The 110,323-nt window shown below is 68.8% G+C and carries 107 protein-coding genes, 3 tRNA genes and 2 riboswitches (2 of these 112 cut by a window edge); of the genes, 58 read left to right on the top strand and 52 right to left on the bottom strand.

The genetic code is table 11. The annotated features are described in order from the left end of the window. A protein-coding gene (locus tag ACODTB_RS05675; RefSeq protein WP_291120579.1) for an efflux RND transporter periplasmic adaptor subunit crosses the window boundary here: on the bottom strand, window positions 1-316 show its start. It extends 1,022 nt beyond the left edge of the window; only the first 316 of its 1,338 coding nucleotides appear in the window; its start codon is at window positions 314-316; its stop codon lies beyond the left edge, outside the window. Window positions 317-590: 274 nt separating this feature from the next. Here ACODTB_RS05675 and ACODTB_RS05670 point away from each other — a divergent pair, with 274 nt between their 5' ends. Then, complete coding sequence (locus tag ACODTB_RS05670) at window positions 591-1,562, top strand: SDR family oxidoreductase (protein ID WP_291120581.1); 972 nt, start codon at window positions 591-593, stop codon at window positions 1,560-1,562. A 54-nt stretch (window positions 1,563-1,616) separates the two neighbouring features. Here the strand turns inward: ACODTB_RS05670 and ACODTB_RS05665 are convergent, their stop codons facing one another. Continuing rightward, window positions 1,617-2,342, bottom strand: coding sequence for a hypothetical protein (locus ACODTB_RS05665; protein WP_291120583.1), 726 nt, complete (start codon window positions 2,340-2,342; stop codon window positions 1,617-1,619). A gap of 178 nt (window positions 2,343-2,520) precedes the next feature. Here ACODTB_RS05665 and ACODTB_RS05660 point away from each other — a divergent pair, with 178 nt between their 5' ends. Then, on the top strand, window positions 2,521-3,726 hold the full coding sequence (locus ACODTB_RS05660) for a phospholipase D-like domain-containing protein (protein WP_291120585.1): 1,206 nt from the start codon (window positions 2,521-2,523) through the stop codon (window positions 3,724-3,726). On the opposite strand, the gene ACODTB_RS05655 is transcribed toward ACODTB_RS05660, so the two are convergent. The 3 genes from ACODTB_RS05655 to ACODTB_RS05645 are packed head-to-tail and all read right to left on the bottom strand — an operon-like array spanning window position 3,680 to window position 6,623. Next, window positions 3,680-4,696 (bottom strand): lysylphosphatidylglycerol synthase domain-containing protein, encoded by a 1,017-nt coding sequence (locus tag ACODTB_RS05655; RefSeq protein ID WP_291120587.1) that lies wholly within the window; start codon window positions 4,694-4,696, stop codon window positions 3,680-3,682. The two genes, ACODTB_RS05660 and ACODTB_RS05655, sit on opposite strands and share 47 nt — an antisense overlap. Beyond that, window positions 4,693-5,907, bottom strand: coding sequence for a cardiolipin synthase ClsB (gene clsB, locus ACODTB_RS05650; protein ID WP_291120589.1), 1,215 nt, complete (start codon window positions 5,905-5,907; stop codon window positions 4,693-4,695). The genes ACODTB_RS05655 and clsB overlap by 4 nt, the downstream gene beginning before the upstream one ends. Then, window positions 5,904-6,623, bottom strand: a complete 720-nt coding sequence (locus ACODTB_RS05645) for an endonuclease/exonuclease/phosphatase family protein (RefSeq protein WP_291120590.1) — start codon at window positions 6,621-6,623, stop codon at window positions 5,904-5,906. The genes clsB and ACODTB_RS05645 overlap by 4 nt, the downstream gene beginning before the upstream one ends. Window positions 6,624-6,866: 243 nt before the next feature. Then, a riboswitch (guanidine-I (ykkC/yxkD leader) is annotated at window positions 6,867-6,970 on the top strand. 52 nt (window positions 6,971-7,022) lie between these two features. On the opposite strand from ACODTB_RS05645, the gene ACODTB_RS05640 reads away from it, so the two are divergent. The 8 genes from ACODTB_RS05640 to ACODTB_RS05605 are packed head-to-tail and all read left to right on the top strand — an operon-like array spanning window position 7,023 to window position 13,699. Further along, window positions 7,023-8,048 carry an ABC transporter substrate-binding protein gene (locus ACODTB_RS05640; protein WP_291120592.1) on the top strand — a complete coding sequence of 342 codons (1,026 nt, stop codon included), beginning with the start codon at window positions 7,023-7,025 and terminating at the stop codon, window positions 8,046-8,048. Window positions 8,049-8,054: 6 nt separating this feature from the next. After that, window positions 8,055-9,065: a fatty acid desaturase family protein gene (locus tag ACODTB_RS05635; RefSeq protein WP_291120594.1), complete on the top strand. Its 1,011-nt coding sequence runs from the start codon at window positions 8,055-8,057 to the stop codon at window positions 9,063-9,065. A 1-nt stretch (window position 9,066) separates the two neighbouring features. Then, a complete protein-coding gene (locus ACODTB_RS05630) occupies window positions 9,067-9,846 on the top strand; it encodes an SDR family NAD(P)-dependent oxidoreductase (RefSeq protein ID WP_291120595.1) in 780 nt (259 codons plus the stop codon). Next, window positions 9,843-10,598, top strand: a complete 756-nt coding sequence (locus ACODTB_RS05625) for an SDR family NAD(P)-dependent oxidoreductase (protein WP_291120597.1) — start codon at window positions 9,843-9,845, stop codon at window positions 10,596-10,598. Before ACODTB_RS05630 ends, ACODTB_RS05625 begins: the two co-directional genes overlap by 4 nt. After that, window positions 10,595-11,479 carry a DMT family transporter gene (locus ACODTB_RS05620; protein WP_291120599.1) on the top strand — a complete coding sequence of 295 codons (885 nt, stop codon included), beginning with the start codon at window positions 10,595-10,597 and terminating at the stop codon, window positions 11,477-11,479. Before ACODTB_RS05625 ends, ACODTB_RS05620 begins: the two co-directional genes overlap by 4 nt. A 4-nt stretch (window positions 11,480-11,483) precedes the next feature. Then, a complete protein-coding gene (locus tag ACODTB_RS05615) occupies window positions 11,484-12,263 on the top strand; it encodes a creatininase (RefSeq protein WP_291120601.1) in 780 nt (259 codons plus the stop codon). Next, on the top strand, window positions 12,260-12,940 hold the full coding sequence (locus tag ACODTB_RS05610; protein WP_291120603.1) for a cysteine hydrolase family protein: 681 nt from the start codon (window positions 12,260-12,262) through the stop codon (window positions 12,938-12,940). Before ACODTB_RS05615 ends, ACODTB_RS05610 begins: the two co-directional genes overlap by 4 nt. Before the next feature lie 6 nt (window positions 12,941-12,946). Continuing rightward, window positions 12,947-13,699 (top strand): hypothetical protein, encoded by a 753-nt coding sequence (locus tag ACODTB_RS05605; RefSeq protein ID WP_291120605.1) that lies wholly within the window; start codon window positions 12,947-12,949, stop codon window positions 13,697-13,699. 4 nt (window positions 13,700-13,703) lie between these two features. On the opposite strand, the gene ACODTB_RS05600 is transcribed toward ACODTB_RS05605, so the two are convergent. The 11 genes from ACODTB_RS05600 to ACODTB_RS05550 all read right to left on the bottom strand — a co-directional run bounded on the left by ACODTB_RS05600 (window position 13,704) and on the right by ACODTB_RS05550 (window position 25,582). Then, window positions 13,704-14,357 carry an ANTAR domain-containing response regulator gene (locus ACODTB_RS05600; protein ID WP_291120607.1) on the bottom strand — a complete coding sequence of 218 codons (654 nt, stop codon included), beginning with the start codon at window positions 14,355-14,357 and terminating at the stop codon, window positions 13,704-13,706. After that, on the bottom strand, window positions 14,357-15,511 hold the full coding sequence (locus ACODTB_RS05595; protein WP_291120610.1) for a transporter substrate-binding domain-containing protein: 1,155 nt from the start codon (window positions 15,509-15,511) through the stop codon (window positions 14,357-14,359). The genes ACODTB_RS05600 and ACODTB_RS05595 overlap by 1 nt, the downstream gene beginning before the upstream one ends. A 108-nt stretch (window positions 15,512-15,619) precedes the next feature. Beyond that, window positions 15,620-17,326 carry a nitric oxide reductase activation protein NorD gene (locus tag ACODTB_RS05590; protein ID WP_291120612.1) on the bottom strand — a complete coding sequence of 569 codons (1,707 nt, stop codon included), beginning with the start codon at window positions 17,324-17,326 and terminating at the stop codon, window positions 15,620-15,622. Next, on the bottom strand, window positions 17,323-18,129 hold the full coding sequence (locus tag ACODTB_RS05585) for a CbbQ/NirQ/NorQ/GpvN family protein (protein WP_291120614.1): 807 nt from the start codon (window positions 18,127-18,129) through the stop codon (window positions 17,323-17,325). Before ACODTB_RS05585 ends, ACODTB_RS05590 begins: the two co-directional genes overlap by 4 nt. A gap of 50 nt (window positions 18,130-18,179) precedes the next feature. After that, entirely contained in the window at window positions 18,180-19,217 is a 1,038-nt protein-coding gene (locus ACODTB_RS05580; RefSeq protein WP_291120616.1) for an aliphatic amidase, read from the bottom strand. 23 nt (window positions 19,218-19,240) lie between these two features. Continuing rightward, window positions 19,241-19,930 carry an urea ABC transporter ATP-binding subunit UrtE gene (gene urtE, locus ACODTB_RS05575; RefSeq protein WP_291120618.1) on the bottom strand — a complete coding sequence of 230 codons (690 nt, stop codon included), beginning with the start codon at window positions 19,928-19,930 and terminating at the stop codon, window positions 19,241-19,243. A gap of 11 nt (window positions 19,931-19,941) precedes the next feature. Then, window positions 19,942-20,694 (bottom strand): urea ABC transporter ATP-binding protein UrtD, encoded by a 753-nt coding sequence (gene urtD, locus ACODTB_RS05570; RefSeq protein WP_291120620.1) that lies wholly within the window; start codon window positions 20,692-20,694, stop codon window positions 19,942-19,944. Window positions 20,695-20,738: 44 nt separating this feature from the next. Then, entirely contained in the window at window positions 20,739-21,788 is a 1,050-nt protein-coding gene (gene urtC, locus ACODTB_RS05565; protein WP_291120622.1) for an urea ABC transporter permease subunit UrtC, read from the bottom strand. A gap of 5 nt (window positions 21,789-21,793) precedes the next feature. After that, complete coding sequence (gene urtB, locus ACODTB_RS05560) at window positions 21,794-22,696, bottom strand: urea ABC transporter permease subunit UrtB (RefSeq protein ID WP_291120624.1); 903 nt, start codon at window positions 22,694-22,696, stop codon at window positions 21,794-21,796. Window positions 22,697-22,769: 73 nt separating this feature from the next. After that, a complete protein-coding gene (gene urtA / locus ACODTB_RS05555) occupies window positions 22,770-23,954 on the bottom strand; it encodes an urea ABC transporter substrate-binding protein (RefSeq protein WP_291120626.1) in 1,185 nt (394 codons plus the stop codon). 371 nt (window positions 23,955-24,325) lie between these two features. Further along, on the bottom strand, window positions 24,326-25,582 hold the full coding sequence (locus tag ACODTB_RS05550; RefSeq protein WP_291120628.1) for an Hsp70 family protein: 1,257 nt from the start codon (window positions 25,580-25,582) through the stop codon (window positions 24,326-24,328). A gap of 120 nt (window positions 25,583-25,702) precedes the next feature. Between ACODTB_RS05550 and ACODTB_RS05545 the strand changes: the two genes are divergently transcribed. Next, a complete protein-coding gene (locus tag ACODTB_RS05545; protein WP_291120629.1) occupies window positions 25,703-26,992 on the top strand; it encodes a hypothetical protein in 1,290 nt (429 codons plus the stop codon). A gap of 38 nt (window positions 26,993-27,030) precedes the next feature. Here ACODTB_RS05545 and ACODTB_RS05540 read toward each other — a convergent pair whose 3' ends face one another. Beyond that, window positions 27,031-27,735: a FadR/GntR family transcriptional regulator gene (locus ACODTB_RS05540; RefSeq protein ID WP_291120630.1), complete on the bottom strand. Its 705-nt coding sequence runs from the start codon at window positions 27,733-27,735 to the stop codon at window positions 27,031-27,033. Between the two features lie 185 nt (window positions 27,736-27,920). Between ACODTB_RS05540 and ACODTB_RS05535 the strand changes: the two genes are divergently transcribed. The 5 genes from ACODTB_RS05535 to ACODTB_RS05515 all read left to right on the top strand — a co-directional run bounded on the left by ACODTB_RS05535 (window position 27,921) and on the right by ACODTB_RS05515 (window position 33,136). Then, the gene (locus tag ACODTB_RS05535) at window positions 27,921-28,907 is read left to right on the top strand and encodes a tripartite tricarboxylate transporter substrate binding protein (protein ID WP_291120632.1); all 987 of its coding nucleotides are present in this window, start codon (window positions 27,921-27,923) and stop codon (window positions 28,905-28,907) included. Next, window positions 28,904-29,884 (top strand): ornithine cyclodeaminase family protein, encoded by a 981-nt coding sequence (locus ACODTB_RS05530; RefSeq protein WP_291120633.1) that lies wholly within the window; start codon window positions 28,904-28,906, stop codon window positions 29,882-29,884. Before ACODTB_RS05535 ends, ACODTB_RS05530 begins: the two co-directional genes overlap by 4 nt. Window positions 29,885-29,968: 84 nt before the next feature. Continuing rightward, window positions 29,969-30,997 (top strand): dihydrodipicolinate synthase family protein, encoded by a 1,029-nt coding sequence (locus ACODTB_RS05525; protein ID WP_291120635.1) that lies wholly within the window; start codon window positions 29,969-29,971, stop codon window positions 30,995-30,997. Window positions 30,998-31,020: 23 nt separating this feature from the next. Then, window positions 31,021-32,469, top strand: coding sequence for an NAD-dependent succinate-semialdehyde dehydrogenase (locus tag ACODTB_RS05520; protein ID WP_291120636.1), 1,449 nt, complete (start codon window positions 31,021-31,023; stop codon window positions 32,467-32,469). A gap of 271 nt (window positions 32,470-32,740) precedes the next feature. Next, entirely contained in the window at window positions 32,741-33,136 is a 396-nt protein-coding gene (locus tag ACODTB_RS05515; RefSeq protein WP_291120638.1) for a hypothetical protein, read from the top strand. Here ACODTB_RS05515 and ACODTB_RS05510 read toward each other — a convergent pair. Beyond that, window positions 33,096-33,518 (bottom strand): ankyrin repeat domain-containing protein, encoded by a 423-nt coding sequence (locus tag ACODTB_RS05510; RefSeq protein WP_291120640.1) that lies wholly within the window; start codon window positions 33,516-33,518, stop codon window positions 33,096-33,098. The genes ACODTB_RS05515 and ACODTB_RS05510 overlap by 41 nt on opposite strands. Window positions 33,519-33,800: 282 nt before the next feature. On the opposite strand from ACODTB_RS05510, the gene ACODTB_RS05505 reads away from it, so the two are divergent. The 8 genes from ACODTB_RS05505 to ACODTB_RS05470 all read left to right on the top strand — a co-directional run bounded on the left by ACODTB_RS05505 (window position 33,801) and on the right by ACODTB_RS05470 (window position 44,474). Continuing rightward, complete coding sequence (locus tag ACODTB_RS05505; protein ID WP_291120641.1) at window positions 33,801-34,157, top strand: hypothetical protein; 357 nt, start codon at window positions 33,801-33,803, stop codon at window positions 34,155-34,157. Window positions 34,158-34,266: 109 nt separating this feature from the next. Beyond that, window positions 34,267-34,398: riboswitch (guanidine-I (ykkC/yxkD leader) on the top strand. Between the two features lie 67 nt (window positions 34,399-34,465). Then, window positions 34,466-35,320 carry an ABC transporter permease gene (locus ACODTB_RS05500; protein WP_291120643.1) on the top strand — a complete coding sequence of 285 codons (855 nt, stop codon included), beginning with the start codon at window positions 34,466-34,468 and terminating at the stop codon, window positions 35,318-35,320. Between the two features lie 4 nt (window positions 35,321-35,324). After that, complete coding sequence (locus ACODTB_RS05495) at window positions 35,325-36,179, top strand: ABC transporter ATP-binding protein (RefSeq protein ID WP_291120645.1); 855 nt, start codon at window positions 35,325-35,327, stop codon at window positions 36,177-36,179. 24 nt (window positions 36,180-36,203) lie between these two features. Then, a complete protein-coding gene (locus ACODTB_RS05490; RefSeq protein WP_488929150.1) occupies window positions 36,204-36,998 on the top strand; it encodes an urea amidolyase associated protein UAAP1 in 795 nt (264 codons plus the stop codon). A gap of 14 nt (window positions 36,999-37,012) precedes the next feature. Further along, window positions 37,013-37,678, top strand: coding sequence for an urea amidolyase associated protein UAAP2 (locus tag ACODTB_RS05485; protein WP_488929149.1), 666 nt, complete (start codon window positions 37,013-37,015; stop codon window positions 37,676-37,678). A gap of 83 nt (window positions 37,679-37,761) precedes the next feature. Further along, window positions 37,762-41,289 (top strand): 5-oxoprolinase/urea amidolyase family protein, encoded by a 3,528-nt coding sequence (locus ACODTB_RS05480; RefSeq protein WP_488929148.1) that lies wholly within the window; start codon window positions 37,762-37,764, stop codon window positions 41,287-41,289. Between the two features lie 32 nt (window positions 41,290-41,321). Continuing rightward, entirely contained in the window at window positions 41,322-43,163 is a 1,842-nt protein-coding gene (gene atzF, locus ACODTB_RS05475) for an allophanate hydrolase (RefSeq protein ID WP_291120649.1), read from the top strand. 306 nt (window positions 43,164-43,469) lie between these two features. Further along, a complete protein-coding gene (locus tag ACODTB_RS05470) occupies window positions 43,470-44,474 on the top strand; it encodes a hypothetical protein (protein ID WP_291120651.1) in 1,005 nt (334 codons plus the stop codon). A gap of 84 nt (window positions 44,475-44,558) precedes the next feature. Here the strand turns inward: ACODTB_RS05470 and ACODTB_RS05465 are convergent, their stop codons facing one another. The 3 genes from ACODTB_RS05465 to orn all read right to left on the bottom strand — a co-directional run bounded on the left by ACODTB_RS05465 (window position 44,559) and on the right by orn (window position 49,062). Then, entirely contained in the window at window positions 44,559-46,487 is a 1,929-nt protein-coding gene (locus tag ACODTB_RS05465; protein ID WP_291120653.1) for a DEAD/DEAH box helicase, read from the bottom strand. 296 nt (window positions 46,488-46,783) lie between these two features. Then, window positions 46,784-48,376 carry an inorganic phosphate transporter gene (locus ACODTB_RS05460; RefSeq protein ID WP_291120655.1) on the bottom strand — a complete coding sequence of 531 codons (1,593 nt, stop codon included), beginning with the start codon at window positions 48,374-48,376 and terminating at the stop codon, window positions 46,784-46,786. A 92-nt stretch (window positions 48,377-48,468) separates the two neighbouring features. Continuing rightward, on the bottom strand, window positions 48,469-49,062 hold the full coding sequence (orn, locus tag ACODTB_RS05455) for an oligoribonuclease (RefSeq protein ID WP_291120657.1): 594 nt from the start codon (window positions 49,060-49,062) through the stop codon (window positions 48,469-48,471). Between the two features lie 83 nt (window positions 49,063-49,145). Between orn and ACODTB_RS05450 the strand changes: the two genes are divergently transcribed. From ACODTB_RS05450 to rsgA, 3 genes are read left to right on the top strand one after another with little or no spacing between them, the layout of a single operon-like run. Continuing rightward, window positions 49,146-50,408, top strand: coding sequence for a M48 family metallopeptidase (locus ACODTB_RS05450; protein WP_291120659.1), 1,263 nt, complete (start codon window positions 49,146-49,148; stop codon window positions 50,406-50,408). Between the two features lie 14 nt (window positions 50,409-50,422). Continuing rightward, on the top strand, window positions 50,423-50,743 hold the full coding sequence (locus tag ACODTB_RS05445) for a 4a-hydroxytetrahydrobiopterin dehydratase (RefSeq protein WP_291120661.1): 321 nt from the start codon (window positions 50,423-50,425) through the stop codon (window positions 50,741-50,743). Then, on the top strand, window positions 50,707-51,681 hold the full coding sequence (rsgA, locus tag ACODTB_RS05440; RefSeq protein WP_488929172.1) for a ribosome small subunit-dependent GTPase A: 975 nt from the start codon (window positions 50,707-50,709) through the stop codon (window positions 51,679-51,681). The genes ACODTB_RS05445 and rsgA overlap by 37 nt, the downstream gene beginning before the upstream one ends. A 106-nt stretch (window positions 51,682-51,787) precedes the next feature. Here rsgA and ACODTB_RS05435 read toward each other — a convergent pair whose 3' ends face one another. From ACODTB_RS05435 to rpsP, 6 genes are all read right to left on the bottom strand, one after another. Then, complete coding sequence (locus ACODTB_RS05435) at window positions 51,788-52,726, bottom strand: CobD/CbiB family protein (RefSeq protein ID WP_291120665.1); 939 nt, start codon at window positions 52,724-52,726, stop codon at window positions 51,788-51,790. Between the two features lie 61 nt (window positions 52,727-52,787). Then, window positions 52,788-53,471 (bottom strand): CoA pyrophosphatase, encoded by a 684-nt coding sequence (locus ACODTB_RS05430; protein ID WP_488929147.1) that lies wholly within the window; start codon window positions 53,469-53,471, stop codon window positions 52,788-52,790. Window positions 53,472-53,562: 91 nt separating this feature from the next. Beyond that, window positions 53,563-53,919 carry a 50S ribosomal protein L19 gene (rplS, locus tag ACODTB_RS05425; RefSeq protein ID WP_066268749.1) on the bottom strand — a complete coding sequence of 119 codons (357 nt, stop codon included), beginning with the start codon at window positions 53,917-53,919 and terminating at the stop codon, window positions 53,563-53,565. Between the two features lie 133 nt (window positions 53,920-54,052). Further along, the gene (trmD, locus tag ACODTB_RS05420; RefSeq protein ID WP_291120667.1) at window positions 54,053-54,829 is read right to left on the bottom strand and encodes a tRNA (guanosine(37)-N1)-methyltransferase TrmD; all 777 of its coding nucleotides are present in this window, start codon (window positions 54,827-54,829) and stop codon (window positions 54,053-54,055) included. A gap of 143 nt (window positions 54,830-54,972) precedes the next feature. Then, entirely contained in the window at window positions 54,973-55,572 is a 600-nt protein-coding gene (rimM, locus tag ACODTB_RS05415; protein WP_291120669.1) for a ribosome maturation factor RimM, read from the bottom strand. A 16-nt stretch (window positions 55,573-55,588) separates the two neighbouring features. Further along, complete coding sequence (gene rpsP, locus ACODTB_RS05410) at window positions 55,589-55,843, bottom strand: 30S ribosomal protein S16 (protein ID WP_291120671.1); 255 nt, start codon at window positions 55,841-55,843, stop codon at window positions 55,589-55,591. A 180-nt stretch (window positions 55,844-56,023) separates the two neighbouring features. Between rpsP and ACODTB_RS05405 the strand changes: the two genes are divergently transcribed. Then, complete coding sequence (locus tag ACODTB_RS05405) at window positions 56,024-56,554, top strand: GNAT family N-acetyltransferase (RefSeq protein ID WP_291120673.1); 531 nt, start codon at window positions 56,024-56,026, stop codon at window positions 56,552-56,554. A gap of 5 nt (window positions 56,555-56,559) precedes the next feature. Further along, a complete protein-coding gene (locus ACODTB_RS05400) occupies window positions 56,560-57,009 on the top strand; it encodes a hypothetical protein (protein ID WP_382163694.1) in 450 nt (149 codons plus the stop codon). A 15-nt stretch (window positions 57,010-57,024) separates the two neighbouring features. On the opposite strand, the gene ACODTB_RS05395 is transcribed toward ACODTB_RS05400, so the two are convergent. Genes ACODTB_RS05395 through ACODTB_RS05370 form a run of 6 tightly spaced genes read right to left on the bottom strand, consistent with a single transcriptional unit; the run spans window position 57,025 to window position 61,194 of the window. Next, window positions 57,025-57,981: an AEC family transporter gene (locus ACODTB_RS05395; RefSeq protein ID WP_291120676.1), complete on the bottom strand. Its 957-nt coding sequence runs from the start codon at window positions 57,979-57,981 to the stop codon at window positions 57,025-57,027. Window positions 57,982-58,009: 28 nt separating this feature from the next. Beyond that, on the bottom strand, window positions 58,010-58,564 hold the full coding sequence (locus ACODTB_RS05390; RefSeq protein WP_291120678.1) for a DUF3299 domain-containing protein: 555 nt from the start codon (window positions 58,562-58,564) through the stop codon (window positions 58,010-58,012). A 29-nt stretch (window positions 58,565-58,593) separates the two neighbouring features. Next, on the bottom strand, window positions 58,594-58,833 hold the full coding sequence (locus ACODTB_RS05385; protein ID WP_291120680.1) for a hypothetical protein: 240 nt from the start codon (window positions 58,831-58,833) through the stop codon (window positions 58,594-58,596). Between the two features lie 5 nt (window positions 58,834-58,838). Further along, window positions 58,839-60,062, bottom strand: a complete 1,224-nt coding sequence (locus ACODTB_RS05380; RefSeq protein ID WP_291120682.1) for an FtsX-like permease family protein — start codon at window positions 60,060-60,062, stop codon at window positions 58,839-58,841. Next, window positions 60,059-60,718 (bottom strand): ABC transporter ATP-binding protein, encoded by a 660-nt coding sequence (locus ACODTB_RS05375; RefSeq protein ID WP_291120684.1) that lies wholly within the window; start codon window positions 60,716-60,718, stop codon window positions 60,059-60,061. Before ACODTB_RS05375 ends, ACODTB_RS05380 begins: the two co-directional genes overlap by 4 nt. After that, window positions 60,715-61,194, bottom strand: a complete 480-nt coding sequence (locus ACODTB_RS05370) for a Fur family transcriptional regulator (protein WP_291120686.1) — start codon at window positions 61,192-61,194, stop codon at window positions 60,715-60,717. The genes ACODTB_RS05375 and ACODTB_RS05370 overlap by 4 nt, the downstream gene beginning before the upstream one ends. Window positions 61,195-61,280: 86 nt before the next feature. Between ACODTB_RS05370 and ACODTB_RS05365 the strand changes: the two genes are divergently transcribed. The 9 genes from ACODTB_RS05365 to ACODTB_RS05325 all read left to right on the top strand — a co-directional run bounded on the left by ACODTB_RS05365 (window position 61,281) and on the right by ACODTB_RS05325 (window position 70,849). Further along, window positions 61,281-62,054 (top strand): metal ABC transporter ATP-binding protein, encoded by a 774-nt coding sequence (locus tag ACODTB_RS05365; protein ID WP_291120688.1) that lies wholly within the window; start codon window positions 61,281-61,283, stop codon window positions 62,052-62,054. Further along, the gene (locus tag ACODTB_RS05360) at window positions 62,051-62,920 is read left to right on the top strand and encodes a metal ABC transporter permease (RefSeq protein ID WP_291120690.1); all 870 of its coding nucleotides are present in this window, start codon (window positions 62,051-62,053) and stop codon (window positions 62,918-62,920) included. The genes ACODTB_RS05365 and ACODTB_RS05360 overlap by 4 nt, the downstream gene beginning before the upstream one ends. A gap of 16 nt (window positions 62,921-62,936) precedes the next feature. Beyond that, window positions 62,937-63,884, top strand: a complete 948-nt coding sequence (locus tag ACODTB_RS05355) for a metal ABC transporter substrate-binding protein (protein WP_291120692.1) — start codon at window positions 62,937-62,939, stop codon at window positions 63,882-63,884. 70 nt (window positions 63,885-63,954) lie between these two features. Continuing rightward, window positions 63,955-66,033 carry a TonB-dependent siderophore receptor gene (locus tag ACODTB_RS05350; RefSeq protein WP_488929146.1) on the top strand — a complete coding sequence of 693 codons (2,079 nt, stop codon included), beginning with the start codon at window positions 63,955-63,957 and terminating at the stop codon, window positions 66,031-66,033. After that, window positions 66,033-67,010, top strand: coding sequence for an ABC transporter ATP-binding protein (locus ACODTB_RS05345; RefSeq protein ID WP_291120696.1), 978 nt, complete (start codon window positions 66,033-66,035; stop codon window positions 67,008-67,010). Before ACODTB_RS05350 ends, ACODTB_RS05345 begins: the two co-directional genes overlap by 1 nt. After that, window positions 67,007-68,236, top strand: coding sequence for an ABC transporter substrate-binding protein (locus ACODTB_RS05340; protein ID WP_291120698.1), 1,230 nt, complete (start codon window positions 67,007-67,009; stop codon window positions 68,234-68,236). The genes ACODTB_RS05345 and ACODTB_RS05340 overlap by 4 nt, the downstream gene beginning before the upstream one ends. Continuing rightward, window positions 68,233-69,261, top strand: a complete 1,029-nt coding sequence (locus ACODTB_RS05335; RefSeq protein WP_291120700.1) for a FecCD family ABC transporter permease — start codon at window positions 68,233-68,235, stop codon at window positions 69,259-69,261. The genes ACODTB_RS05340 and ACODTB_RS05335 overlap by 4 nt, the downstream gene beginning before the upstream one ends. A gap of 61 nt (window positions 69,262-69,322) precedes the next feature. Continuing rightward, window positions 69,323-70,207 (top strand): EamA family transporter, encoded by an 885-nt coding sequence (locus ACODTB_RS05330; RefSeq protein ID WP_291120701.1) that lies wholly within the window; start codon window positions 69,323-69,325, stop codon window positions 70,205-70,207. Window positions 70,208-70,297: 90 nt separating this feature from the next. Next, on the top strand, window positions 70,298-70,849 hold the full coding sequence (locus ACODTB_RS05325; RefSeq protein ID WP_291120703.1) for a fasciclin domain-containing protein: 552 nt from the start codon (window positions 70,298-70,300) through the stop codon (window positions 70,847-70,849). Between the two features lie 15 nt (window positions 70,850-70,864). Here the strand turns inward: ACODTB_RS05325 and msrA are convergent, their stop codons facing one another. Both msrA and ACODTB_RS05315 read right to left on the bottom strand, forming a co-directional pair. After that, window positions 70,865-71,401, bottom strand: a complete 537-nt coding sequence (gene msrA, locus ACODTB_RS05320) for a peptide-methionine (S)-S-oxide reductase MsrA (RefSeq protein ID WP_488929145.1) — start codon at window positions 71,399-71,401, stop codon at window positions 70,865-70,867. Between the two features lie 23 nt (window positions 71,402-71,424). Next, a complete protein-coding gene (locus ACODTB_RS05315) occupies window positions 71,425-72,315 on the bottom strand; it encodes a LysR family transcriptional regulator (RefSeq protein WP_488929144.1) in 891 nt (296 codons plus the stop codon). 100 nt (window positions 72,316-72,415) lie between these two features. Here ACODTB_RS05315 and ACODTB_RS05310 point away from each other — a divergent pair, with 100 nt between their 5' ends. From ACODTB_RS05310 to ACODTB_RS05260, 11 genes are all read left to right on the top strand, one after another. After that, window positions 72,416-73,600 carry an acyl-CoA dehydrogenase gene (locus ACODTB_RS05310; protein WP_291112760.1) on the top strand — a complete coding sequence of 395 codons (1,185 nt, stop codon included), beginning with the start codon at window positions 72,416-72,418 and terminating at the stop codon, window positions 73,598-73,600. Between the two features lie 99 nt (window positions 73,601-73,699). Further along, window positions 73,700-74,380: a TetR/AcrR family transcriptional regulator gene (locus ACODTB_RS05305; protein WP_291112762.1), complete on the top strand. Its 681-nt coding sequence runs from the start codon at window positions 73,700-73,702 to the stop codon at window positions 74,378-74,380. A gap of 13 nt (window positions 74,381-74,393) precedes the next feature. Beyond that, on the top strand, window positions 74,394-75,539 hold the full coding sequence (locus ACODTB_RS05300) for an efflux RND transporter periplasmic adaptor subunit (RefSeq protein ID WP_291112764.1): 1,146 nt from the start codon (window positions 74,394-74,396) through the stop codon (window positions 75,537-75,539). Between the two features lie 12 nt (window positions 75,540-75,551). Continuing rightward, window positions 75,552-78,734 carry an efflux RND transporter permease subunit gene (locus ACODTB_RS05295; RefSeq protein ID WP_291112765.1) on the top strand — a complete coding sequence of 1,061 codons (3,183 nt, stop codon included), beginning with the start codon at window positions 75,552-75,554 and terminating at the stop codon, window positions 78,732-78,734. A 53-nt stretch (window positions 78,735-78,787) separates the two neighbouring features. Beyond that, window positions 78,788-79,495, top strand: coding sequence for a protein-L-isoaspartate O-methyltransferase family protein (locus tag ACODTB_RS05290; RefSeq protein ID WP_291112767.1), 708 nt, complete (start codon window positions 78,788-78,790; stop codon window positions 79,493-79,495). 34 nt (window positions 79,496-79,529) lie between these two features. Then, entirely contained in the window at window positions 79,530-79,880 is a 351-nt protein-coding gene (locus tag ACODTB_RS05285; RefSeq protein ID WP_291112768.1) for a rhodanese-like domain-containing protein, read from the top strand. Window positions 79,881-80,057: 177 nt separating this feature from the next. Beyond that, window positions 80,058-81,404, top strand: coding sequence for a TolC family outer membrane protein (locus tag ACODTB_RS05280; protein WP_291112770.1), 1,347 nt, complete (start codon window positions 80,058-80,060; stop codon window positions 81,402-81,404). 62 nt (window positions 81,405-81,466) lie between these two features. Further along, window positions 81,467-82,207: a glycosyltransferase gene (locus tag ACODTB_RS05275; protein ID WP_291112772.1), complete on the top strand. Its 741-nt coding sequence runs from the start codon at window positions 81,467-81,469 to the stop codon at window positions 82,205-82,207. After that, the gene (locus ACODTB_RS05270; protein WP_291112774.1) at window positions 82,183-84,216 is read left to right on the top strand and encodes a 3-deoxy-D-manno-octulosonic acid kinase; all 2,034 of its coding nucleotides are present in this window, start codon (window positions 82,183-82,185) and stop codon (window positions 84,214-84,216) included. The genes ACODTB_RS05275 and ACODTB_RS05270 overlap by 25 nt, the downstream gene beginning before the upstream one ends. Then, window positions 84,213-85,451: an O-antigen ligase family protein gene (locus tag ACODTB_RS05265; protein ID WP_291112776.1), complete on the top strand. Its 1,239-nt coding sequence runs from the start codon at window positions 84,213-84,215 to the stop codon at window positions 85,449-85,451. Before ACODTB_RS05270 ends, ACODTB_RS05265 begins: the two co-directional genes overlap by 4 nt. Beyond that, on the top strand, window positions 85,448-86,509 hold the full coding sequence (locus ACODTB_RS05260) for a glycosyltransferase family protein (RefSeq protein WP_291112778.1): 1,062 nt from the start codon (window positions 85,448-85,450) through the stop codon (window positions 86,507-86,509). Before ACODTB_RS05265 ends, ACODTB_RS05260 begins: the two co-directional genes overlap by 4 nt. Here ACODTB_RS05260 and ACODTB_RS05255 read toward each other — a convergent pair. From ACODTB_RS05255 to ACODTB_RS05245, 3 genes are all read right to left on the bottom strand, one after another. Next, window positions 86,506-87,297 (bottom strand): glycosyltransferase family 2 protein, encoded by a 792-nt coding sequence (locus ACODTB_RS05255; RefSeq protein WP_291112780.1) that lies wholly within the window; start codon window positions 87,295-87,297, stop codon window positions 86,506-86,508. The two genes, ACODTB_RS05260 and ACODTB_RS05255, sit on opposite strands and share 4 nt — an antisense overlap. Further along, window positions 87,290-88,156: a glycosyltransferase family 2 protein gene (locus tag ACODTB_RS05250; protein ID WP_291112782.1), complete on the bottom strand. Its 867-nt coding sequence runs from the start codon at window positions 88,154-88,156 to the stop codon at window positions 87,290-87,292. Before ACODTB_RS05250 ends, ACODTB_RS05255 begins: the two co-directional genes overlap by 8 nt. Before the next feature lie 122 nt (window positions 88,157-88,278). Next, a complete protein-coding gene (locus tag ACODTB_RS05245) occupies window positions 88,279-89,661 on the bottom strand; it encodes a phosphomannomutase/phosphoglucomutase (protein ID WP_291112784.1) in 1,383 nt (460 codons plus the stop codon). Window positions 89,662-89,778: 117 nt separating this feature from the next. Between ACODTB_RS05245 and ACODTB_RS05240 the strand changes: the two genes are divergently transcribed. From ACODTB_RS05240 to ACODTB_RS05230, 3 genes are all read left to right on the top strand, one after another. After that, the gene (locus tag ACODTB_RS05240) at window positions 89,779-91,299 is read left to right on the top strand and encodes a DNA-3-methyladenine glycosylase 2 family protein (RefSeq protein ID WP_488929143.1); all 1,521 of its coding nucleotides are present in this window, start codon (window positions 89,779-89,781) and stop codon (window positions 91,297-91,299) included. After that, window positions 91,296-91,796, top strand: a complete 501-nt coding sequence (locus ACODTB_RS05235) for a methylated-DNA--[protein]-cysteine S-methyltransferase (protein WP_291112788.1) — start codon at window positions 91,296-91,298, stop codon at window positions 91,794-91,796. Before ACODTB_RS05240 ends, ACODTB_RS05235 begins: the two co-directional genes overlap by 4 nt. Window positions 91,797-91,902: 106 nt before the next feature. After that, window positions 91,903-92,814 (top strand): DMT family transporter, encoded by a 912-nt coding sequence (locus tag ACODTB_RS05230; protein WP_291112790.1) that lies wholly within the window; start codon window positions 91,903-91,905, stop codon window positions 92,812-92,814. Window positions 92,815-92,824: 10 nt separating this feature from the next. On the opposite strand, the gene ACODTB_RS05225 is transcribed toward ACODTB_RS05230, so the two are convergent. After that, a complete protein-coding gene (locus tag ACODTB_RS05225; RefSeq protein ID WP_291112792.1) occupies window positions 92,825-93,793 on the bottom strand; it encodes a LysR family transcriptional regulator in 969 nt (322 codons plus the stop codon). 140 nt (window positions 93,794-93,933) lie between these two features. Between ACODTB_RS05225 and ACODTB_RS05220 the strand changes: the two genes are divergently transcribed. Both ACODTB_RS05220 and ACODTB_RS05215 read left to right on the top strand, forming a co-directional pair. Then, window positions 93,934-94,893: a Bug family tripartite tricarboxylate transporter substrate binding protein gene (locus ACODTB_RS05220; RefSeq protein ID WP_291112794.1), complete on the top strand. Its 960-nt coding sequence runs from the start codon at window positions 93,934-93,936 to the stop codon at window positions 94,891-94,893. Window positions 94,894-94,987: 94 nt separating this feature from the next. Continuing rightward, a complete protein-coding gene (locus ACODTB_RS05215) occupies window positions 94,988-96,136 on the top strand; it encodes an iron-containing alcohol dehydrogenase (protein ID WP_291112796.1) in 1,149 nt (382 codons plus the stop codon). 92 nt (window positions 96,137-96,228) lie between these two features. Here the strand turns inward: ACODTB_RS05215 and ACODTB_RS05210 are convergent, their stop codons facing one another. From ACODTB_RS05210 to folC, 12 genes are all read right to left on the bottom strand, one after another. Then, window positions 96,229-97,038 carry a helix-turn-helix transcriptional regulator gene (locus ACODTB_RS05210; protein WP_291112798.1) on the bottom strand — a complete coding sequence of 270 codons (810 nt, stop codon included), beginning with the start codon at window positions 97,036-97,038 and terminating at the stop codon, window positions 96,229-96,231. Window positions 97,039-97,135: 97 nt separating this feature from the next. Beyond that, window positions 97,136-98,125 (bottom strand): Bug family tripartite tricarboxylate transporter substrate binding protein, encoded by a 990-nt coding sequence (locus ACODTB_RS05205; protein WP_291112800.1) that lies wholly within the window; start codon window positions 98,123-98,125, stop codon window positions 97,136-97,138. Window positions 98,126-98,159: 34 nt separating this feature from the next. Next, the gene (locus tag ACODTB_RS05200) at window positions 98,160-99,209 is read right to left on the bottom strand and encodes an aromatic ring-hydroxylating dioxygenase subunit alpha (protein WP_291112802.1); all 1,050 of its coding nucleotides are present in this window, start codon (window positions 99,207-99,209) and stop codon (window positions 98,160-98,162) included. Between the two features lie 191 nt (window positions 99,210-99,400). Beyond that, window positions 99,401-99,477, bottom strand: a tRNA-Asp gene (locus ACODTB_RS05195). A gap of 69 nt (window positions 99,478-99,546) precedes the next feature. Then, window positions 99,547-99,622: transfer RNA gene (locus ACODTB_RS05190), tRNA-Glu, on the bottom strand. A gap of 95 nt (window positions 99,623-99,717) precedes the next feature. Next, window positions 99,718-99,793, bottom strand: a tRNA-Ala gene (locus ACODTB_RS05185). 75 nt (window positions 99,794-99,868) lie between these two features. After that, entirely contained in the window at window positions 99,869-101,257 is a 1,389-nt protein-coding gene (gltX, locus tag ACODTB_RS05180) for a glutamate--tRNA ligase (RefSeq protein ID WP_291112803.1), read from the bottom strand. A gap of 1 nt (window position 101,258) precedes the next feature. Next, window positions 101,259-102,464 (bottom strand): O-succinylhomoserine sulfhydrylase, encoded by a 1,206-nt coding sequence (locus ACODTB_RS05175; protein WP_291112804.1) that lies wholly within the window; start codon window positions 102,462-102,464, stop codon window positions 101,259-101,261. 12 nt (window positions 102,465-102,476) lie between these two features. Continuing rightward, window positions 102,477-103,982 (bottom strand): amidophosphoribosyltransferase, encoded by a 1,506-nt coding sequence (gene purF, locus ACODTB_RS05170; RefSeq protein WP_291112806.1) that lies wholly within the window; start codon window positions 103,980-103,982, stop codon window positions 102,477-102,479. Window positions 103,983-104,001: 19 nt separating this feature from the next. Next, on the bottom strand, window positions 104,002-104,487 hold the full coding sequence (locus ACODTB_RS05165) for a CvpA family protein (RefSeq protein WP_291112808.1): 486 nt from the start codon (window positions 104,485-104,487) through the stop codon (window positions 104,002-104,004). Window positions 104,488-104,509: 22 nt separating this feature from the next. Continuing rightward, window positions 104,510-105,232, bottom strand: a complete 723-nt coding sequence (locus ACODTB_RS05160) for an SPOR domain-containing protein (RefSeq protein WP_488929142.1) — start codon at window positions 105,230-105,232, stop codon at window positions 104,510-104,512. 24 nt (window positions 105,233-105,256) lie between these two features. Next, window positions 105,257-106,609: a bifunctional tetrahydrofolate synthase/dihydrofolate synthase gene (gene folC / locus ACODTB_RS05155; protein ID WP_291112812.1), complete on the bottom strand. Its 1,353-nt coding sequence runs from the start codon at window positions 106,607-106,609 to the stop codon at window positions 105,257-105,259. A gap of 65 nt (window positions 106,610-106,674) precedes the next feature. Here folC and ACODTB_RS05150 point away from each other — a divergent pair, with 65 nt between their 5' ends. From ACODTB_RS05150 to argG, 3 genes are all read left to right on the top strand, one after another. Continuing rightward, entirely contained in the window at window positions 106,675-107,022 is a 348-nt protein-coding gene (locus ACODTB_RS05150) for an ArsC family reductase (protein WP_291112814.1), read from the top strand. An 80-nt stretch (window positions 107,023-107,102) separates the two neighbouring features. After that, window positions 107,103-107,420: a pyrimidine/purine nucleoside phosphorylase gene (gene ppnP, locus ACODTB_RS05145; protein ID WP_291112815.1), complete on the top strand. Its 318-nt coding sequence runs from the start codon at window positions 107,103-107,105 to the stop codon at window positions 107,418-107,420. Window positions 107,421-107,450: 30 nt separating this feature from the next. Continuing rightward, on the top strand, window positions 107,451-108,782 hold the full coding sequence (argG, locus tag ACODTB_RS05140; protein ID WP_291112816.1) for an argininosuccinate synthase: 1,332 nt from the start codon (window positions 107,451-107,453) through the stop codon (window positions 108,780-108,782). A gap of 302 nt (window positions 108,783-109,084) precedes the next feature. Here the strand turns inward: argG and murB are convergent, their stop codons facing one another. Then, window positions 109,085-110,137 carry a UDP-N-acetylmuramate dehydrogenase gene (murB, locus tag ACODTB_RS05135; protein WP_291112817.1) on the bottom strand — a complete coding sequence of 351 codons (1,053 nt, stop codon included), beginning with the start codon at window positions 110,135-110,137 and terminating at the stop codon, window positions 109,085-109,087. A 38-nt stretch (window positions 110,138-110,175) separates the two neighbouring features. Here murB and ACODTB_RS05130 point away from each other — a divergent pair, with 38 nt between their 5' ends. Then, a protein-coding gene (locus ACODTB_RS05130) for a YajQ family cyclic di-GMP-binding protein (protein ID WP_291112818.1) crosses the window boundary here: on the top strand, window positions 110,176-110,323 show its start. It continues 344 nt past the right edge of the window; 148 of the gene's 492 nt are visible here — the first part of the coding sequence; it begins with the start codon at window positions 110,176-110,178; its stop codon lies off the right edge, out of view.

The following is a 110,323-nucleotide window of genomic DNA, read 5'->3' as shown; positions in this document are numbered from 1 at the left end:
GCCGCTTCTGCAGGATGCCCGAGACCTGGGGCCGCACTTCCGCGCTCTGCGAGGCCCGGGTGCGGCCCGCCAGCTCGGTGGTCAGCCCCTGGGTCTGCACCACCACCGTCAGGTAGCCGACGGTGGGTGCGGCCGGGGTGGCGGCGGGCGCCTTCTTGTCACCGCAGGCGGCCAGCGCGAGCACCGCCACCCCCACCAGGGCCAAGGTCCAGCGCCGTGCACCGGGACGCTGTCGAACCGGAGAGGACGCCGTGGCGGACAGGACGACGGGGAACAGCCGGCGTGGCTCATCGGATGCAGCGAAGGTCAATGGCATGGAAGTCGGGGCGGGCTGTGGGGTGGAGACGCGGTGGGGCAAGCGGCAGTTGCGGTCGCAACATGCCATTGTGCGCATGCAAACATGTCTGGAATGTAAACGCACTCAACGCTCTCCAAAAAAGCCGTGTTCCGAGAAAAACCGCAAAAAAGTCAAACCCCTTTGCGGCAGATTCTTCCGCCGGCCGACATCGCTTCCCTGGCGGTCCGTTGGCACGCGCCCTGCCCCGAGAGGATTCGCCGAATCCCTTTCACCCCCTACCGGGAGCACGCCCATGGCCAGCAGCCGCACACTCGAAAAACAGGCATCCATTCACGCAGAGCAGGACCACCGCGACCAGCGCAAGCAACGCGCCCCCGCCGCAAAGAAGCGCCCGCCCCAGACCGGTGCGCGGGCCCAGCCCACGAAAATGCCCGAACAGCACCTCGATGCAGACGACCAGGAGTCTGATCTGGAATTGCGGCCACGGTTCCTGGCGCCCGACTACCTGGGCAGCCAGAAGCTGCAGGGACAGGCGGCGCTGATCACCGGCGGCGACTCCGGCATCGGCCGGGCGGTGGCGGTGCTCTTCGCGCGAGAAGGCGCCGACGTGGCGATTGCCTACCTCTCCTCCTCGGAAGACGCCGAGGAAACCCGGCGCCATGTGGAGGCCGAAGGCCGGCAATGCCTGGTGCTGCAGGGCGACGTGAAGGACCCGGGCTGGTGCGAGGCAGCGGTGAACGAGACCGTGAAGGCCTTTGGCAGGCTGGACGTTCTGGTGAACAACGCGGCGTTCCAGAAGCACGCCGAATCCATCGAAGACATCGACGACGAGCGGCTGAAGGAGACCTGGGACACCAACCTGGGCGGCTACTTCCGCATGACACGCGCCGCCCTGCCCCACCTGAAGGAAGGTGCCTGCATCATCAACACCGGCTCGGTCACCGGGCTGCGCGGCAGTGCCCACCTGCTGGACTACGCCGCCACCAAAGGGGCCATCCACGCCTTCACCAAGTCGCTGGCGAGCAACCTGCTGCCGCGCGGCATCCGGGTCAATGCCGTCGCGCCCGGCCCGGTCTGGACCCCGCTCAACCCGCGCGATCAGCCGGCCGGGAAAGTGAAGGACTTCGGGGAAAAGACAGACTTCCAGCGCGCAGCGCAGCCCGAGGAGCTTTCGCCGGCCTACGTCTTTCTGGCCTCGCCCTGCTGCTCGGGTTACATCACCGGCGTGGTCCTGCCCGTCACCGGCAGCGTGGACGCGATCTGAAAAAAGCCGGGAGAGGCCCTCGCGGGCCTCTCCCGGCTTCAGGCGCCAGCGGCGTCAGCTGTTGTCCTTGTTCTGCTTGCCCGACGACGGTGACCCGCTCTCGTTCTTGCCCGTGCCGGCGGTCTGCTGGCGGCTGGAACGCCAGGTGGAAAACTCGTCGGAAAACTTCTTGAAGCGGTCCTGGCGCCACTGGTTGTAGTCGTCGTCCAGTGCGCGCATCTGCTCTCGGCGCCATTGGCTGTAGTCCGGGTCGAACTGCTGCTCCTGCGAGTCGCCTCGGCCGCTGTAGCCGGACTGCGAGCCGCTGTAGCTGCTGCCCATGCCACCGCCGTACCCACCGGGGCCGGCGTAACCCGCACCCCGGTAGTCGCGATCCAGACCGCTGGGGCGGTTGAAGCGCTCACGCTGCTCCCGGCCGTACCCGCCGTGCTGGCCGTAGCGGTCGTCGTCGTCGTCGCGCAGCCCGTACTGGCCGTACCGAGGTGCGTCACCACGGTAGGGGCCGGAGCCGCCGTGGCCGTAGCGGTCGTCCTGCTCGCGCTGACCGTAGCCGCCGCTCTGCCCGTACGGCGTGTCCTCATCGCGGAAACTGCCGAGGTCGCGTTGCTGTTCGCGGCGCCAGTCGCCGCCGCCCTGCCAGGCGTCATCGCGGCCCCGACCGTGGTCGCCCTGCGGTTGGCGCGGCGACTCGTACCCGCCGCCTTGCTGGCGGTTTTGCGAGCTGAAAGCCTCTTGCTGGTAACCGCCTCGCTGGCGGTTCCGGTTGTCCTGTTGTGCCATGGGTGTGTCCTTTCAATGATCGGATGCATGAAGCGGATGCGGTCGCCGTTCACCGGCCCTCGGCATCCACGGCTGGTTGGGCAAAACACGTTCCCGCCGTGGGTGCCGCGGCGCGCGCGCCGGCACCGGGCACGCCGTTTGCCACAGTCGCAAGTCGCCACCTCAAGCCCACGCCTCCATGAGCCTGTCCTTCCCCGCCCCACCCGTCCCCGCGCACATGGCCCATGCCCACGAACTGGTGCGCCGCCTGGGCGAACCCCTGCTCGGCGGCAACCACGCCGAGCTGTTCGCCGATGCGAGCGCGGCGCGCGCCGCGCTGGTGGAGACGCTGATCGGCGCGCGCGACCACATCAACCTCGATGCCGCCCTGCTCGACGTGGGCGCGCCGCAGGACGGCCTGCTCCATCGGCTGGTGGCGCTGTGCCGTCAGGGCGTGCGCGTGCAGGTGCTGGCCAGCAACCCGCGCCAGGAAGCCGAACTGGGCCCGCTGCGCCGTGCCGGCGCCACCGTGCGCACCCTCGAACGGCCCGGCGGCCTCAGTGGCTGGGTGGCGCAGCGCTTCCAGTCCATGCAGCGGCAGCTGGCGGTGGTGGATGGCCGCACGGCGTGGTGCGGCCCGGGCTCGCCATCCACCGGCGCGGGGGCTCAGGGCCCGCACCTGCGCGTGCGCGGCCCCATCGTCCAGCGCGTGCAGCGGCTCTTCCTGGACAGCTGGAAGACCGCCGAACCCCGCCTGCCCGCGCCGCCGCCGCAGCACTTTCCGCCCATCGCGCTCGCGGGTCGCCAGCGCATGGGCATCGCCACCCGCGCGGGATCGGCGCAGCCCGCCCCGGCCGCCAGCTGCCCGCTCATCGGTGCCGTGGAAACGGCGCGCTTCAGCGTCTTCATCGCCCTGGCGCGGCGCGCGCCCTCGCGCCGGCTGGTGCAGGCCATCGCCGGCGCGGCCGGCCGGGGCGTCAATGTGTCGGTGCTGCTGCAGCACGGCGGCGCGCCCCACGCCTGGCCCTGGCGCGCGTGCTGCGCCGAACTCATGCGGGCCGGCGCCTGGCTGTACCAGGCGGACGGCAGCCAGCCCCTGCCAGCGCACAGCACCGTGGACGGCGTGTGGTCCAGCGTGGCGATCGACGGCGGCTCGGGCTGGCACAGCGGCGACGTGATCGCTGCGGCGCAGCTGCTCGTGCTCGATGCGGCGTTCGCGAGCGAACTCGACGACGTGTGCCAGGCGGCCCTGGCGCACGCCCTGCTGCTCGATGCGAAGTCCCTGGCCGGCCCAGCGCCGTTTCAGCGCTGGTGGGGCCCGGTTGGCCCCGTGCGGACCCCGGTGGCCGATCCCGCGCTCACGTCGGTCGGCCGCGCCGTCGAAGGGCCGGGCCTGAGTCCCTGACACCCTGGCGCCTCTGGGCGGCGCCGCCGCGCCGCGCCGCGGCCTCGCTCCAGGCGTAGGCCGGCAGCGCCAGGGCGAGCGGCAGCAGGTAGTAGGCCGCGCGGTAGGCCAGCACCACCGCGAGCACCTCGGTGGCGGGCAACACGCCGCCCAGCGTGGCCACGAACACCGCCTCCAGCACCCCCAGGCCGGCCGGCACGTGCGTGATCACGCCGGCCACGGCGGCCATCAGCAGCGCACCCAGCACGAGGGCGAAATCGACCCGCCCCTCGAACAGCACCCACACGATGGTGCCCATCAGCAGCCAGTTCGCGCCGCCGGCCAGCGCCTGCACCAGCGCCAGGCGACCGCCGGGCAGCGCCAGTTCGTGCTCGCGCCACTTCAGCGTGCGTGGGCGCGAAACCGCGCACAGCACCAGGTAGGCCAACGCCAGCGCCACCATCGCCGCGCCGAGGGCGCGCAGCGCGGTGTCGCCCGGCGCCCACCCACCCGGCAACGTGGGCGGTGACCACAGCAACACACCGCCGCTCACCCACAGGTAGCCCAGCCAGTTGGTCGTCATGCTCAGCGCGATCACCTTGGCCACCGTGGCCGCGGCCACGCCCCAGCGCGTGTACAGGCGCAGCCGCATCGCGAAGCCGCCCACCAGTGCGCCGAAGTTGAGGTTGAAGGCGTAGCTGATGGCCGCCGTGCCCAGCGTGCGCGGCACCGCCAGGCCATGCCGCGTGAGGTGGCGACCCACCAGATCGAAGCCGGCGTAGACCCCATAGCTCAGCACCGCGAGGCCAGCCGCCAACGCCAGCCGCCCGACCGACAGCTGCCGCAGCGACACCCACACCTGCGGCCAGTCCACCGCGCGGGCCTGTTGCGCCACCAGGGCCAGCACCAGCGCAGCCAGGGCCCACGGCGCGATCCGTTTCGTCCACCGCCAGAGGCGCTGCCGTGCGGGGCGGCCCTGCGCTGCGCTCATGAAGGATCCGGGTCGACCGTCATGGCGACCACGCGCGGCTCGCGCGCCGTGGTCTGCCGCGTCCAGTCGGGGAAGCGCCTCAACGCGTGGAACACCACCATGCTGCGCACCGCGATCCAGGCCGAGCGCAGCCGGCTCGGTGTGGGCAGCTCCACGCGCTGGCAGCAGGTCTGCAACAGCTCGTCGATGCGCCCGCTGAGGTGGCGCGCGAAGGCCTCGTCGCGCACGATCACGTTGGCCTCCAGGTTCAGGCTCAGGCTGGTGGGGTCGAGGTTGCTGGAGCCCACGGTGGCCCAGAGGTTGTCCACCACCGCCACCTTCCCGTGCAGCGGGCGCTCCTTGTACTCGTAGATGTTGATGCCCGCGCGCATCAGGTGGCGGTACAGCAGCTCGCTCGCGCGCTTGACCCACAGCATGTCGGGACGGCCCTGCAGGAAGAGATCCACCTGCACCCCGCGCCGGGCTGCGCGGCGCAGGTCGCGCAGGAAGCGGTAACCGGGGAAGAAATAGGCGTTGGCGATCAGGATGCGGTGGCGCGCGCTGCGGATCGCCGCGCGGTAGTGGCGTTCGATGTCGCTGCGGTGTTCGTTGTTGTCGCGCGTGACGAAAGCGGCGAGCGCGCCTTCGCCCGTCACCTCGGCCACGCCTTTGCGGCGCAGGCTCGAGCGCCAGCGCCGCAGCCATTGCCCCCGCGCGGGCTGGGGCGACTCGACGTTGGCGCGGCAGAAGGCCTGGATCTGGCCCACCAGCGGGCCTTCAATCTGCACCGCGTAGTCCTGCTTGGAGAGTTCGCCGAACTCCATCAGATGGTCGATGGAGTAGTTGATGCCGCCGACAAAAGCGACCCGGCCATCCACCACCACGATCTTGTGGTGCATGCGGCGCAGCAGGTTGACGCGCGCGCCCAGCACGCGCTGCACCGGCTCGAAGGCGCGCAAGTGCACCCCGGCCTCCAGCAGCGGCTGGGTGAACGAGGCCGGCAGGTCCGGCGAGCCCCAGCCGTCCACCAGCACGTGAACCTGCGCTCCGCGTTGCGCGGCTTTCAGGAGCGCCTCATGCAGCTGGCGGCCCACCTTGTCGTCGAACAGGATGAAGGTCTCCAGCAGCACTTCCTTCTCGGCGTTGGCGATCGCCTCGAACACGGGCGGGTAGTAGCCCTCGCCGTTCTCCAGCAGCGTGATCCGGTTGCCGGGCACCCAATGCGAATTCATGGCGCGGTCTCCAGGTGGATTTCAGCGGCCAGCGGCGCGTGGTCGGACAGCCGCGCCCAGGGACGCCGAGGCATGGGAACGGGCAAGGCGCGTGCCACCCCACGCACGTAGATGCGGTCCAGCCGCAGCAGCGGAAAGCCCGACGGAAAGCTGCGTGCGTGCTGGCCATGCGCGTGGCGGAACACCTCGCGCAGGCCGCTGGGCGCCAGCAGCCCATCGGCGCGCAGGCGCCAGTCGTTGAAGTCGCCAGCCACCACCAGTGGCGAATCCGGCGGCACGTAGCGGCTCACGATGTCGCAGATCATGCCCAGCTGCTGGCGCCGGTGCGATTCGCGCAGCCCCAGGTGCGCGCACATCACGTGCATGTCGGGCCCCAGGCCCGGCACATCAAGCACACAGTGCAGCATGCCGCGCGGCTCGAAACCGCTGATCGACAGGTCGTGGTTCTCGCTGTGCAGCACCGGAAAGCGCGACATCACCGCGTTGCCGTGGTCCAGCCCCTCGGCCACGGCGTTGCGGCCGTAGGCGTGCTGCGGCCAGATCTCGTCGGCCAGGAACTCGTACTGCGCGGCGCTGGACCCGTTGCCGCCTTTCACCTCCTGGAGAAAGACGATGTCGCTGCCCATGGCGCGCACCGCTTCCCGCAGCCCGTGCAGCACGGAACGGGTGTTGAACACGTCGTAGCCCTTGTGGATGTTCACGGTGAGTACCTGCATGGCCCATGCTAGGCGGGACACCGCGCCGCGCTCTGTCAGACAAAAGCGCATTCGCGCGCAGGTGGCCACCGCGTCGCACCAAGCCGGGGCGGCGCCGGGGCGCCCAATGCACCGGCCGGTGCCGGTTCGCCCTCGTTTTGGTGCACCGCCCCGGCCGGACCCCACGCAAACCGCTGGCACGCTTTCTGCTGACACCGGAAGCGCAAGAAGAGCGATCTGGGGACCGCCCCGAGACAGCTCGGCACTCAGGTGCACTAGGGTTCCGACCACAGAGGTTTCGTGGTGTCTGGTCCGAGAGTGTGCCGGCCTCATCGCAGGCTCCACGGAGGGACAAAAGCCCGGGAGAACGATCACAGATCGGTTCTTCCTGCGCGTCCCACCAACCCATGGAGTCCTCTGATGAACAGCACCGCCCTCCCTGCATCCCCCGCCCGGCGCCACCACTTCCTCAAGCCCGCCCTGGGCCTGGCCCTGTCGCTGGCCACCGCCGGCGCCTTCGCGCAGGCACCCGCCCCGATGAAGATCGCCACCGTGGTGTGGATCGGCTACGGCCCGTTCTACGTGGCCGAGGCGCTGGACCTCTACAAGAAATACAACCTCAAGGTCTCGCTGCAGGTCTTCAACGACCCGGCGCTGATCCCGGCGGCCATCGCCTCGGGTGCGGTGGACGGCGGCATGCTGACCTACGACCAGGTGGTGGGCCAGGTGGCGGCCGGCCGCAACATGAAGGTGGTCATGCCGATCGACTACTCCAACGGCGGCGACGCCATCGTGGCCGACGGCAGCATCACCAAGGTAGCCGACTTCAAGGGCAAGAAGATCGGCTACAACCCGCTCTCGCCGAGCGACTTCCTGCTCTCGTACGCGCTCAAGACGGTGAACCTGACGGAGAAGGACATCACCCCCGTGAGCATGACGCCCGAAGCCGTGCCGGCCGCCATGGCCTCGGGCCAGCTGCCCATCGGCGTGACCTACGAGCCCAGCCTGTCGCAGATCCTCGGCCAGGGCGGTGGCAAGAAGTTCAAGGTGGTGTTTTCCTCGAAGAACGCGCCCGGCCTGATCGCCGACGTGCTGGTGTTCGACGACAAGGTCATCAAGGCCAAGCCGGCCGAGATCACCGGCATCATGAAGGCTTACCTGGACGGCATGGCCTACATGAAGGCCAAGCCGGCCGAGGCGCACAAGATCATCGGCAAGTTCATGGGCGTGTCCGCCGCCGAGGTGAAGGAACAGCTCACCGGCGTCTACAACATCCCGCTGGCCGAGATGCCCAAGGCCTTCCTGCCCGCGAAGGAAACCACCTCGTACTACGCCAGCGGCGACATCATCGCCCAGCTGCTCAAGGCCAAGGGCCAGATCACCACGATCCCCGCCACCGAGGCCACGTTCGACGCCGGCCTCGTCAAGGCCATGGTCGCGAAGTAAGCCGCCATGACATCGGTGTTCCGCTATGAGGACGGCGTGTGGCCCAACGTGGCCGCCCTCGCCTTCACGCTGCTGGGCTGGCCTGCGGGCATCGTCCTGCTCGGCCAGGCCAACGGCTGGCTCAACGCGCTGGGCGTGCTGCTGGTGGCGCAGACCCTGGTCTGGTCGGCCTACTTCATCCACGAGTTCGCGCACTACGCGATCTTCAAGACACCCCAGGCCAACGAGCGCTGGGGCACGCTCATGAGCTGGATCAACGGCAGCTGCTTCGCCAGCTTCGCCGACCTGCGCCGCAAGCACATGCGCCACCACGTGGAGCGCGCCGACGTGATCACCTTCGACGCCCAGGCCTTCCTGCGCTCGCGCCCCACGATCCGCCGCGCCGTGCTCGCGCTGGAGTGGGCGTACATCCCGGCGGTGGAGTTCGTCATGCGCGGCTTCGTGATCGCCATGCCCTTCATGGGCGAGAAGAAGAAAGCCGCGCGCGGCCGCGTGATCGGCATCGCCATCGTGCGCATCGCCGCCTGGGTGGCGCTGGGCTGGTGGTCGCTCAAGGCGCTGCTGCTGTACGCACTGGCCTACCTGATCTTCGTCACCGTGCTGCGCTTTGCCGACTGTTTCCAGCACACCTACGACGCCTACCCCATCCTCGACGACACGCCCATCCCCAAGGACAAGGTTCGCGACCGCGCCTACGAGCAGGCCAACACCTTCAGCGACGTGGTGAGCCTGGACGCGAAATGGCTCAACCTGGTGTGGCTGAACTTCGGCTTCCACAACGCCCACCACGAGCGACCCACCGCGCCCTGGTACCGCCTGCCGGCCTTCCACCGCGAGCTGTACCCGACCGACTATGCGCAGGTGGTCACGGTGCGCGAGCTGCTGCGCAGCTTCCACACCAACCGCGTCAGACGCGTGCTGGCCAGCAACTACGGCGCGGTGCAGCCGCCCGGCACGCCGGGCCGCGCCGACGGGTTCCTGGGTGCCGTCGGTGTGTCTTTCCTCACCGCCGTCTGACATGGCCGCCCCCCGCTACGGCCTGGAAGGCAAGACCGTGCTCGTCACCGGCGCGGCCGGCGGCATCGGCAGCGCGCTGGCGCGGGCCTTCGCCGCGCAGGGCGCGCGGCTGATGCTGCTCGACCGGGCCGACACTTCGCTGCCCGTGCTCAGTGCCGAACTCGACGCCAGCGCCGCCGTGTGCGACCTGGGCGACCCGGCACAGATCGCGCGCATCGCCCAGCAGGTGCGCGAGCGCTGGGGCACGCTGGACGTGCTGGTCAACAACGCCGGCACCGAGTACCCGACGCCGCTGGCCGACCCCTCGCCCGACGCCATGGTGCGCTGGTCCGCGCTGCTGGACAACAACGTCGGCTCCATGGTGCGGCTCACGCAGGCCCTGCTGCCGGTGTTGCCGCGCGGCGCGAGCGTGATCAACCAGAGCTCGATCTGGGGCCGCATCGGCGTGGCCGGTTTCTCCGCGTACGCAGCGAGCAAACACGCGGTGGTGGGCCTCACGCGCTCGCTCGCGCTGGAGCTGGGCCCGCGCGGCATCCGCGTCAACGCGGTCTGCCCCGGCTGGGTGCGCACGGCCGCGGCGCTGCGCTCGCTCACCACCATGGCGCAGGAACAGGGCCGCAGCGAGGCCGAGGTGGAGCGCGAGATTCTCTCCAGGCAGGCCATGCCGGTGATGCTCAGGCCCGACGACCTGGCCGGCGTGTTCCTCTTCCTCGCCAGCGAGGGCGCGGCCCCGCTCACCGGCCAGTGCCTGGTGGCCAGCCACGGCGAGGTGATGGCATGAAGAACCACCCCACCCTCTCGCTGCAGGGCAAGACCGCGCTGGTCACCGGCGCGGCCACCGGCATCGGCCGCGCCATCGCGATCCTGTTCGCGCAGGCCGGCGCGCGCGTGGTGGTCAACCACCTTGGGCAGACCGAGGCCGCACTGGCCGTGGTGCAGGCGATCCAGCGCGACGGCTGCGAGGCGTTCGCGATCGACGCCGACGTCAGCCGAGCCGACGCGGTGCAACGCCTGATGGCCGACGCGGGCGAGGTGCACCTGCTCGTCAACAACGCCGGCATCATCCAGGAGAAGCCCTTTCTCGACACCACCGAGGCCGACTGGGACCGGATGCTCGGCGTCGACCTCAAATCCGTCTTCCTCACCTCGCGCGCCGTGCTGCCTGGCATGGTGGCGCGCGGCAACGGCGTCATCGTCAACCTGGCGTCCGACCTCGGCATCCTGGGCCGCGAGCAGTACGCGCCCTACTGCGCGGCCAAGGCCGGCGTGATCGGGCTCACGCGCTCGCTGGCGCGCGAGTTCGCACCGCACGGCATCCGCGTCAACGCTATCGCCCCCGGCCCGGTGAACACCGCGATGGTCTCGCTCGACCACATGAGCCCCGAATGGATCGAGAAGGAGCTGGCGATCCCGCAGCACCGCGTCGCCGAGACCGAGGAGATCGCGGCCACCGCGCTGTTCCTGGCCAGCGACCTCTCGCGCTTCTACTGCGGCCAGGTGCTGGGACCCAATGGTGGATCGGTGATGCCGTGAACGCCGCCGGTGTGCTGCTGTTCTCGGCCTCACTCTGGGGCCTGTCGTGGATGCCGCTCAAGTGGTTTTCCGCGCAGGGCCTGAGCGGGCCGATGGTCTCGCTCGTCTCGTATGGTGCGGTGGCCCTGTGCGCGCTGGTCTTCGTCTGGCGCGAGCGCGCCGCGTGGTGCGCGCAGTGGGGGCCGCTGCTGGCGATCGCGGCCGTCGGTGGCTGGGCCAACACCTCGTTCGTCAACGCCCTGATGGTGGGCGACGTGGTGCGGGTGATGTTCCTGTTCTACCTGTCGCCGGTGTGGTCCGTGCTCGGTGGCTGGCTGTTCCTGAAGGAACACATTCCGCCCACGCGCTGGGCGGCCGTGGTGGCGGCCATCGTCGGCCTGTGGCTGGTGCTCGGCGGGCCGGGCGGCGTGGAACTCTCGCTCTCGCTGTCGGATGGCCTCGCGCTCTTCGCCGGGCTGGCCTACGCGGGCAACAACCTGATCGCCCGCGCCGCGCAAGCCGTGCCGCTGCGCAGCAAGACCATCGCCATCTTCATCGGCTGCGGCGTGATCTCGCTGCTGATCACCACCGCGTTCGACCAACCCGTGCCCGCCCTGTCGGCCAGCACCTGGCTCGCGGTGCTGGCCTACGGCTTCGTCTGGCTGCTGCTGGCCACCGCGACCTGGCAGTTCGGCGTGACGCACATCGAAAGCAGCCGGGCCGGCGTGATCCTGCTCGCCGAACTGGTGGTGGCGGTGCTCACCGCGCTCTGGTTCGGCGGTGAATCGCTCACCCCGCTGGGTTGGCTGGGCGGCACGCTCATTGCTGTGGCGGCGCTGGTGGAAGCGCTCGACAGCACACCGCCGACGCGCAAACCCTTACCCGCAACAACAGGAGGATGACCCGATGACCGACACCGTGTGGATGAACCAGCTTTCCTGGGTGGACTACCAGGCCCGCGTGGTGCGAGACCAGCCGCCCGTGCTGCTGCCCGTGGGCGCGCTCGAGCAGCACGGCCCGCACCTCCCCCTGGGCACCGACGGCCTGCTCTCCAGCGCCGTCGCGGCCGACACTGCCGCGCTGGTCGGGGGCCTGGTGGCGCCCACGCTCTCGTATGGCTACAAGTCGCAGCCCAAGTGCGGCGGTGGCCAGCACTTCTGCGGCACCACCAGCGTGGACGCCGCCACCCTCATCGGCCAGGTGCGCGACGCGGTGCGCGAGTTCGCGCGCCACGGCCTCACGAAGCTGGTCATCGTCAACGGCCACTACGAGAACCAGTGGTTCCTGATCGAAGGCATCGACCTCGGCCTGCGCGACCTTGGCCCCGGCGCGCAGCTGCAGGTGATGCGCCTGGAGTACTGGGACTTCATGACGCCCGACACCCTGGGCGACGTGTTTCCCGACGGCTTCCCAGGCTTCGCGCTTGAACACGCCGCCGTGCTGGAGACCTCGATGATGCTGCACTACCACCCCAATCTTGTGCGAATGGACCTGTTGCCCGACGACGGCCCGGCCGACTTCCCGCCTTACGAGATGTACCCGCCGCGCACCGACTGGGTGCCCGCCTCCGGCGTGCTCTCCTCGGCCAAAGGCTCGGACGCGGTGAAAGGCAAGCTGCTCGCCGACGAAGTGGCCCGCCGCATGGCCGAGGCCGTGCGCACCGGTTTCGAAAGGCCCGCGCCATGAGCAGCACCGCGCTCATCGTGATCGACATGCAACGCGACTTCTGCAGCCCGGGGGGCTATGCCGACACCGCCGGCATGGACGTGCAGCGCCTGCGCGAGCCGATCGCGAACATCCAGCAACTGCTGGCCGCCGCGCGCGCCAAGGGCCTGCTGGTGGTGCACACGCGCGAGGGCCACCTGCCCGACCTGAGCGACTGCACGCCCGCCAAGCTCGCGCGCAGCATCGCCGCGGGCGCGGCCATCGGCAGCCAGGGCCCGCTGGGCCGGCTGCTGGTGCGCGGCGAACAGGGCCACGATTTCGTGGACGCGCTCCAACCGGCCCCAGGCGACTTCGTGGTCGACAAGCCCGGCTACGGCGCCTTCCACCAGACGCGCCTGACGCAACTGCTCGCCGCGCACGGCGTGGACCGGCTCATCCTCTGCGGCGTGACCACCGAGGTCTGCGTGCACTCCACACTGCGCGAAGCGGTGGACCGCGGCTTTGCCTGCACCACCGTGGGCGACGCCACCGCCGCCAGCAACCCCGCGCTGCAGGCGCCCGCGCTCGCCATGATCGACGTGGAAGGCGGCATCTTCGGCCGTGTGCGCAGCACCGCCGAGGTGGTGGCCGAACTCGCCGACAGCCCGCCCGCGCGCGACCGCGTCACCACCTGGGTGCAAGCCTTCACCGGCGCCTGAGCCCCCATGAGCCCACCCACCATCCCCGACCGCTACCACGGCGTGTGGCAGCGCACCCTGCTCGAAACGCCCGAGGGCCGCGACACCACCAGCTGGGTGCACTGGCTGCAGACCGGCCTGTGGCACGGCGACCTGCGCGTGCCCGCCGATGCCGAACGCGCCACGCCCGCGGGCCGCGCGCAACAGCAGGGCTTTGCCGGCACCACCGCCATCACCCGGCCCGACCCGGCCCTGCCCGAGGTCTGCACCTGGCAACGCCGCATCGACTTCCAGCCCCCGCGCAGCACGCCCGACGCGGGCCACATGGTGTTCGAGACCCCGCAACGCGTGATCGAGACCGGCATCCACGGCAGCTACCTCGAGGTGTGGGAGCGCCTGCCCGGCTCGGTGGGGCGGCGCATCGCGCTGGCCGCACTGGACGCGGCCGGCGAACCCACCGCCGAGCGCCTGCTGGTCAGTGGGCAGTACCTCATGCACCTTCGGCCGCGCGAGGCCGCCTGGCCCGCCGACACCGCGCCCGACGACACCCTGGCCCAGGTGGTGCAGCGCCATGCGGCCGAGGCCGAGGCGCTGCTGGACTTCCAGATCACGTTCGGCACCTGGGGCGAGGGCGTGTGGGCGGTGCAGCGCGCCACGCGCCCGGCGCTCGAAGGCCGACACCGGCCGTGCGCGCTGGACCGTGTGAGCGACACCGAAGCGGTCGCGACCGGCGAAGGCCTGCCACCCCGCTGGCAAGTGCTGGAGTGGCACGCCGCCTGAGCGGCTATTCCTCCCGGCGGTGGCGCGACGGCAGCGACACCGACAGCAACTCGTGGGCCTCCACGATCGCCATCGCCACCTCTTCGGTCGTGGTCCGCTTGGCCATGGCCTGGTCGCGGATCAGGTCGTAAGCCTCCGTCTCCGACACGTGGTGGCTCTTCATCAGGATGGCCTTGGCATCGGCGATGTGCCGCACGCCGAGCAGTTTGGCCTCCACCTTCTTGAGGCGCCGCGCCAGCGCGCGGTTCACCTTGTGGCTCTCGCGGGCCAGCACCAGCGCGGAGAGCAGGCCGAACGAGCGCACCGGCGAGGGCAGCACGGCCTTGGCTTCCAGGCCCAGCACCACCTCCACGATGGTTGGGTTCTCGTAGTTGACCACCGCGATCACAGTCGGCGCGTCCTCGGCATGGGCCCAGTCCATGTTGAGGTTGAGGATCTCGGGGCGCACCGCGAGAAAGACCACGTCCACATCCTTGCCGATGGACTGCACGGGCGGCCAGAAAGCCTGCACCTTGCAGCCGATGCGTTGCAGCTGTTGCGTGAGCTGGCGGCCGTCCGAGTCGTCCGGGTGGATGACCGCCACGGTCAGCGTGCGAAGTTCCTTGAGCTGCTGGGGCGTGGCCCGCAGCGCGCGTGGAGGCTCCGCGCGGTCGACCATCAAGACTCCAGGGTGTCCAGGCGGGCGGCCCAGTCACCCAGCGAGTGGGTGACGAGGTAGGGATCGGGGTACACCGACCTTCTCGCCTGGCGGACGATGGTGAACTGGCTCTCGGCGTTCACGCGGCCAATGCGCGGGTACAGGCAGGTGTGGTGGTTGTTGGGGTCGATGCGCACGCGGCCCTGCGGCGCGTCGAACTCGCTGCCCAGCACGTGCGGCATGAGCTCGGCGATGTCGTCGCTGCGCGACTGGCGCATGGCATTGGCGAAGATGTGCATCTGGAAGTACGAGGCTTCCCAGCACAGGTTGGGCACGCAGCGCTCGCCCAGGCGGCGGCGCAGGCTTTGCAGGCAGCGCTGGTTGGCGGCGGATTCGATCGACTGGAAGTAAGGCGCCGAGGTGTAGTGCCCGGTGGCCAGGCCTTTCTCCATCTGCGAGATTTCCGCTTCGGACGTGGTGAGGCTGCCGATGGGCATGGTCTTCGGATCGAAGCCGGCATCGGCATAGGCGCGGTACAGAGCGGCGGTGGAGTCCCCGACCACGGTGGAGAAGATGAAGTCGGGCCGCTTGTGGCGGATGTCGTCCATGATGTCCGCGAAGTCCTTCTCGGTGGCGTCCAGCGCCACATAGCGTTCGGCCAGCTTTTCGCTGCCCTGGCGCTGCATCACCAGCTCGCCCATGATGCGGTTGGACTCGTAGGGGTAGATGTAGTCGGAGCCGATGAGGTAGACGCGCGCACCGAAATTGGCCGTCATGAATTCGGCCAGCTGCACGCTGTTCTGGTTCGGCGCCGCGCCGGTGTAGATGACGTTGGCCGAGTACTCGAAGCCCTCGTACAGCGTGGGATAGAACAGCAGCTTGTTCCACTTTTCGATGACGGGGATCACGGCCTTGCGGCTGCTGGACATGTAGCAGCCGAAGATGACGTTGACCTTGTCCTGCAGGATCAGCTGTTCGGCCAGCTGGGCGTAGCGCTGCGGGTTGGACTGGGCATCGTGGTGCACCGGCACCAGCTCGCGGCCGTTGATGCCCCCGGCATCGTTGATTTCGTCGATCGCCAGCAAGGCGCCATGCAGCTGCGACAGGCCGATGGTGGAGGTGACACCGGTCGAGGAGAACAGCACGCCGACGCGCACGGGATCGCGGTCAACCATGGCACACCCTGGATGCGGCCGGCGCCGCGACGTGGGAACGAACGGGGGTCTTCAGTGGCATGGGCAAGGCCGTGAACAGCAGGGAATGGGTGCCAGGCGGTGTGGCCGTCATCCGGCGGCCAGCCTCACATAGGCTCTCTGCAACTGTACCGGAAGGTGGCTCGGATCGGCCGCGATCCCATGGTCGCGCCAGCCGAAAATCCGGCGCACGTAAGGGTCGGCCGCGGCATCGACGGCCAGGCAGAAAGTGCGGATGCCGGCTCGGCGCGCCTGCTGCACCGCCATGCGCGCGTCCTCCACCAGGTAGTCGGGTTCGAACACGTCCACGTCCGAGGGCGCGCCATCCGTGACGACCAGCAGGCCGCGATGGCGCCCGGGCTGGGTTTGCAGATGGGCCGTGGCCTGGCGCAAGGCCGCGCCCAGGCGGGTCGAGTGCCGGGCCGGCACCGAGGCCAGGCGGTCGCGGGCGGCGCCGTCGAGCGGGTCGTCCCATTCGAGCAGGCGGTAGTAGCTCACCTCGGCCCGCGTGTTGGAGTTGAAGCCATGAATGGCCACGCGGTCCTGCGTGTGCACCGTGGCTTCGGCCAACAGGAAGGCGGCCTGCTTTTCGATGTCCAGCAGCGAGGCGCCGCGCGCGCCCGAGGGGTCGTTGGTGGACTCGGACAGATCGAGCAGCACCAGAATGCGGGAGGTGCCCGCCTCGCGGCCCGGGCGCATGAACAGCCGAGGCTCGGGTTGCAGGTCGAGGCGGCGGTCCACGAGCACCTCGATGGCGGCGTTGAGGTCGATGTCTTCGCCCTCCCACTGCCGGCGCAGGCGCTGGCGGCGGCTGAGGCGGCGCACGCGGTGCAGCGACACCGGGCTGAAGCTGTGAGACAAGGCGGGCCGCGCGCGGGCGAGCGTGGTGGGCGCCAGGGCCGGCAGCTTCTCGATCACGGTGCACCAGTCCCGGCGCCACAGGGCCAGCCGGTGGTGCCATTCGGCGTGCAGGGTGCGGCTCAGCTCCACCTCGGCCTGTTCGCGCACGGGCTGCGTTCCGGCGGTGGCCTGTGGGGGCGGTGCGGCCGCGCGCGCCGGGGCCGAGCGGGGCGCGGCAATGGCCTGCTGTTCGTCCTGCTCGTTGTCGTCGTGCTGCCACAGGATGCTGTGGTCGTCGCGGTAGGGCGACGGCACGACGTGGTGCTGGGGATCGAAACGCACCCGCATCTGCCCCAGGTCGTTGGCCAGGATGGAGGCGATCGCGCGGAACGCCGGGGCGTCGCCCAGGCCGTGGCGGGTCTGCGTTTCCTCGAACAGCCGGCGGGCCTTGTTCACCCAGTGGTTGTCGTCCGCGCAACCCGGGTCGGCCAGCGCGCGGTCCATGCGGGCCAGCAGCGCTTCGAAGCTGAAGTTCCCGGCCTCGGGCACGGGGGCGAGGTGTTCGAGGAACCAGCCGCTCACACCCGGGTAGCGCCGTGCCAGCAGCCGCTCCACGCGAGCGTCCTCGACGGCGGACACCACGGCCTGGCTCATGGGCTTGAGCAGGCGGGCGGGCTGCTGCAGCGGCGAGTACAGCAAGTGCGCCACGGCGTGGGCCACGCTGGCGCGGTAGAGCCCGCCGGCCGGCGCGGCCGCGTCCTCCAGCGCCTGTCGGCTGAGCAGCACCTGCTCGCGCGTGAGGATGGTGCGGCGCGCACGAGGGCCGGCGCTGGCCTCGGCCACCGCCAGCGGCCCGCCCAGCAGGCCCGAACCGAGCCAGGCCAGCGAGGGCAGCAGGCCGTCGATCGCGTCGACATCCGGTGGTGCGAGCACGTGCGCCGGCAGGTCGCTCTTCATCCGAATTGCGCCTTCACGAAATCGCGGATGGCCTGCGCCATGTCGGGGTCGTCCGTCAGGGCGCGCACCAGGGTCATCTCGCAGCTCTGCGTGGGTGTGAGTCCGTCGCGCACCAGCACGCCCGCGTAGATGAGCACCCGGGTGGAGGCGCCTTCGTCCAGCCCGCGCTGCTTGAGGGCGCGCGTGCATTGCGCGATGGTGACGAGCTGGCGGGCCAGCGCGGCGTCGATGCCCGCCTCCTGCGCGACGATGGCGACCTCGGTCTCGGTGTCGGGGTAGTCGAACTCCAGGGCCGCGAAGCGCTGCCGGGTGGAGGCCTTCATGTCCTTCGCGCTGCTCTGGTAGCCCGGGTTGTAGGAGACCACCAGCTGGAAGTCCGGGTGGGCCTGGATGACCTCGCCCTTCTTGTCCAGCGGCAGGATGCGGCGCGCATCGGTGAGCGGGTGGATCACCACCGTGGTGTCCTGGCGGGCCTCCACCACCTCGTCGAGGTAGCAGATGCCGCCATGGCGCACCGCGAGGGTCAGCGGCCCGTCGTGCCAGGCGGTGCCCTGGGCGTCGAGCAGGTAGCGCCCGACCAGGTCGGAAGCGGTCATGTCCTCGTTGCAGGCCAGGGTGACCAGGGGGCGCTGGAGCTTCCAGGCCATGTACTCGACGAAGCGCGTCTTGCCGCAACCGGTGGGCCCCTTGAGCATCAGCGGCAGGCGGTGCCGGTACGCCCGCTCGTAGCATTCGATCTCCTCGCCCGAGGGCTGGTAGAACGGTTCGGAGCGGATGAGATGGGCGTCCAGGGGTGACTGCATGGAACGGGGTCCTCCGGTGCGGAACAAGGCGCGGTTGGGGGGTGACGGGCTCAGCGGTGCTTCGTCTCTTCGTTCGGAATGCCTTCCATCGGGCACTCGGCGGTGCCGACGGTGGTGCGCGTGAACGACTCGACCATCTCGCGCGTGGCCTCGGGGTCGTTGACCCACTTGGCGTAGAAGTTGTACGGGCACGCGGCCACGCCCTTGTCCCCGTCGCCCGAGTTGATGAGGCCGGTGTAGCCACGGTGCACGAGCTTGAACAGGTGGTTCTGCGACTGGCCGTTCTTGCGCGCGTCGCGGATCAGGCTCTTGGACAGCTCGGCGTACTGGATGCCCATTTCCTCTTCGCCGCATTCGCCCAGCGTGCGGCCGTCGAAGCCGATCACGGCGGAGTGGCCGAAGTAGGAGTACACGCCGTCGAAACCGGTGGCGTTGGCCACGGCCACGTACGAGTTGTTCATGAAGGCCATGGTCTTGGCCACCATGATCTGCTGCTCCTTGGCCGGGTACATGTAGCCCTGGCAGCGGATGATGAGTTCGGCGCCCTTCATCGCGCAGTCGCGCCAGATCTCGGGGTAGTTGCCGTCGTCGCAGATGATCAGGCTCATCTTCATGCCCTTGGGGCCTTCGCTCACGTAGGTGCAGTCGCCCGGGTACCAGCCCTCGATGGGCACCCACGGCATGATCTTGCGGTACTTCTGCACGATCTCACCCTTGTTGTTCATCAGGATGAGCGTGTTGTAGGGCGCCTTGTTGGGGTGCTCCTCGTGGCGCTCGCCGGTGAGCGAGAAGACGCCCCAGACGTTGGCGCGGCGGCAGGCGTCGGCGAAGATCTCCGTCTCGGCACCGGGAATGGTGGAGGCGGTTTCGTACATCTCCTTGGCGTCGTACATGATCCCGTGGGTGGAGTACTCCGGGAAGATCACCAGGTCCATGCCCGGCAGGCCTTTCTTCATGCCCACCAGCATGTCGCCGATCTTGCGGGCATTCGCCAGCACCTCGGCCTTGGTATGCAGGCTGGGCATCTTGTAGTTGACGACGGCCACGCCGACGCAATCGTTGCTGCTGGAAATGTCACCATGTCGCATGAAAGACTCCTTGGGGGTTGACGTCAGACAGTCAGGAAGGACTTGACCTTTTCCTGATCCAGATTGGCACGGGGTTCTTCGTGCACGATGCGCCCTCGGTCGATGACCAGGAACCGGTCGGCGAGATCGAGGGCAAAACTGAGCACCTGCTCCGACACCACCACGGCAAAGCCGCGTTCCTGCCGGAGCACGTTGAGGGTCTGGGCCAGCTCCTTGATGATGGAAGGCTGGATGCCTTCGGTGGGCTCATCGAGGATCAGCACCTTGGGTTCGGAGATGAGCGCGCGGGCGATGGCGAGCATCTGCTGCTGGCCGCCCGAGAGGTTGCCCGCCTTGCGGTGCTTCATGTCCTTGAGCACCGGGAAGAAGCGGTGGATGTAGTCGGGCACCTCGCGGTGGCCCGAATGCTCGGCGCCCGAGAGGATGTTCTGCTCCACCGTGAGGAAGGGAAACACCATGCGCCCCTGGGGCACGAAGGCCAGGCCGTGCTGCACGCGGCGGTGGCTCGGCAAGCCCTGGAGGGCGCGGCCATCGAGCTGGATGTCGCCCGAGCGCGTGGGCAACAGGCCGATGAGGGACTTGAGCAAGGTGGTCTTGCCCATGCCGTTGCGCCCCATGATGGCCACCGACTCGCGCGCCTGCACCTGGAACGAGATGTCGTGGATCACGTGCGATTCGCCGTAGCACACGTTCAGCCGGGAGATGTCGAACATGGGTTGCCTCCTCAGTGGCCGAGATAGACGTCGATGACGCGGGGGTCGGCCTGCACCTGGGCGGCGCTGCCTTCGCTCAGCAGCTTCCCCTGGTGCAGCACCGTGACGCGGTGGGCGATGCGCTTGACGAAGTCCATGTCGTGCTCGATCACCACCACCGAGCGACCCTTGGCGATGCGGCTGAGCAGGTCACCGGTCTGCTCGCGTTCGCGCGGGCTCATGCCGGCCACCGGTTCATCCAGCAGCAACAGGGTGGGCTCCTGCATCAGCAACATGCCGATTTCCAGCCACTGCTTCTGGCCGTGGCTGAGCAGGCCGGCGCGGTGGCCCAGGCGATCGATCAGGAAGATCTGCTCGGCCATGGCTTTCACGCGTTCCACGATGGCGCCGCTGCGCCGGAACGCCAGCGACTGCAACAGGCCATGCATGCGGGGCAGGGATATCTCCAGGTTCTCGAAGACCGTGAGGTCTTCGTAGACCGAGGGCGTCTGGAACTTGCGGCCCACGCCGAGGCGAACGATCTGGTGTTCGCTCAGGCGGGTGAGGTCCCGCCCCTCGAACAGCACGCGGCCGGCGGTGGGCCGGGTCTTGCCGCAGATCATGTCGAGCAGCGTGGTCTTGCCCGCGCCGTTGGGGCCGATGATGACGCGCAGCTCGTTGCGCTCGACCGCCAGGCTCAGGTCGTTCACGGCCTTGAAGCCATCGAAGGAGACGGTGAGGTTCTCGACCTGCAGCACGTGGTCGCGGGTTTGAGAGGGGGTCATGGAAGACGGGGCGTGGGTTGGAACGTGCATGGCGAGTTGGGCGCTCATCCGGGGCTCCTCGCGCCGCCGCGGCGGGACGACCATTGGTCCTTCAGACCGGCCAGGCCGTTGGGCATGACCCACACCACCAGGATGAACACCGCGCCGAGGAAGTACAGCCAGGCCTCGGGGAAGGTCTCCGACAGGTAGGACTTGAGAAAGCCGATGAGCAGCGCGCCCACCACGGCCCCGGGGATGGACAGGCGCCCGCCCACCGCGGCGTAGATGACCATCTCGACCGAGGCCACCACGCCAATGACGCTGGGCGAGATGAGGCCGACCTGCAGCGTGAAGAACGCGCCGCCCACCGAGGCCAGCACCGCGCCGCAGGCGAAGACGAAGGCCTTCATGTGCGCGGTGTCGTAGCCGCTGAAGCGCACCCGGTCCTCGCGGTCGCGGATGGCGATCAGGATCTTGCCGAAGCGCGTGCGCACCAGCGTGAGCGCCAGCAGCATGGCCACGGCCAGGAAGGCCACCTCGACGAAGTACAGCACCCGAAGAGCCTCGTCGCTCAGGATGTCCATGCCCAGCAGCGTCTTGAAATCGGTGATGCCGTTGGCGCCACCGGTGTCGCCCTGCTGCCCGACCACCACCACCGTGAGGGTGAGCGCCAGGGACAGCGTGACGATGGCGAAATACACCCCGCTGACCCGGCGGCGGAAGATCGCGAACGAGAACAGGTAGGCGATCACCGCCGGCAGCACGAAGATGCCCAGCACGGTCCAGCCCAGCGAGCGGAACGGCGTCCACCAGACCGGCAAGGTCTCCACGCTGCTCCACACCATGAAGTCGGGCAGCTCCGGGGCCGAAGCCTCCAGCTTGAGGAACATGGCCATCAGGTAGCCCCCCAGTCCGAAGAACACGCCCTGCCCCAGGCTGAGGATGCCGCCATAGCCCCAGGTGAGCACGATGCCGATGGCGACGAAGGCCAGCGCCAGGTACTTGCCGATGAGGTTGAGGCGGAACGGGTCGAGCAGCAGGGGCAGCGCGATGGCCAGCAGGGCGATCAGCGCGATGGCGCTGGCGAAGTCGAGTCGGTGCGTCTGGGATGACATGGTGCTCAGCTCCTGGAACGCACGGCGAACAGGCCGTTGGGACGGAAGTACAGAACCAGGATCACCAGCAGCAGGATGGTGGCCTTGGCCATGGAGCCGCTCATGAGGAACTCCAGCCAGGTCTGGCCCTGCGCGATGGACAGGGCCGAGAGCGCGGTGCCGATCAGGCTCTGCACGCCGCCGAAGACGACCACGATGAAGGAGTCGACGATGTAGAGCTGGCCCGTGCCCGGGTTGGTCGAGCCGATCATGGTGAACACGCAACCGGCGATGCCCGCCAGGCCCGAGCCCAGCGCGAAGGTGAGCGCGTCCACGCGGTGGGTGTCGATGCCGACGGCGCCGGCGATGGCGCGGTTCTGCGTGACGGCGCGCACCTTCAGGCCCCAGCGCGTGCGGTACAGCAGCAGGTACACGCCCACGGCCACGGCGATCGTCAGGCCGACGATGAAGATGCGGTTGATCGGCAGCTGGATGCCCTCGGTGGGTTCCCAGGCGCCCGCCAGCCACACGGGCAAGGGCACGCTGACCTCCTGCGCGCCGAACACGGTGCGGTAGGTCTGCTGCAGGATGAGGCTCAGCCCCCAGGTGGCCAGCAGCGTGTCCAGCGGGCGGTTGTAGAAGAAGCGGATGAAGCCGCGCTCGAGCACGTAGCCAAAGGCGAACGTCACGCAGAACGCGAACGGGATGGCCGCGAACAGGTAGATGCCCATCCACTCGGGCGCCCAGTGCTCGAAGCCGCGCGCCGCGAGGTAGGTCATGTAGGCGCCCAGCGCCATCAACTCACCGTGGGCCATGTTGATCACGCCCATCAGACCGAACACGATGGCCAGACCGATGGCCATCAGCAGCAGGATGCTGAACAGGCTCACGCCGTTGAACACCTGCATCACCGCAATGTCGAAACCCATTGACCGACTCCTGAATCGTTGGAATCGACCGGCCGCCCACGCGGGCGACCGGCCGGCCTCCTGCCCCGCGATGTCAAATCTTGGGGAACGGGTTGGGCTCGATCAGGGACGGCGTTTCCCACACGATGTCGAACTGGCCGTCGGCGCGCGCGCGGCCCACCCGCACCTTCTTCCACACGTGGTGGTTGGTGGCGTGCATGCGCACCGTGCCCTCGGGCGCTTCCAGCTCGATGCCGCCGGAGGCGGCGATGACCTTGTCCACGTCGAAGGACTTGGCCTTCTCCACCGCCATCTTCCAGAGGTACACGCTGTTGTAGGCCACCTGCATCGGGTCGCCGATGACGCGCTCCTGGCCGTACTTGGCCTTGAAGGCCTTCACGAACTTCTCGTTCGCGGGCGACTTGATGCTCTGGAAGTAACCCATGCAGGCGTAGTAGCCGGCGGCGTTGTCCTTGCCGATGCCCTCGACCTCGTTCTCCGACACCACGGTGGAGAGCAGCGTCTGCTTGGAGCCGTCGAGGCCCGCGGCGCGCAGCTGCTTGTAGAAGGCCACGTTGGAGCCACCGACCACCGTGCTGTAGATGCAGTCGGGTTTGGCGGCCTTGATCTTGTTGATGATGGACGAGAACTCGGTGTGGCCCAGGGGCGCGTACTCCTCGCCCAGCACCTTGCCACCGGCCTTGGTGATGGTGGGCTTGGCGATCTTGTTGCAGGTGCGGGGGTAGATGTAGTCCGAGCCGACCAGGAAGAAGCTCTTGCCCTTCTCGCGCGCCATCCACTCGACGGCGGCGATCACCGACTGCGTGGCCTCCTGCGAGGGGTAGAACACCTGCTTGTCCTGCTCCTGGCCTTCGTAGTAGGTCGGGTAGTAGAGCAGGCCCTTGGCGCGGCCCAGCGCCGGCAGGATGGCTTTGCGCGAGGCGGAGGTGTAGCAGCCGATGATGGCCGCGACCTTGTCGCGCTCCAGCAGCTTGCGGGCCTTCTCGGCGAACACCGAGTTCTCGCTGGCGCCGTCCTCGACCACGACCTCGATCTTGCGGCCGAGCACGCCGCCGGCGGCATTGATTTCGTCGATGGCCATCTTCTCGGCGTCCACCAGCGAAGCTTCGGCGATCGCGATCGTGCCCGAGAGCGAATGCAACAGACCGAGTTTCACGGTCTCCTGCGCGGATGCGATGGCAGGCAGGCCGCCTGCGGCGCCCAGAATCAGCATGGACCCACCGGTCTTCACGATGTCGCGACGATTCATCTCACTCATGGCCTTGTCTCCTAGCGTTGGTATGGACGGATTGAGAACCTGCCACCCCCGGGGTGGCTGACAAGCAGCCGGTCACATCCACGCCTTCGTGCCAGACACGCGCAGGGCTCCGCCAGCGGATGCAGGCCATGGCCTGTCCGGAACCCATGCGAACGAGCAGAACAAAAAAAAGCCCGAACCGGTGTTCAAACCGGTTCGGGCTTTCTTGCCCAACACCTGACTGGCAGCACTGGCAGTCGGCGTCGATGAATGCGTGACAACTTCTTGTCAGCGCGCATCTTCCTGTTCAGGCCATCGGGCCGCCATAGGAAATCCACCAACTAGACAAGGGGGCGCCGTCGGTGGTATTCGCGCAGCGCCCGCACGGGTGCTCACGCCCGCGAGTACACCAGCCCCGAGGCCACGCCGCCGAACAGGTCGCCCTCCACCAGCGGCACACCGGCGAACTCGGCCTGCAGCGCGAGCTGGAAAGGCCGCAGGGCCGACGAACCACCCGTGAGGTAGATCGCGTCCAGCGAGGCATCGCCCAGCCCGGCGCGCCGCACGCATTCGCGCGCGCATTGCACCGCGCGCGCCAGCAGCGCGTCCAGATGCGCCGCCATGTCGCCCGGCGCGAGTTCGGCGGCCAGGCCCGGCTCCACACCCGACAGGTCCACCGGGGTCGGCGCGTCCTGCAGCGAGCAGCGGATCTTGGCCTGCTCCACCTCGTGCGCGATGCGGTGCCCATCGCGCTGCCGCAGCACGCGCATCAGGCGCTCGTGCAGACGCACATCGGTGTAGTTCACGCGCAGCCCCTGCGCCTGACTGAGCGCGCGCGGCAGGTACAGCCACTGGATCAGGTGCCAGGTGGACAGGTCCATGAACACGCGGTTGGGCACTTCCCGGCCCTGCGGCCCGTGGTGCCGGTAGCCCAGCAGCGGCATCACGCGCGCCAGGCTCAGGCGCTGGTCGAAGTCCGTGCCACCGATGTGCACACCCGCCGTGGCCAGCACGTCGCCGCTGCGGTCGGCCCGCGCCATGCGCTGCGGGCCCAGGCGCACCACCGTGAAGTCCGATGTGCCCCCGCCCACGTCCACCACCAGCACCAGGCTTTCGCGCGTGAGGCGGCGCTCGTGGTCCAGCGCGGCGGCGATCGGCTCGAACTGGAACGACACGGCCTCGAAACCGACGGCCAGCGCCGCCTCGTGCAGCGACTGCTGGGCCAAGGCGTCGTGCTCGGGGTCGTCGTCCACGAAGTGCACCGGCCGACCCATCACCACGCGCGTGGGTGCGTGGCCCAGCGTGCGCGCGGCGCGCTCGCGCAGCTCGGCCAGGAAGATCTCCACGATCTGCTGGAAGCTCACCTGCTGGTGGTTCACCTCCGTGGATTCGTTCAGCAGCGGGCTGCCGAGCAGGCTCTTGAGCGAGCGCAGCAGGCGCCCTTCGGTGCCGCTGAGGTAATGCGCCACGGCATCGCGGCCGAAGTGCGTTTGGCGGTCTTCGACGTTGAAGAACACCGCCGTGGGCAGGTTCGTGGCCTCGCCTTCGAGCGGCAGCAGCCGGGAGGTGCCGCCGGCATCGGCCCAGGAAACAGCGGAATTGGAGGTGCCGAAGTCGATGCCCAGCGTGCCGGGTGAAGGAGCGTGCATGAAAAAGAAGGCTGCCGATGAGGAGGCGCGATTCTGCCACCGTGCCGAGCCTCCTCGGGCCGAACCATCCGCCACGGCGGCCCACTTGACCAGTCTCTCCCTTCTTTCTCTCTGACCGACATGAACCCCGTAGTCACGCCTTCCAATGCCCCGACGACCTTCTCTGCGGACACCTTCAACGACGGATCTCCCCGCCTGGACCGGAGAGATCAGTTCTCCCAGCTGCTGAGCCAAGCCTTGGACCAACAGCACGACGGTGCCCTCGGCGTGTTGCTCGAGGGTGCGCGCAGCGACAGCGACCCCCGGATGATCTTGGTGGTGAGCCACCAGTACAGCCATGCGAACCCAGGCCAAAAGGAGAGCATCGACCGATGGCTGGACACGCTCTCCCTTCAGCAACAACTCGACTTCTGCGAAGAACGTGAGTTTCTCGACCATGCCGACCTCTTGCACAAGCTCTTGCAGAAGCAGCGCAACGACAAGGTGGAAGACCTTCTGAATGGCACTCTCCGCGCGGGAAAAGAGAGCCGCTACTTCAAGGAGATCGGCCGCCAGTGCGCCGGAGCCAGCGGGCAACAGAAGGCGCTGATCGACCGCTGGCAGAAGGAGCTCTCCTATTCGCAGCGGGAGGCCTATCTCGACGGTATGGGGCTGCTGCCCAAGCTCAACACCGTCTGGCAACAGGTCGCCGACTTCGTGGACGACAAGACCTTGCTCAGCCTTCAGCTCACTGGAAAGTACCTGGGGCAGAAGATCGGCGAAGGCCAACCCGGCCGGCTGATCGCTGCCAAGGCGTCGCAACTCCACAAGCTCTCGGGAGCAGCCCGCAGCGAGCAGTTCCTTCAGCTGCGGTCAGGCGCGACGTCCTTGTCCGATCCTCACCAGAGAATGGCGGCCTTGAAAGGTCTCGCAGGGGCCGTCGATGTCCGCCCAGAAGCAGGCATCTCCGAGTTTCAGGCCCTGATGAGCGACATCGAAAGCTCGGAACCCGAGTTTCAGGTCACGCCATTGAGCGTGCTGGCATCCCGTCTTGCATCGTGGCCGTTTGCGATAAATTTTCATGTGAACGGTAGGTACTCGAGCATGCTGCACGCCATCAAGCAGCTCACCCGACCGGAATGGCGCCTCGGGCCTTTGGACGCAACCGTCCGGGCAACAACAAACTCTCCGATCTATTCAAAGAAGGCAGCAGAGCTGCTCGACCTGTTCCTGTCGATGCAGGTCGAGGACCTTTCGCCCCCCCATTTGCACACCTGGACACAGCTGCTCAGAACCTACTTCGACTCAGGTCATTGGGTGAGCGTCAGCGGAAGGAAGGCGCTCGTGGAAAAAACACAGGGTGCCATCGAGAAGCTGCCGGCCACTCAAAGAGACCTCCTGCTCCCTATGCTGCCGAGCCCGCAGCGATGACCTGAAAGACGGTCTCGGGCATGCCAACCCGAGACCGGTCAGATGCGCCACAGCAGATTCAGCCGCGCCTGCGCGAGGTGGTCGAAGATCGCGCGCCGCGCGGTGTCCACGTCCCGCTGGCGCAGCGCCGCCACGATCTGGCGGTGCTCCTTCTGCAGCACGGCGCGCCGCTCGGCCGTCAGCACCTTCTCTTTCAGAAAGCCCCACTCGCCGCTGTCCCGAATCTCGGCCATCAGACGGAACACGCTGATGAACAGCGCGTTCTGTGTGGCCAGCGCGAGTTGCTCGTGCAAGGCGCTGTCGAGCTTCTCGAATTCTTCCAGCGTCTGCGCCGCCTCGGCCCGCGCGCAACAGTCCTCCAGCCGATCAAAATCCGCCGTGGTGGCGTTGTTCACGATGAGGTCCACCAGCATCGGCTCCAGCAGCAGCCGTGCCTCCATCAGCTCGGCCGGGCTCACTGAGGGCACAGCCAGAAAACGCCCCGCCCCGACCTCGGCCTTGCCGGGTTTCTCCGCCACATAGGTGCCGCTGCCCACCTTTTGCGTGATCAGTCCCTGCTCGCGCAACTCGGCCAGCACGCGCCGCAGCCCCGAGCGGCTCACACCAAAGGTCGCGCACAGATCGCGCTCGGTGGGCAGGCGGCTGCCCGGGGGCCAGCTGCCGCTCTGCAAGCCCTTGAGCAGTTCCATGCGCAGGGACTCCATGGAGTCGGTCTTGATCTGCAGTGAAGCGGTGTTGGTCATGGCGCGCATTCTAGATTGGACTTAATTGGTTTAGACCAATGCGGCAAAAACAGCCTCGAAACCTCGGGTAATAACCGATCTTTCCCGCCCATCAACTCGCCTAAAGTTGAACCAAAGCAGATCATAACCAACCAATTTAAACCAATTGGTGTTGAACGTTCCCCCAAAACCAGGAGACCAGCAGCATGAAGACCCAGGTTCTGGCAGCCGTCCTCGCGGCCGCCTCGCTCGTCGCGGCGGGCCCCGCCCACGCGGAGTACCCCGACAGGCCCATCAGCCTCATCGTGCCTTTCCCACCCGGCGGCACCGCGGACAACATGGCGCGCGCCCTGCAGCCCGCCCTGCAGCGCGCGCTCAAGCAGACCGTGCTGGTGGTGAACAAGGCCGGCGCGGGCGGTGCCATCGGCGTCAGTCAGGTCGCCAACGCACCGGCCGACGGCCACACCGTGCTGCTCTCGCTGCTGAGCGTGGCCAGCCTGCCCGAGCAGGCCGTGGTCAACAAACAGAAGCCGCCCTTCACGCTCGACCAGCTCACGCCCGTGGCGCTGCTCAGTGCGGAGCCGGTGGCCATGGTCGTGCCCGAGGCCAGCCCCTACAAGAGCTTTCGCGAACTGATCGCCGCCGCCAAGGCCAGGCCCAACGCCCTCACCTTCGGCTCCACCGGCTTCTTCGGCGAAGTGCATGTGCGCTCCGAAGCCTTCGTGGACACCGCCGGCATCGATGCCCGCCACATCCCCTACCAGGGCGGTGGGCCGCTGCTCAACGCGCTGATCGCAGGCGAGGTGGACTTCGCCCTGCTCTCGCGCGCGCTCACCGCCACGCAGGTGAAAGCGGGCCGGCTGCGCTACCTCGCCACGGCCGGTGACGAGCCCTGGACCGAACCCGCCGGCCTGCCGCGCATGAAAGACCAGGGCGTCAACTTCGACACCGTGGCCGGCACGGCGGTGTTCATCCCGGCCGGCACGCCCGAGGCGGTGGAGCGCAAGCTGCGCCAGGCCGTGGAGGCCGCCGCGCAGGACGCCGAGTTCAAGCAGATGGTCACGCAGACCGGCGGCGCGGTGAAGTACGTGGCGGGCAACGAGTTCGCCAGCTTCTGGTCGGGCTACGTGAAGGCCATCGCCGTCATCACGCGGCGCATCGCCCAGAGCGAAGCGCAAGGGAAGGCCCGATGACCCCCAGGAACCCGGTGTTCATCGGCACGGAGGCCATCGAGCAGCTCATGACCTGGGACGCGCTCATCCCCGCGCTGCGCGCGGCCTACGCCCAACCTTACGACGAACGCACCAGCCCGCCGCGCACCTTCGCCAAGGGGCCCGACGCCTCGCTTCGCGCGCTGGCCGCCGTGCCGCCGGGCCAGCGTTTCATGGGCGCCAAGGTGTTCGGCCGGGGGCGCAACAAGGGCATGAACTACCTCATCTCGCTGGCCGAGCAGGACAGCGGTGAAATCCGCGCGCTGATCGACGCGAACAAGATCACCGCCTTTCGCACCGCCGCCACGTCCGCGCTGTTCGTGGACGCGTTGGCACCGAACGCGCCCATGCGCCTGGGCGTGCTGGGCAGCGGCGCCGAAGCGCGCTCGCATGTGCAGGCCATGGCCTCGCTGCGCCCGGTGGAAAGCCTGCGCGTGTACAGCCCCACACCGGCCAACCGAGAGAAGTTCGCCGCCGACTTTTCCACCGCGCTCGGCATCCGCTGCGAAACCGCCGCCACGCCGGCCGAGGCGCTGCGCGGGGCCAGCGTGGCCATTGCCGCCGCGCGCTCGCACGACGAATCGCCCATCCTGCGCGCCGACGCGCTGGCGCCCGGCATGCTGCTGGTCTCGGTGGGCTCCACGCTGCCGGTGCAGCGCGAGATCGATGTGAGCGTGATTCAACGATGCGACCTCATCGTGAGCGACATGCCCGACGAAGTGACCCACGAGTCCGGCGACATGCGCGCGGCCACCGCCGCCGGCATCGCCTTCGGCCACAAGATGCATTCGCTCAACGCGCTGGTGCGCGGCGAGATCGCACACACCGGCACGCTGCCGATGTTCAAGTCCGTCGGCTCCGCGCTGCAGGACATCGTGGCCGCCGAACTCATCTACGAACGCGCCGTGGCCGCCGGCCTGGCCGTGCCGCTGCCGATCCAGTTTTCCTACAAGCAGTAAGCGGTTCTTCTCGCCGATGCCGGTGTCTCGACACCGAGGTCTCGCTCGCCCATCTTTCCTCTCATCATCCCAAAGGACATCAACATGGCACTCTACAAAAGAAACGAAGCACGCGAATGGGCCCACGCCCACCTCAAGGGCGTGGCCAACGTGGTCATCCCCTCCTTCACCGCCGACCTCAAGGGCCTGAACGAAAAGGGCATCCGGCACGACATCCGCCACGAGATCGCACTCGGCTTCTCGGGCACGCTGCTGGTCTCCGAAGTGGCGATGAGCCTGGCCGAGTACGAGCAGTTCTTCCAGTGGTCGCACGATGAAGCGAAAGACCGGCTGCAACTCATCCACCACGCCAGCTTCAACACGCTGGAAGAGAACATCGAGGCCGCCAGGATCGCCGAGCGCAACGGCGCCGCGCTCATCCTGCTCTCGTACCCGGCCAACTTCTACGCCGCCACCTCGCAGGACATCTACGACTACACCAAGGCCTTCTGCGACGCCACCAGCCTGGGCGTGATGCTGTTCCAGGTGCCGCATTGGGGCTTCGACCGCGTGCACCCCTCGGACATCGACGCCGCCCTCATCCGCCGCCTGCTCGACGACTGCCCCAACATCTGCGCGCTGAAAGCCGAAGGCGGCATGCCCAGCATCATGGGCTGGGTGGAGGCGTACCGCCTGTTCAGCAAGGAAGTGGTGGTCACCATGCCGCTGGAGCAGTTCGCGCTCGCGCTCGGCCAGCTCGTGCCCATCCAGTTCATCGGCACCAGCGACACCGAGTACTACGGCGGCATGATCCCGCGCATCTTCAAGCTCATCCAGGAACAGAAGCACGACGAGGCCACCGCCCTCTACTGGCAGATCAACCCCGCGCGCAAAGCCCGCGCCGCCGCCAATGCCTATTCGGCGCAGGCACAGTTCCTCAATCGCATGCTGTGGAAATACGAAGGTTGGCTCAACGGCTTCAACGGCGGCCCGCTGCGCCAGCCCACCATGCGCATCAACGAAGGCACCATGAACAGTTTGCGCCAGGCTCTGGTCAAATCGGGCATCACGCCGACGGACCTGCCCAACGGCGACTTCTTCACCGGCCGCCACCCGGTGGCCACGGTGAGCTGACCGGCCCTTTCAAGGAGACGCGCATGCACCAGCTTCCCCCCTGCCCCACCCAGCTCTACATCGACGGCGAGTGGCGGCCCTCCCAAGGCGGCAAGAGCTTCGACGTGACGGACCCCGCCACCGGCGAGATGATCGCCCAGGTGGCCGACGGCGGCCTGGACGACGGCCGGGCCGCGGTGGACGCCGCCGCCACCGCCCTGCCCGACTGGAGCGCCACCCCGCCGCGCACCCGCGCCGAGGTGCTGCGCAAGGTGCACGCACTGATGATCGAGCGCCTGGAACCCCTGGCGAAGATCATCACCCTGGAAAACGGCAAACCCCTGGCCGACAGCCGGGCCGAGGTGCGCTACGCCGCCGAGTTCTTCCGCTGGTATTCCGAAGAAGCCTGCCGCAACCTGGGCAGCGTGAGCCACGCGCCCGCCGGCGGCTACCGCATCCTCGTGCAGCACCAGCCCATCGGCGTGGTGGTGCTCGTGACGCCGTGGAACTTCCCCGCCGCCATGGGCACGCGCAAGATCGCGCCCGCGCTCGCCGCCGGCTGCACCGTGCTGGTGAAGCCCGCCGGCATGACGCCGCTGAGCATGCTCGCGCTGGCCGACCTGCTGGCCGAAGCCGGCGTGCCCAAGGGCGTGGTCAACATCGTGCCCACCACGAAGTCGGGCGCGCTGGTGGACATGTGGCTGCACGACCCGCGCGTGCGCCTGGTCTCGTTCACCGGCTCCACCGAGGTGGGGCAGAAACTCATCAAGTCCGCCGCCGACCAGGTGCTCAAGACCCCGATGGAACTCGGCGGCAACGCGCCCTTCCTGGTGCTCGACGGCGCCAACGTGAAAGACGCGGTGGACGGCGCCATGATTGCCAAGATGCGCAACATGGGCGAAGCCTGCACCGCCGCCAACCGCTTCTACGCGGGCGACGCCGTCTGCGACGCCTTCACCGCCGAGTTCGTGAAACGCATGCAGGCCCTGCGCATCGGCCACGGGCTGGACGAAAACCACCAGGTCGGCAGCCTGGTGGACGAACCCACGCGCAAGAAGGTGGACGAACTGGTGCAGGACGCCGTCTCGCGCGGCGCGAAGATTCTGTGCGGCGGCAAGAAGGTGCCCGGCCCCGGCCACTTCTACGAACCCACCGTGCTGGGCGACGTGCCGCTGGACGCGCGCATCCTGAAAGAAGAGGTGTTCGGCCCCGTCGCCCCCATCGTGCGCGTGAAGGGCGGCGTGGAAGCCATGGTGAAGCACGCCAACGACACCGAGTACGGCCTCACCGCCTACCTCTACAGCGCCGACCTGGCGCAAGGCCTCAAGCTGGCCGAGCGACTGGAGTTCGGCATGGTGGGCGTGAACCGGGGCCTGGTGTCCGACCCGGCCGCGCCCTTCGGTGGCGTGAAGCAGAGCGGCCTGGGGCGCGAAGGCGCGGCCGAGGGCATGCACGAGTACATGGAGACCAAGTACATCGCCGTCACCTGGTGAGGACTCGCGTGGCTATACTGCCCCGGTCTCGTCACACAAAGACGTGATCGGGATGGGCGTCCCGTACCTCCGTTACGACGCAAGCCGTAGCGCTTCCACCGCAGTCGCACTGCGGCTTGCTTGTTCGTGCCTCCAAGTTTTGGCGGCCCGAGCGGGGAGCCGCAAGGCTCGCCGACGAAGTGCAAACGGAGGACGGTACGCCCACCTGTTCGGGCCGCCGCCCCCTACCCGGGGGCGGCGGATCATCCACCCGTTTCGCAGGGAAGCACCCATGGCCACCAAGCCCAACGCGACCGTCGGCATGCGCAGGCGACTGCCGCGCACCAAGCCACCCACCCTCTCGCTCACCCCAGCGGCCAGCCGCAAGATCCTGGAGTGCACCTCCAAGGCATCGAAACAGGTGGCCATGCTGTCCGACCTGATGGTGGCCTACCGCATCGCCGAGCGCCACGCCGCGCTGGGCGCCGCCAGCAAGAAGCCCGAAGACGCCGCGCAATCCGTCACGCGAAAAGACGTGGCCGTCCTGCTCCACGCGCTCAATAGGCAAATGCAAACCCACATCCACCGGGTGTCCGACACCTTGTCGGCCCTGGCCGCGCAGATCGCGGACGCGACGCAAGACCCGGCTACGCAGGCTTCTTCCGAGCCAGCCGATCCCAATCTTTGAGCGTCTGCAGCAGGCGGTTCTTCGCGTCTGCGTGGGCCTTGCCGAACGTGTTGGTCAGCCAGCGCCGCATCGCCTCATCGGGCGGCGGCGCGCCGATGGCCTTGAGGCGGTCCATCACCAGCATCACGGCCTGAAAGCTGCCTGAACCCACGGCCATCGCCAGCGGCGCACGGCCGTCCGACTCGGCCACATCGAGCACGTTGGCACCGTGCTCGATCATGTGCTTGACCAGACCCGCCTTGCCCTCGCGGCAGGCCCAGTGAAGCGGCACCAGCCCGCCGTCCAGCCGCGCGTTGAAGTCGGCGTCGGGCGCGGCCAGCAGCTCCGGGGCCAGGGGCCAGCCGGAGGCCTTGATCATCTGCTGGGTTTTCCAATCGCTCATGGCTGGGGCTGCTGTCGGGTGGTGGTGGGGTGTGCGAGTGTACGCACCGGCTGCGTGCATGGGAAATGCCGGGGCTCATGCACCGTGGCGGAAGAACCGCGTCGCTATACTGCCCCGCTCACGTCACAACAGCGTGATCGGAGTTGACGTTCCGCCTCCGTCGCTACAAGGCCCGCCGGCTTCGCGCAGCGTGGGACTGGCACGTCAACCTGTTCGGGCCGCCGCTCCAGCTCCACAAGAGAGGGGGCGGCGGTGTGTCAAACACACGACCGGGAGGCCGACATGGTCACCAAAGCCAAAAAATCTCCAATGGATTTGCGCGCGCCGCGCAAGCGCAGCGCTTCCCTCACCTTTTCCTACGACGCGTCGCACCGGGTTCGCGTGCTCACCCAAAGGGCATCGACCCAGATCGGCCAGCTGCGCCAGCTGATGCCGCTTTACCAACGCACCGAGCGCATCCTCATGCCCGAAGGCCTCAAACGCATGCGCGACACCTCGGGCATCCCGGCCGCGCAAATGGAAGCGGGCGCGATGCTGTACGCGCTCAACCACGAGCTGGTGCTGTTCATGAACGGGCTCACGGACACCGTCGCGGCGCTGCAGGCCTATGTCGAGGACGCGTCCGGGTCGGACGACTGAGACGGGGTCTTCGATGGCCTGGAGCGGGAACGCCTGTCGGCTGCTGGCACAGCAGTTGCTAACACCCTGAGCCAGAGAGGCGCTGTGCCCGACACCGCACACCGCCAGCCTTGAAGACCGCTAGGGTTCCGGGCGCCGCGCAGTTGACCACCAACTGAAAGACAGACACGCGGCGCTGTCTGGTCCGAGAGCGGTCGGCCACGATCGTGTGGCTCCACGGAGGGACAAAAGCCCGGGAGACGCTGCTGCGCGCTGTGAAGCGCAAGCACGACGCCTCTCCGCTTTTGTTTCCCCGTTCAGGAGCCCGCATGTCTTCCTCGCCACCCGCCATCGAGATCCGCGCGCCGCAAGCCGGCGCCCGGCGCCGCCGCACCCACCGCCTCTGGACGGTGCGTGCGCCCATCGCCCGGCGCACCTATTGGGTGCTTGCGCTCATCGGCCTGTTCACCCCTTTGGTGCTCTGGGCGGTGCTGGCGGCCTTCGGCGGGCTGGACCCGGTGTTTCTCCCCGCCCCGCTGCAGGTGCTGACCAAGACCTGGACCTGGCTCACCGAAACCGGCCTGCTCGATGACATGGGCATCAGCATCTACCGCGTGGTCACGGGCTTTCTGCTCTCGGCGGTGATCGCGCTGCCTCTGGGTCTGTTCATCGGCTCGTACCGCGCGGTGCAGGCGCTGCTGGAGCCGCTGACGGATTTCATCCGCTACATGCCGGCGGTGGCCTTCATTCCGCTGGTGATGCTGTGGGTGGGCATTGGCGAAGGCTCCAAGATCGCCATCATCTTCATCGGCACCTTCTTCCAGATGGTGCTGATGGTGGCCGAGGACGTGCGCCGCGTGCCGGCCGCGCAGGTGGAGGCGGCGCAGACCATGGGCGCGAACCGCTCGGAGCTGATCGAGAAGGTGATCTTCCCGAGCGCCAAGCCGGCCTTGCTGGACACGCTGCGCATCACCATGGGCTGGGCCTGGACCTACCTGGTGGTGGCCGAGCTGGTGGCCGCGAACTCGGGCCTGGGTTACGCGATCCTGCGCGCGCAGCGCTTCCTGCAGACGGACACGATCTTCGCCGGGATCATCGTCATCGGTCTCATCGGGCTGGTGACGGACCAGCTCTTCCGTTTGGCGCACCGCCGCGCCTTTCCCTGGCTGTACTTGAAGGGCTGATGCGATGAGCACCCCACACCCCCACACCCAACCTGTGCCCAAGATCGCGATCCGCGATGTGTTCAAGCGCTTCGCCGGCGCGCCGGTAAACGCGCTCGAAGGCATCAACCTGGACATCCGCGCCAACGAGTTCGTCACCTTCGTGGGCGCCTCGGGCTGCGGCAAGTCCACCCTGCTGCGCACCATCGGCGGGCTGGAGGTGCAGACCCGCGGCGACCTGCTGGTGGACGGCCAGGCCGTGACCGGCCCGGGCATCGACCGCGCCATGGTGTTCCAGCACTACAGCCTGTACCCCTGGATGACGGTGTGCCAGAACATCAAGTTCTGCCGCCAGCTGGCCGCGCACACCGAAGGTCGCACCTCGTCGGATGTGGAGGCGGCCGACGGCCGGGCCGATGCGCTGTTGCGCCTGATGGGCCTGGAGGCCATGGGCCACGCCTGGCCCAACCAGCTCTCGGGCGGCATGCAGCAGCGCGTGGCGATCGCGCGCGCGCTGATGGGCCGACCCGACATCGTGCTGATGGACGAACCCTTCGGCGCGCTGGACGCGCAGACGCGCGAGGTGATGCACGACCTGATCCGCTACGTGCACAGGCTGGAGAAGGCCACCATCGTGTTCGTGACGCACGACGTGGAGGAAGCGCTGTACCTGGGTGGTCGCGTGGTGCTGATGGCGCCACGCCCGGGGCGCATCGACACCGTCTACGAGGTGCCCTTTGGCGACCAGCGCACGCAGGACCTGAAGCACGCGCCGGAGTTCGTGCGCCTCAAGCGCGACATCCTGGACCGCATCCGCGAGACCTCGGGCATGAAGACCGACCTGGAGCAGCTCCAGCGCATGACGGGCGCCCCCGTTTGAAGCCTTTTTCCGAAGACCCCACACATGAACCACACCCTCGACGACACCCCGGTGGACGCCCCCGCGTTCTGGCAAGGCTTTCCCGCCCCCACGCTCGCGGGCGTGGACACCCACCGGGTGATGTGGAGCGAGATCGTGCCCGGCGGCAGCCACTGGGGCTGGCGCATGCCGCGCGGCAGCGCGATCCGCTTCGTGGCACTGGAGGCCGGCGCGAACGTGAGCCTGGTGCTCTACAGCGCGCAGGAAAAGCTGGAGCGCTACAACATGCCGGACTCGCTCAAGGCCCAGCACACGGCGCACTACACGCGCGGCCATGTGCTGATGAGCGACATGGGCCGCAGCATGGCCAGCTTCACGGCAGACAGCCTGGGCTGGCACGACCCGCTGGGCGCACTGCTCGACAGCGAGCTGATGCAGCAGAAATACGGCGAGCAGCGCTACGAAGCGCACCGCAATGCCATGCACCGCTCGGGCAAGGACGGGTTGCTGATCGAGATCGGCAAGCACGGCCTCGGCAAGCGCGACCTGATCGCGCCGGTCAACCTGTTCAGCAAGGTGGGGGTGGACGCACAGGGCCGCTTCGCCTTCGTGCCGGACCACGCGAAAGCCGGTGACTTCGTGGAGCTGCGCTTCGACATGGACGTGATCGCCGCCATCAGCACCGCGCCGCATGGCCTCGACCCCAAGTCGACCTATGCACCGAAGAAGGTGGGCCTGGTGGCCTGGCGATGCGGTGCCGCACCGGCCGACGACGTGTGCCGCGCCTTCCGGCCCGAGAACGCGCGCGCCCTGCACAACACCGACCTGCTGTACCTGTGAGGGAGACGATGACCATGAACACCACCGCCACCGCCATCCGCCTGCAGGAAAGCGCGCTCGACCCCGCGCACGCCGTGCTCAACCAGCGCCACCCGGCGGGCGAGCCCATCCTGTTCGAGGTGAAGCGCGGGCAGACGCTGCGCATCGTGGACCTGGAAGGCAACCAGGCCGCCGACGTGCTGTTCTACAACCGGCACGACCCGGCCGAGCACTACAGCGCCACCGACACCATGCAGCGCCAGGGCGGCATCTACCTCACCACCGGCTCGGTGATCCGCAGCAACGACGGCAAGCCCATGCTCACCATCGTGGCCGACACCTGCGGCCGGCACGACACGCTGGGCGGCGCATGCGCGGCCGAGAGCAACACGGTGCGCTACGCGTTGCAGAAGAAGTACATGCACAGCTGCCGCGACAACTACCTTATCGCCCTTCAGCATGCGGACGTGGGCCTGGGCAAGCGCGACCTGGTGCCCAACATCAACTTCTTCATGAACGTGCCGGTGACGGCCGAGGGTGCGCTGAGTTTCGAGGACGGCGTGTCCGGCCCCGGCAAGTACGTGGAGATGCGCGCCGAGATGGATCTGTGGGTGCTGATCAGCAACTGCCCGCAGCTCAACAACCCCTGCAACGCCTACAACCCGACACCCATCCAGCTTCTGGTGTGGGACGCGGCCTGAGTCCTCCTTCTGAATCCCATCGCGCCGGGACGGCCCGGAGCGCCAAGACACCTCTGCAGGACGGCCTGCACCCGGAGACCCCCATGTTCAGCAAGGTTCTGATTGCCAACCGCGGCGCGATTGCCTGCCGCATCATCCGCACCCTGAAGACGCTGGGCGTGCGCAGCGTGGCCGTGTATTCCGAGGCCGACGCCCAGGCCCGCCACGTGCGCGAGGCCGACGAGGCATACCTGCTCGGCCCGGCCCCGGCGGCCGAGAGCTATCTGCGCGCCGACCGCATCCTGCAGATCGCGCGGGATTGCGGCGCGCAGGCCATCCACCCGGGCTACGGCTTCCTGTCGGAGAACCCGGCCTTCGCCGAGGCCTGCGAGGCGGCGGGCATCGCTTTCATCGGCCCCGCGCCGCAGCAGATGCGCGCCTTCGGCCTGAAGCACACGGCGCGCGATCTGGCGCAGTCGCGCGGCGTGCCGCTGCTGCCGGGCTCGGGCCTGCTGCTCGATGTGGCGCGGGCTGTGGCCGAGGCCGCGCGCATTGGTTACCCGGTGATGCTCAAGAGCACGGCGGGCGGCGGCGGCATCGGCATGCGGCTGGTGTGGAACGATGCCGAGTTGCGCGATGCGTTCGAGTCGGTGGGGCGGCTGGCGCAGGCGAACTTCAAGGACGCGGGCCTGTTTCTGGAGAAGTACGTGGAGCAGGCGCGGCACATCGAGGTGCAGGTGTTCGGCGATGGCGCGGGCGGGGTGATCGCGCTGGGCGAGCGCGACTGTTCGGTGCAGCGGCGCAACCAGAAGGTGATCGAAGAAACCCCGGCGCCCGGCCTGAGCGGCTCGCAGCGCACCGAGCTGCACGCCACCGCCGTGCGGCTGGCGCAGGCGGTGAACTACCGCTCGGCCGGCACGGTGGAGTTCGTGTACGACGCAGCGAGCGGGGCCTTCCATTTCCTGGAGGTGAACACGCGCCTGCAGGTGGAGCACGGCGTGACCGAGCAGGTGTGCGGCGTGGACCTGGTGGCCTGGATGCTGCAGCTCGCGGCAGGCGACCTGCCGCCGCTGGCTTCGCTGCAGCCGGTGCCGCGGGGCGCGTCCATCCAGGTGCGGCTGTACGCCGAAGACCCGGCGAAGAATTTCCAGCCCAGCGCGGGCCTGTTGACCGATGTGGTGTTCCCGTCGCGTGCGCGGGTGGACAGCTGGGTGGAGCGCGGCACCGAGGTGCCGGCCTGGTACGACCCCATGCTGGCCAAGCTGATCGTGACCGCCGACACGCGCGAGCAGGCCCTGCTGCAGCTGGAAGACGCGCTGGACGCCACGCGCCTGGCTGGCATCGAGACCAACCTGGGCTACCTGCGCCAGGTGGTTCGAGACCCGGTGTTCCGCGAAGGCCGGCAGGTCACGCGCTTTCTCTCCACCTTCGAGTTCAGGCCGCGCACCATCGACGTGCTGGAGCCCGGCGTGCAGACCTCGGTGCAGGACTGGCCGGGCCGCCAGGGCTACTGGGCCGTGGGCGTGCCGCCGAGCGGGCCGATGGACGCGCACGCGCACCGCATGGCCAACCAGCTGGTGGGTAACGCGAGCGATGCGGCGGCGCTGGAGATCACGCTGGCCGGGCCCACGCTGCGCTTCAACGTGGCCACCGTGGTGGCGGTGACGGGCGCGCCCGCGAAGCTCACCCTCAACGGGCAGCCCGTGGCCATGTGGCAGGCCCTGGCCGTGCCGGCGGGCGCCACGCTGGCCGTGGGCCGCTGCGAGACCGGCGTGCGGCTCGCGCTGGCCGTGGCCGGCGGGCTGGACGTGCCGCTGTACCTGGGCAGCCGCAGCACTTTCACGCTGGGCCAGTTCGGCGGCCACGCGGGGCGGCACCTGCGCACGGGCGATGTGCTGCACCTGGCGGACGCACCGGCTTCGGTCGAGGCACAAACCATGAGCGAGTACGTGTACGCACCCGAGTACACGAACCACTGGGACATCGACGTGCTCTACGGCCCGCACGGCGCGCCGGACTTCTTCACGCAGGAAGACATCGCGATGTTCTTCGGCACCGACTGGAAGGTGCACCACAACAGCAGCCGCACCGGCGTGCGCCTGATCGGCCCCAAGCCGCAGTGGGCGCGCAGCGACGGCGGCGAGGCCGGGCTGCACCCGTCGAACATCCACGACAACGCCTACGCGATCGGTGCGATCGACTTCACCGGCGACATGCCGGTGATCCTCGGGCCCGACGGCCCGAGCCTGGGCGGCTTCGTCTGCCCGGCCGTGGTGCTGCACGACGAGCTGTGGAAGCTGGGCCAGTTGCGGCCCGGTGACACAGTGCACTTTCACCGGCGCGCGGGCTCGCCGGCGAGCCCCATTCTGGACGACCGCGCGGCCGAGGGCGAGCGCCCGCGCCGCGTGGTGCGGCAGGCGGGCGACCGCTACGTGCTGATCGAGTTCGGCCCGCTCACGCTGGACCTGGAGTTGCGCATGCGCGTGCAGGCCCTGCTGGAGGGTCTGAAACGCAAGCACCTGGACGGCGTGATCGACCTCACCCCGGGCATCCGCTCGCTGCAGGTGCACTTCGACCCCGCGCGCTTGCCGCGCGAGCGGCTGCTGCACGTGATCGCCGAGGTGGACGACGCGCTGCCACCGGTGGACGAGATGGTGGTGCCCTCGCGCACCGTCGTTCTGCCGCTCTCGTGGGACGACCCGCAGACGAAGCTGGCGATCGAGAAGTACATGCAGTCGGTGCGGCCGGATGCGCCCTGGTGCCCGAGCAACATCGAGTTCATCCGCCGCATCAACGGGCTGGACTCGATCGACGATGTGTTCAAGATCGTGTTCGACGCGCGCTACCTCGTGCTGGGCCTGGGCGACGTGTACCTGGGCGCGCCGGTGGCCACGCCGCTGGACCCGCGGCACCGCCTGGTGACCACCAAGTACAACCCCGCGCGCACCTGGACGCCAGAGAACGCCGTGGGCATCGGCGGCGCCTACCTCTGCGTGTACGGCATGGAAGGCCCCGGGGGCTACCAGTTCGTGGGCCGCACGCTGCAGATGTGGAACCGCTGGCGGCACGGCACGCCGGGCACGCCGTTCGAGCAGCCCTGGCTGCTGCGCTTCTTCGACCAGATCCGCTTCGAGCCGGTGAGCGAGGACGCGCTGAAGGACATCCGCGCGCGCTTCCCGCACGGCGGTTACGCGCTGCGCACGGAAGACGGCTCGTTCAGCCTGAAGGACTACCGGCGCTTCCTGGCCGAGAACGACGACGCCGTGAGCGCGTTCAAGGCCAAGCAGCAGGCCGCGTTCGAGGCCGAACGTGAGCGCTGGGCCGCCGCCGGCCAGGTGGACTACGCCAGCGAAGCCGATGTGGCCGCCGCCGGCGTGGAGGCCGAGATCGACCTGCCCGAAGGCGGCCGTGCGCTGGCCACCAGCGTGCCGGGCAACGTGTGGAAGGTGGCCGTGAGCGTGGGTCAGCAGGTGCGTGCCGGCGATGTGCTGCTGGTCATCGAGTCCATGAAGATGGAGTTCAACCTGCTCGCGCCGGCCAACGCCACGGTGCACAGCCTGATGTGCGCGCAGGGCGGCGCAGTGGCGGCCGGCCAGAACGTGCTGGTGCTGATCGACGAAGCCACCGCTTGAACCCCTTCCAGAAATTCCCGGAGATTCCCGCCATGTCATTGAGCCAACTGTCCTTCGATATCGCCAGCCTGCAAGCCGCTTACCGCGAAGGCACCGCCAGCGTGCGCGAGGTGATCGCCGAAGCCTTGCGCCGCAGCGCGGCCGACACGCACCACGCCTACATTCATGTGCTGAGCGAGGCCGAGGTCGAGCCCTACCTCGCGCGCCTGGACGGCGTGGACCCGGCCAGCCTGCCGCTGTACGGCGTGCCCTTCGCGATCAAGGACAACATCGACCTCGCGCACGTGCCCACCACCGCCGCCTGCCCCGAATTCGCCTACATGCCGCAAGACAGCGCCTTCGTGGTGCGCCAGCTGATCGCGGCCGGCGCGGTGCCGGTGGGCAAGACCAACCTGGACCAGTTCGCCACCGGCCTGAACGGCACGCGCTCGCCATATGGCGCGTGCCAGAACCCACACAACCCGGCCTTCATCTCGGGCGGTTCCAGCTCGGGCTCGGGCGTGGCCGTGGCCAAGGGCTGTGTGACGTTCGCACTGGGCACCGACACCGCAGGTTCGGGCCGCGTGCCGGCATCGTTCAACGGGCTGATCGGCCTCAAGCCCACGCTGGGCCTGCTCTCGGCCTGGGGCGTGCTGCCGGCCTGCCGCTCGGTGGAGACGCCCTCCATCCTCGCGCTCACGGCCGGCGACGCGCAGGCCGTGCTGGGCGTGGCGGCGGCATTCGACGAGGCCGATGCCTACAGCCGGCCCGCGCAGCCACTGGGTGTGGACTTCTCGACCGGGCCGTTCCGCTTCGGTGTGCCGCGCGACGAGGACCTGGACTTCTTCGGCAACGAGGCGGCGGCTGCGCTGTTCGCCAACGCGGTCAGGCGCCTCGAATCGCTCGGCGGAACGGCTGTCACCATCGACCTCACGCCTTTCCTGGACGTGGCGAAGCTGCTCTACGAAGGCCCCTGGGTGGCCGAGCGCTATGTGGCCATCCAGGGCTTCATCGACGCGCAGCCCGAGGCGGTGTTCCCGCCGGTGCGCAGCATCATCGAAGGCGGACGCGGCAAGACCGCCGCCGAGGCCTTCGCGGGCGCCTACAAGCTCAAGGCGCTGCGCCGCGTGTGCGACCGCGTGTGGAACGAGGTGGACTGCCTGCTCACGCCCACGGCCGGCACCGTCTACCGCATCGCAGAGATGCAGGCCGACCCGATCCGCCTCAACGCCAACCTGGGCCGCTACACCAACTTCGTGAACCTGCTGGACCAATGCGCGGTGGCGGTACCGGCCGGCGTGCTGGCCAGCGGTGACGCGAAAGGCCTGCCCTGGGGGGTGACCTTGGGAGCGCCTGCGCACAAGGACCTGGCCCTGCTGCGGCTGGCCGATCGTTTTCATCGCGCGCTCGGTGGTTCGTTGGGTGCAACGGACACCGATGTGTCGGCCACACCGGCCTGCGTGGGCCTGCCCGGCGGCGAGGTGGGCGCGGCCGGCTCGGGCACGGTGCGCGTGGCGGTGTGTGGCGCGCACCTCTCGGGCCTGCCGCTGAACCACCAGTTGACCTCGCGTGGCGCGCGGCTCGTGGACAGCCCGGCCTCCGCACCCGAGTACCGCTTCTACGCTCTGGCCGGTGGGCCGGTGCAGCGGCCCGGCATGGTGCGCGTGGTCGAGGGCGGTGCGGCCATCGCCTTGGAGGTGTGGGACGTGCCCAGCGCCCTCTTCGGCAGCTTCGTGGCTGGCATTCCCGCGCCGCTGGGCATCGGCAAGGTGAAGCTGGCCGACGGCAGCGAGGTGCCGGGTTTCATCTGCGAGGGCCTGGGCATCGCGGGCGCGACCGACATCACCTCGTTCGGCGGTTGGCGCGCCTGGCTGGCGGCGGGTTCGCCTCGCTGAACCTGCGCGGCATCTTTCGCTTGAACAGAACACCCGGACACGGCAGGACACGGCACCCACGCGGCAGGACCTGGGAAACCGGCCGGCGACCGCCATACGGGCCAGGGATGGGTTCATTCATTCGAGGCTGCCCGGCTCGCTGTCGCACTATGGCTATTGGCTTCTGACCGGATTGTCCGCCACGGGGAGCGCAGCAATGACTGGCACATCCGTGTTGTGGGCAACGAACCATCACGTACGGCCACGCACTGTTCACTGGGTATGCGGGCTCAAACGGGTCCGCAATCCCTTTGACGGATCAGCCTTGTGAACAGCATCAACACCTACACCCACCCCAACCAACTGTTTGAAGCAGAGATTTCCAGTTTCGGCGAACCCACCCTGCACGACCTGCGCACGAATGTCGAATCTGCCCTTCGGACCCGAGACGAATTCATCAACGCGTACTTCCCGAGTTCAGCAGCGCACTACCTGCGCTTGACGGCAATGACCTCCTTGGGCCTTCCGCTATGCGCAGCGATCGGCATGGGAGGCATGTGCTCCGGAGGCATTGCGCTTAGTCACGCGATCAACGCTTTTCTTTTTGAGGATGCCAACCCAAGCCTTGTCTTCATGTCTTCTCGATGGGCGGACGGCATCGTTTCCACTCTGGGCGCAGCACTCGCTGGAGGTCTTATCTACATGGGCATCAACGCCGCGGTGGACATCCTGAGTGCAAACGGCATCAGCAACAGCAACGAGAACAGGAAACACCTGGACAAACTGAATGTGAACCTGTCGAACGCACACCAGGCGTTGGCCAATGCGATTGGAGAACTGCCTGAGTGGGCCTTGATCGATGCGCTCCAGGAGACCCAGATACCCTCACACCACCTGCTGGAGGCCGTGGGCAAGGACCATCGGAAATTGTTTCTGGTCATGGAACACCTCCTTGACGAAAGACGGCGGCTGCGTTCCGACCTTCAGGCAGACGATCGGCTGTTTGAGAGCATCAGCCTTGTCGCCGACGGTTTTGTGAAAGAGCTTGACGACTCGGGCGCGCTGTTAGAACACCTGTCTGGCTCGCCCGCTCCCGAGCACATTCTGTCCATGATGGCGCTGTCCAGCTTGGCACCCATCACCGTCATGCCACTGTCCCTGCGCGAATACCTGGAAACGCATCCTGAAATCTTGCACAAGACAGCGACCACCATGGTGTCGCTCGCCGATTTGCTGAAAATTCCCAATTTCCTGAAGCAACTTCAGGATGGTCGCAGCAGTGGCATTCCACAAACCATCCACGACATGAACCGGCGATTGAACTGCCACTGAAAAGAGGCCATCCAGGGGAAACGGCGAACATCAAAAAAAAAGCCAGGCCCGAAGGCCTGGCTTTTTCATGCGTGACCAGATCGATCAGCGCGGTGCGCGGCGCGCCATCGGGCGGGCCGGGCCGCCTTCGTTGCGGCGCGGCGCGAATTCACCGCGCATGGCACCGCGCTCGGCGTTGCCACGGTCGCTGAAACCACCGCGGGATTCGCCGCCCTTGTCGCTGCGGCCGAAGCTGGAGAAGCCACCGGGCTTGCCACCGGTGCGCGCCGGGGCGGCACCCCGGTCGCCGAAGCCACGGCTGGCCGGGCGCGTGTCGTTGCGGTAGCCGCCCTGGTCACCCCGGTTGTCGAAGCGGTTCTCGTGGCGCGGCTGCGGCTCGGCGCGGCCTTCGAAGCGCGGGTCGAAACGCGTTTCCGGGCGGCTGTGGTCGACGCGAGGCGCGTCGAAGCGGCCTTCCGGGCGGCCTTCGAAACGCGGGCCGCGCGGTGCGGGGCCACGGGCGTTGAAGTTGCTGCGGTCGGCATAGTTGCGGTCACCACCACCACCGAAACGGTCACCACGGCCGGCACCCGGGCGGCCACGGCCACCGAACTCGGGTTGCGGCGCGCGCTGGCGCGGCTCGAGGCCGGGCACGGTCTCGACGTTGATGCGCTGGCGCGTGTAGGCCTCGATGTCGCCGATCTTGCGGCGGTCGCGGAACTCGGCGAAGGTGACGGCCAGGCCATCGCGGCCGGCACGGCCGGTGCGGCCGATGCGGTGCGTGTAGTCCTCGGCCTTCATCGGCAGGCCGAAGTTGAAGACGTGGGTGATCGTGGGCACGTCGATGCCGCGAGCGGCGACGTCGGTGGCCACCAGGATCTGCACCTGGCCGTTGCGCAGTGCCATCAGGCGGCGGTTGCGCATGCCCTGGTTCAGCGCGCCGTGCAGCGCGACGGCGGCGAAGCCGGCTTGCTGCAGGTCGTTGGCGAGGCCATCGCATTCGATCTGCGTGCTGCAGAACACCACCGCCTGGTTGATGGTGGTGTCGCGCAGCCAGTGGTCGAGCAGCTTGCGCTTGTGGTCGGCGTGGTCGGCCCAGAACAGCACCTGCTTGATGTTGGCGTGCTGCTCTTGAGGGGTGTCGATCTGCACCTTCTGCACGTGCTTGCCGTTTTCATGCATCACGCGCATGGCGAGCTGCTGGATGCGCGGCGCGAAGGTCGCGCTGAACATCATGGTCTGGCGGCGCTGGCTGGTGAGTTCGTTGACTTCGGCGAGGTCGTCGGAGAAGCCCAGGTCGAGCATGCGGTCGGCTTCGTCGACGACCAGGAACTGCACCTGGTCGAGCTTGAGCTGCTGCGAGCGCTGCAGGTCGAGCAGGCGGCCGGGCGTGGCGACCACGAGGTCGGCGTTCTGCAAGCGGGCGATCTGCAGCTGGTAGGGCATGCCGCCCACCACGTTGGCGATGCGCAGGCCACGGCAGTGGCGCACGAGGTCGATGGCGTCGTTGGCCACCTGCTGCGCGAGTTCGCGCGTGGGGCACAGGATCAGGGCGCCGGGGGTGGCGGCCTTGAAGTTGCGCGGGCTGGTGGGGTCCTTGCGCTTGGGCGCCTTGGGCGGCGCTTCGCCACGGGCAATGGCTTCGGCCACGGCGCGTTCGCGGTCGGCGCGCTCCTTGGCGTCGGCGGCGGCACGTTGCTGCAGCAGGGTGTGCAGCACGGGCAGCAGGAAGGCGGCGGTCTTGCCGCTGCCGGTCTGGCTGGAGACCATCATGTCGGCAAAACGCTGTTCGCCTTCGGCCATCATGGCCTTGGGGATCACGTTGTTCTGCACCGTGGTGGGCTGCACGTAGCCGAGGTCGGCACAGGCTTGCACCAGCTCGGGCGCCAGGCCCAACAGCTCGAAGCCGTTGGGGCCGGCGGGTTCGGCGGCCTCGACGGCCTCGACGGCCACGGGGGTGGAAAGGTCTGCCTCGGTGTCGGCAGTGAGGATTTCGGGCGAGAAATCGCCGCGGGCTTCAAAAGAGTCGCTCATGTTCGTCCATGCGCCAGAGGGCGCAATTGATCGAATGCAAACGCTAAAGGGACGGCCTACCTTGAAAAGGTGGCAGCTCCGGGGCGTCGGATCCGTTCGTGGTTACAAAACATCAACCATCAAACGATCGACGCGCCATGGGTCACTGAGAGAAGCGTGACACCGGGAGCGAAGGCCCCATCCTGCGGTTGCGGGGGGCCTGGTGTGTGAGGCAGATGCACAAATCATCGCAGTTGCCTGCGAAGCCACTGATTATGGCATGAATTCGGGAAAACCCCAAGTCTTTACATGCGCACTCAGTCGAGCACCGCGCGCACCACGTAGAACAGCAGCGCCGCCAGCACGGCGGTGGCCGGCACGGTGACGATCCAGGCCGCCACGATGCGCATGACCACGGAGCGCTTGACGATTTCCTTCTTGTAGGCCTTCTTGAACGCCTTCTGTTCCTTCTTGGCGAACACCGCATCCTCCGGTTGCGCCAGCTCCCGCTGCTTGGCCAGCCGCTTCATGTCCGCCAGCATGCGCTTCTTCTCGCTCACTTCGGCGGCCTCGAAGCGGCTCAGGTAGGCCTCGACCACATCGCGGTCGGCCCCCTGGTGGCCGGAGCGCACCACACGTTCCATCTTCGCGTAGTTCACCTTGAGCAGTTCGCGCAGGAAGCCGACGCCGAACACCGCGCCGATGGAGATGTGCGTCGTCGACACCGGCATGCCCAGCTGCGAGGCGACGATCACCGTGAGCGTGGCGGACATCGCGATGGCGTACGCGCGCATGTTGTCCAGCTCGGTGATTTCCTTGCCCACGGTGCGGATGAGCCGCGCGCCGTACAGCGCCAGGCCCACCGCCAGGCCGAGCGCGCCCAGCACCATGATCCACAGCGGCGTACCGGCCTTGGTGGCGATGGCGCCGTCTTTCACGGCTTCGTAGATCGCGGCCAGCGGGCCGATGGCGTTGGCCACGTCGTTGGCGCCGTGGGCGAAGCTCAGCAACGCGGCCGAACAGACCAGTGGCCAGGTGAACAGGCGGTTGACACCGTTCTTGCTGTTCTCCTGCCGCCGGGCGTGCCTGGCGATGGGCTTGCGGATCAGTGCCCACACGACCACGGCCAGCACCACACCCGCGCCCATGGCCGTCGGGACCCCGACATGCACCATCTGGCCCAGGCCCTTGAGCAGCATGTAGGTGGTGTAGGCCCAGACCATGGCGGCGATCAGGATGGGCACCACGCGGCTGGCGGCGTCGATCATGTCGCTGCGGTAGGTCACGCTGCGCTTGATGATGTACAGGAAGGCGGCGGCCATCGCACCGCCCGCCAGCGGCGAGATCACCCAGCTGATCACGATCTGGACGATGGTTTCCCAGTTCACCAGGCCCCAGCCACCAGCGGCGATGCCGGCGCCCATGACCGCGCCGATGATGGAGTGCGTGGTGGACACGGGGGCCCCCACAGCCGTGGCGAGGTTGAGCCAGAGCGCGCCGGCCAGCAACGCAGAGAACATCACCCACGCGAACAGCGCCGGGTCCGAGATGGCATTGGGATCAATGATGCCGCCCTTGATGGTGCCGACCACGTCGCCACCGGCCACGATGGCACCCAGGGCCTCGAAGACGGCGGCCACGACGATGGCCCAGCCCATGGTCATGGCACCCGAGCCCACCGCCGGGCCCATGTTGTTGGCCACGTCGTTGGCGCCGATGTTCATGGCCATGTAGGCCCCCACCGCCGCCGCCACGATCAGCAGCCACATCGCCGAAGTCGCCAGGCCGGCGGTGGATGCACCGGTGAGCGAGGCGTACAGACCGACCAGGAGCAGGAAGAACACCGCGGCACCCAGCTGGAGCACCTCCTGATGCTTCGCCACGAAACGGTAACGGGATTTTTTTGTCATGTGAATATCATGTAAACGTCACAATTTTGACATGCGACCGCACACCACCCAGCCGGCGCTCAACAGCACCCGAGAGATGCGGTGGGTGAGGCTCAGCGCAGGAAATGGGTGCGGTAGTGCTCGAGCTCGTCGATGGATTCGTGCACGTCGGCCAGCGCGGTGTGTTTCTGGTGCTTCTTGAACGACTCGTACACCTCGGGCCGCCAGCGGCGGGCCAGTTCCTTGAGCGTGCTCACGTCCAGGCAGCGGTAGTGGAAGTAGGCCTCCAGCTTGGGCATGTACTTCACCAGGAAGCGGCGGTCCTGGCTGATGGTGTTGCCGCACATCGGCGAGCCGTTCTTGGGCACGTACTGGGCGATGAAGGCCAGCAGGGTGGCCTCGGCCTCTTCCTCGCTCACCGTGCTGGCCTTGACCTTGTCGATCAGGCCGCTGCGGCCGTGCGTGCCCTTGTTCCAGGCGTCCATGGCGTTGAGCACGGCGTCGCTCTGGTGCACCACGATCACCGGCCCTTCGATGCGCGGCGTGAGTTGCGGGCCGGTGATGACCACCGCGATTTCCAGCAGGCGCTCTTTTTCGGGGTCGAGCCCGCTCATCTCGCAGTCGATCCAGACCAGGTTCTGGTCGCTCTTGGCGAGGGTGGGGGTGTCGGCGGCGGTGCCCGCCGGGGCGGTGGAGGCAGAAGTCATGGCCGGCATTCTCGCCGATCCGCCGCCCGGGGCCCCCGGCCCCACGGCGCGCGCAAAGGGCCGTCTTCGATAGACTCGGCCCCATGGACACCGCTTCCTTCGCATTCACCGCCGTTTTCTGCGCCCTGCTGCTGCTGGGCCTGCTGGTGCGCACCGTGCTCGCCAGCCGGCAGATCCGCCATGTGGCGCGGCACCGCCACGCCGTGCCCGCGGCCTTCAGCGACACGATCTCGGTGGCCGCGCACCAGAAGGCGGCCGACTACACCATCACCAAGGCGCGCTTCGGCCTGCTGGAGACCGCCATCGAGGCCGCGCTGCTGCTGGGCTGGACGCTGCTGGGCGGCCTGGACTGGCTCAACCAGCGGCTGCTGGACGCGCTGGGCGGCGGCATGCTGCAACAGCTGGCGCTGCTCGCGGCCTTCGTGCTGATCGGCGGCCTCATCACCCTGCCTCTGGGCTGGTACGCCACCTTCCGCATCGAGGAACGCTTCGGCTTCAACAAGATGACGATGTCGCTCTGGCTGGGCGACCTGGTCAAGGGCACGCTGGTGGGCGCGCTGATCGGCCTGCCGATCGCCGCGCTGGTGCTCTGGCTCATGGGCGCGGCCGGCCCCACCTGGTGGCTCTGGGCCTGGGGCGTCTGGATGGCCTTCAACCTGCTCGCGCTGGTGCTCTACCCCACCCTCATCGCGCCGCTGTTCAACAAGTTCGAACCGCTGTCGGACGAAACGCTCAAGGCGCGCGTGAACGCGCTCATGCAGCGCTGCGGCTTCGCCGCCAAGGGCCTGTTCGTGATGGACGGCAGCAAGCGCAGCGCCCACGCCAACGCCTACTTCACCGGCTTCGGCGCGGCCAAGCGCGTGGTGTTCTTCGACACCCTGCTCAAACAGCTCAGCCCCGACGAGATCGATGCCGTTCTCGCGCACGAACTCGGCCACTACAAGCGCCGCCACATCCTCAAGCGCATCGTGCTGATGTTCGCGCTGAGCCTGGCGGGCTTCGCGCTGCTGGGCTGGGTGTCGAGCCAGGCCTGGTTCTTCAGCGGTCTGGGCGTGACGCCGTCGATGGACACGCCCAACGACGCGCTGGCCCTGCTGCTGTTCATGATGGTGGTGCCGCTGTTCACCTTCTTCCTCTCGCCGCTGATGGCGCAGCTCTCGCGCCAGCACGAGTTCGAGGCCGATGCGTATGCCGTGGCCCACACCAGCGGCCCCGATCTGGCCAGCGCGCTGCTCAAGCTCTACAAGGACAATGCCAGCACGCTCACGCCCGACCCGCTGTACGCGCGCTTCTACTATTCCCACCCGCCGGCGAGCGAACGCCTCTCCCGCCTGCAAACCGCCTGACGCGAACCCGACCCATGAACCCGATCCACCAGAACCGCCGCGCCCTCTCCGCCACCGAAATCGTGACCCAGCTCACCCAGCTCAACGGCGATGCCGCCCAGGGCTGGAAGCTGATCGACGGCGCGCTGGAGAAAACCTACAGCTTCGCCAACTTCCACGAGACCATGGCCTTCGTGAACGCCCTGGCCTGGATCGCGCACCGCGAGGACCACCACCCTGACCTGTCGCTCAGCTACGGCCGCTGCACGGTGCGCTTCAACACGCACGACGTGAACGGCATCTCGGTCAGCGACATCCACTGCGCCGCCGCGGTGGACGCCCTGCAGAAGGCCTGATGGCCGATCTGCAACCCGGTCTGGTGGTGGCCGCCCACGGGCGCCACTGCCTCGTGGAAAGCGTCGACGGCGAACGCCGCATCTGCCACCCGCGCGGCAAGAAAAACGCCGTGGTCGTGGGCGACCAGGTGCAATGGCAGGTCACCGGCGACGAAGGCAGCATCGAGCGCGTGGACGAGCGGCGCAACCTGTTCTACCGGCAGGATGAGATGCGCACCAAGTCGTTCGCGGCCAACCTCGACCAGGTGCTGGTGCTGGTGGCGGCCGACCCGGAGTTTTCCGAAAGCCAGCTCACCCGGGCCCTGATCGCGGCACAGGCCGAAGGCATCGACGTGCTGATCGTGCTCAACAAGAGCGATCTGCAGCCCGCGTTCGACCGCGCCTGGGCCCGCCTGGAGCCCTACCGCCGCATGGGTTGCACGGTGCTGCCGCTGCGCCTGAAGTCGGCCGACGGTTCCGACGCCGGCCTCGACGCCCTGCAGCAGCGCCTGGACAACAAGCGCACGCTGGTGCTGGGGCCCTCGGGCGTGGGCAAGAGCACGCTGGTGAACCGCCTGGTGCCCGAAGCCCGCGCACAGACCGGCGAGATCTCGCGGGCGCTCAACTCGGGCAAACACACCACGACCAGCACCACCTGGTACTGGGTGGACGCGCAACGCCGCACCGCGCTGATCGATTCACCAGGGTTCCAGGAATTCGGCCTGAACCACATCGAGCCCATGCAGCTGGCCCACCTCATGCCCGATCTGAACGCCACGCTGGGCCACTGCCGCTTCTACAACTGCACGCACCTGCACGAGCCGGGTTGCGGGGTGGTGGAACACGTGCAGACCGGGGAGCCGGACCAGCCGGCCGACGACCCCCTGGCGATCAGCGAAAACCGCTACCGCCTCTACGGCGAGCTGTTCGCGGAACTCTCGGACAAGCGGCGGTATTGACAGGCTCCCCCCGCGCCGCGCCTGCGGCGCGTCACCCCCAGGGGCAACACCTGTGGCCTGGCGAAGCCAGTTCCACGGTGTTCTGGATGGGGGCACCGCGCTCCGGTTACAGGCCCGCGAGCGTGAGCAGCGCAAGCAGCAGCATCCAGAGCACCACCGCGCGCCAGACCAGCCCCACCACGCTGCTGAGGTGGGCCAGTTGCGGATCCGGCCGGGCGCCGGGGTCGCCCACCACCTCCTCGTCTTCGATCGTGAGCGGGTCGAGCTGCGGGGTCAGCCGCACGTTGATGGCGCCCGAGGTGGCGGCCAGCACCACGCCGTCGCTGCCCGGCGCAAAGCGCTCGGCATCACCGCGCCAGCTGGCCACGGCCTCCTCGAAGTTGCCCACCACGGCGAAGCCCAGCGCCGTCATGCGCGCCGGCACGTGGTCGACCCAGCGCCAGGCGGTCGCGGCGGCGTGCTGCAGCGCCGGGCTGGGCGTGCCGTCCGGGCGGGCGCGCCAGTTGCGCGAGAGGTACTCGGCCAGCCGGTAGAACACCGCGCCCGAGGGACCCAGGCCGATGGCCCAGAACACCACGAAGCACACCAGCACGCCGAACACGTGGCGGTGGGCGGCCAGCACCGAGTGCTCGATCACCTGGCGCAACAGCTCGGTGCGCGGCAGGCTGGAAGCGTCCACCCGCAGCCAGCGGGCCAGCTTCTCGCGCGCGGTGGCGTCGTCGCCCACATCGAGCGCCTGCCGGATTTCGCTGAAGTGGTGGCTGAACTGGCGAAAGCCCAGCGTCACGTACAGAATGCCGACCGTCCACACGAACGCCAGCACGGAACTGAATTGCCACAGGCCCCAGTACACCAGCCCCGCGATGGCCGCCGGCACGCCCACCGCCAGCGCCCAGGCGACCCAGCCATGGGAGGACTGGCCGGCGTCGAGGTTGCGGCGCACGGTGCGCGCCCAGCCGCGCAGGCCGGCGTGAACGGGGTTGTCGAAAGCGAGCGGGCGCGCCTGCTCCAGCAGCAGGGCAATGAGGATGGCGAAAAAACTCATGGCGCCATCATAGTGGCGTGAGGCCCGAGCGCCACCCGGCGCAACAAGGGCTGCCCGGCCCTTAGGCGCTGAGCATGCGGTAGAAGTTGCGCAGCATGCCGGCGGTGGCGCCCCAGATGAACCGCTCGCGGTCGCCATCGAGGTAGGGCATGGAGTACCACTCGCGCACCACACCCTCGAAGGCCAGCGCGTGGCGCTTGTGGTTCAAGGGGTTCATGAGGTAGGCCAGCGGCACCTCGAACACGTCGTCCACCTCGTCCGGGTTGGGCACCAGCTCGAAGCCGGGCAGCACCAGCCCCACGACCGGCGTGACGATGAAGGACGTGCCGGTGACGTACACCGGCAGCGTGCCCAGCACCTCCACCCGATCCGGCGCCAGGCCGATCTCTTCCTGCGCTTCGCGCAGGGCGGCGGCGGTGGCGTCGGCGTCCTCGGGGTCGAGCTTGCCGCCCGGCAGGGCGATCTGGCCCGAGTGGGTGGAGAGGTGGGCCGTGCGCTGGGTCAGGATGAGCGTGAGTTCGTCGCGCATCACCAGCGGCAGCAGCACCGCCGCCTCGGCGGGCGCGCGGTCGACGAACTTGCGCTCGCGGTGCAGTTCGGGCGTCCACACCGGCGGGCGGGCGAAGAGTTCGCGCAGGCCGGTGGGCGTGAGGCGCTGCGCCTGCGCGGGGCGCAGCATCTCGTCTGCCTCGTCCGCGACGATGGGCACCAGGCGCGGATCAAAAGCGGGAAGAACGTGGGTCATGAGGATATGAGCATAGGCCACACGCAAAAAAGCCGCTCCGGGGAGCGGCTCTTTGGGAGGGTGCAGGCAATCGGGCCAGGCCCGATGCGCTTTACGCGCCCAGCTTTTCCTTGATGCGGGCCGACTTGCCGCTGCGCTCGCGCAGGTAGTACAGCTTGGCACGGCGCACGGCACCGCGGCGCTTGACTTCGATCTTGGCGATCAGCGGGCTGTACAGCGGGAAGGTGCGCTCGACGCCTTCGCCGTTGGAGATCTTGCGCACGATGAAGCTGGAGTTCAGGCCACGGTTGCGGCGGGCCACCACCACGCCCTCGTAGGCCTGCACGCGCTTGCGGGTGCCTTCGATCACGTTCACGCTGACGATCACGGTGTCGCCAGGGGCGAACGGGGGAATGACTTTGCCAAGGCGAGCAATTTCTTCTTGCTCAAGGGTCTGGATGAGGTTCATGATTTCCTGTTTTGTCGGTCATGGCCGCGCTGCACTAAAGGCCGCGAATCCGGCAGGGCCCCTGTCCAGACCCTTGCGGGTTTGCGGGGTGGCCCGGTCGCGGCGGCCGGTCAGAGGATCGAAAAGCCTTGGATTATAGCAATCCCTGAGCGCGGAGGAAAGCCTGGTCTGCCGCGTCGAGCAATCCCTGCGCCCGGGCACGGGCCAGCAGGTCGGGCCGGCGGCTGGCCGTGAGCAGCAGGCTTTGCTCGCGCCGGTGGCGGGCGATGCGCTCGTGGTGGCCGCCCAGCAGCACCTCCGGCACCGCCATCGGCCCCCCCGGGCCCTGCCAGACCTCGGGGCGGGTGTGGTGCGGGCTGTCCAGCAGGCCGTCGAGCGCCGGGTTGAAGCTGTCCTGCTGGTGGCTGCCCTCGTCGGTCAGCACGCCGGGCTGCAGGCGCGCCACGGCGTCCAGCAGGGCCATGGCCGCGATCTCGCCACCGGAGAGCACGAAGTCGCCCAGGCTGATCTGCCGGTCCACGCAGGTGTCGATGAAGCGCTGGTCGATGCCTTCGTAGCGGCCGCACACCAGCACCGCGCCCTGGCTGCGCGACCAGCCCTCGACGCCAGCGTGGTTCAGCGCCTCGCCGATCGGGGAAAAAAGGACGACGGGGGCGCGGGCATCGTCGGCCTCCGCGCGCGCGGCGCGGATGGCCTGCAGGCATTGCCACAGGGGCTCGGCCATCATGACCATGCCAGGGCCGCCGCCAAACGGGCGGTCGTCGACCCGGCGGTAGTTGCCTTCGGCGAAATCGCGCGGGTTCCAGAGGTGCACGGCCACCTGGCCGGACTCGAAGGCGCGGCGGTTGATGCCGTGCTGCAGGAACGGTGCGAAAAGCTCGGGAAACAGCGTGATGACGTCGAAGCGCATGATGGATTGTCACCCCCTGCGCCGCTCTCGCGGCTTCCCCCTGAGGGGGACGACGCCAGAGGCCCGGCAAAGCCGGTTACTCGGCATCCCGGGAACCAGACACGCACTTCGGAGATTTCCCTGCCGAGGTGTCTGCGCAGGGATCAATAGTCTTTTTGCCAGTCGGCGGTGATGCGGCGCTGCGCCTTGTCGACATCGTCGATGTAGGCCGCGACGAACGGAATCATGCGCTCGGCGGTCTGCTCGGTGCCGTCCACCGTCTCGGTGTGTTCGAGCACCAGCACCGAGGTGGGGCCGGTGGGCATGAGGTCGCGCACCACGCCCAGGTGCACGCCCTCGCGGTTGAACACGTCCAGGCCGATCAGATCGACCCAGTAGTACTCCCCTTCTGGCGTGGCCGGGAAGGCGCTGCGCGGCAGGTAGATGCGCACGCCCTTGAGGGCCTCGGCCGCATTGCGGTCGTCCACGCCGTCCAGCTGGGCGACCAGGCCGTCGGTGTGGGGTTTCACTTCCGCCACGTCCACGCCCACGCAGCCCGTGAACGCCGAGAAGCCGCGCGCGAAGCGGGCTTCGGGCGGCTGCAGGAACCAGGAGGAGGAAGCGATCAGCACCGAGGTGTCGGCGCTGTGGGGCAGGATGCGGACCCAGCCCTTGATGCCCCACGCGTCCTGTATGCGCCCCAGCTCGACGGCGTCGTCGGGCAGGGGCAACGCCTTGAAGGCGCCGGACGCGGGGTGGCTCACCTTGCTGCGGGCAGGATCAGGCCGCGGCCTTGGCGGCGTTCTGCTTGACCAGGCGCGCCACGGTGTCCGACGGGGTGGCGCCAACGCCGGTCCAGTAGGTCAGGCGGTCCATGGCGATGCGCAGGGGCTCTTCACCACCGCGGGCCAGGGGGTTGTAGAAACCGATGCGCTCGATGAAGCGGCCATCGCGGCGATTGCGCTTGTCGGCAACCACGATGTTGTAGAACGGACGGGCTTTTGCGCCGCCGCGGGAGAGTCGAATGACGACCATGATTTATCCTTCGGGTGGAGAGGTACCAGGATCGGTACTTCACTGGATCTTGCGACCCGCTTTATTTGCAGCGCTTGAGACACACGACTGACCACCCGGCCAGCGAAACGCCACGAAACCCGCGATTATAGCCCGTTCGCTGGTTTTGCCAGCCCCCTTCCCGAGCGACCCACCCTACCCATGCCCCTGATCCGCCCCAGCCGCGACGAAGACCTCGACGCGATCACCCGCATTTACGGCCACCACGTGCTGCACGGCACCGGCACTTTCGAAACCACCCCGCCCACCCTGGCCGAGATGACGGCGCGCCGCGCCGATGTGCTGGGCAAGGGCCTGCCCTGGCTGGTGGCCGAAGAAGGTGGCCAGGTGCTGGGCTACGCCTACGGCAACTGGTTCAAGCCGCGCCCGGCCTACCGTTTTTCGGTCGAGGACTCGATCTACATGGACCCGGCCGCCCACCGCCAGGGCCTGGGCCGCGCGCTGCTTGCCGAGCTGCTGGCCGCGCTGGAACGCGCCGGCACGCGCAAGGTGATGGCCGTGATCGGCGATTCGGCCAACGCCGGCTCCATCGGTGTGCACCGGGCGCTGGGCTTCGAACCCGTGGGCGTGGTGCCGTCGTGCGGCTGGAAATTCGGCCGCTGGCTCGACATCGTGCTGATGCAGAAGACCCTGGGTGCCGGTGACAGCACGCCGCCGAACGAGGGCGCATGACGATGATGCGCAAGAACAAGACGCTGGCGGTCTGGCTGGCGCTGCTGGGCGGCATGCTCGGCCTGCACCGCTTCTATCTGCGCGGCCTGGGCGACTGGGTGGGCTGGCTGCACCCGATCCCGGCGGCGCTGGGCCTGTGGGGCGTGGACCGCGTGCTGCTCTACGGGCAGGACGACAAGCTCTCGTGGGTGCTGATCCCGCTGCTGGGCGCGACCATCTCCGCCAGCTGCCTGATGGCCATCGTCTATGCCTTGACCGACCGCGAGAAATGGAACCGCCAGTTCAACCCGCAGCTGCCGGCGGACGCCGTCTCGGGCGGCACCAACTGGCTGACCATCGGCGCTCTCGTGGCCGCGCTGCTGATGGGCACGGTCGCGCTGATGGGCAGCCTGGCGTTTGGCTTCCAACGCTACTTCGAGTACCAGGTCGAAGAAGGCCGCAAGATCAGCCAATGAGCGAGCGCCCGGCGCTCAGTTGAGCCAGGCCATGGCGGTCATCACCAGGCTGAGCGTGAACAGCGCGAGCACGGTGGACAGGCCCATGGCCGCGGTGGTGACTTCCTGCGCCACCTCGTAGCGCTGGGCGAACAGGAACACGTTCGCCCCCACCGGCAAGGCCGCGGCCACCACCATCACGGTGAGCGGCATGCCGGTGATGCCCAGGCCCCAGGCGCACAGGCCCACCAGCAGCGGCAGCACCAGGTTCTTGGACACGCTGACCCACAGGGCCTGGCGCAGGTGGCCGGCCATGGGCGTGCGCGCCAGGGTCACGCCCACCAGCACCAGCGCGATCGGGCCGAACGCGCTGCCCAGCAATTGCAGCGGCCGGTCCACCACCGTGGGCAGCGTGAGGCCGCTCTGCGCGAACAGCAGGCCGCACAGGATGGGCAGGGGAATCGGGTGGATGAGCGCGCCCTTGAAGGCCGACCACGCCGTGGCCAGCACGTGCGGCGCGCGCTGGCCGCCCGCGCGGGCCTCGCGCGCCACCGCGAGTTCGAGCACGATGGAACCGGTGGTCAGCAGGATCAGCGCATGCACCGACACCAGCGTGAGCACCGTGACCTGCGCGCTCTTGCCGTAGGCCAGTTCCACCAGCGTGATGCCCAGCATCACCATGTTGGAGAAGGTACCGGCCAGGGCCAGCACCACGCTGCCCCGGTTGAAACCCCGCCAGGCGATGGACACCGCCAGCAGCGACAGTGCGGCCAGAAAGTACGCGCCGATCGGCCGCAGGTCGAGTTCCTCGAAATGCACCGAGCTCATGGTGCGGAACAGCAGGGCGGGGATGAGCAGCAGGAAGACCAGGTTGGACAGGTCCTTGACCGCGGCATCGCGGATCCATTGCAGGCGCCCGGCCAGGTAGCCGAGGCCGATCAGGATGAAGACCGGGGTGAGGGAGGCGACGACGGGGTGGCTGGCGATGTTCACCCGGCGATGGTATCGCCAGGCGTGCGCGTCACTCGACGCCGACGGCGCCGGTGATGCGGTAGTACAGGCCGTAGGGGTCGTTCTGCAGCACGTGGAAGGTGCCCTCGACGACCACCGCCTCCAGCTTGTACTTCACCGGCTTGCTGGTGCGCACCTCGACCATGCTCTCGGGCCCGCCCGGCGTGCAGAAACCGCAGGTCAGCGGCACCGAGGCGAGCAGGAAGTGGCGCTGGCTCTCGCCCGGCTCCAGCGGCATCATGAAGCCCTGCAGCCGCAGCTTCTTCTGGTTCAGCTCGGCCACCGGCGCCGGGTACACCGGCACGATGCGCTTGTTCTCGACCTTGGTCGTGATGTCGGTCAGCATCGACCAGGCAACGACATCGCTGCGTTTGGGCAGCGGCGCGAAAGGGCTGAGCGGGCTGTGCACCCCCGCGCCCTGCCCGTGCGGCAGGCCCGAGGGCTGGCTCGACGTGGTGCCCGGCGGCACCGGTGAACCCAGGGTCTGGGCCCCGGCACCGACCAGCGCGGCACCGCCCATCACGAACAGCGCGGCGAAACGGGAGGCTTGGAACAGGTGGCGCATGGGGAATCGTCTCGGTGGGGTTCAGGCCGTCAGTGCGCGTGGCGCATGCCGCAGTATTTTCCCAGGGCCAGACCCTTGCAGGCCACCGCGAGTTCCTGCATGCAGATTTTTTCGCCCTTGCCGGCTTCCAGGCACTTGGCCGCGCCTTCGTGCGCCACGGCCATGGCGCGGTGGCGGGCGATGTCTTCCTTGGTCTCCTTGTCGGAATGCTGGGCCAGCGCGGCGGTGGACAGCAGGGCGGCGGCGAACAGGAACAGGGTTTTCTTCATGGTTTCTACCTCGAATTCAGGAGTTGAGTGACATCGACACGGTAGGCGTGGAAGGCCGGCAGGAGCGCCGCCACCACCGCCACCCCAACGGCCAGCACCGGCACCCAGGCTTCGCCGGATACCCACTGCCAACCCGTGATGGCCAGCGAGTGCCGGGCCATCAACATCTCGCCCATCAGGGCCGCGAGCGCGTGCGCGGCCAAAAGGCCCAGCGCACACGCCAGCAACGCGAGCCACAACGCCTCGCACAGCAGCAACGCAGCCACCCGCGCGGGCGGCGCGCCCAGCATGCGCAGCATGGCCAGGTCGGCGCGGCGCTCGCGCACTGCGCTCCAGAGCGCGATGAAGACCGACAGCCCCGCCACGCCCAGAAGCACCGCCGCCAGCCCGCGCAGCACCTGCGTGCCCACACCGACCATGCTCAGCAGGCGCGTGATCTCCACCGCCGGCGCGGCGGCCTGCAGCGAGGTGGTCTGGTTGATGAAGCGCGGCAGGCTCACCGCCGCCAGCGGCGTGCGGTAACGGATCAAGGCCAGCGTGATCTCGCGCTCGGCCGCCAGCGCCTCGGCCAGCTCGGCGCGCTCGGCCTCGTCCATGTTCGCGCCGGCGTGCATGTCGTCGTGCACGCGCCAGACCGATTCGGTGGCGGTGAGCACCAGCCGGTCGAGCACGCAGCCGCAGGGCGCGAGCACGCCGGTGACGGTGTACGGCGTCTCGCCGTGCGCGCTGCCGCCCACGCCCAGGCCGTGCGCGCCTTCGAAGGCCTGGCCCACCTGCAGGCCCGTGCGCGCGGCGACCTGTGCGCCCAGCACGGCCTCCAGCGGCGCCTGCCAGAGCGCGCCCTGAGCCAGTTGGGCACCGTAGTGGGCCGGGTACTCGTGCGTGGTGCCCACGATGCGGAAGCCGCCCAGGTTGTCGCCCAGGCTCAGCGGGATGAGCTGCGCCACCTGCGGGTGTTCCGCGAGTTGGCGGGCCTCGGCCAGCGGGATGTTGCCGGGCGGCACGTCCAGGTGGAACACGCCCGCGAGGATGAGCTGCATCGGGCTGCCCTTGGCGCCCACCACCGCGTCGATGCCGGCGAGGTCGCGTTCGAAGGCGCGGTCCACCTGGTCGCGCGCGATCAGCACGAAGGCCATGGAGGCCAGGCCCAGCGCGAGCAGCAACAGGTTGAGCGCCGTGGCCAGCGGGCGCGACCAGAGGTAGCGCCAGGACAGGGTCAGCACGTTCATGCCACGCGCTCCGGGCCGGCCGCCGCAAAGGCCAGCAGTTGCGCGTGCGGCAGCGCCTCCCGCACGCGGGCGTCGTGGGTGGCGATCACGAGCGTGGCGTCCAGCGCCTCCGCGCTGCGGCGCAGCAGCGACAGCGCCGTCATGCAGGCATCGTCGTCCAGGCTCGCGGTGGGCTCGTCGGCCAGGATCACGCGCGGGCGCAGCAGCACGGCGCGCGCCAGCGCCACGCGCTGGGCCTGGCCGCCCGAGAGCTGGGTGGGTCGGCGGTTCGCCAGCGCGCCGAGGTCCAGCGCCGCCAGCACCTCGGCCACGGCGGCGCGGTCCACCGGCAGGCCGGCGGCGAAGTGCGCGAGCGCCAGGTTGTCGGCCACCGTGAGCGCATCGCTCAGGTGCAGCTGCTGCGGCAGAAAACCGATGTGGCGCGCGCGCCAGGCATCGCGTGCCGCACCGCGCAGGGTGCCCACCGACTGACCGGCCACCACGATCTCGCCCGCGCCGGGCGTGAGCAGGCCGGCGGCCAGCGCCAGCCAGGTGGACTTGCCACTGCCCGAGGGCCCGCGCAGCAGCAGGGTGCCGCCCTGCGCCACCGACACATCGGCCATGCGCAGCGGCGCCTGGCCCGCGTGGGCGTATTGCAGCCCCCGGGACTCGATCACGCGGCGGGCTCCAGGCAGTCCGCGCAGGTGCCGTGCACCGCCACCTGCTCGCCCCGATGGCCCTGGCGCGCGAGGCTGCGCAACAGGTCGCGGGCCAGCTCGCTCACGTCGGCCATCGGAAATTGCCGGTGGCAGGCGTCGCACTCGAAGCGCGGCGGCGTGCCCTCGTCGGCATTCGCATCCAGTGGCGCCAGGCTGAAGCGCCAGGTGCGCGCCTGGTCGTCGGTCTGGCGCTGCAGCACGCCGCAGGCGGCCAGGCGGTCGAGCAGGCGGTAGAGCGTGACGCGGTTGATGTCCAGCCCGCGCGCGGTGAGCGCGTTGAGCGCCTGCGCGTGGGTGAGCCCGCCGTGCGGCTGCGCGAGGAACAGGCCAAGCACGGCGCGCGTGGCCAACGTGCGGCGCAGGCCGGCGGCTTCCAGCCGGGTCTGGATGTGGGGTGGCACGGACACCGGCTCTTTGGTTTGGCGTGGCGACATGGCTCGGGCCTCCGTAAATGCAACTATGTTGCGTTAATATGCGCACTATCGCAATTCAGTTGCAGTATCTTAGCTGCAATCCTCCCGTGCCCGACCTTCAAGCTTCCGCCGCATCGGCCATCGTGCTGCACGACCTCACGCTGGGCTACGAGCGCCACCCGGCCGTGCACCACCTCTCGCTCACGCTGCCACCGGGTGCGCTGGTGGCGGTGGTCGGCCCCAACGGCGCGGGCAAATCGACCCTGCTGAAGGCGCTGGCCGGGCAGCTCCCACCGCTGGGCGGGCGCATCGACGGCCTGGGCACGCGCCAGCGCGTGGCCTGCCTGCCGCAACACAGCGGGATCGACCGCAGTTTTCCGATCTCGGTGCAAGAGCTGGTCCTGCTCGGCCTGTGGCACGAGGTGGGCGCGCTCGGGCGCCACAGCGCCGCGCACCGCCGCGCCTGCCACGAGGCGCTGGCGGCGGTCGGCCTGCTGGGTTTCGAGCGGCGCGCGATCGACACGCTCTCGGGCGGCCAGCTGCAGCGCGCCCTGTTCGCGCGCCTGATCCTGCAGGACGCCCCGGTGGTGCTGCTCGACGAGCCCTTCGCCGCGATCGACCAGCGCACCACCCGCGACCTGCTCGGCCTGCTGCACCGCTGGCATGCGCAGGGCAAGACGGTGATCGCGGTGCTGCACGACCTGGCCCAGGTGCGCGAGCACTTTCCGCACACCCTGCTGCTGGCCCGCGAGCCGGTGGCCTGGGGCCCAACGGCCGAGGTGCTGACCGCCGACCGCTGGGCCCGCGCCCTGCGGCTGCAGGAGCCATTCGACGACGGGGCCGAGGCCTGCGGCGCCACCGCCCACGGGGTGCCGGCATGAGCAGCGCGCTGTGGCTCGACCCCTTTCTGGAATTCGGCTTCATGCAGCGCGCGCTGCTGGGCTGCGTGCTGCTGTCGGCGAGCGCCGCACCGGTCGGTGTGTTCCTGATGCTGCGCCGCATGAGCCTGACGGGCGATGCCATGGCCCACGCGATCCTGCCCGGTGCCGCGCTGGGTTACCTGGTCGCCGGCCTGTCGCTGGGTGCGATGACGTTGGGCGGCATCGCGGCCGGCCTGGCGGTCGCCGTCGGCTCGGGCCTGGTGGCGCGCCACACGGTGCTGCGCGAAGACACCAGCCTGGCCGCTTTCTACCTGCTCTCGCTCGCGCTGGGCGTGCTGATCGTCTCGACGCGCGGCAACAGCGTGGACCTGCTGCACGTGCTGTTCGGCACCGTGCTCGCGCTGGACGACCCCGCGCTGGCGCTGCTGGGTGGCATTGCACTCGTGACGCTGCTGGCCTTGCGCGTGCTGTACCGCCCGCTGGTGCTGGAGTGCCTGGACCCCGGCTTCCTGCGTGGCACCAGCCGCTGGAGCGCGGCCGCGCATTTCGGTTTTCTGGCGCTGCTGGTGATCAACCTGGTGGCCGGCTTCCATGCCCTGGGCACGCTGATGGCGGTCGGAATGATGGTGCTGCCCGCCGCCACGGCGCGCTTCTGGGTGCGCCGCCTCGTGCCGCTGCTGGCCTGCGCCGTGGCCTTCGCCCTGTTCGCCAGCGCCAGCGGCCTGCTGGTCTCGTACCACGCCGACTGGCCCACCAGCCCGGTGATCGTGCTCAGCCTGGGCGCGATGTACCTGCTCTCGATGCTGTTCGCGCCGCACGGCCTGCTGCGCCAGCGGCGCCCCGCCCCTTCCCATCTCCCAGCCTGAAACGAAAGCCCCGCTCATGACACACCCTCCTGCCTCCCTGCCCCGCCGCACCACCACCCTCGCCGCGCTGGCGCTGGGCCTGGCCGCGCTCACCCCCTCGCTGCACGCGCAGGCCCCGCTGCGAGCGGTCGCCAGCTTCAGCATCCTGGGCGATATCGTGAAAGAGATCGGTGGCGACCGCGTGGCGGTCGACGTGCTGGTCGGCCCGGGCGCCGACGCCCACGTGTTCCAGCCCACGCCCGCCCATGCGCGTCTGATCGGCCAGGCGCAGGTGGTGTTCGCCAACGGCCTGGGCTTCGAGGGCTGGCTCAGCCGCCTGCTCAAGACCTCGGCCTACAAGGGCCAGCCGGTGACCGTCAGCCAGGGCATCCAGCCGCTCAGGAGCGAAGCGGACCACGGCCACGGCGAGCACCACAAGGGCGACAGCCACGACGAGATCGACCCGCACGCCTGGCAGAGCGTGGCCAACGTGAAGGTGTATGTGCGCAACATCGCCAAGGCCCTGTGCCAGGCCGACGCCGCCAGCTGCGACCTGTACCAGCGCAACGCGCGCGCCTACGACGCAAAGCTCAACGAACTCGACACCGCGATCCGAGCGGCCTGGGCGTCGATCCCGGTGGCGCAGCGCAAGGTGATCACCTCGCACGACGCGTTCGGCTACTACGCCCGCGACCACCAGGTGAGCTTTCTGGCGCCGCAAGGCGTGAGCACCGAGAGCGAAGCCTCGGCCAAAGGTGTGGCGCAGCTGGTGCGCCAGATCCGCCAGGACCAGATCAAGGCCTTGTTCGTCGAGAGCATCTCGGACCCACGCCTGATCGAGCAGATCGCGCGCGAGACCGGCGTCAAACCCTCTGGCGCCCTCTTTTCCGACTCGCTCTCCGCGCGCGGTGGGGAGGCATCGAGCTACATCGGGCTGATGCGCTTCAACACCCGCGCGCTCACCACCGCCGTGCGCGGGCAGTGAGGCGCATCCCTTTCACGATCAAGCCGAACACCGCATGTTTCATACCGCTTTCCGCCTTCTCCCGTGCGCGATGGCCAGCGTCTCCATCGCCGCCTGGGCCCAGACCGAGCCCGCGCCCACGCTGGAGACCGTCACCATCAGCGAGACGCGCGAGCGGTCCTACCGCGCCGTCGTCGCACCCACCGCCAACAAGAGCGACACCACGGTGAAGGAGACGCCCTTCTCCATCCAGACCGTCACGCGCGAGCTGATGGAAGACCGTGGTGTGACCAGCTTCGGCGAGGCCGTGCGCACCGTGCCGGGCCTGACGCCGCAGGTGGGCTGGGGCGGCAGCAACGACCGCTTCCGCTTGCGCGGCTTCGCCACGTCGGCCAACCTCAAGAACGGCTTCCGCCGCAGCGTGTTCGCCCCGGTGGACGAGCTGGTCAACATCGAGCAGATCGAGGTGCTCAAGGGGCCGGCCTCCGCGCTGTACGGCCGCTTCGAACCGGGTGGCGTGGTCAACCTGGTGACCAAGCAGCCGCAGAACACCGCCAGCACATGCTACGAGCTCACCGCCGGCAGCCACGACTTCTACCGCGCCACGTTCGACAGCACCGGCCCGATCAGCGAGACCCTGAGCTACCGGCTCACCGGCTCCTGGCAGGACAACAAAAGCTTTCGCGATTTCGTCGGCGCCCAAACGCAGTTCATCTCGCCGGTGTTTCGCTGGCAACCCGCACCGCACACCACGCTGACCGCTGAACTCGAACTCGGCCGCAAGCGCGGCGCCTTCGACCGCGGCTTCGGCAACAGCCCGCTGTTCCTCGGCGTGCCCATCCACACCAACTACGCCGAGGCCGACACCCGGCTGAAGAACGACAGCACCCTGGCCTCGCTGGTGCTCGACCACCGCCTGGACAGCGGCTGGCAGCTGCACGCGGGCCTGCAGGCCTCGTCGGCCAGGACCGACGCGCTCTGGTACCCCTTCGGCTTCAGCCCCATCACCGGCGCCGGCACCCCCGACCCGCAGGTCAACCGCCGCCAGCAGCGCAGCATCGACGACCAGACCGACCTCTCGGTCCTGGCCGAGGTCTCGCGCCGCTTCGAAGCGGGCGGCGTGCGCCACCGCGTGCTGTTCGGTGCCGATGCCAACCGAGACACCTGGGACTTCCGCGCCGACGCCAACGTCGGCCCCTTTGGCTTCCCGACCAACCTGCCGATCGACCTCTACCACCCGGTGCACGGCACCACTGTGGTCGGCCCGCTCGTGCCCTACGACGCGTCGAACTACCGCAGCCGCAACGTGGGGCTGTACGCGCAGGACGAGCTGCAGCTGGGCGACCAGTGGCGCGTTCTGTTCGGCCTGCGTTACGACCGCTCGCGCACCCTGGCCCGGGCCGACTACCTGCCGGTCTCGGGCACGCTGGCGCGCAGCGACGACGCGCTGTCGCCCCGCCTGGGCGTGACCTGGACGCCAAGCGACGCGGTGTCGCTGTACGCGAGTGGGTCGAAATCGTTCCTCACCGAGCCCTTCAGCGGCCTGCTGCGCAACGGCAGCCTGCCCGCGCCGTCGCTCGGCACGCAGCTGGAAGTCGGTGCCAAGTTCAGCCTGCTCGGCGGACGGCTGGAGCCCACGCTGGCGGTGTTCGACATCCGCCGCCGCCACGGCCTGGTGTCGGACCCCACCGACTTCGACCACGTGCTGCAGGTCGGTGAACAGCGCAGCCAGGGCTGGGAGCTGGACGTGCCGTTCAGCATCACGCCGCAATGGCGCCTGCTGGCCAGCGTCACCGAGCTGAAGGCGCAGATCAGCCGCGACAGCGACAGCAGCCTGGTGGGCACCCTGCTGGCCAACGCACCGCGCCGCAGCGCCAGCCTGTGGACCACTTTCGATTTCAGCGGCCGTGCCGCGGGGCTGAGCGCGGGCCTGGGCGCGATCTACGTCGGCGAGCGCCAGGCCAACACCGCCAACAGCTTCGTGCTGCCTTCGTACGTGCGCTGGGACGCCAACATCGCCTACCGCTTCGGCGCCGGCCAGCGCTACAAGCTGCAGCTCGCGCTGCAGAACCTGGGCGACAAGCGCTACTACGACTCGGGCGGCGCCTTCGTGCCGACTTACCCGGGCGCACCGCGCAGCGTGCTCGCCAGCTTCGCCATGGCGCTCTGATGGGCCTGAGCACCCACGGTCTGACGGTGGGGCACGGCGGCCGGGCCCTGCTCGGTCCGCTGGATCTTGAGTTGCCCGCAGGCCGCTTCGTCTGCCTGATCGGCGCCAACGGCGCCGGCAAGTCGACCCTGATCCGCACGCTGTGCGGCATGCAGCCCGCCGTCTCGGGCGAGGTGCGCATCGGCGGCGTGGCGCTGGGCCGCATCAGCCAGGTCGAGCGCGCGCGGCGGCTCGCGGTGGTGCTCACCGAGCGCGTCGACGTCGCGCAGATGACCGGCCACGACCTGGTCTGCCTGGGCCGTTACCCCCACCTCGGCTGGGGCGGCCGGCTTGGCGCCGCCGACCACGCCGCGGTGCAGGCCGCGCTGCAACAGGCCGGCGCGCTGGCGCTGGCACACCGGCGGGTCGCCGAGATGTCGGACGGCGAACGCCAGAAAGTGCTGATCGCCCGCGCGCTGGCGCAGCAGCCGCGCGTGCTGGTGCTCGACGAAGCGACCGCTTTCCTGGACCTGCCGCGCCGCATCGAGACCATGCACCTGCTGCGCACGCTGGCCCACGGGCAAGGCCTGGCCGTGCTGCTGTCCACGCACGACCTCGAACTCGCGCTGCGCCACGCCGACGCGCTGTGGCTGATCGACGGCCAGCGTCGCCTGCACGCCGGTGCGCCCGAAGACCTTGCCCTGAACGGCACCCTGGCCGCGGGCTTTGCCACCGACGGCCTGGCTTTCGACCTGGAACGCGCCGAGCTGCGCGTGGGCCACCAAGCGCAGCGCGGCATCCGCATCGAAGGCGAGGGCATGGCGACGGCCTGGGCACGGCGGGCGCTGCAGCGTGCGGGCTACGCACACGATCCCGAGGCCACACAGGCCGTGCACGCGGGGGAGCGCGGCGCTTACACCTTGCAGCGCAGCGGGCAGGCGCCGCAGCGCTTCGCTACCCTCGGCGCCCTGGTGGACGCGCTTGGCGGCCAAGCATGAGGCGCCTGCAACTGGTACCGCTGCTGCTGTTGTGCGGCTGCATGCAGATCGCACCGCCGCCGCGCGCCGCCTGGCCCTCGGTGGTGGTGGGCGCCGACGGCCTGAGCGACAACCTCGACGCCGCCTGCGTGGCCGGGCACCGGCCGGGCGTGGACTACTTTCCGCACAAGACCACCTTCACCCACTCGGTGCAGCTGCAGGTGAGCTACGGCCCGCACTACAAACGCGTGCGCTTCACGCCCAGCGTGGGCACCGGTGAAACGCTGGACTACCTGCTGGTGCAGTGCGGCACACCGGTGCCCGCGCACGGGCCGCACGAGCAGGTGATTCAAGTGCCGATACAGAGGCTGGTCACCGGCAACGCCGCCATGCTCGGCGCACTCGACGAGCTGGGCCTGGTGGACCGGCTGTACGGGGCCGAAAACACGCGCAGCGCCACCGTGCCGGCGGTGCGCGAGCGCATCGCCCAGGGCCTGGTGCACGACATGTGGGGCTACGGCCACGCCTCCATCGAATCGGTGATGGCGGTGCAGGCCGACGTGTACCTGAGCTTCTACTCCGCCTACCCGCAGGGCAACATGCACCCGCGCCTGTGGGTGCTGGGTGTGCGCGCGATCGCGCAGGCCGACCACCATGAGACGCACCCGCTGGGCCGCGCCGAGTGGCTCAAGCTGCTGGCCCTGCTCACCAACCGCGAGGCCCTGGCCAACGCGACGTTCGGCCGCATCGAGGCCCAGTACCTCCGGTTGGCTGACGTCGCGGCCACGGCACCCGACCGCCCCCTGGTGATGGCCGGCTTTGCCGCCAGCCGCGACACCATCGAGACCTTCGGCGGCCGCAACCAGCGTGCCCGGCTGATCCACGACGCCGGCGGGCGCTTTGCGCTCGCGAACGACGCGCGCAGCAGCAGCCTCGTGTACGAACGGTTCGAGAAGGTCTACGCGCGAGCGGCCGATGCGCCGGTCTGGCTCGGCACGCTGGGCGGCCAGGCCAGCGTGACCACCCTGGTCGACGCCAACCCTTTGCACGGCTGGTTCCGCGCCGCGCGCGAAGGCCGCGTGTTCGCCTGGGACCAGGGCTACACCGGCGCCTGGGCCTACCCCTTCCAGGACCAGGGCATGACCCGGCCGCACGTGCAGCTGGCCGAAGCCATCCGGGCGCTGCACCCGAGCCTGCCTCTGCCGCCCGTCGACACCGACACCCCCTTCCTGCGCCGGCTGCCATGACCACCACCCCGCTCACCCCCGCCCGCTTCGCCGCGATGACCCTGCTGCTGGCGGTGCTGTTCGTGGCCGAGCTCTCGCTCGGCTCGGTCGCCATCCCGCTGGCCGCGGTGTTCGACGTGTTGTCCGGCGGCGCCGCCCATCCGGTGTGGCGCGACATCGTGCTGGGATTCCGTCTGCCGCGCGCGCTCAACGCGCTGTGCTCCGGCGCGGCGCTCGGTGTGGCCGGCCTGCTGTTGCAGACGCTGTTCCGCAACCCCCTGGCCGACCCCTTCGTGCTCGGCATCGTGCACGGTGCGCGGCTGGGCTGCGCTCTGCTGGTGGCGATCGCGGGCGTGGCCGGCAACGCCTTGCTGCTGCGCTTCGGCCTCACCGGCGACATCGGCCTGGCGCTGGCCTCGGTGGCCGGCTCGGTGGCGGTGCTCGCGCTGCTGGCCGGCCTGTCGCGCCGGGTCGGTACGGTCACGCTGCTCATCATCGGCCTGATGCTGGGCTACCTCGCCATCGGCCTCATCAGCGCGTCGATGCACTTCATCGACGAGACCCAGGCGCGCGCCTTCAAGGCCTGGGACGACGCGAGCTTTGCCGGTGCCACACGGCAGCAACTGCAGATCCTGGTGCCGGGCGTGCTGGCCGGCCTGCTCGCCGGCGGCCTGCTGGTGAAACCGCTCAACGGCCTGTTGCTGGGCGAGCGCTATGCCGCGTCCATGGGCATGCGCGTGACCTTGGTCAAGCGCGGCGCGTTGCTGGTCACCGCGTGGCTGAGCGGGCTGGTGACGGCCTTCTGCGGCCCGGTGGCTTTCCTCGGCCTGGTGGCCGCGCAGGTGGCGCGCGCCCTGATGCGCAGCGCCGACCACCGCGTGCTGCTGCCGGCCGCGGGCCTGGCGGGCGCGGTGCTCGGCCTGGCGGCCGATCTGGTGCTGCACCTGCCGTGGAGCCGCCACGTGTTCCACCTCAACGCGGTGATCGGCCTGGTCGGCGCGCCCGTGGCCCTGTTACTCCTCTACCGCACACGGGCATTGCACTGAGCCCGCAGGCGGGTGGCGGGCCGCTGGCTACACTGCCGGTCTCCCCGCTTCACACCACGCCGTGCCCATCACCCACCTGCTCCTCGCCCTCTCGGTGGTGTTCGTCTGGGGCACGAACTTCGTGGTGATCCGCTGGGGCCTGGACGGTCTGCCGCCCTTCCTGTTCGCCACGCTGCGCTTCGCGCTCTCGGCCCTGCCCTGGCTGCTGTTCATCCCGCGCCCGACCGCGCCCTGGCGCAAGGTCGCCGCCTTCGGCGTGTTGCTGGGCGTGGGGCAGTTCGGCCTGCTGTTCCTGGCGATCCGCAGCAGCATCTCCCCCGGACTGGCGTCGCTGGTGGTGCAGCTGCAGGTGTTCTTCACCATCGGCCTGTCGCTGTGGCTCATGGGCGAGCGCGTGCGCGGCTTCCAGGTCGCGGGCCTGCTGCTGGCGCTGGCCGGCCTGGGCGTGATCGTGGCCAACCTCGACGCCTCGGTCACCCTGCTGGGCATGGGCCTGGTGCTGAGCGCGGCCTTCTTCTGGTCGCTCGCCAACCTGGTGGTGAAGTCGCTCGGGCCGGTCAACATGCTGCACTTCATGGTCTGGAGCAGCGTGTTCGCGGTGCCACCGCTGTTCGCGCTGTCGTGGCTGATCGAAGGCCCGCAGGCCATCGCGAGCAGCCTGCGGCAGGCGGATGCGCTGGTGTGGGCCAGCGTGCTGTGGCAGGCGGTGGGCAATACCCTGTTCGGCTACGGCGTGTGGAACTGGCTGCTGGCGCGCCACCCGGCGGCGACGGTCACACCGCTGGCGCTGCTGATCCCGGTGTTCGGCATGGGGGCCTCGGCGGTCTCGCTCGGTGAGCCCCTGCCGGGCTGGAAGCTCGGCGCGGCGGCGCTGGTGCTGCTGGGTCTGGCGGTGATCGTCTGCTGGCCGCTGCTGCAGGCCCGAGGCCGCGCGAAACCGGCCTAAGCCCGACCACTGGATTTTCTTGAATCCAGTGCGGGGTCGCGCTGCGTATCTCCTTCAGCCGCAGTTCCGGCTTCAACCCTAGGAGATTCCATGATCACGCAGACCCTCAGCAAGACCGTTCTGGCCCTCGCCATCGGCACCGCATCCCTCGGCGCCTTCGCGCAAGTCATGGTCGGCGGCGCGCCGATGCTGGCCAGCAAGGACATCATCGACAACGCGGTCAACTCCAAGGACCACACCACGCTGGTGGCCGCCGTGAAGGCCGCCGGCCTGGTGGACACGCTCAAGTCGCCCGGCCCGTTCACCGTGTTCGCGCCCACCAACGCCGCTTTCGCCGCCCTGCCCGCCGGCACCGTGGACACCCTGCTCAAGCCCGAGAACAAGGGCATGCTCACCGGCATCCTGACCTACCACGTGGTGCCCGGCAAATGGGACGCCGCGGCCATCGCCAAGATGATCGCCGACGGCAAGGGCATGGCCTCGATCAAGACGGTGGCCGGCGGCACGCTGGTGGCCAAGTCGGCCGGCGGCAAGGTCACGGTGACGGATGAAAAAGGCGGCACGGCCACCGTGACCATCGCCGACGTGTACCAGTCCAACGGCGTGATCCACGTCGTGGACAAGGTGCTGCTGCCGAAGTGATCGGCCCCGCAGGACCTACTTCGCCAGCCGGGCGAAGGTCTTGCGGAATTTCGCCACCTTGGGCGCGGCCACCGCCATGCAATAGCCCTGGTGCGGGTTGCGCTCGAAGAAGTCCTGGTGATAGGCCTCGGCCGGCCAGTAGTTGAGCAGGGGCTTGAGCTCGGTGACGATGGGCTTGCCGAAGGCGTTGTCCTGGGTGAGCTCGTCGATCAGCGCCTGCGCCACCCGCTGCTGCTCGGCCGTGGTGAAGTAGATGCCGCTGCGGTACTGCGTGCCCACGTCGTTGCCCTGGCGGTTGAGGGTGGTCGGGTCGTGGATCACGAAGAAGATCTCCAGGATCTCGCGCGTGGTGACCTGCGTCGGGTCGTACTCGAGCCGCACCACCTCGTTGTGGCCGGTGGTGCCGGTGCACACCATCTCGTAGCTCGGCCGCTCGACCTGGCCGTTGCTGTAGCCCGACTCGACATCGGTCACCCCGGTCACTTCCTTGTAGACGGACTCGGTGCACCAGAAGCAGCCACCGCCCAGCACCAGCACCTGTTTGTCGCTCATCGTGTTCTCCATGGGTTGACGCCTCACTGTAATGGCTGGGCAAAGGCCCGCACCGCGTCCAGGAATGCCGCCAGCGCCGCCTGATCGCGGTCGGTCTTCCAGAGACAGTGGGTCTCATACGGCGGGGTCTCCCCATCGAGCGGCAGGAACACCGCGCCGGGCAGGCCGGCCTGCTGCAGCGCGGCCGGCACCAGCGCCACACCCAGGCCTTGCGAGACCAGCGACACCACGCTGAGCCAGTGCCGCAGCTCGTAGCGGATCTCGGGCGAGAAGCCCGCATCGGCGCACAGGCCCAGGATGCGCTCGTGGTAATCGGGCGAGACCGCGCGCGACACCACCGCGAACGGCTCACCCTGCAACTGGACCAGCGGCAGGCGACGGCGCCGCGCCAGCGCGTGCCCCACCGGCAGGCAGGCCACGAAGGGCTGGCTGGACACCAGGATCTGCGAGAAGCTCGCCGGCACGCGCGTGGTGTGCACGAAGCCCAGGTCCAGCCGCTCGTGCATGAGGTCGATCAGCTGGTCGCTCGAACTCATTTCGCGCAGCACCAGCCGCAGGCGCGGATGGCGCGCCGCGAACCCCTGCAGGATCTGCGGCAGCCCTCGGTACAGCACCGTGCCGGCGAACCCGATCTGCAGGCTGCCGACCAGGCCCTGGGCCACTTCGCGGGCCTCGCGCGCGGCCTGGCCCGCCTGGTCGAGCAAGGCACGCGCCGCCGGCACGAAGGCCTGGCCTGCGGCCGTGAGCTGCACGCCTCGGCTGTTGCGCGTGAACAGCTGCGCCCCGACCGAGGCCTCCAGTTGCTGGATGTTGAGCGAGAGCGGCGGCTGCGTGATGGCCAGGCGCTGGGCCGCGCGGCCGAAGTGCAGCTCTTCGGCCAGCACGAGGAAGTAGCGCAGGTGGCGGAATTCCATGAATCTGAAATTTGTATGGATGAATACACCAACGATATTAGACAGATATTCATCAGCCGTCGACAATCGCCGCATCGCCACCCGAACACCGGAGACAAGCATGAGCACCCCCAAAGCCCGCTTCAGCTGGGAAGACCCGTTCCAGCTCGACCAGCAACTGAGCGACGATGAGCGCCAGGTGCGCGACGCCGCCCACAGCTACTGCCAGGAAAAGCTGCTGCCGCGCGTGACCGAGGCCTTCCGCCACGAAAAGACCGACGCCGCCATCTTCCGCGAGATGGGCTCGCTCGGCCTGCTGGGCCCGACCATCCCCGAGGCCTACGGCGGCAGCGGCCTGAACTACGTCTGCTACGGGCTGGTGGCGCGCGAAGTGGAGCGCGTGGACTCGGGCTACCGCTCCATGATGAGCGTGCAGAGCTCGCTGGTGATGGTGCCCATCAACGAATTCGGCTCCGAGGCGCAGAAGCAGAAGTACCTGCCCAAGCTGGCCACCGGCGAGTGGATCGGCTGCTTCGGCCTGACCGAACCCAACCACGGTTCCGACCCCGGCAGCATGGTCACCCGCGCCAAGAAGGTGGCCGGCGGCTACAGCCTGTCCGGCGCCAAGATGTGGATCACCAACTCGCCGATCGCCGATGTGTTCGTGGTCTGGGCCAAGGACGACGAAGGCGCGATCCGCGGCTTCATCCTGGACAAGGGCATGAAGGGCCTGAGCGCCCCGGCCATCCACAGCAAGGTGGGCCTGCGCGCCTCCATCACCGGCGAGATCGTGCTGGACGAGGTGTTCTGCCCCGAAGAGAACGCCTTCCCCGAGGTGCGCGGCCTGAAAGGCCCGTTCACCTGCCTCAACAGCGCGCGCTACGGCATCGCCTGGGGCGCGCTGGGTGCGGCGGAAGACTGCTACTTCCGCGCCCGCCAGTACGTGCTGGACCGCCAGCAGTTCGGCCGCCCGCTGGCCGCGAACCAGCTGATCCAGAAGAAGCTGGCCGACATGCTGACCGAAATCAGCCTGGGCCTGCAGGGCTGCCTGCGCCTGGGCCGCATGAAGGACGAGGGCACGGCCGCCGTCGAGATCACCTCCATCCTCAAGCGCAACAGCTGCGGCAAGGCCCTGGACATCGCCCGCCTGGCGCGCGACATGATGGGCGGCAACGGCATCAGCGACGAGTTCGGCGTGGCGCGCCACCTGGTGAACCTGGAGGTGGTCAACACCTACGAGGGCACGCACGACATCCACGCCCTCATCCTGGGCCGCGCGATCACCGGCATCCAGGCGTTTTCCTGAGCGCTGTGCCCGCAGGGCGCGGGCCCGCCGGTTGAGCCGGCAACTCGGTCGGATATGGGGGGTGGGGTATATTACTAACCCACCGGTCATTAAAGCCCCATGTCTGCCCCCACGCCCCTGACCTCCCCCGAATCCGACGCCGAACCGCGCCAGCGCCGCGCCCGGCGCAAGGAGGCGCGCCCGGGCGAATTGCTGGACGCGGCGCTGCGCCTGTTCGTTGAAAAGGGCTTCGCCGCCACCCGGGTGGAAGAAGTCGCCGCCCTGGCCGGCGTGTCCAAGGGCACCCTCTTCCTGTACTTCCCGAGCAAGGAAGAGCTGTTCAAGGCCGTGGTGCGCGAGAACCTGGCCGGGCGCTTTCCCGAGTGGAACGAGGAGCTCGACCACTTCGAGGGCGACAGCGCCGAGCTGGTGCGCTACTGCCTGCACACCTGGTGGGAGCGCGTGGGCATGACGCCCGCCTCCGGCATCACCAAGCTGGTGATGAGCGAGGCCGGCATGTTCCCCGAGATCGCGGCCTTCTACCAGAAGGAGGTGATCGAGCCCGGCCACGAACTGATCCGGCGCATCCTGCAGCGCGGCATCGACCGCGGCGAGTTCCGCCCGCTGTCCATGGACTACGCCGTCTACAGCCTGATCGCGCCCATGATCTTCGTGCTGATGTGGAAACATTCCATGGCGCCCTGCTGCGCCTCGAACGAGACGCTGGACCCGATCGGCTTCATCGACAACCAGGTGGACCTGCTGCTGCACGGCATGCTCGCACCCAGCCCCACATCCTGACCTCCAAGCCACCATGAACGCTCCCCGCTCGCGCTCCACCTGGATCAAATGGCTCCTGCTGGCCGTGCTGGTGCTGGGTGTCGGCCTGGGCCTGGTGCGCGCGCTGGACAAGCGCAAGACCCAGGGCGAAACCGCGCGTGCGGCCGCCGAGGCGCTCAAGACCGCGCCGGTGTACACGCTCTCCGCGCGCGACGTGGTGGCCGTGCAGGCGCTGGAGCTGACGCAGACGGTGGGCCTCTCGGGCTCGGTGCAGGCCTTGCAGACGGCCGCCATCAAGGCGCGCACCGCCGGCGAGATCCAGGGCCTGAGCAAGCGCGAAGGCGACGCGGTGAAGGCCGGTGAGGTGGTGGCGCGCATCGACAGCACCGAGGCCGACGCACGCGTGCGCCAGGCCACGCGGCAGGCCGAGTCGGCCCAGTCGCAGGTGGCGATCGCGCGGCGCACGCTGGACAACAACCAGGCTCTGGTGCGCCAGGGCTTCATCTCGGCCACCGCGCTGGAGACGGCCAGCGCCAACCTCGCCGGCGCCGAGGCCACGCACCAGGCCGCACTGGCCGCGCTGGACATCGCGAAGAAGGCCCTGGCCGACACCACGCTGCGCTCGCCCCTGAACGGCCAGATCTCGGCCCGCCTGGTGCAGAACGGCGAACGCGTGGGCGTGGACACGCGCGTGTTCGACGTGGTGGACCTCTCGGCCTTCGAGATGGAGGCCGCCATCACCCCGGCCGACGCGGCGTCGGTGAAGGTGGGCCAGACGGCGAACCTGCGCGTCGAAGGCCTGGCCGAGCCGGTGCGGGCCACGGTCTCGCGCATCAACCCCAGCGTGCAGGCGGGCAGCCGCAGCGTGCTGGTGTACCTGCGCGTGCCGGCCGCCGAAGGCATGCGCCAGGGCCTGTTCGCGCAGGGCCAGATCGTCACCGGCGCGGTCAACGCGCTGGCGGTGCCGCTGTCCTCGGTGCGCAACGACAAGCCCCAGCCCTATGTGCAGGTGGTGCGCGAGAACAAGATCGCCCACGTGGTGCTGGACGGCGGCGCCACCGGCCTGCGCGGCAGCGAGCCCATGCGCGAGGTCAAGGGCCTGCAGGCCGGCGAGCCGGTGCTCAGCGCCCAGGCCGGCGCCATCCGCGAAGGCACGGCCGTGCGCCTGGCCACCCACTGAGCGCGCCGCACCATGTGGTTCACCCAGGTCTCGCTGCGCAACCCGGTCTTCGCCACCATGGTGATGATCGCCTTCGTGGTGCTGGGCCTGTTCTCGTTCCAGCGCCTGCAGGTGGACCAGTTCCCCAACATCGACTTCCCGGTGGTCGTGGTGCAGGTGGCCTACCCGGGCGCCTCGCCCGAGATCGTCGAGTCCGAGGTCACCAAGAAGGTCGAGGAGGCGGTCAACGCGATCGCGGGCGTCAACACCCTGACCTCGCGCAGCTACGAAGGCCAGTCCCTCGTCATCATCGAATTCCAGCTGACGGTGGACGGGCGCAAGGCGGCCGAGGACGTGCGCGAGAAGATCGCCATCCTGCGCCCGGTGTTCCGCGACGAAGTGGAAGAGCCGCGCGTGCTGCGCTTCGACCCGGCCAGCCGCTCGATCTGGTCGGTGGCCGTGATCCCCCAAGCCGTGGACGGCAAGGCCCCGAGCGCGGTGGAACTCACCACCTGGGCCGAGCAGGTCTTCAAGAAGCGGCTGGAGAACGTGCGCGGCGTGGGCTCGGTGACGCTGGTGGGTGCCACGCGGCGCGCCGTCAACATCGAGCTCGATCCCTCGGCCATGGAAGCGCTCGGCGTGACCACCGAACAGGTCAACGCCGCCGTGCGCAACGAGAACCAGGACCTGCCGGTCGGCACGCTCAAGACCGGTGAGGCCGAGCGCGTGGTGCAGGTGCTCTCGCGGCTGCAGAACCCGCAGGACTTCGAGCACATCATCGTCGCGCGCCGCGGCGGCCAGGCCGTGCGCCTGGGCCAGGTGGCGCGCGTGAGCGACGGCACGCAGGAAGTGGAGAGCCTGGCGCTCTACAACGGCCAGCGCACCCTGCTGCTGCAGGTTCAGAAGGCGCAGGACGAGAACACCATCGCGGTGACCGACGGCCTCAAGGCCGCCGTGGCCGCCCTGGGCGCCGAGCTGCCGCCCGGCGTGCGGCTGGAGCAGATCGCCGACGGCTCGCGGCCGATCCGCGTCTCGGTCGAGAACGTGCGCCGCACGCTGATCGAAGGCGCGGTGCTCACCGTGCTGATCGTGTTCCTGTTCCTGAACTCCTGGCGCTCGACCGTCATCACCGGCCTCACGCTGCCGATCGCGCTGATCGGCACCTTCTTCTTCATGAACCTGTTCGGGTTCACCATCAACATGATCACGCTGATGGCACTCACGCTCTCGGTGGGTCTGCTGATCGACGACGCCATCGTGGTGCGCGAGAACATCGTGCGCCACGTACAGATGGGCAAGCGCCCGTTCGACGCGGCCATGGACGGCACGCAGGAGATCGGCCTGGCCGTGCTGGCCACCACGCTGTCCATCGTGGCGGTGTTCCTGCCCATCGGCTTCATGGGCGGCATCATCGGCAAGTTCTTCCATGAGTTCGGCATCACCATGGTGGCGGCCGTGCTGATCTCCATGTTCGTGAGCTTCACGCTCGACCCGATGTTGTCCTCGGTCTGGCACGACCCCGAGATCGAGAAACACGGCCACGCCGCCAGCGGCCCGAAGACCTTCTACGACCGCACCATCGGCCGCGTGACCGGCTGGTTCGACCGCTTCCAGGACGACCTGAGCCACACCTACCAGGGCACGCTGCGCTGGTCGCTCAGGCACAAGCTGGCCACACTGGGCCTGGCCCTGGCCACCTTCGTGGGCAGCCTTTTCATCGTGCCGCTGCTGGGCACCGAGTTCGTGCCCACGGCCGACTTCTCCGAAACCTCGCTGAGCTTTCACACGCCGGTGGGCTCCTCACTGGAGGCCACCGAGGCCAAGACGCGCGAAGTCGAGGGCATCCTGCGCGAGTTCCCCGAGGTGAAGTACACGCTGTCCACGCTGAACACCGGCAACGCGCAGGGCACCATGTACGCCAGCATCTACGTGCGCCTGACCGACCGCCACCAGCGCACGCTGAGCGCGCTCGAGATGTCGGCGCGCCTGCGCGAGCGGCTGCGCGGCGTGCCCGGCATCACCGTGACCCACGTCGGCCTGCTCGACGCCGTGGGCGGCAACAAGCAGGTGGAGTTCTCGCTGCAGGGCGACGACCTGGCCGAGCTCGAACGCCTGACGCAGACCGTGATGGAGCGCATCCGCCCCATCGTCGGCCTGGTCGACCTGGACGCCAGCGTGAAGCCCAACAAGCCCACGGTGGACGTGAAGATGAAGCGCGACCTGGCGTCCGACGTGGGCGTGAGCGTGGCCACGGTGGGGGCCAGCCTGCGCACCCTGGTGGCTGGCACCACGGTGGGCAACTGGCGCGCCGCCGACGGCCAGAGCTACGACGTGAACGTGCGCCTGGCGCCCAGCGGGCGCGAGCGCGCGAGCGACCTGGAACAGCTGCCCTTCGTGGTCGGCACCGACAGCGACGGCACAGCGCGCGTGGTGCGCCTGGGCCAGGTGGCCGACGTGGTGGACGCCACCGGCCCCAACCAGATCAACCGCCGCAACCTCAACCGCGAGGTGTCGATCAACGCCAACGTCTACGGGCGCTCGCCGGGCGAGGTCTCGACCGAGATCCGCCAGGTGCTCGACAGCATCGCCTTCCCGCCCGGCTACCGATACGAATTCGGCGGCTCCACCAAGAACATGCAGGAATCCTTCGGCTACGCGCTCTCGGCGCTGGCCCTGGCCATCATCTTCATCTACATGATCCTGGCCAGCCAGTTCCAGAGCTTCCTGCAGCCGCTGGCACTCATGACCTCGCTGCCGCTCACGCTGATCGGTGTGGTGCTGACCCTGCTCATGTTCGGCTCGAGCATGAGCATGTTCTCGGTCATCGGCATCGTGCTGCTGATGGGCCTGGTCACCAAGAACGCCATCCTGCTGGTCGATTTCGCGATCCGCGCGCGCGAGGGCCGCGCGGGCGAGCCGCCGATGGACCGCGAGTCCGCCCTGCTGCTGGCCGCGCGGGTGCGGCTGCGCCCCATCCTCATGACCACGCTGGCCATGGTGTTCGGCATGGTGCCGCTGGCGTTCGCGCTCACCGAAGGCTCGGAGCAGCGCGCGCCCATGGGCCAGGCCGTCATCGGCGGCGTCATCACCTCATCCCTGCTCACCCTGGTGGTGGTGCCGGTGGTCTATTGCTACATGGACGACCTCGGCAACTGGTTCCGCCGCCGGCTCGGCCTGGCGATACCCCACCCCGTCCCCGACGGTCCCACTCCTTAAAATCTCGCGGTTCCCGCCGCCCCCTCGAAACACCGTTCCCACGAGTCGATGCCATGACCACTTCCACCGCTCCCGCCCCCGCCCTCAGCCTGAGCCAGGCCCGTTTCAACATGATCGAGCAGCAGATCCGACCCTGGGAGGTGCTCGACGCCCGGGTGCTCGCCCTGCTGGACCGCGTGCACCGCGAGCAGTTCGTGCCCGCCGCGCACCAGTCGCTGGCCTTCGCCGACATGGAACTGCCGCTGAACCACCCCGCGGTGGACGGCCAGGCGATGCTCGCGCCCAAGGTCGAGGCGCGCCTGCTGCAGGACCTCGCGCTCAAGCCCAGCGACAAGGTGCTCGAAATCGGCACCGGCAGCGGCCACATGGCGGCCCTGCTGGCCAGCCTCGCACAGCACGTGGTGAGCATCGAAATCGACGAGGCGCTGGCCCGCCTGGCGCGTGAGAACCTGCAGAAGGCCGGCATCACCAACGCCGAGGTGCGCTGCGCCGATGCCGCCGCCAAGGGCTTCGCGGCCTGCGCGGATGGCGCGCCGTTCGACGCCATCGTGCTCAGTGGTTCGGTCGCCGAGATCCCCTCGGCGCTGCTGGACCTGCTGGCCCCAGGCGGCCGCCTGGGCGCGATCGTCGGCTTCGAGCCCATGATGCGCGCGACCATCGTCACCCGCACCGGCGAGGCCGCCTTCCAGACCGCCCAGCCCTGGGACACCGTGGCCCCGCGCCTGCGCCACTTCCCGGAACCCTCGCGTTTCCGCTTCTGAGCCCGGAAACCTTCCCCCGCCCACGGACGCCGCCATGAACTCGATCACCCCCGCCCAACTGCCCGATTGGCTGAAGCAGGCCGCCGACCCCGCCGCACCACAGGCCCTGCCCGTCGTGCTGGACGTGCGCGAACCCTGGGAGCTGCAGACCGCTTCCGTGAAGCCCGAGGGCTTCGAGCTGCGCGCCATGCCCATGCGCACGGTGCCGGCGCGCCTGCTCGAACTCGACCGGCACCAGCCCATCGCCGTGCTGTGCCACCACGGCGGCCGCAGCGCGCAGGTGGTGCAGTTCCTGGAAGGCAACGGTTTCACGCATGTCGTGAACATCCATGGTGGCATCCATGCCTGGTCCCAAGAGCGCGACCCGGGCATCCCGGTGTACTGAGATGGAACACCCCCCTGCGCCGCTTCGCGGCTTCCCCCCTCTCTGGCGCGCCTTCGGCGCTTGGAGGGGGGACGGCATCTCGGGCCGGCGAAGCCGGACCCTTGATGCCCCTGGGGGGGTTGCCTCTCGCATAGGCCTCTTCATTTCCTCGCACCGTCCCGCTCCAAGGAACACCGCATGAAAGCAGTTTCGTCCGCCCGCACATCGTCTCTGTTTCCGCTGGCGGTCATGCTGGCGCTGGGGTCGCTCGCCACCGGTGCCCAGGCGCAGAGCCTGGTTCAGCTGTACGAGGCGGCGCGCGGGTTCGATGCCACCTACCTGGCCGCGCGCTCGCAATACGACGCGTCCTTGGCCCAGGCCGCGCAGGCCCGTGCCGGCCTGCTGCCGCAAGCCGGCCTGGCCGCCGCGGCCAGCTGGGCGCGGCGCGAGGTCAGCAACTACGGCGCGCTCGACGGCAACAGCAACAACCAGAGCGCCACGCTCTCCGCCAGCCAGCCGCTGTACCGCCCGGCCAACAGGATCACCAACGACCAGGCCGAGCTCAGCGTCGACATCGCCAAGGCCCGACTCACCCTGGCCGAGCAGGACCTCATCGTGCGCACCTCGCAGGCCTACTTCGACGTGCTCGCGGCGCAGGACACGCTGGCCTTCGTGCAGGCGCAGAAGACCGCCGTGGCCGAGCAGCTGGCCGCGGCCAAGCGCAACTTCGAGGTCGGCACCACCACCATCACCGATTCGCGCGAGGCGCAGGCCCAGTACGACCTGGTGCTGGCGCGCGAAATCGCGGCCGAGAACGACCTGCGCGTGAAGAAGCTCGCGCTCAACCAGCTGGTGGGCCGCCCCTCGGTGGAGCCGCGCCCGCTGGCCGCGCCCGTGACCCTGCCCGAGGTGGTGCCGGCCGACCCGCAGGCCTGGGTGGACCGCAACCCCGGCACGCACCCGACCATCCTGCAGGCCACGCGCAACCTGGAAATCGCCCAGCTCGAAACCAGCAAGGCCGAAGCCGGGCACAAGCCCACGCTGGACCTGGTCGGCCAGTACCAGGTGGCGCGCGGCCCCATGACCACCCTGCCGATCCCCGGCAATGTGCGCACCAACACCGCCAGCGTCGGCGTGCAGTTCAACCTGCCGCTGTTCGCCGGCTTCGCGGTCCAGAACCGGGTGAAGGAAACCCTGGCGCTGGAAGAAAAGGCGCGCGCCGACCTCGAGGCCGCGCGCCGGGGCGTGGACCTGTCCACGCGCAGCGCCTACCTGGGCGTGGTCTCGGGCCAGGGCCAGGTGCGTGCGCTGCAGGCCGCCGAGGCCTCCAGCCAGAGCGCGCTGGACGCCAACCGCCTGGGTTACCAGGTGGGCGTGCGCATCAACATCGACGTGCTCAACGCGCAGAGCCAGCTGTTCCAGACCAAGCGCGACCTGGCCCAGGCGCGCTACAACGTGCTGCTGAGCAGCCTGCGCCTGCGCCAGGCCAGCGGCGCCCTGCTGCCCGAAGACCTGCTGCCCATCGATTCCCTGCTCTCGAAGTGAGCTCCGCTACACTCGACCGCCAAGTTGGCGTCAGCCAGCCAACACCCGCAGAAGAGGAAGCCATGCAGACCGTCAACGTGTTGTGCATCAAATGGGGCAGGAAGTACGGCCCCGAGTACGTCAACAAACTCCACAGCATGGTGTCGCGGCACCTGCACCGGCCCTTCCGTTTCGTCTGCCTGACCGACGACGGTGAAGGCATCGACCCCGCCGTCGAGGTCAAGCCCATCCCCGCCGTGGGTTTCGACGAATTCGACCAGCGCAAGCCCTGGAGCTTCGGCCACGGCTGGCTCAAGCTCACCAGCTTCGCCGATCCGCTCTACGACCTCACCGGCCAGACGCTGTTCCTCGACCTGGACATCGTCATCGTCGACAGCCTGGACGAGTTCTTCGACCAGCCCGGCACCTTCATCGTCATCAAGGAATGGGACAAGAAGGACGGCACGGGCAACACCTCGTGCTACCTCTACACCATCGGCGCGCACGCCGACGCCCTGGAGCACCTGAAGAACGGCTACCCGGAGTCGATCGCGGACGTGCGCAACGAGCAGGAGTACATCACCGGTTACCTCAACCGGCAGGGCAAGGTCAGCTACTGGCCCGAGGCCTGGTGCCGCAGCTTCAAGCGCCACTGCATGCGCCCGGGCATCCTGGGCTGGTTCTCGCCGCCCACCATCCCGCCCGGCGCCAAGATCATCGTGTTCCACGGCAAGCCCAACCCACCCGATGTCATTGCCGGCGTGAGCGGCAAGTGGTACCGGCGCGTGTTGCCCGCCCAATGGGTCGCCGACCATTGGCGCTGAGCAGCCCGGTTTCGCTGCCCCATCGGGCGTACCGACTGCTCAGCCGCGCCCTGGCCGCTCCCCTGCTGGGCTGGTTGTGGTGGCGTGGCCGGCGTGAGCCCGGCTACCGCCAGAACCTGCGGCAGCGCCTCGGTTTCATTCCCATCGACCCCGAGCAGCTCGGCTGCATCTGGATCCACGCCGCCTCGGTGGGCGAGGTGCAGGCCATGCAACCGCTGCTGCACGCCCTGCTCGAAGAATGGCCCGCGCACGCCGTGGTCGTCAGCACCCAGACCCCCACCGGTGCGCGCGCGCTGCAGACGCACTGGGGCGACCAGATCCGCCACGTCTACGCGCCCATCGACACGCCCGGTGCCGTCGCCCGCTTCCTGAACCGGCTGCAGCCCCGGCTGCTGATCCTCGTGGAGCGCGAGCTCTGGCCCGAATGGCTGCAGCAGTGCAGGGCCAACGCGATCCCGGTTGCGCTCGTCAACGCGCGCCTCTCCGAAGGCTCGGCGCGCACCTACCGGCGATGGCCGGGCCTGATGCGGCCCGTCTGGCCACAGCTCACGGTGGCGGCCGCCGACACCACCAGCGCCGAGCGCCTGCGCGGGCTGGGCGTGCCCGAGCCGCGCCTGCACGACACCGGCAACCTGAAATTCGATGTCGCCGTGCCCGCCGCGCGCGTGGCGCTGGCGCCCGAGCTGCAGGGGCGCACGCTGCTGGTGGCGGGCAGCACGCACGAAGGCGACGAGGCCGCCTGGCTGGCGATCTGGAGCGAGCTCTCGCCAGTCAACCCGAGCTGGCTGCTGGTGCTGGTGCCGCGCCATCCCCAGCGCTTCGACGAGGTCGCGGCCCACGTCCAGCACAGCGGCCTGAGCTTCGTGCGGCGCAGCAGCGGGCAGGCGGTGTCACCAGGCACGCAGGTGCTGCTGATCGACGCCATGGGCGAGCTCATGCACTGGTACCAGCACGCCTCGCTGTGTTTCGTGGGCGGCACGCTGGCGCCCGTGGGCGGGCACAACCCGCTGGAGCCCATGTCGGTCGGCCAGCCGGTGCTGTTCGGCCCTCACGTCCACAACGCAGCGCCGCTGTTCGAGGAGATCGCGCGCAGCGGCGCGGGCGAGCGCGTGCGCGACGCGCGCGAACTCGCGGCGGCGGTGCAGCGCTGGCTGATGCAACCCGAGACCTGGCAACGCCGCGCCCACGCCGCGCGCGAGCTGATCGCCCGCAACCAGGGCGCCTCGGCGCGCACACTGGCCGTGGTGCGGCCGCTGTGGCGGCCCGCGCACACCGGCAACGTGTCGCGCGTGCGGGCCTCGGTGGACGCAGGCCGCACCGCCTGGTTCGATCCGCACCACCTGAGCCAGGTCAGCGCGCGAACCTTCGACCCGATCGCCCATGTGGGCGGCACGGCCCTGGCCACGGGCAGCGGGCGCGGCCAGGCGCTGCTGGTCCACGAGGGCGGGCAAGGCTATGTGCTGCGCCACTACCGGCGCGGCGGCCTGATGGCCCGCCTGAGCCACGACCGCTTCTGGCGCGCCGCCCCGCACGACAGCCGCGCCATGCGCGAATTCACCCTGCTGCGCCTGATGCGCTCCTGGCAACTGCCGGTGCCCGAGCCGGTGGCCGCCAGCCACTGGCCCCGCGCCGGTCTGTTCTACGAGGCCGACATTCTCGTCGGCCTCATCCCGGGCAGCGCGAACGTGGTGCAACGGCTCCAGCAAGGGCCGCTCGCGCCAGCCGAATGGCAGGCCCTGGGCCGCGCGATCCGGCAACTGCATGAGTGGCAGGTGTTCCATGCCGATCTGAACGCCCACAATCTGCTGCTAGACCAGGCCGGCCAGGCCTGGATCGTGGACTTCGACAAATGCGGGGTGCGCCCGGGCAGCGACTGGAAAGCGCGCAACCTGGAGCGTCTGCGGCGCTCGCTGCGCAAGGAAGCCACCCGCGTCACCCCCTACCACTGGACCGAAGCCGACTGGGCCCCGCTGATGGCGGGCTACCAGGATCGACCCCCTCCCCCATGACCCCCCCGTCCACCCTCCTTCAGCAGGGCGCCAAGGCTTCGCTCACCCTGGCCTTCTTCGCGTTCCCGATGTCGGTCGCGCTCGCCAATGTGGCGCTGCTGCTCACCCTGGTGTTCTGGCTGCTTGGCTGCGTCTGGGGCCATTCGCTGCGCGACACCCGCCAGGCGCTGAGCAACCCCCTGGCGCCGCCGGCGCTGGCGCTGTTCGCCTGGATCGCGCTCGCGGCCCTGTGGTCGCCAGCCGAGGGGCCGCTCATTGGCGCGGCGCTGGGCAAATACAGCAAGCTGCTGTGGGTGCCGGTTTTCATCGGCCTGCTCAACGACCCGGCCATGCGCCGCCGCTGCGCTCAGGCCTTCGCGCTGGCCATGCTGTTCACGCTGGTGGTCACCTGGCTCAATGTCTGGTTCGATTTCTCCTGGACGCGCACGCACAACCAGGGCTTCGGCGAGGACCACACCGTCTTCAAGGACCGCATCGCGCAAGGCATCCTGATGTCGTTCTTCACGGTGATGGCCCTGCACCAGGCCATGCGTGCGCCGACGCGGGCCCGGGGCGTGCTCGCCGCCCTGGTGGCCGCGCTGGCGGCGTTCAGCGTGCTGTTCCTGTCGTCGGGCCGCACCGGCTACCTGGCCCTGCTGCTGGCCCTGGCGGTGTTCGCGGTCTTCGCCGTCGGCCTGCACCGGCGCCGGCTGGCCATCGCGGCACTGGCCCTGGTCGCCGTGATGGCCATCACCTTCACCACGTCGACCCAGCTGCGGTCGCGCGTCAACGAGGCCTGGCTCGAAGCCCGGGACAGCAGCATCACGGTGCCTGTCACGTCTGCAGGCGCCCGCATGGAGATGAACCGCTTCGCGCTGCAGAGCGCGCTGGAGCACCCTGTGCTCGGCCACGGCACCGCGTCCTACCCGGTGCTGTCGCCCACGCATTTCACCGATCCTGCGTGGTGCGCCGTGGTCTGCGTGCACCCGCACAACCAATTCGCCTTCTTCCTGTTCGAACAAGGCCTGATCGGCCTGGCCCTGTTCCTGTGGTTCGTGTTCGCCATCGCACGGCAGGCCTGGCGCGAAGACACGCCGCGCCGGGCGCTCATGATGGGTTTTGTGACGGTGCTGCTGGTCGCCAACACGACGCACAGCTCGTTCTGGCTCTCGACGGAAAACCATTTCTTCATCCTGATGTCCGCGCTGCTGATGGCCGCCATCCCGATGCGCCAACGGGAGCGGGTGGCCCCATGACGAAGACCATCGCCTTCCACTCCAACCAGCTGTCGATCCGGGGCACCGAGGTCGCGCTGTACGACTACGCGCTTCACAACGAGACGGTGCTGGGCCACCGCAGCCTGGTGGTCTACAACGCCGACAGCCCGCACAACAGCGCCGAGGCCCTGGCCAAGTTCAGTGCGCGCTTCGAGGTGCTGGGCTACCGCCGGATCGACGAACTCGATGCCCTGCTCGGCCGCCACCACGCGGACCTGCTGTACGCCATCAAGGCCGGCAAGAACGACGGCGTGTGGTCGCGCACGGTGCCCACCATGGTGCACGCGGTCTTTCCAACCAACCCCGCGCAGGCCCATGGCGCCTCCTACGCCTTCATCTCCGAATGGCTGAGCCGGCATTGCGCGAACGGCAATATCCCCAGCGTGCCGCACATCGTCGAGCTGCCGGATGTGAACGAGGACTTGCGCGTCGAACTGGGCATCCCGCCGCAGGCCAAGGTGCTGGGCTGCCACGGCGGCGCCAACAGCTTCGACGTGCCCAGCGCCATCGAGGCGGTGCGCCAGGTGCTGGCGCGTTCGCCCGACACCTGGTTCGTCTTCCTCAACATCGCGCCCTTCGTGGACCACCCGCGCGCCCTCTTCCTGCCGGGCAGCAGCGACATGGTCTACAAGACGCGTTTCATCAACACCTGCGACGCCATGCTGCACGCGCGCCTGCAGGGCGAGTCCTTCGGGCTGGCGTGCGGCGAGTTCTCGATCCGCAACAAGCCCGTCATCACCTATGCGCGCGGCAAGCACCGGCACCACATCGACGTGCTGGGCGACTCGGGCTTCTGCTACACCGATGCGCGCTCGCTGGTCGACATCATCGAGAAGCTGGACCCGCAAGACCTGAAGCGACATCACTGGGACCGGTATTCCGCGCTCTACAACCGGGACGTGGTGATGGGCCTGTTCGACCGGTACCTGATCCAGCCCGCGCTGCGCAACCCCGACCGCACGAAACCCCAATTGAACCTGCGCTGGGTCGACCAGCTGCCGTACTACCGGCTCAAGCTGAGCATGCGCTTCGGCTAGCGCCGGGCCAGGTCGTCGGCCTGTGGCGCGTCGTAGCGCAGGGCCGCGTAGCGGAAGAAGGTCTCAAGCGCGATGAACTGGCTGTAGAGAAAGCCCGGACCACCGCACAGGAAGGCGCGCTGGAAGATGTACACCCGCAGGAACACCAGGCCGCCCATGACGAGGCCCCGCCACACGCCGCCCTTCTTGCCCTGCGCGCTGCGTTTGGTGGCACCGAGTTGCACATACTGCGCGAGCTTGCGCAGGCTGCCATACACCGTGGGGCGCGAATGGTGCAACAGGCGCGCGCGAAAGTCGCGCACCGGCACGGCCTGGCGCAGCACCGGTGCTTCGTGTACCACGCCCTCGAAACGCTCCAGGGTGGCGCGGCGAAACAGCCGCTGGATACCGCCCCTGGGCTTCATGCGCGTGAGCGCGCGGCCGAAGGCCACTTCATCCCACCAGACGCGCCAGACGGCATCTTCGTCCGACGACACCGCCCGCTCGATCTCGGCCCGCAGCGCGGGCGAGATCTCCTCGTCGGCGTCGAGGAAGAACACATAGTCCGTGTGCAGGTGCTCCAGGGCGCGGGTGCGTTGCACGGCAAAGCCCCGCCAGTCCCCGTGCACATGGACCACCGCCCCCAGGCGCTCGGCGCGTTCGCGGGTGTCGTCGGTGCTGCCGCTGTCGATCACCACGATCTGGTCGGCGAAGGCGGCGCTGCGCAGGCAGGCTTCGATGCGTTGCGCTTCGTTGAGCGTGAGCACGGCCACGCCCAGCATCGGGTGTCGGGCGGGGGTCTCAGTCACGCAGCCTCCAGCGCACCAAGCCCATCCAGCGCCCGGCCATGCGCGCGAGCAGGCGCGGCGACCACGCGATCGCGCGCAACGGCAGGGCCAGGGTGGTGCCCAGCAGCACCGACCAGCGCTGGCGCCGCGCCTTCGCGTGCGACCGGTGCTTGGCGGTGTAGATCAGCTTGGACTGGGCGTGGTGGTAACCGCGCAGGTACTCGCTCTTCCAGGGCGTCTTGCCCTTGACCGAGCCGCGCGCACGGTGCACGGCCGCCACGGCGGGCCACACGACGATGGGCCGCTGCTGCTGGAACAGCCGCAGGCAGAGGTCGTCGTCTTCGTAGTACAGGAAGAAGCGTTCGTCGAAGAAGCCCACGCCCTCGAAACGCGAGAGCCGGAACAGCATCGCCGCGCCCACCACGAAACCCACGCAGGCAGGCCCCTCGGCGCCGGGTCCGCGCGAGGACCAGGCGGTGCTGGGCCAGCGGTAGTTCACGTCGGGCCGGCCGGGCGCGCCTTCGAGCTGCGGCGCCACGATGGCGGCCTCGGGCATGCCGTTGGCCACGCGCACCAGCTCGCGCAGGCCCTCGGGCGTGACTTCGCAATCGGGGTTGACCAGCAAGGCCAGCGGCGTGCGCGTGGCAGCCAGGGCGCGGTTGTTCGCGGCACCAAAGCCCAGGTTGCGGCCATGCTCGAGCACGGTGGCCTGCGGCCAGCGCGCGCGCGCCAGCGCGGGGGTGTCGTCGGTGCTGCCGTTGTCCGAGATCACCACGTGCGGGCAGTGCGCGAGCAGCGCATCCAGCGCGTCCAGGCAATGGGCGCTGTGGTACGTGACCAGCACGACCGTGACCTCGTTCAACAGATCATCAGAGTGCATACGGCGACCGAAAAGCAACGAATGAAGAAGTGCCGGTCCAGGATGCCGCGGAACCGGCTTTGCCGGGCCGCAGGCATCGCCCCCTTGAGGGGGTGGCGCGAAGCGCCGCAGGGGTGTTCATCTCAATGCGCACTGGCACCCAGCACGGCGTCGGGCTTGGCCTGCTTGAGCAAGGCCAGCATGGTGGCCTCGATGCGGTGCAGTGCCTCGGTGGTCTGGCCTTCGAAGCGCAGCACCAGCACCGGCGTGGTGTTGGAGGCGCGAATCAGACCGAAGCCGTCGGGCCAGTCCACGCGCACGCCGTCGATGGTGGAGAGTTTGGCCGGCGCGTCGAACTTCGCCAGCGCGACCAGCTTGTCCACCACCGCGTGCGGCTCGCCTTCGGCACAGGCCACGTTGAGCTCGGGCGTGCTGTGGCTGGTGGGCAGGGCGTTGAGCACGGCGCTCGCGTCGGGACTGCGGCTGAGGATTTCCAGCAGGCGCGCGCCGGCGTAGGTGCCGTCGTCGAAACCGAACCAGCGCTCCTTGAAAAAGATGTGGCCGCTCATCTCGCCGCCCAGCGGGCTGTCCAGCTCTTTCATGCGCGCCTTGATCAGCGAGTGGCCGGTCTTGTAGATGTGGGCCACGCCGCCCGCGGCCTCGATCGCCGGGGCCAGGCGCTGTGAGCATTTCACGTCGAACACGATGTCGCCGCCGGGCACGCGCGAGAGCACGTCCTGCGCGAACAGGATCATCTGGCGATCGGGGTAGATGGTCTGGCCGTCCTTGGTGACGATGCCCAGGCGGTCGCCGTCGCCGTCAAAAGCCAGGCCGAGTTCGGCGTCGGTCTCGCGCAGCGTGCGGATCACGTCCTGCAGGTTCTCGGGCTTGCTCGGGTCCGGGTGGTGGTTGGGAAAGTTGCCATCCACCTCGCTGAAGAGTTCGATCACCTCGCAGCCCAGCGCGCGGAAGATCGCCGGGGCCGAGGCGCCGGCCACGCCGTTGCCGCAGTCCACCACCAGCTTCATGGGGCGCGCGAGCTTGGCGTCGGACACGATGCGGGCCTGGTAGGCGGCCTGCACGTTGATCAGGCGCACGCGACCACCCTCGGCGCGCCGGTGCGTCTCGGCTTCCATGGTCTTGCGCAGGGCCTGGATGTCCTCGCCATAGATCGCGCGGCCGGCCAGCACCATCTTGAAACCGTTGTAGTCCCTGGGGTTGTGGCTGCCCGTGACCTGGATGCCGCTGCTGCACAGCGTGGCGGCGGCGAAGTACAGCATGGGCGTGGTCGCCAGACCGATGTCGATGACATCGATCCCGGCGGCCACCAGGCCCCGGATCAGCGCGGCGGACAGACCCGGGCCGCTCAGGCGGCCGTCACGGCCCACGGCCACGGTCTTTTCGCCCAGTTCCAGGGCCCGGGTGCCGAAGGCCAGGCCCAATGCCTCGGCCACGCCTTCGTTCAACGCGGTGGGGGTGACGCCCCGGATGTCGTAGGCCTTGAAGATGGACGCGGCAACTTGCATAGGGTTTTTCCTCGTGACGGGCAAAACGGGCATTGTAGGAGGGGGTCTCCATCATGCCGGAGGCACATGTCCGGAAACGGCCAGTCAACCCCGTCCGAACGGCCTACCATGGCAGCCATGAACCGCTCAGACCGCATCGACGAAGACGCCTGCTACCGCGCGCTGTGCTCGCACGACGCGCGCTTCGACGGCCAGTTCTTCACCGCCGTCACCTCCACCGGCATCTACTGCCGGCCGGTGTGCCGCGTGCGCACGCCCCGGCGCGAGAACTGCCGTTTCTTCACGCACGCCGCGCAGGCCGAACAGGCGGGCTTCCGGCCCTGCCTGCGCTGCCGGCCCGAGCTGGCGCCACGCGAGCGGCATTGGTCGACGGAAGACGCCTCCACCATCCTGGTGCAGCAGGCCACGCTGTGGCTGGACGACCCCCAGCACTGGCAGGACGACGACGGCGGTGCGATGGGCGAGCGCCTGGCGGCTCGGCTGGGCGTGAGCGACCGCCACCTGCGGCGCGTGTTCGAGGAACGCCTGGGCGTCTCGCCGCTGCAGTACCTGCTCACGCGCAAGCTGCTGACGGCCAAGCAGCTGCTGGCCGACACCGACCTGCCCGTCACCCAGATCGCCCAGGCCAGCGGCTTTGCCAGCGTGCGGCGCTTCAACGCGGCCTTTCTCGAGCACTACCGGCTCAACCCCACGCAGCTGCGGCGCGAAACCGCCACCCGCGCCCGCGACGCCGGCCAGGGCACCCCGGTGCGGCTGGGCTACCGGCCGCCGTACGACGTGGCGGCCACGCTGGGCTTCTTCCGCCAGCGCCTGATCGACGGCGTGGCCTTCGTCGACGAACAGGGCCTGCGCCTGGGGCAGACCCTGCGCATGGAGCTGGGCGGGCGCACCCACAAGGGCTGGCTGGTGGCCGGTTTCGACGAGGCCCGCTGCCAGCTCGAGCTGCGAGTCAGCGACGACCTGCGCGAGGTCTTGCCCCAGGTGATTCACCGCCTGCGCGCCGCGCTCGACCTGGACGCCGACCCGACCGCCATCAACGCCGTGCTGCACGGCGCGTTCCCGGCCGGCGATGGCCTGCGGGTGCCCGGCGCGCTCGACGGCTTCGAGCTCGCGGTGCGCGCCGTGCTCGGCCAGCAGATCACCGTGGCGGCCGCGCGCACGCTGGCGCAACGGCTGGTGAACCGCTTCGGCGAGCCCATCGAGACGCCGCACGCCGGCCTCTCCCGCCTGTTCCCCAGGCCCGCCGCACTGGCCCAGGCCGAAGGCGACGGCTTGGGGGAACTCGGCATCGTGCGGCAGCGCCAGGCCGCCATCGTGGCGCTGGCGCGCGGCGTGGCCGAGCAGGGCCTCGTGCTCAACGGCAGCGCCGACGTGCCCGCCACCCTCACCGCCCTCAAGGCCATGCCGGGCATCGGCGACTGGACCGCGCAGTACATCGCCATGCGCGCCCTGCGCTGGCCCGACGCCTTCCCTGCGGGTGACGTGGCACTGCACAAGGTCATGGGCGTGCGCGAAAGCAAACACCCGGCCCGCGAGGCCGAAGCCGCCTCCCTCGCCTGGAAGCCCTGGCGCAGCTACGCCGTCGTGCGCGCCTGGTCGGCAGGCAACGTCGTCTCATCCACAGGAGCATCCGCATGAAACACGATCCCCTCACCGTCTTCACCACCTGGCAAGGCCCGATGGGCGCCATGACGCTGGCGGCCACGCCGCGCGGCCTGAGCGGCGTCTGGTTCGACGGGCAGCGCCACGGCCCGGACCGCGCGGCCTGGCGCCACGACCCCGACCACCCGGTGCTGCGCCAGGCCATCGAACAGCTCACGCAGTACTTCGCCGGGCAGCGCCAGCGCTTCGAGCTGCCGCTGGACCTGAGCATGGGCACGCCCTTCCAGCAGCAGGTGTGGCAGGCTTTGCTGGGCATCGCGCCCGGCGCCACCACCAGCTACGGGCGCCTGAGCACGGCCATCGGCAAGCCGGCCGCGGTGCGCGCGCTGGGGGCGGCGGTCGGCCGCAACCCGATGAGTGTGGTGGTGCCCTGCCACCGCGTGCTGGGCACCGACGGCTCGCTCACCGGCTACGCGGGCGGGCTGGATCGCAAGACCGCCCTGCTCTCGCTCGAAGGCGCCATCCGGCTGTGAAGCAGGCGCGACGAACGGCATTGTGCCGTTCCACTCATCAATCCAGGCCCCATCCGGCATCAATCGCGCGCCGAGACCACCGGGGCGCCATGCATACTTTGACGCCATGAGTCCCACCCTCGTCCTGGAATTCCTGCTGCTGGCCGCCCTGTGGGGTGCCTCCTTCTTGTTCATGCGCCTGGGCGGCGCCGAATTCGGCGCGCTGCCAACGGCCGGCCTGCGCGTCGCGCTCGCCGCCCTCTTCCTGCTGCCGGTGTTCTTCATCAAGGGCGTGTGGGCCGACTTCCGCTCGCGCGCCCGGCCCATCCTGTTCGTCGGCCTGCTCAACTCCGGCATCCCCTTCGCCTTGTTCGCCTACGCCGTGCTGCACATCCCAACCGGCCTGACCTCCATCCTCAACGCCACCGTGCCGCTGTCGGGTGCGCTGGTGGCCTGGCTATGGCTCAAGGACCGGCCGGGCGGCTCGCGCATGCTGGGCCTGGCGATCGGCTTTGCCGGTGTCACCTTGCTGGTGATCGGCAAGTCCGGTTTCAGCGCGGCCGGGGTGGTGAGCGACGGCCCCGTGGCCAGCACGCTGATCGCCATGGGTGCCTGCCTGCTCGCCACCCTGTTCTACGGCATCGCCGCGAGCTTCACCAAGCGCTACCTCACGGGCGCCCACCCGCTGGCCACCGCCACGGGCAGCCAGATCGGCGCGGCCCTGGGCCTGGCCATTCCCACCGCCCTGCTGTGGCCCAGCCAGCCGGTGAGCAGCACCGCCTGGGGCGCGGTCGCCGCCGTGGCCTTGCTGTGCACGGCCATCGCCTACATCATCTTTTTCCACCTGATCGAGAAGGCCGGCCCGAGCCGCGCGCTGACCGTCACCTTCCTGGTGCCGGTGTTCGCGCTGGTCTACGGCTCGGTGTTCCTCAACGAGGTCATCACGCCCTGGATGATCGGCTGCGGCGTGGTCATCGTCTGCGGCACCGCCCTGTCCACCGGGCTGGTGCGGCTGGGCTGGCTGGAGCGCGCGGCCTGAGGGCACGCGGTCACTTCGCGGCCGCCGCGCGTGGGCGGGCCTTGCCCGCCGAGGGCGAGCCGGGCAGCGCCAGCGCCACTTCCTCGAGGTAGCCGGCCAGCACCTGCGCCTCGTCGCTGAGCGGGCGGATCGCCGAGCGGTAGATCTCCGTCCCGAGCTCGATGCGCGGGCGGAAGGGCCGCGTCACGATGTCCGGGAAGATGCCGGTGGACAGCAGCATGGGGTTGATCAGCCCGATGCCCACGTTCTGCTGCACCAGCGCGCACACCCCCATGGAGGTGCTGGCGACCGTGCCCTGCCCCACCAGCACGCCGGCTTCCTGCAGCGTGGCGCGCACCAGGATCGACGTGGGCGACTCCTCCGGCAGCGCGATCACCTCGGTGTCCACGAGGTCCTGCGGCCGCACCAGGGCCTTGGCCACCAGCGGGTGGCGCCGGTGCATGGCCACCACCAGCAAGTCCTCGGAGATGGTGCGGCGCTCGCACAGCTCCACGGCGCTGATGGTGTTGGGCGCGGGCGGGTTGGTGACGCCCAGATCGACCTCGTGGTGAGCGACCAGCCGCAGCACCTCGGGCGGACCCTCCACCCGCACCCGCACCTTGACCTCGGGGTGGCTGAGCTTGAAGCGCTGGATCGCGCCGGGCAGGATGGCGATCAAAGGGGGCGCGTGCGCCGCCACCGTCACCGTGCGGTTCGAGGCCTGGTCCAGCGTGGCGGCTTCGGCCAGCGCCCAGGCCAGGTGGTTGGCCGCCTGCTCGGCGCGCGGCAGCAGGCGGCGGGCCGCGGCAGTGGGTTCCAGCCGGCCACCGTGGCGCGTGAACAGCTCGACGCCGGTCTCTCGCTCCAGCAGGGCCAGGGTCTTGCTGACGGCGGCCTTGGAAATGCCCAGCTTGAGCGCGGCCTCGCCCAGCCCCCGGCTGCGCATCACCGCGGTGAAGATCTGGAAATGGCGGCCGTTGAGCAGCGAGGACACGGGCATGGCAAGGCGAAACGTGGGTGGGGGTCAAGGGCAAAATCGTCAACCAGAGGTTAACAAGAAAGTGCCTTGCGCTCCCGGGTGCCTCCCTAGAATTTCCCTCATCCCTTCACCCATTCCCCCAAGAACCGAGGTAGTCCCCCGTGATCCGACAACTGCTCCCCGCCCTGGTCGTTTCGGCCTTTGCCCCCTTCGCCGCGGCCCAGTCCTTCCCCTCCAAACCCGTGACCATCGTGGTCTCGGTGCCGGCCGGCGGCACCATCGACGCCATCGCGCGCATGGTGGCCAAGGACATGGGCGAGGCCCTGGGACAGCCGGTGGTGATCGACAACCGCGCGGGCGCCAACGGCAACATCGCCGCCGAGTTCGTGCGCCGCGCGCCGGCCGACGGCCACACGCTGCTGATGCTGGCCTCCAGCACGCTGACGCTGGGCCCCTATGTCATGGACAAGGTGCCGTTCGATCCGATCAAGGACTTTGCGCCCGTCGCCATGACGGCCGGCCTCAACATGGCCCTGCTGGCCCACCCCAAGGTGGGCGTGAGCGATGTCAAGGGCCTGGTCGAGAAGATGAAGGCCAGCCCCGGCAAGCTGAACTACTCCTCCACCGGCAACGGCTCCTTCCCGCACGTGGCGGGCGCCCTGCTGAACCTGGAGACCGACACCCAGGCCGAGCACCTCGCCTACAAGGGCCTGGCGCCCTCGATCCAGGACCTGCTGGCCGGCGTGGTGGATTTCACCTTCGACTCGGGCAGCGCCATCCATGTGAAGGCCGGCAAGCTCAAGGCCCTCGCCGTGATCGGCCCCAAGCGCGCCGCCGCGCTGCCCGACGTGCCCACCTTCCGCGAGGTGGGTCTGCCCGAGCTGGAGAAGATCAGCGGCTGGCACGGCGTCTTTGCCCCCGCCGGCACGCCGGACGACGTGATCCGCCGCCTGAACGCCGAGATCAACAAGAGCCTGAAGAAGCCCGCCTCCATCGAGCGCGTGCAGGCCATGGGTTTCGAGAGCGTCACAACCACCCCGGCCGAGCTGGGCAACGTGCTGCGCAAGGACCACAAGACCTACGGTGAGCTGATCACGCGCACCAAGATCTCCATCAACTGACCGCCCGGGCGCGCCGCGCCCCGCCCCCTCGCCTGTGAACGACATCGCCCGATCGACGGCGAGGGGCCTTGCTTCGCCTTTCATGTCCCGCTCCATGCCCAGCTTCCAATTCGAAACCCCACCCCGCATCGTCTGCGAGCGCGGCGCGGCCCTGCGACTCGCACCGCTGCTGCAAGGACGTGGGCATGCCTTCGTCGTCACCGACGCCGGCCTGGTGCGCGCAGGCCTGATCGACGCCCCGGTGGCCGCGCTGCGCAAGGCCGGGCTGCGCGTGACGGTGCACGACAAGGTGGAGGCCGACCCGCCCGAGCACGTGGTGCTCGCGGCGGTGGAAGCGGCGCGTGCGGCCGGGGCCGACTGCGTCATCGGCCTGGGCGGCGGCAGCTCGCTGGACACCGCCAAGCTGGTCGCGCTGCTCACGGCCAGCCCCCAGCCGCTGGCCGACATCTACGGGCCGCAGCGCGCGACCGGCCCACGCCTGCCGCTGATCCAGGTGCCGACCACGGCCGGTACCGGTTCCGAGGCCACGCCCACCTCGGTGGTCTCCACACCGGACCACCAGAAACGCGGCGTCATCAGCTCGCTGCTGTACCCCGATGTCGCCGTGCTGGACGCCCAGCTGACCCTGGCCCTGCCGCCCGCGCCCACCGCCATGACCGGCGTGGATGCGATGGTGCACGCCATCGAGGCCTACACCACCCGCCACCTGAAGAACCCGATCTCCGACGCACTGGCGGTGCGCGCGCTCCAGCTGCTCGACCGCCACCTTGGGCGCGTGATCGCCCAGGGCGACGACATCGAGGCACGGGAAGCCATGCTGCTGGGCTCGATGCTGGCCGGCATGGCCTTCGCCAATGCGCCGGTGGCCGCGATCCACGCCCTGGCCCACCCGCTGGGCAGCCACTTCCACGTGCCCCACGGCCTGGCCAACGCCTTGGTCATGGTGCCGGTGCTGCGCTTCAACCTGCCCGAGGCGGGCGCGCGCTACGCCGAACTCGCGCGCGCCTTGAACCCGGCGCTGCACGCGGCCGGCGATGCGGAAGCGGCCGAAGCCTTCATCGCCACCATGGCCGGGCACGTGGCGCAAGCCCCGATGCCGCAGCGGCTGCGCGAGGTGGGCATCGCCGCCAACGACCTGCCCATGCTGGCTGAGGCCGCCATGGGCGTGCAAAGGCTGCTGGCCAACAACCCACGCGAGCTGAACCAGACCCACGCCCTCGTCCTGTACACCCAGGCGCACTGAGGCCGAGCCAGAAGCGCTTCTACCGGGTTGGCTCTGACCAAGGCAGCCCGCCTGGTCAGAGGGTCATGGCAACGCGATCGGTCTATGTCACGTCAGTTCGACAGCAGCAGCAACTCGCTGCGCGCCTCGATGCCCAGCTTGATGTAGGCGCGTTTGCGCAGGGTCTGCACCGTGGACGGGGCCACGCCCATGTCCGCAGCGATGGCGTCCACACTGAGACCGTCCACGATGCCCACGCAGACCTCGCGCTCGCGCCCGGACAACCGGGGTGCCCGCTCCAGCAGGTTCTGCTCGACCAGGGCCTTGCGCGCCTGCGCATGCAGGCGCTGCCGCCGGACATGCAAGGCGTTGAGGTGCACCTTGCGAAGAATGGGCGCGATGGCGGTCAGGCGGTCGATTTCCAGGGGTGCAAATGGCCCGCAGGACACATCGCGGTAGAGGTTGATGGCAAACGCGGTGCGGGCGACCGGCGCGTACAGGAAGCTCAACCGGCCCGTGAGTTTCGAATGCTCAAAAATCTCCTGCCGCCAGCAGATGTCCGGAATGTCCTCCAGGCCATAGTGCACCACGGTCACATCCGGCGAGGGATGCACATCCTGCTGGACCCGGCCCGCCAGGTGCGTCACCTCGTCCAGCTGGCTGTACTGCCGCTTGTAGCGGGCAAAGCACTCGCCCGTGATGTTGGGCAGGTGGTCCCGGTGCGTGCATCCATCCACCTGCGAGGGCACGGCCCCCGAGTACTCGACCAGGGAGAGGTAGTCCACCTCCACGTGCGCGTTGATGAAGTTCAGCAAGCCGCGCCCGGGTGTGGTGCTCGTTGGCACATCGAGCAGCAGGTTCATGGCCGCCGCGTCCACATGGTGGCCGGGCGGTGGCGTGAGGACATTCCAGGTGGAGCGCATGGCGCAGCCAGTTTGAAACCTCGCCGATAGGGCACAAATAGGGATTACCCGGTCGGCGGCCGCGCGGCCGCGGGTCAACCTGACCGGCGCCCTCTTCTTACTGCGCCACCAGCCCGAAGTCCTTGATGCGCTTGAGGATCACCTCGGCTTCCGCGCGGTGGCTGGCCTCGAACTCCCTGGGGGTGCTGTTCATGATGTCCAGGCCCCGCTCGTTCATCAACCGGCCGACTTCGGGGTCCGCCAGAATCTTGCGGATCTCGTCCGCGAGTTTCTTCACCACAGGCTCGGGCGTCCTGGCCGGCGCGACGAAGGCGATGTAGACGGCCGCATCGAACAAGGGATCGTCGAAACCTTGCTCCCGCATGGTCGGGACTTGCGGCAAGGCCGGCGACCGCTCTTTGCCCATGATGGCCAATGCGGTCACCTTGCCCGCCAGCACGTGCTGCTTGGCCAGCCCGGCCGAGGTCAGGCCCACGCTGACGGTTTTCGACAGCAGATCGGCCATCACCGGCGCCTCGCCGCGCTGCGGCACATGGACCATTTCGGCACCGATGATGCGATTGAGCTGTTCACCCGCCAGATGGCCCAGGCCACCAGGCCCCCAGGAGCCATAGGTCAGCTTGCCGCGCTGCTCGGCCGCGTAGCGCCTGAAGTCGGCCATGGTCTTGACGGGGAGGTCCGCGTTCGCGGAAATCACCGCCGGGCTGCGAACGGCTTGCGTGATGTAGCTGAAATCCTTGAACGGGTCGTACGACAGCGTCTTGTACATCGCCACGTTGTTGATCAGGGTGTCACCCAAGGTCACCAGCAGCGTGTACCCGTCCGGTGCGGCGCGAGCCACCTCGGAAGCGCCCAGGGCACCGTTCGCTCCCGCCTTGTTGTCCACGATGACCGGTTGGCCGAGTTGCTTGGACAAGCGCTCACCGACGGTTCTGGCGACAAAGTCCGTGGCGCCCCCAGCGGCCGCGGAGGCCACGATGCGGATGGGCTTGTTCGGGAATGCGGCGGGCGCCTGAGCGAGCACCGCGAAAGGCAGCGTGGCGGCGCCGACGAGCGCCCACAGGCGAAGAATGGTTCGACGGATCATGGGGTTGTCTCCTGGGTGGGGGTGTTGTTCTGTTCTAGGCCGCGACGACCGCCGGGCGAGCGGGCGCGCGCTCGCGCTCCTTCGCCAGCTCGCTGTCCACGAGGCGGCGGAACTGCACCAGCGCGTGGTCCATCGCCATGGGCAGCATCGGCGCGGCGGGATTGAGAAGCAGGTTCCGGTACTGGGCCGTGATGATCGAGCGGTCTTCCTCGAAGGCGGCGAGCAGTCCCTGGAAGATGGTGGCCGTGGTCCCGGGAATGGGCGCGGGCGCGTGGTAGGCCTGCTGGAAGAAGTAGTGGGTGGAGGTTGCCGTCTCGGGCGTCAGCGTCTGGCAGCTGTGCAGGCGCACCGCGCCCGCCATGTCGCCCTCGGCCTGGCCCGTCGGGCGCCCGCCGGACTCCATGATGAGGGTGCCGGGCAGCAGGAAGTCGTAGACGAACCAGCGGTCGACGTTGCCTTCGAATTCGTGGAACGAGCGCCAGTACGCGGAGGGCGGCACGTCCGGCACGTGGCGCGTGACCCGGATGCCCTGCGGCACGCGCTCCACCTCGGGCTTCGACTGCGCGATCCGCGTGGAGCCCCCCAGGGTGTTCTCGTGCACGTACGACAGGTGCGAAAAGTCAAGCAGGTTGTCGCAGATGAGCATGTAGGGCGTCTCGTAGTGCAGATAGCCCGGCTGGTAGTGCCACTCGGGGTGGTCGCAGGAGAAGTTGTCCGGCAGCAGCGCGGTGTCCGCGAGACCCGGATCGCCCATCCAGACGAACACCCACCGGTTTCGCACGGCAACGGGGTAGCTGCGCACCTTTGCCTTGATGGGGATGCGGTCGAGGCCTGGCGCTTCGACGCAGGCGCCGTCGGGCGAGAACTTCAGCCCGTGGTAGCCACAGCGCACGCAGTCGCCCTCGCGCCGACCGGCGGAAAGCGGTGCGAGGCGGTGGCAGCACCGGTCTTCCAGCGCCACGGTCTCGCCATTGGCCAGGCGGTACAGGAGCAGCGGCTCGCCCAGAATGACGCGGGAAAACAGGCCTTGCTCGGGGATCTCGTGCGCCCAGGCGGCGACGTACCAGCAGTTTCGAATGAACATGTCTTTGGCTTCCATCGTGGATGGATGCCAATCTAGACGAGGGCCATTCGCGCGTCTGTCCTTCGCTTGAGGGACAGCGCCACACGAGACGCCGGCAAAGCGCTCTGCGATGACGTGGTTCCAAGTGGGGAAATGGGGCGCCAGAAACCAAAATGGGCTACGCGATTTCTCACGTAACCCATTGATTTATTTGGCGGAGTGGACGGGGCTCGAACCCGCGACCCCCGGCGTGACAGGCCGGTATTCTAACCAACTGAACTACCACTCCTGGTAGATGGCGTTCGTTCTTGCGAACCAAGTGCCAACCACTTGTTGCCTACTTGCCTTGCGGCTTGTTTGGCGACCCTACGGGGATTCGAACCCCGGTACTCACCGTGAAAGGGTGATGTCCTAGGCCTCTAGACGATAGGGTCATAACCTGGACTCAAAGAGCCTTCCATTGTAGCAGCGACAGAGCTTGTTTTTTCTGCCGATGCCGCGATGAAAACCTCTTCGCGACTTCAATCCTTGGTGGAGGTAAGCGGGATCGAACCGCTGACCTCTTGCATGCCATGCAAGCGCTCTCCCAGCTGAGCTATACCCCCACAGGGTTTGCTGACCGCTCTTTGCGACTTGTCGCTCAGTGCATTTCAGCAAGCCTCAAATTATAGGCGATTTTTTCAGGCGTTCTGCAAACGCTGCAGAACAACGTCACGATTTTGCAGTTCGAGCACCGCATCGAGCGACGGCGTCTGGGCCGTGCCCATCACCAGCACGCGCACCGGCATGGCCAGTTGCGCCATCTTCAGGCCGTGCGCGGCGAGCACTTCCTTGATGGCCGCCGAGAGGCTGGCCTTGTCCCAGGCACAGGCCGTGAGCTTCTCCGCCAGCGTGGCCAGCACGGGCCGCACGGCGTCGGTGACGTGTTGCGCGTGCTCGTCGGCGTTGGGCGTGATGTCGGCGTAGAAAGCCTTGGCCCACTGGGCCAGCGCCACGGTGGTGTCGCAGCGGTCCTTGAACAGGCCGCAGATGCGCGGCAGGCGCGCGTCGGTCGTGATGCCCTGCTGCTGCAGGTGCGCGGCCACCAGCGACGCAAGCGCGTCGTCGGCCATGGCCTTGAGGTGCTGCGCGTTGACCCACCTGAGTTTGGCTTCGTCGAACTGCGCGGCGCTGCGGCCCAGGTGGTCGAGGTTGAACCACTCGAGAAACTGCGCGCGGCTGAAGATCTCATCGTCGCCGTGGCTCCAGCCCAGGCGCGCGAGGTAGTTCACCATGGCGTCGGGCAGATAGCCTTCGTCGCGGTACTGCGTGACGGGCTTGGCGCCGTTGCGCTTGCTCATCTTCTCGCCCTGCTCGTTGAGCACGGTGGGCAGGTGGGCGTACACCGGCGGCTCCTTGCCGAGCGCGCGGAAGATGTTGATCTGGCGCGGCGTGTTGTTCACGTGGTCGTCGCCACGGATCACGTGGCTGATGGCCATGTCGATGTCGTCCACCACCACGCAGAAGTTGTAGGTGGGCGTGCCATCGGGCCGGGCGATCACGAGGTCGTCGAGTTCGTCGTTGGCGATTTCGATGCGGCCTTTGACCTTGTCGTCCCAGGCCACCACGCCACCCTGCGGGTTCTTGAAGCGCAGCACGGGCTTCACGCCTTCGGGCACGGGCGGCAGGGTCTTGCCGGGCTCGGGCCGCCAGGTGCCGTCGTAGCGCGGCTTCTCCTTCGCGGCCATCTGTTTTTCGCGCAGGGCATCGAGTTCGGCCACGCTCATGTAGCAGGGGTAGACCAGGCCGCCCGCCACCATCTCGGCGAGCACCGCCTTGTAGCGGTCCATGCGCTGCATCTGATAGAACGGCCCTTCGTCGTGGTCCAGGCCGAGCCACTTCATGCCTTCGATGATCACGTCCACCGCGGCTTGCGAGGAGCGTTCGAGGTCGGTGTCTTCGATGCGCAGGATGAAGGCGCCGCCGGTGGAGCGCGCGAACGCCCAGGGGTAGAGCGCGGAGCGGATGTTGCCCAAGTGGATGAAACCGGTGGGCGACGGGGCGAAGCGGGTGCGGATGGGTGCGGACATGTCAGAAGGAAGAAAGACCACGGTCAAGGTCGGCCTGGATATCGCCCAGGTGCTCCAGCCCCACGGCCACTCGGATCAGCCCCTGCACCACGCCCGCCGTCTGGCGCTGCGCTTCGGTCAGGCGGCCGTGCGAGGTGCTGGCGGGGTGGGCGATCAGCGTCTTGGTGTCGCCGAGGTTGGTGGAGAGCGACATCACCTGCAGCGAGTCGAGCACGTGGAAGGCGCGCTGGCGGGCTTGCTCGGGGTCGGCGCCCTTCACTTCGAAGGACAGCACGGCACCGCCGCAACCCGATTGCTGCGCCATCGCCAGCGCGTGCTGCGGATGGCTGGCGAGCCCGGGGTAGTAGACGCGGGCGACCGACGGGTGAGCCTCCAGCCACTGCGCCAGGGCCAGGGCGTTGGCCGACTGGGCGCGCATGCGGATGTCGAGCGTTTCCAAGCCCTTGAGCACGACCCAGGCGTTGAAGGGCGCGAGCGTCATGCCCGCGCTCTTGAGCACCGGCAGGAAGGTCTTGGTCACCAGTTCCTGGCTGGCGCACAGGGCGCCAGCCATCACGCGGCCCTGGCCGTCGAGGTACTTGGTGCCCGAATGCATGACGATGTCGGCGCCCAGCGCCATCGGGCGCTGCAGCGCTGGCGTGGCGAAGCAGTTGTCCACGCACAGCAGCGCACCGGCGGCGTGCGCGATGTCGGCCAGCGCGCGGATGTCGCAGACCTCGGTCAGCGGATTGGTCGGCGTCTCGGCGAACATCAGGCGGGTGTTGGGCTTGACGGCCGCCTTCCAGGCTGCCACGTCGGTCTGCGACACGAAGCTGGACTCGACGCCGAACTTGGCGAGGTCCGAGCCGATCAGCTTGATGGTGGAGCCGAACATGGAGTGCGAGCACACCACGTGGTCGCCGGCCTTGAGCAGGCCCATGCACATCATGAGGATGGCCGACATGCCCGAGGCGGTGGAGATGCAGGCCTCGGCGCCTTCGAGCGCGGCCAGGCGCTGTTCGAAGCTGGCCACCGTGGGGTTGCCATAGCGGCCGTAAGTGAAGCCTTCTTCGTCGCCCGCGAAGCGGCGCGCGGCGGCTTCGGCGCTGGGCTGCACGTAGCCGCTGGTGAGGTACAGGGCTTCGGAGTTTTCGCCGTACGGGCTGCGTTCGACGGCTTCGCGCACGGCGAGCGTGTCGCGGTGCAGGTCAGGTTTCTTGGCGTTCATGAAGATGGGGCGTCAGACGACCTGGGCATTGGGCAAGGCGAGGCGCGAGGTGTCTTCCTCGCCCTCTTCGCTCTGGTCGCGGCCGGCGTTGAGGCGGGCGATGTCGGCCGGCGTGATGTCGCCGGTGACGTACACGCCGTCGAAGCACGAGGCATCGAAACCATCGAGCTTGGGGTTGAGCGAGCCGATGGCCTGCTTCATCGCGTCCACGTCCTGGTAGATCAGCGCGTCGCAGCCGATGATCTCGCGCACCTCGTCGACCGTGCGGCCGTGGGCCACGAGCTCGTCGGGCGTGGGCATGTCGATGCCGTAGACGTTGGGGTAGCGCACGGGCGGCGCGGCGCTGGCCAGGTAGACCTTGCGCGCACCGGCGTCGCGCGCCATCTGCACGATTTCGCGGCTGGTGGTGCCACGCACGATGGAGTCGTCCACCAGCAGCACGTTGCGGCCCTTGAATTCGCTGCCGATCACGTTGAGCTTCTGGCGCACCGATTTCTTGCGCACGCCCTGCCCCGGCATGATGAAGGTGCGGCCCACGTAGCGGTTCTTCACGAAGCCTTCGCGGTACGGCAGGCCCAGCAGCTGGGCCAGCTCCATGGCACTCGGGCGCGAGGATTCGGGAATCGGGATCACCACGTCGATTTCGTTGGGCGGCACGGTGGAGACCACGCGCTTGGCCAGCGTCACGCCCAGGTTCAGCCGCGCCTGGTAGACCGAGATGCCGTCCATCACCGAGTCGGGCCGGGCCAGGTAGACGAATTCGAAGATGCAGGGGTTGTGGCTGACCTTGTCGGCGCACTGCTCGAACTGCATCTGGCCTTCGAGGTCGACGAACACCGCTTCACCGGGCTGCAGGTCGCGGTCGAACTCGAAACCGTTGCCCTCCAGCGTGACGGACTCGCTGGCCACCATCACGCCACCGTCCTTGTTGCGGCCCAGGCACAGCGGGCGGATGCCATGGGGATCGCGGAAGGCCAGCAGGCCATGGCCGGCGATCAGCGCCACCACGGCGTAGGAGCCCTTCACACGCCGGTGCACGCCGCGCACGGCGGCGAACACGTCGGCCGGCTTGAGGGTGGTGCCGCGCGTGACCTTCTCCAGTTCATGCGCCAGCACGTTGAGCAGCACCTCGGAGTCGCTTTCGGTGTTGACGTGGCGGTGGTCGGTCTGGAAAAGCTCCTGGGCCAGCGCCTTGGCGTTGGTCAGGTTGCCGTTGTGCACCAGCACCAGGCCGAAGGGTGCGTTCACGTAGAAGGGCTGCGCCTCTTCCTCGCTGAAGGCATTGCCGGCGGTGGGGTAGCGCACCTGGCCCAGGCCGCACAGGCCGGGCAAGGCGCGCATGTTGCGGGTGCGGAAGATGTCGCGCACCATGCCCTTGGCCTTGTGCATGAAGAACTTGCGACCCTGCTGGGTCACGATGCCGGCGGCATCCTGGCCTCGGTGTTGCAACAGCAACAGCGCGTCGTAGATAAGCTGATTGACTGGCGTCTTGCTGACCACGCCCACGATTCCACACATGATTGAATCCTCAGGAAAACTAACGGATATATCGGGCCACGGCCTCGGGCAACAAGGGCTTGATCTCGTGCAGCGAGGCCGACAGCACGGAAGCGGTGGCCGACTCGCGCCACCACGCGGCCCCCTCCATCTGCGTCATGCTCACCACGAGCGCCACCGCCAGCAGGATCACCCCGCCGCGCAAGAGGCCGAACGCGCCTCCGAGCACCCGGTCCACCGGTCGCAGGCCGACCGAGGCCACCAATTTCTGCACCAGCCAGGCCCCCAGGCCGGCGGCGAAAGCCACCACCACGAACACCAGGACAAAGCCGACCGCCACCCGCATCGGCGGCGACAGACCGTCCATCGGCAACCAGGCCCCGGCCTCCTCGGCGAAGGCCTGCGCCAGCACGAACGCCGCCACCCAGCCTGCCACCGACAACACCTCGTACACCAGACCGCGCCACAACCCCAGCAGCACCGACAGCAGCAGCACCGTGAGCAGCACCCAGTCGGTCAATGCCATCAGCGCGTCACCCCACCCGACGTCACAGCGTCAGGACGGCAGCGGGCAACCCCAGGGCCTTGACCCGGGCGGCAGCCTTCTCGGCGTCCGCGCGGTTTTCAAACGGTCCTACGCGCACCCGGATGCGCTTGCCATCAGGTGTCTGCGCCTCGTGCACATAGGTCTTGAGCCCAGCGCCCTCGAGCTTCAGACGCACGGCGCGCGCGCCGGCCGCTTCGGAGAACGCCCCGACCTGCACCACAAGGCGCTCGGCCGTGGCGGCCGGCTTGGCGGACGCACTGGCGGGCGCGGTGGCCGGCTTGCCTTCGAGCAGCGCGCGGGCCCGGTCTGCCTCGGCGGGTTTGGCAGGTGCAGGTGCGGGTACCGGCGCTGCAGCCACAGGCGCCGGGGCCGGCGCCGGGGCCGCAGCGGCGGGGGCCGGTTTGGGGGCGGCTTCGACCACTTCCTCGCGGGCACCCAGGCCCTCACGCACCGGCAGCGGTGCGCTGGCGGCGGCGGCAGGCGGCTTGGTGGCGGCGGGCTTGGCGACCGGCGCGGGCGTGCCCTTGGCCGGGATCTCGATGGGAATGTCGACGGGGATCGGGCGGGGCTGCGTGTCGAACAGCAGCGGGAAGCCGACCACGCCCAGCAGCACGAGCACGCTGGCGCCGATCAGGCGATGGCGGGCGCGGCGGCGCACGGCCTCGATGCTCTGCGGCGGGGGGGTCGAGGCGTTGCCCTGGGAACCTGAACGGGATTTGAACATCGGGGGGACCGTGGCGATAAAAGGCTAGGCGGACAGGTGTTTCGCCGACATTCGGGGCACGCCGTCCTGCAATACGCCACCCACGGTGTAGAACGATCCGAAGACCACGATTCTATCAGCGGGGTCCGCGGCGGACACCGCGGCCCGCAGGGCGTCCATGGGGTCGGTGTGCCTTCCCGCCACCCGGCCCTTGCACTGGGGATGGGCCTCCAGCTGCTCGGCCAGGGCGGCGGCCGAACTGGCGCGCGGCAGGGGCAGGTTGGTGAGGTGCCAGCGGTCGATCAGCGGCGCGATGCGGTCCAGCATGGCGCCCAGGTCCTTGTCGGCCATGGCGCCGAACACGGCGTGCGTGGTGGGGTGGAAGCCCATGGCGTCGAGGTTGGCGGCGAGCGCGGCCACCGAATGCGGGTTGTGCGCCACGTCCAGCACCAGGGTGGGCGTGCCGGGCACGATCTGGAAGCGCCCGGGCAGCTCCACCAGGGCCAGGCCGTTGCGCACCGCCTGCGCCGTCACCGGCAGCCGCCCGCGCAGGGCCTCCACCGCCGCCAGCACGCCCGAGGCGTTGACCAGCTGGTTCGCGCCGCGCAGCGCCGGGTAGGCCAGGCCGGCGTAGCGCCGCCCGCCGTGCGAGGGGTGCATGGCCCAGCCCCATTGCTGCTGGTCGCCCGCGAAATGGAAGTCCTTGCCCAGGCGCCAGAGCTCGGCGCCGATCTCCAGCGCGCGGTCCAGGATGCTCTGCGGCGGCACCGGGTCGCTCACCACCACCGGGCGGCCGGTGCGCATGATGCCGGCCTTCTCGAAGCCGATGGCCTCGCGGTCGTTGCCCAGCAGGGCCATGTGGTCGAGGGCGATGCTGGTGATGACCGCGCAATCGGCGTCGATGATGTTCACCGCGTCCAGCCGGCCGCCCAGGCCCACCTCGAGAATCGCCACGTCCAGCCCGCTGCGCGAGAGCGTGCGCAGGATGGCGAGCGTGGTGATTTCGAAGTAGCTCAGGCTGATCTCGCCGCCCTCGTCGCCGGCCTGTCCCTTGCGGGCCACCTCCACCTCGGCGAAGGCCGGCACCAGGTCGTTGGCGGCCACCGCCTCGCCCGCGACGCGGCAGCGCTCCTCGAAATGCACCAGGTGGGGCGAGGTGTAGACACCGGTGCGGTAGCCCGACTGCGTGTAGACGGCCTCCAGCATCGCGCAGGTGGAGCCCTTGCCGTTGGTGCCGGCGACCGTGATCACCGGGCAGTCCAGCGCCAGGCCCATGCGCTGGGCCACGCGCTGCACGCGGTCCAGCCCCATGTCGATGGTGACCGGGTGCAGGCGTTCGGCATGGGCCAGCCAGTCGGCCAGGGTGGTGGGGTGATCGGGCACGGGAATGTCAAGCATGGGCAGGATTGTCCCATCGCCGTCCCGGACCCGGGGCCGCGGGGACATGGCGGACAATGCGGGCCATGATCACCGTTCACGGCATCCCCAACTGCGACACCGTCAAGAAGGCCCGCACCTGGCTGGCGGAACACGGCGTCGAGCACCACTTCCACGATTTCAAGAAGCAGGGCGTGCCCGAGGCCGCGCTCGACCGCTGGCTGGCCGCCGCCGGCTGGGAGACCGTGATCAACCGCAAGGGCACCACCTGGCGCCAGCTCGACGAGGCCACGCGCACCGGCGTGAACGACGGCGCGAGCGCCCGCGCCGTGGCGCTGGCGAACCCGAGCGTGATCAAGCGCCCGGTCGTGCAGTGGGGCGACGGTGCCATCACCGTGGGCTTCGACGCCGCCGCCTGGCAGCAGCGCCTCTGAGCCGGCGCGGCGCGCCCCGGCCCGCGGCCTAAAATCGCGGTTTCGCCTTTCGTCTTCGCTATACCTCCCCCTCCAACACCATGAGCACCACCCAATTCGACGGCGTGACCGTCAACACCCAGGCCAATGTGTACTTCGACGGCAAGTGCGTCAGCCACGGCATCACCCTCGCCGACGGCACGAAGAAGTCGGTCGGCGTGGTGCTGCCCGCCACCCTCACCTTCAACACCGGCGCGCCCGAGATCATGGAATGCGTGGCCGGCGGCTGCGAGTACCTGCTGGCGGGCACCACGGAGTGGAAGAAGTCGGGCCCTGGCGAGAAATTCAACGTGCCGGGCAACAGCAGCTTCCAGATCCGCGTGACCGAGCCCTACCACTACATCTGCCATTTCGGCTGATCGATCCTCGCTGCCGAAAGACCGAACGCCATGGCCACCATTCTTCAGAACCTCCCCACCCAACAGAAAGTCGGCATCGCCTTCTCCGGCGGCCTGGACACCTCCGCCGCGCTGCTGTGGATGAAGCAGAAGGGCGCGATCCCCTACGCCTACACCGCCAACCTGGGCCAGCCCGACGAGCCGGACTACGACGAGATCCCGCGCAAGGCCCTGGCCTACGGCGCCGAGAAGGCGCGCCTGATCGACTGCCGCACGCAGCTGGCGCACGAAGGCATTGCCGCGCTGCAGTGCGGCGCTTTCCACATCAGCACGGCCGGGGTGACCTACTTCAACACCACGCCGCTGGGCCGCGCGGTCACGGGCACCATGCTGGTGGCCGCGATGAAGGAGGACGACGTCCACATCTGGGGCGACGGCTCGACCTTCAAGGGCAACGACATCGAGCGCTTCTACCGCTACGGCCTGCTGACCAACCCGAGCCTGAAGATCTACAAGCCCTGGCTGGACCAGCTGTTCATCGACGAGCTGGGCGGCCGCGCCGAGATGAGCGCGTTCATGACGGCCAACGGCTTCGGCTACAAGATGAGTGCCGAGAAGGCCTACAGCACCGACAGCAACATGCTCGGCGCCACGCACGAGGCGAAGGACCTGGAGCACCTCAACAGCGGCATCCGCATCGTCAACCCGATCATGGGCGTGCCGTTCTGGCGCGAGGACTGCGCCGTGAAGGCCGAAGAGGTGACGGTGCGTTTCGAAGAGGGCCAGCCAGTGGCGCTCAATGGCGAGACGTTCGCGAACCCGGTGGACCTGATCCTGAAGGCCAACGAGATCGGCGGGCGCCATGGCCTGGGCATGAGCGACCAGATCGAGAACCGCATCATCGAGGCCAAGAGCCGCGGCATCTACGAGGCCCCGGGCCTGGCGCTGCTGCACATTGCCTACGAGCGCCTGGTGACCGGCATCCACAACGAGGACACGATCGAGCAGTACCGCATCAACGGTCTGCGCCTGGGCCGCTTGCTGTACCAGGGCCGCTGGTTCGATCCGCAGGCCATCATGTTGCGCGAGACGGCGCAGCGCTGGGTGGCGCGTGCGATCACGGGCGAGGTGACGGTGGAGCTGCGCCGGGGCAACGACTATTCGATCCTGAACACCGAGAGCGCGAACCTCACGTACGCGCCGGAGCGGCTGTCGATGGAGAAGGTGGAAGACGCGCCGTTCTCGCCGCTGGATCGCATCGGCCAGCTGACCATGCGCAATCTCGATATCACCGACACGCGGGCCAAGCTGGGCATCTATGCCCAGAGTGGTCTTCTGTCGCTCGGTGAAGGTTCGCAGATGCTGAAGCTCGAGGGCGAATAACCGCCTTTCTTGCAAAGACCTCTTCAGATCGGGGCGCCGCGGCGCTCTGCTCCGCGGGTGTCCCCCGAACCGGCTTCGCCGGTTCTCCTCCTTTACCCCGCTGCGCAGAGCGCCACGTCACCCCGATCTGAAGAGGTGCAGGCGCCACAGCGTTGGCGGGCCTTCGCGTGGGCAGGTCCGACGACGCCGGGTGGTTGGCGCAGCGAAGTAAAGGGGGAGAGGCGGCGAAGCCGACTCGGAGGACATTCGCGGAGCCGACCACCCGGCGGCGTCGGACCCGAAGAAAAGGCAGGCGCGAAACCTCAGACCACCACAGGCTCAGGCTCCAGCAAGATCCCGAACCGCTCATACACACTGGTCTGGATGGCCTTCGCCAGGGTCATCACCTCCCCCCCGGTCGCCCCACCCCGGTTCACCAGCACCAGCGCCTGCTTCTCGTAGACCCCGGCATTCCCCACGCCCCGGCCCTTCCAGCCACAGGCGTCGATCAGCCAGCCCGCCGCCAGCTTGATGCTGCCATCGGCCATCGGGTAATGCACCACCTTCGGGTCGCGCGCGATGATGTCCGCGCACTGCTCCACGCTCACCGTCGGGTTCTTGAAGAAACTGCCCGCGTTGCCGATCACCGCCGGGTCCGGCAGCTTGGCGCGCCGGATCGCACAGATCCAGTCGAAAATTTGCTGCGCGTCGGGCTGGGTCACGCCCGTTTCGCCCATCTTGCGCTCCAGGTCCGCATACCCCAGCACCGGTTTCCAGGGCTTGGGCAGCCAGAAGCGCACCCGCGTGATGAGGGCACGGCCCGCCAGGCCCAGGCCCTTCTCGCCCGCCGGCGTGTGCTTGAACACCGAGTCCCGGTAGCCGAAACCGCACTGCGCCGCGTTCAGGGTGAAGCTCTGCCCTGTGTGCAAGTCGATCGCATCCAGCTCGTGAAAACGGTCCTGCAGCTCCACGCCGTAGGCACCGATGTTCTGCACGGGCGAAGCACCCACACAACCGGGGATCAGAGCGAGGTTTTCCAGTCCCGGCCAACCCTGCGCCAGCGTCCAGGCCACGGTCTCGTGCCAGTTCTCGCCCGCACCGGCCTCCACCAGCCAGCCCCGGGCGGTTTCCTCCACCAGCCGGCGCCCGCGAATCTCCACTTTCAGCACCAGCGGCCTGATGTCGCCCGTCACCACCAGGTTGCTGCCGCCCCCCAGCACGAACGGCGGCGCGTCGCGTGTCAGCGCAGGCCATTCGGGGCCCGCCATGAGCGCGCGCAGATCCGCTTCGTCGCGCACACGGGCCAGCCGCAGCGCGCGCGCCACGATGCCAAAACTGTTGTATGGCTGGAGCGCCACGTTGTTCTCGACTACCATCCCCGGATTGTCTCACCCACCCTCAGGATTCATCAGCCATGCCTTCTTTTGACACCGTACTCGAAGCCGATTTCGTCGAAGTGAAAAACGCGGTGGACCAGGTCACGCGCGAGATCGGCACGCGCTTCGATTTCAAGGGGACCGGCGCCGCCATCGAACTCAAGGAAAAAGAGAAGGAAATCATCC

This window comes from Hydrogenophaga sp. FG152, assembly GCF_057809615.1.
Note: the sequence above shows the minus strand (reverse complement) of the source record. Positions and strands in the feature narration are given on the sequence as shown.

Excerpts from the sequence above, each read along its gene's own strand:
- ACODTB_RS05670 (WP_291120581.1), top strand. The coding sequence starts at position 591 with ATGGCCAGCAGCCGCACACTCGAAAAACAGGCATCCATTCACGCAGAG.
- ACODTB_RS05665 (WP_291120583.1), bottom strand. The coding sequence starts at position 2,342 with ATGGCACAACAGGACAACCGGAACCGCCAGCGAGGCGGTTACCAGCAA.
- ACODTB_RS05660 (WP_291120585.1), top strand. The coding sequence starts at position 2,521 with ATGAGCCTGTCCTTCCCCGCCCCACCCGTCCCCGCGCACATGGCCCAT.
- ACODTB_RS05655 (WP_291120587.1), bottom strand. The coding sequence starts at position 4,696 with ATGAGCGCAGCGCAGGGCCGCCCCGCACGGCAGCGCCTCTGGCGGTGG.
- clsB (WP_291120589.1), bottom strand. The coding sequence starts at position 5,907 with ATGAATTCGCATTGGGTGCCCGGCAACCGGATCACGCTGCTGGAGAAC.
- ACODTB_RS05645 (WP_291120590.1), bottom strand. The coding sequence starts at position 6,623 with ATGCAGGTACTCACCGTGAACATCCACAAGGGCTACGACGTGTTCAAC.
- ACODTB_RS05640 (WP_291120592.1), top strand. The coding sequence starts at position 7,023 with ATGAACAGCACCGCCCTCCCTGCATCCCCCGCCCGGCGCCACCACTTC.
- ACODTB_RS05635 (WP_291120594.1), top strand. The coding sequence starts at position 8,055 with ATGACATCGGTGTTCCGCTATGAGGACGGCGTGTGGCCCAACGTGGCC.
- ACODTB_RS05630 (WP_291120595.1), top strand. The coding sequence starts at position 9,067 with ATGGCCGCCCCCCGCTACGGCCTGGAAGGCAAGACCGTGCTCGTCACC.
- ACODTB_RS05625 (WP_291120597.1), top strand. The coding sequence starts at position 9,843 with ATGAAGAACCACCCCACCCTCTCGCTGCAGGGCAAGACCGCGCTGGTC.
- ACODTB_RS05615 (WP_291120601.1), top strand. The coding sequence starts at position 11,484 with ATGACCGACACCGTGTGGATGAACCAGCTTTCCTGGGTGGACTACCAG.
- ACODTB_RS05610 (WP_291120603.1), top strand. The coding sequence starts at position 12,260 with ATGAGCAGCACCGCGCTCATCGTGATCGACATGCAACGCGACTTCTGC.
- ACODTB_RS05605 (WP_291120605.1), top strand. The coding sequence starts at position 12,947 with ATGAGCCCACCCACCATCCCCGACCGCTACCACGGCGTGTGGCAGCGC.
- ACODTB_RS05600 (WP_291120607.1), bottom strand. The coding sequence starts at position 14,357 with ATGGTCGACCGCGCGGAGCCTCCACGCGCGCTGCGGGCCACGCCCCAG.
- ACODTB_RS05595 (WP_291120610.1), bottom strand. The coding sequence starts at position 15,511 with ATGGTTGACCGCGATCCCGTGCGCGTCGGCGTGCTGTTCTCCTCGACC.
- ACODTB_RS05590 (WP_291120612.1), bottom strand. The coding sequence starts at position 17,326 with ATGAAGAGCGACCTGCCGGCGCACGTGCTCGCACCACCGGATGTCGAC.
- ACODTB_RS05585 (WP_291120614.1), bottom strand. The coding sequence starts at position 18,129 with ATGCAGTCACCCCTGGACGCCCATCTCATCCGCTCCGAACCGTTCTAC.
- ACODTB_RS05580 (WP_291120616.1), bottom strand. The coding sequence starts at position 19,217 with ATGCGACATGGTGACATTTCCAGCAGCAACGATTGCGTCGGCGTGGCC.
- urtE (WP_291120618.1), bottom strand. The coding sequence starts at position 19,930 with ATGTTCGACATCTCCCGGCTGAACGTGTGCTACGGCGAATCGCACGTG.
- urtD (WP_291120620.1), bottom strand. The coding sequence starts at position 20,694 with ATGACCCCCTCTCAAACCCGCGACCACGTGCTGCAGGTCGAGAACCTC.
- urtC (WP_291120622.1), bottom strand. The coding sequence starts at position 21,788 with ATGTCATCCCAGACGCACCGACTCGACTTCGCCAGCGCCATCGCGCTG.
- urtB (WP_291120624.1), bottom strand. The coding sequence starts at position 22,696 with ATGGGTTTCGACATTGCGGTGATGCAGGTGTTCAACGGCGTGAGCCTG.
- urtA (WP_291120626.1), bottom strand. The coding sequence starts at position 23,954 with ATGAGTGAGATGAATCGTCGCGACATCGTGAAGACCGGTGGGTCCATG.
- ACODTB_RS05550 (WP_291120628.1), bottom strand. The coding sequence starts at position 25,582 with ATGCACGCTCCTTCACCCGGCACGCTGGGCATCGACTTCGGCACCTCC.
- ACODTB_RS05545 (WP_291120629.1), top strand. The coding sequence starts at position 25,703 with ATGAACCCCGTAGTCACGCCTTCCAATGCCCCGACGACCTTCTCTGCG.
- ACODTB_RS05540 (WP_291120630.1), bottom strand. The coding sequence starts at position 27,735 with ATGACCAACACCGCTTCACTGCAGATCAAGACCGACTCCATGGAGTCC.
- ACODTB_RS05535 (WP_291120632.1), top strand. The coding sequence starts at position 27,921 with ATGAAGACCCAGGTTCTGGCAGCCGTCCTCGCGGCCGCCTCGCTCGTC.
- ACODTB_RS05530 (WP_291120633.1), top strand. The coding sequence starts at position 28,904 with ATGACCCCCAGGAACCCGGTGTTCATCGGCACGGAGGCCATCGAGCAG.
- ACODTB_RS05525 (WP_291120635.1), top strand. The coding sequence starts at position 29,969 with ATGGCACTCTACAAAAGAAACGAAGCACGCGAATGGGCCCACGCCCAC.
- ACODTB_RS05520 (WP_291120636.1), top strand. The coding sequence starts at position 31,021 with ATGCACCAGCTTCCCCCCTGCCCCACCCAGCTCTACATCGACGGCGAG.
- ACODTB_RS05515 (WP_291120638.1), top strand. The coding sequence starts at position 32,741 with ATGGCCACCAAGCCCAACGCGACCGTCGGCATGCGCAGGCGACTGCCG.
- ACODTB_RS05510 (WP_291120640.1), bottom strand. The coding sequence starts at position 33,518 with ATGAGCGATTGGAAAACCCAGCAGATGATCAAGGCCTCCGGCTGGCCC.
- ACODTB_RS05505 (WP_291120641.1), top strand. The coding sequence starts at position 33,801 with ATGGTCACCAAAGCCAAAAAATCTCCAATGGATTTGCGCGCGCCGCGC.
- ACODTB_RS05500 (WP_291120643.1), top strand. The coding sequence starts at position 34,466 with ATGTCTTCCTCGCCACCCGCCATCGAGATCCGCGCGCCGCAAGCCGGC.
- ACODTB_RS05495 (WP_291120645.1), top strand. The coding sequence starts at position 35,325 with ATGAGCACCCCACACCCCCACACCCAACCTGTGCCCAAGATCGCGATC.
- ACODTB_RS05490 (WP_488929150.1), top strand. The coding sequence starts at position 36,204 with ATGAACCACACCCTCGACGACACCCCGGTGGACGCCCCCGCGTTCTGG.
- ACODTB_RS05485 (WP_488929149.1), top strand. The coding sequence starts at position 37,013 with ATGAACACCACCGCCACCGCCATCCGCCTGCAGGAAAGCGCGCTCGAC.
- ACODTB_RS05480 (WP_488929148.1), top strand. The coding sequence starts at position 37,762 with ATGTTCAGCAAGGTTCTGATTGCCAACCGCGGCGCGATTGCCTGCCGC.
- atzF (WP_291120649.1), top strand. The coding sequence starts at position 41,322 with ATGTCATTGAGCCAACTGTCCTTCGATATCGCCAGCCTGCAAGCCGCT.
- ACODTB_RS05465 (WP_291120653.1), bottom strand. The coding sequence starts at position 46,487 with ATGAGCGACTCTTTTGAAGCCCGCGGCGATTTCTCGCCCGAAATCCTC.
- ACODTB_RS05460 (WP_291120655.1), bottom strand. The coding sequence starts at position 48,376 with ATGACAAAAAAATCCCGTTACCGTTTCGTGGCGAAGCATCAGGAGGTG.
- orn (WP_291120657.1), bottom strand. The coding sequence starts at position 49,062 with ATGACTTCTGCCTCCACCGCCCCGGCGGGCACCGCCGCCGACACCCCC.
- ACODTB_RS05450 (WP_291120659.1), top strand. The coding sequence starts at position 49,146 with ATGGACACCGCTTCCTTCGCATTCACCGCCGTTTTCTGCGCCCTGCTG.
- ACODTB_RS05445 (WP_291120661.1), top strand. The coding sequence starts at position 50,423 with ATGAACCCGATCCACCAGAACCGCCGCGCCCTCTCCGCCACCGAAATC.
- ACODTB_RS05435 (WP_291120665.1), bottom strand. The coding sequence starts at position 52,726 with ATGAGTTTTTTCGCCATCCTCATTGCCCTGCTGCTGGAGCAGGCGCGC.
- ACODTB_RS05430 (WP_488929147.1), bottom strand. The coding sequence starts at position 53,471 with ATGACCCACGTTCTTCCCGCTTTTGATCCGCGCCTGGTGCCCATCGTC.
- rplS (WP_066268749.1), bottom strand. The coding sequence starts at position 53,919 with ATGAACCTCATCCAGACCCTTGAGCAAGAAGAAATTGCTCGCCTTGGC.
- trmD (WP_291120667.1), bottom strand. The coding sequence starts at position 54,829 with ATGCGCTTCGACGTCATCACGCTGTTTCCCGAGCTTTTCGCACCGTTC.
- rpsP (WP_291120671.1), bottom strand. The coding sequence starts at position 55,843 with ATGGTCGTCATTCGACTCTCCCGCGGCGGCGCAAAAGCCCGTCCGTTC.
- ACODTB_RS05405 (WP_291120673.1), top strand. The coding sequence starts at position 56,024 with ATGCCCCTGATCCGCCCCAGCCGCGACGAAGACCTCGACGCGATCACC.
- ACODTB_RS05400 (WP_382163694.1), top strand. The coding sequence starts at position 56,560 with ATGCGCAAGAACAAGACGCTGGCGGTCTGGCTGGCGCTGCTGGGCGGC.
- ACODTB_RS05390 (WP_291120678.1), bottom strand. The coding sequence starts at position 58,564 with ATGCGCCACCTGTTCCAAGCCTCCCGTTTCGCCGCGCTGTTCGTGATG.
- ACODTB_RS05385 (WP_291120680.1), bottom strand. The coding sequence starts at position 58,833 with ATGAAGAAAACCCTGTTCCTGTTCGCCGCCGCCCTGCTGTCCACCGCC.
- ACODTB_RS05380 (WP_291120682.1), bottom strand. The coding sequence starts at position 60,062 with ATGAACGTGCTGACCCTGTCCTGGCGCTACCTCTGGTCGCGCCCGCTG.
- ACODTB_RS05370 (WP_291120686.1), bottom strand. The coding sequence starts at position 61,194 with ATGTCGCCACGCCAAACCAAAGAGCCGGTGTCCGTGCCACCCCACATC.
- ACODTB_RS05360 (WP_291120690.1), top strand. The coding sequence starts at position 62,051 with ATGAGCAGCGCGCTGTGGCTCGACCCCTTTCTGGAATTCGGCTTCATG.
- ACODTB_RS05355 (WP_291120692.1), top strand. The coding sequence starts at position 62,937 with ATGACACACCCTCCTGCCTCCCTGCCCCGCCGCACCACCACCCTCGCC.
- ACODTB_RS05350 (WP_488929146.1), top strand. The coding sequence starts at position 63,955 with ATGGCCAGCGTCTCCATCGCCGCCTGGGCCCAGACCGAGCCCGCGCCC.
- ACODTB_RS05345 (WP_291120696.1), top strand. The coding sequence starts at position 66,033 with ATGGGCCTGAGCACCCACGGTCTGACGGTGGGGCACGGCGGCCGGGCC.
- ACODTB_RS05340 (WP_291120698.1), top strand. The coding sequence starts at position 67,007 with ATGAGGCGCCTGCAACTGGTACCGCTGCTGCTGTTGTGCGGCTGCATG.
- ACODTB_RS05335 (WP_291120700.1), top strand. The coding sequence starts at position 68,233 with ATGACCACCACCCCGCTCACCCCCGCCCGCTTCGCCGCGATGACCCTG.
- ACODTB_RS05325 (WP_291120703.1), top strand. The coding sequence starts at position 70,298 with ATGATCACGCAGACCCTCAGCAAGACCGTTCTGGCCCTCGCCATCGGC.
- msrA (WP_488929145.1), bottom strand. The coding sequence starts at position 71,401 with ATGAGCGACAAACAGGTGCTGGTGCTGGGCGGTGGCTGCTTCTGGTGC.
- ACODTB_RS05315 (WP_488929144.1), bottom strand. The coding sequence starts at position 72,315 with ATGGAATTCCGCCACCTGCGCTACTTCCTCGTGCTGGCCGAAGAGCTG.
- ACODTB_RS05310 (WP_291112760.1), top strand. The coding sequence starts at position 72,416 with ATGAGCACCCCCAAAGCCCGCTTCAGCTGGGAAGACCCGTTCCAGCTC.
- ACODTB_RS05305 (WP_291112762.1), top strand. The coding sequence starts at position 73,700 with ATGTCTGCCCCCACGCCCCTGACCTCCCCCGAATCCGACGCCGAACCG.
- ACODTB_RS05300 (WP_291112764.1), top strand. The coding sequence starts at position 74,394 with ATGAACGCTCCCCGCTCGCGCTCCACCTGGATCAAATGGCTCCTGCTG.
- ACODTB_RS05295 (WP_291112765.1), top strand. The coding sequence starts at position 75,552 with ATGTGGTTCACCCAGGTCTCGCTGCGCAACCCGGTCTTCGCCACCATG.
- ACODTB_RS05290 (WP_291112767.1), top strand. The coding sequence starts at position 78,788 with ATGACCACTTCCACCGCTCCCGCCCCCGCCCTCAGCCTGAGCCAGGCC.
- ACODTB_RS05285 (WP_291112768.1), top strand. The coding sequence starts at position 79,530 with ATGAACTCGATCACCCCCGCCCAACTGCCCGATTGGCTGAAGCAGGCC.
- ACODTB_RS05280 (WP_291112770.1), top strand. The coding sequence starts at position 80,058 with ATGAAAGCAGTTTCGTCCGCCCGCACATCGTCTCTGTTTCCGCTGGCG.
- ACODTB_RS05275 (WP_291112772.1), top strand. The coding sequence starts at position 81,467 with ATGCAGACCGTCAACGTGTTGTGCATCAAATGGGGCAGGAAGTACGGC.
- ACODTB_RS05270 (WP_291112774.1), top strand. The coding sequence starts at position 82,183 with ATGGGTCGCCGACCATTGGCGCTGAGCAGCCCGGTTTCGCTGCCCCAT.
- ACODTB_RS05265 (WP_291112776.1), top strand. The coding sequence starts at position 84,213 with ATGACCCCCCCGTCCACCCTCCTTCAGCAGGGCGCCAAGGCTTCGCTC.
- ACODTB_RS05260 (WP_291112778.1), top strand. The coding sequence starts at position 85,448 with ATGACGAAGACCATCGCCTTCCACTCCAACCAGCTGTCGATCCGGGGC.
- ACODTB_RS05250 (WP_291112782.1), bottom strand. The coding sequence starts at position 88,156 with ATGCACTCTGATGATCTGTTGAACGAGGTCACGGTCGTGCTGGTCACG.
- ACODTB_RS05245 (WP_291112784.1), bottom strand. The coding sequence starts at position 89,661 with ATGCAAGTTGCCGCGTCCATCTTCAAGGCCTACGACATCCGGGGCGTC.
- ACODTB_RS05240 (WP_488929143.1), top strand. The coding sequence starts at position 89,779 with ATGAACCGCTCAGACCGCATCGACGAAGACGCCTGCTACCGCGCGCTG.
- ACODTB_RS05235 (WP_291112788.1), top strand. The coding sequence starts at position 91,296 with ATGAAACACGATCCCCTCACCGTCTTCACCACCTGGCAAGGCCCGATG.
- ACODTB_RS05230 (WP_291112790.1), top strand. The coding sequence starts at position 91,903 with ATGAGTCCCACCCTCGTCCTGGAATTCCTGCTGCTGGCCGCCCTGTGG.
- ACODTB_RS05225 (WP_291112792.1), bottom strand. The coding sequence starts at position 93,793 with ATGCCCGTGTCCTCGCTGCTCAACGGCCGCCATTTCCAGATCTTCACC.
- ACODTB_RS05215 (WP_291112796.1), top strand. The coding sequence starts at position 94,988 with ATGCCCAGCTTCCAATTCGAAACCCCACCCCGCATCGTCTGCGAGCGC.
- ACODTB_RS05210 (WP_291112798.1), bottom strand. The coding sequence starts at position 97,038 with ATGCGCTCCACCTGGAATGTCCTCACGCCACCGCCCGGCCACCATGTG.
- ACODTB_RS05205 (WP_291112800.1), bottom strand. The coding sequence starts at position 98,125 with ATGATCCGTCGAACCATTCTTCGCCTGTGGGCGCTCGTCGGCGCCGCC.
- ACODTB_RS05200 (WP_291112802.1), bottom strand. The coding sequence starts at position 99,209 with ATGTTCATTCGAAACTGCTGGTACGTCGCCGCCTGGGCGCACGAGATC.
- gltX (WP_291112803.1), bottom strand. The coding sequence starts at position 101,257 with ATGTCCGCACCCATCCGCACCCGCTTCGCCCCGTCGCCCACCGGTTTC.
- ACODTB_RS05175 (WP_291112804.1), bottom strand. The coding sequence starts at position 102,464 with ATGAACGCCAAGAAACCTGACCTGCACCGCGACACGCTCGCCGTGCGC.
- purF (WP_291112806.1), bottom strand. The coding sequence starts at position 103,982 with ATGTGTGGAATCGTGGGCGTGGTCAGCAAGACGCCAGTCAATCAGCTT.
- ACODTB_RS05165 (WP_291112808.1), bottom strand. The coding sequence starts at position 104,487 with ATGGCATTGACCGACTGGGTGCTGCTCACGGTGCTGCTGCTGTCGGTG.
- ACODTB_RS05160 (WP_488929142.1), bottom strand. The coding sequence starts at position 105,232 with ATGTTCAAATCCCGTTCAGGTTCCCAGGGCAACGCCTCGACCCCCCCG.
- folC (WP_291112812.1), bottom strand. The coding sequence starts at position 106,609 with ATGCTTGACATTCCCGTGCCCGATCACCCCACCACCCTGGCCGACTGG.
- ACODTB_RS05150 (WP_291112814.1), top strand. The coding sequence starts at position 106,675 with ATGATCACCGTTCACGGCATCCCCAACTGCGACACCGTCAAGAAGGCC.
- ppnP (WP_291112815.1), top strand. The coding sequence starts at position 107,103 with ATGAGCACCACCCAATTCGACGGCGTGACCGTCAACACCCAGGCCAAT.
- argG (WP_291112816.1), top strand. The coding sequence starts at position 107,451 with ATGGCCACCATTCTTCAGAACCTCCCCACCCAACAGAAAGTCGGCATC.
- murB (WP_291112817.1), bottom strand. The coding sequence starts at position 110,137 with ATGGTAGTCGAGAACAACGTGGCGCTCCAGCCATACAACAGTTTTGGC.